The 115,343-nt window shown below is 71.7% G+C and carries 101 protein-coding genes and 1 pseudogene (2 of these 102 running past the window's edge); 41 read left to right on the forward strand and 61 right to left on the reverse strand.

What is annotated here, in order from left to right; all coding sequences use genetic code 11:
• The 6 genes from AB4030_RS00575 to AB4030_RS00600 form a co-directional block, all read right to left on the reverse strand.
• Positions 1–829: the beginning of a sensor histidine kinase gene (locus AB4030_RS00575; RefSeq protein ID WP_442277224.1), read on the reverse strand. The gene continues 980 nt to the left of window position 1, outside the view; 829 of the gene's 1,809 nt are visible here — the first part of the coding sequence; it begins with the start codon at positions 827–829; its stop codon lies off the left edge, out of view.
• 166 nt (positions 830–995) lie between these two features.
• Positions 996–3,434 carry a beta-glucosidase gene (locus AB4030_RS00580; protein WP_442277225.1) on the reverse strand — a complete coding sequence of 813 codons (2,439 nt, stop codon included), beginning with the start codon at positions 3,432–3,434 and terminating at the stop codon, positions 996–998.
• A gap of 10 nt (positions 3,435–3,444) precedes the next feature.
• Positions 3,445–5,703 (reverse strand): family 78 glycoside hydrolase catalytic domain, encoded by a 2,259-nt coding sequence (locus tag AB4030_RS00585; protein WP_442277226.1) that lies wholly within the window; start codon positions 5,701–5,703, stop codon positions 3,445–3,447.
• Positions 5,704–5,771: 68 nt separating this feature from the next.
• Positions 5,772–6,599, reverse strand: coding sequence for a carbohydrate ABC transporter permease (locus tag AB4030_RS00590; protein WP_442277227.1), 828 nt, complete (start codon positions 6,597–6,599; stop codon positions 5,772–5,774).
• Complete coding sequence (locus AB4030_RS00595) at positions 6,596–7,552, reverse strand: carbohydrate ABC transporter permease (protein WP_442277228.1); 957 nt, start codon at positions 7,550–7,552, stop codon at positions 6,596–6,598. Before AB4030_RS00595 ends, AB4030_RS00590 begins: the two co-directional genes overlap by 4 nt.
• Positions 7,546–8,844, reverse strand: coding sequence for an ABC transporter substrate-binding protein (locus AB4030_RS00600; RefSeq protein WP_442277229.1), 1,299 nt, complete (start codon positions 8,842–8,844; stop codon positions 7,546–7,548). Before AB4030_RS00600 ends, AB4030_RS00595 begins: the two co-directional genes overlap by 7 nt.
• Before the next feature lie 275 nt (positions 8,845–9,119).
• Between AB4030_RS00600 and rhaI the strand changes: the two genes are divergently transcribed.
• The 7 genes from rhaI to AB4030_RS00635 all read left to right on the forward strand — a co-directional run bounded on the left by rhaI (position 9,120) and on the right by AB4030_RS00635 (position 17,826).
• Entirely contained in the window at positions 9,120–10,286 is a 1,167-nt protein-coding gene (gene rhaI, locus AB4030_RS00605) for an L-rhamnose isomerase (protein WP_442277230.1), read from the forward strand.
• A gap of 78 nt (positions 10,287–10,364) precedes the next feature.
• Positions 10,365–12,410 carry a bifunctional aldolase/short-chain dehydrogenase gene (locus AB4030_RS00610; RefSeq protein WP_442277231.1) on the forward strand — a complete coding sequence of 682 codons (2,046 nt, stop codon included), beginning with the start codon at positions 10,365–10,367 and terminating at the stop codon, positions 12,408–12,410.
• Between the two features lie 4 nt (positions 12,411–12,414).
• Positions 12,415–13,824 (forward strand): rhamnulokinase, encoded by a 1,410-nt coding sequence (locus tag AB4030_RS00615; protein WP_442277232.1) that lies wholly within the window; start codon positions 12,415–12,417, stop codon positions 13,822–13,824.
• Positions 13,825–13,897: 73 nt separating this feature from the next.
• On the forward strand, positions 13,898–14,938 hold the full coding sequence (locus AB4030_RS00620) for a LacI family DNA-binding transcriptional regulator (RefSeq protein WP_442277233.1): 1,041 nt from the start codon (positions 13,898–13,900) through the stop codon (positions 14,936–14,938).
• Positions 14,935–15,678 carry a (Fe-S)-binding protein gene (locus AB4030_RS00625; protein WP_442277234.1) on the forward strand — a complete coding sequence of 248 codons (744 nt, stop codon included), beginning with the start codon at positions 14,935–14,937 and terminating at the stop codon, positions 15,676–15,678. The genes AB4030_RS00620 and AB4030_RS00625 overlap by 4 nt, the downstream gene beginning before the upstream one ends.
• Positions 15,679–15,688: 10 nt before the next feature.
• Entirely contained in the window at positions 15,689–17,197 is a 1,509-nt protein-coding gene (locus AB4030_RS00630) for a lactate utilization protein B (RefSeq protein ID WP_442277235.1), read from the forward strand.
• Positions 17,194–17,826 carry a LutC/YkgG family protein gene (locus AB4030_RS00635; RefSeq protein WP_442277236.1) on the forward strand — a complete coding sequence of 211 codons (633 nt, stop codon included), beginning with the start codon at positions 17,194–17,196 and terminating at the stop codon, positions 17,824–17,826. Before AB4030_RS00630 ends, AB4030_RS00635 begins: the two co-directional genes overlap by 4 nt.
• A gap of 49 nt (positions 17,827–17,875) precedes the next feature.
• On the opposite strand, the gene AB4030_RS00640 is transcribed toward AB4030_RS00635, so the two are convergent.
• The 8 genes from AB4030_RS00640 to AB4030_RS00675 all read right to left on the reverse strand — a co-directional run bounded on the left by AB4030_RS00640 (position 17,876) and on the right by AB4030_RS00675 (position 27,331).
• On the reverse strand, positions 17,876–20,359 hold the full coding sequence (locus AB4030_RS00640; RefSeq protein ID WP_442277237.1) for a sensor histidine kinase: 2,484 nt from the start codon (positions 20,357–20,359) through the stop codon (positions 17,876–17,878).
• A gap of 144 nt (positions 20,360–20,503) precedes the next feature.
• Complete coding sequence (locus AB4030_RS00645) at positions 20,504–20,917, reverse strand: nitroreductase family deazaflavin-dependent oxidoreductase (RefSeq protein WP_442277238.1); 414 nt, start codon at positions 20,915–20,917, stop codon at positions 20,504–20,506.
• Between the two features lie 87 nt (positions 20,918–21,004).
• Positions 21,005–22,174 carry an acyl-CoA dehydrogenase family protein gene (locus AB4030_RS00650; RefSeq protein ID WP_442277239.1) on the reverse strand — a complete coding sequence of 390 codons (1,170 nt, stop codon included), beginning with the start codon at positions 22,172–22,174 and terminating at the stop codon, positions 21,005–21,007.
• A gap of 73 nt (positions 22,175–22,247) precedes the next feature.
• Complete coding sequence (locus AB4030_RS00655) at positions 22,248–23,468, reverse strand: acyl-CoA dehydrogenase family protein (protein ID WP_442277240.1); 1,221 nt, start codon at positions 23,466–23,468, stop codon at positions 22,248–22,250.
• Position 23,469: 1 nt separating this feature from the next.
• Positions 23,470–24,504: a phosphotransferase family protein gene (locus tag AB4030_RS00660; protein WP_442277241.1), complete on the reverse strand. Its 1,035-nt coding sequence runs from the start codon at positions 24,502–24,504 to the stop codon at positions 23,470–23,472.
• Between the two features lies 1 nt (position 24,505).
• Positions 24,506–25,288, reverse strand: coding sequence for a 3-oxoacyl-ACP reductase FabG (gene fabG, locus AB4030_RS00665; protein WP_442277242.1), 783 nt, complete (start codon positions 25,286–25,288; stop codon positions 24,506–24,508).
• Positions 25,285–26,076, reverse strand: a complete 792-nt coding sequence (locus AB4030_RS00670) for an SDR family oxidoreductase (protein WP_442277243.1) — start codon at positions 26,074–26,076, stop codon at positions 25,285–25,287. Before AB4030_RS00670 ends, fabG begins: the two co-directional genes overlap by 4 nt.
• Before the next feature lie 244 nt (positions 26,077–26,320).
• Positions 26,321–27,331, reverse strand: coding sequence for an alpha/beta hydrolase (locus AB4030_RS00675; RefSeq protein ID WP_442277244.1), 1,011 nt, complete (start codon positions 27,329–27,331; stop codon positions 26,321–26,323).
• Between the two features lie 238 nt (positions 27,332–27,569).
• Here AB4030_RS00675 and AB4030_RS00680 point away from each other — a divergent pair, with 238 nt between their 5' ends.
• The 11 genes from AB4030_RS00680 to AB4030_RS00730 all read left to right on the forward strand — a co-directional run bounded on the left by AB4030_RS00680 (position 27,570) and on the right by AB4030_RS00730 (position 42,092).
• On the forward strand, positions 27,570–29,117 hold the full coding sequence (locus AB4030_RS00680) for an ATP-dependent DNA ligase (protein ID WP_442277245.1): 1,548 nt from the start codon (positions 27,570–27,572) through the stop codon (positions 29,115–29,117).
• 126 nt (positions 29,118–29,243) lie between these two features.
• On the forward strand, positions 29,244–31,061 hold the full coding sequence (locus tag AB4030_RS00685) for a glycoside hydrolase family 3 protein (RefSeq protein ID WP_442277246.1): 1,818 nt from the start codon (positions 29,244–29,246) through the stop codon (positions 31,059–31,061).
• 37 nt (positions 31,062–31,098) lie between these two features.
• The gene (locus tag AB4030_RS00690; protein WP_442277247.1) at positions 31,099–32,421 is read left to right on the forward strand and encodes an exo-beta-N-acetylmuramidase NamZ family protein; all 1,323 of its coding nucleotides are present in this window, start codon (positions 31,099–31,101) and stop codon (positions 32,419–32,421) included.
• Between the two features lie 7 nt (positions 32,422–32,428).
• Positions 32,429–34,069: a serine hydrolase gene (locus tag AB4030_RS00695; RefSeq protein ID WP_442277248.1), complete on the forward strand. Its 1,641-nt coding sequence runs from the start codon at positions 32,429–32,431 to the stop codon at positions 34,067–34,069.
• Between the two features lie 4 nt (positions 34,070–34,073).
• Positions 34,074–34,973, forward strand: a complete 900-nt coding sequence (locus AB4030_RS00700) for a MurR/RpiR family transcriptional regulator (RefSeq protein WP_442277249.1) — start codon at positions 34,074–34,076, stop codon at positions 34,971–34,973.
• A 105-nt stretch (positions 34,974–35,078) separates the two neighbouring features.
• On the forward strand, positions 35,079–36,008 hold the full coding sequence (locus AB4030_RS00705) for an N-acetylmuramic acid 6-phosphate etherase (RefSeq protein ID WP_442277250.1): 930 nt from the start codon (positions 35,079–35,081) through the stop codon (positions 36,006–36,008).
• Positions 36,009–36,076: 68 nt separating this feature from the next.
• Positions 36,077–37,396 (forward strand): ABC transporter substrate-binding protein, encoded by a 1,320-nt coding sequence (locus tag AB4030_RS00710; RefSeq protein ID WP_442277251.1) that lies wholly within the window; start codon positions 36,077–36,079, stop codon positions 37,394–37,396.
• Positions 37,397–37,418: 22 nt separating this feature from the next.
• Positions 37,419–38,318, forward strand: coding sequence for a carbohydrate ABC transporter permease (locus AB4030_RS00715; RefSeq protein ID WP_442277252.1), 900 nt, complete (start codon positions 37,419–37,421; stop codon positions 38,316–38,318).
• Positions 38,315–39,226 carry a carbohydrate ABC transporter permease gene (locus tag AB4030_RS00720; protein ID WP_442277253.1) on the forward strand — a complete coding sequence of 304 codons (912 nt, stop codon included), beginning with the start codon at positions 38,315–38,317 and terminating at the stop codon, positions 39,224–39,226. The genes AB4030_RS00715 and AB4030_RS00720 overlap by 4 nt, the downstream gene beginning before the upstream one ends.
• 13 nt (positions 39,227–39,239) lie before the next feature.
• Positions 39,240–40,205, forward strand: a complete 966-nt coding sequence (locus AB4030_RS00725; RefSeq protein WP_442277254.1) for an N-acetylglucosamine kinase — start codon at positions 39,240–39,242, stop codon at positions 40,203–40,205.
• A gap of 117 nt (positions 40,206–40,322) precedes the next feature.
• Positions 40,323–42,092 (forward strand): alpha-amylase family glycosyl hydrolase, encoded by a 1,770-nt coding sequence (locus AB4030_RS00730; RefSeq protein ID WP_442277255.1) that lies wholly within the window; start codon positions 40,323–40,325, stop codon positions 42,090–42,092.
• Between the two features lie 53 nt (positions 42,093–42,145).
• Here AB4030_RS00730 and AB4030_RS00735 read toward each other — a convergent pair whose 3' ends face one another.
• Entirely contained in the window at positions 42,146–43,414 is a 1,269-nt protein-coding gene (locus tag AB4030_RS00735) for an NAD(P)/FAD-dependent oxidoreductase (RefSeq protein WP_442277256.1), read from the reverse strand.
• A gap of 139 nt (positions 43,415–43,553) precedes the next feature.
• Between AB4030_RS00735 and AB4030_RS00740 the strand changes: the two genes are divergently transcribed.
• The gene (locus AB4030_RS00740; RefSeq protein ID WP_442277257.1) at positions 43,554–45,197 is read left to right on the forward strand and encodes a PucR family transcriptional regulator; all 1,644 of its coding nucleotides are present in this window, start codon (positions 43,554–43,556) and stop codon (positions 45,195–45,197) included.
• A gap of 28 nt (positions 45,198–45,225) precedes the next feature.
• Positions 45,226–45,882 carry a nucleotidyltransferase domain-containing protein gene (locus AB4030_RS00745; RefSeq protein ID WP_442277258.1) on the forward strand — a complete coding sequence of 219 codons (657 nt, stop codon included), beginning with the start codon at positions 45,226–45,228 and terminating at the stop codon, positions 45,880–45,882.
• Here the strand turns inward: AB4030_RS00745 and AB4030_RS00750 are convergent.
• Together AB4030_RS00750 and AB4030_RS00755 are read right to left on the reverse strand one after the other, a co-directional pair.
• Positions 45,879–46,319, reverse strand: a complete 441-nt coding sequence (locus AB4030_RS00750) for a VOC family protein (RefSeq protein WP_442277259.1) — start codon at positions 46,317–46,319, stop codon at positions 45,879–45,881. The genes AB4030_RS00745 and AB4030_RS00750 overlap by 4 nt on opposite strands.
• 252 nt (positions 46,320–46,571) lie before the next feature.
• Positions 46,572–46,763 carry a BldC family transcriptional regulator gene (locus tag AB4030_RS00755; protein ID WP_045191048.1) on the reverse strand — a complete coding sequence of 64 codons (192 nt, stop codon included), beginning with the start codon at positions 46,761–46,763 and terminating at the stop codon, positions 46,572–46,574.
• A gap of 415 nt (positions 46,764–47,178) precedes the next feature.
• Here AB4030_RS00755 and AB4030_RS00760 point away from each other — a divergent pair, with 415 nt between their 5' ends.
• Complete coding sequence (locus tag AB4030_RS00760; RefSeq protein ID WP_442277260.1) at positions 47,179–47,373, forward strand: DUF3073 domain-containing protein; 195 nt, start codon at positions 47,179–47,181, stop codon at positions 47,371–47,373.
• 225 nt (positions 47,374–47,598) lie between these two features.
• Here the strand turns inward: AB4030_RS00760 and purM are convergent, their stop codons facing one another.
• Positions 47,599–48,729, reverse strand: a complete 1,131-nt coding sequence (gene purM, locus AB4030_RS00765) for a phosphoribosylformylglycinamidine cyclo-ligase (protein ID WP_442277261.1) — start codon at positions 48,727–48,729, stop codon at positions 47,599–47,601.
• A 182-nt stretch (positions 48,730–48,911) separates the two neighbouring features.
• Here purM and AB4030_RS00770 point away from each other — a divergent pair, with 182 nt between their 5' ends.
• Positions 48,912–49,817 (forward strand): hypothetical protein, encoded by a 906-nt coding sequence (locus tag AB4030_RS00770; protein ID WP_442277262.1) that lies wholly within the window; start codon positions 48,912–48,914, stop codon positions 49,815–49,817.
• A 91-nt stretch (positions 49,818–49,908) separates the two neighbouring features.
• Here AB4030_RS00770 and purF read toward each other — a convergent pair whose 3' ends face one another.
• The 6 genes from purF to AB4030_RS00800 form a co-directional block, all read right to left on the reverse strand.
• On the reverse strand, positions 49,909–51,471 hold the full coding sequence (purF, locus tag AB4030_RS00775; protein WP_442277263.1) for an amidophosphoribosyltransferase: 1,563 nt from the start codon (positions 51,469–51,471) through the stop codon (positions 49,909–49,911).
• A gap of 28 nt (positions 51,472–51,499) precedes the next feature.
• Positions 51,500–52,075, reverse strand: a complete 576-nt coding sequence (thpR, locus tag AB4030_RS00780; RefSeq protein ID WP_442277264.1) for an RNA 2',3'-cyclic phosphodiesterase — start codon at positions 52,073–52,075, stop codon at positions 51,500–51,502.
• A complete protein-coding gene (locus AB4030_RS00785; protein ID WP_442277265.1) occupies positions 52,072–53,187 on the reverse strand; it encodes a CaiB/BaiF CoA transferase family protein in 1,116 nt (371 codons plus the stop codon). The genes thpR and AB4030_RS00785 overlap by 4 nt, the downstream gene beginning before the upstream one ends.
• A gap of 53 nt (positions 53,188–53,240) precedes the next feature.
• Positions 53,241–53,498 (reverse strand): hypothetical protein, encoded by a 258-nt coding sequence (locus AB4030_RS00790; RefSeq protein ID WP_442277266.1) that lies wholly within the window; start codon positions 53,496–53,498, stop codon positions 53,241–53,243.
• On the reverse strand, positions 53,495–53,875 hold the full coding sequence (locus AB4030_RS00795; protein WP_442277267.1) for a sterol carrier family protein: 381 nt from the start codon (positions 53,873–53,875) through the stop codon (positions 53,495–53,497). Before AB4030_RS00795 ends, AB4030_RS00790 begins: the two co-directional genes overlap by 4 nt.
• A 496-nt stretch (positions 53,876–54,371) precedes the next feature.
• Entirely contained in the window at positions 54,372–55,253 is an 882-nt protein-coding gene (locus tag AB4030_RS00800) for an LLM class flavin-dependent oxidoreductase (RefSeq protein WP_442277268.1), read from the reverse strand.
• A gap of 98 nt (positions 55,254–55,351) precedes the next feature.
• Between AB4030_RS00800 and AB4030_RS00805 the strand changes: the two genes are divergently transcribed.
• Entirely contained in the window at positions 55,352–55,777 is a 426-nt protein-coding gene (locus AB4030_RS00805) for a VOC family protein (protein WP_442277269.1), read from the forward strand.
• 97 nt (positions 55,778–55,874) lie between these two features.
• Complete coding sequence (locus AB4030_RS00810) at positions 55,875–56,630, forward strand: spermidine synthase (RefSeq protein ID WP_442277683.1); 756 nt, start codon at positions 55,875–55,877, stop codon at positions 56,628–56,630.
• A 12-nt stretch (positions 56,631–56,642) separates the two neighbouring features.
• On the opposite strand, the gene purL is transcribed toward AB4030_RS00810, so the two are convergent.
• From purL to AB4030_RS00830, 4 genes and pseudogenes are all read right to left on the reverse strand, one after another.
• Positions 56,643–58,988, reverse strand: a complete 2,346-nt coding sequence (gene purL, locus AB4030_RS00815) for a phosphoribosylformylglycinamidine synthase subunit PurL (protein WP_442277270.1) — start codon at positions 58,986–58,988, stop codon at positions 56,643–56,645.
• The gene (gene purQ, locus AB4030_RS00820) at positions 58,985–59,680 is read right to left on the reverse strand and encodes a phosphoribosylformylglycinamidine synthase subunit PurQ (protein WP_442277271.1); all 696 of its coding nucleotides are present in this window, start codon (positions 59,678–59,680) and stop codon (positions 58,985–58,987) included. Before purQ ends, purL begins: the two co-directional genes overlap by 4 nt.
• A gap of 119 nt (positions 59,681–59,799) precedes the next feature.
• Positions 59,800–60,048, reverse strand: a pseudogene (purS, locus tag AB4030_RS00825) (phosphoribosylformylglycinamidine synthase subunit PurS); the annotation flags it as partial.
• Between the two features lie 95 nt (positions 60,049–60,143).
• Entirely contained in the window at positions 60,144–60,773 is a 630-nt protein-coding gene (locus AB4030_RS00830; RefSeq protein ID WP_442277272.1) for a hypothetical protein, read from the reverse strand.
• Positions 60,774–60,907: 134 nt separating this feature from the next.
• Between AB4030_RS00830 and AB4030_RS00835 the strand changes: the two genes are divergently transcribed.
• Entirely contained in the window at positions 60,908–62,191 is a 1,284-nt protein-coding gene (locus AB4030_RS00835; RefSeq protein ID WP_442277273.1) for a GNAT family N-acetyltransferase, read from the forward strand.
• On the opposite strand, the gene AB4030_RS00840 is transcribed toward AB4030_RS00835, so the two are convergent.
• From AB4030_RS00840 to AB4030_RS00850, 3 genes are read right to left on the reverse strand one after another with little or no spacing between them, the layout of a single operon-like run.
• Entirely contained in the window at positions 62,161–63,054 is an 894-nt protein-coding gene (locus AB4030_RS00840) for a phosphoribosylaminoimidazolesuccinocarboxamide synthase (RefSeq protein ID WP_442277274.1), read from the reverse strand. The genes AB4030_RS00835 and AB4030_RS00840 overlap by 31 nt on opposite strands.
• Positions 63,051–64,337: a phosphoribosylamine--glycine ligase gene (purD, locus tag AB4030_RS00845; RefSeq protein ID WP_442277275.1), complete on the reverse strand. Its 1,287-nt coding sequence runs from the start codon at positions 64,335–64,337 to the stop codon at positions 63,051–63,053. The genes AB4030_RS00840 and purD overlap by 4 nt, the downstream gene beginning before the upstream one ends.
• Before the next feature lie 10 nt (positions 64,338–64,347).
• Positions 64,348–64,986 (reverse strand): GNAT family N-acetyltransferase, encoded by a 639-nt coding sequence (locus tag AB4030_RS00850; RefSeq protein ID WP_442277276.1) that lies wholly within the window; start codon positions 64,984–64,986, stop codon positions 64,348–64,350.
• 128 nt (positions 64,987–65,114) lie between these two features.
• Here AB4030_RS00850 and AB4030_RS00855 point away from each other — a divergent pair, with 128 nt between their 5' ends.
• The gene (locus tag AB4030_RS00855) at positions 65,115–67,373 is read left to right on the forward strand and encodes a HelD family protein (protein WP_442277277.1); all 2,259 of its coding nucleotides are present in this window, start codon (positions 65,115–65,117) and stop codon (positions 67,371–67,373) included.
• A 419-nt stretch (positions 67,374–67,792) separates the two neighbouring features.
• Here the strand turns inward: AB4030_RS00855 and lysS are convergent, their stop codons facing one another.
• The 7 genes from lysS to AB4030_RS00890 form a co-directional block, all read right to left on the reverse strand.
• Complete coding sequence (gene lysS, locus AB4030_RS00860; RefSeq protein WP_442277278.1) at positions 67,793–69,571, reverse strand: lysine--tRNA ligase; 1,779 nt, start codon at positions 69,569–69,571, stop codon at positions 67,793–67,795.
• A gap of 60 nt (positions 69,572–69,631) precedes the next feature.
• Positions 69,632–70,942 (reverse strand): adenylosuccinate synthase, encoded by a 1,311-nt coding sequence (locus AB4030_RS00865; protein ID WP_442277279.1) that lies wholly within the window; start codon positions 70,940–70,942, stop codon positions 69,632–69,634.
• A 387-nt stretch (positions 70,943–71,329) separates the two neighbouring features.
• On the reverse strand, positions 71,330–72,133 hold the full coding sequence (locus AB4030_RS00870; RefSeq protein ID WP_442277280.1) for a Cof-type HAD-IIB family hydrolase: 804 nt from the start codon (positions 72,131–72,133) through the stop codon (positions 71,330–71,332).
• Between the two features lie 19 nt (positions 72,134–72,152).
• Entirely contained in the window at positions 72,153–72,560 is a 408-nt protein-coding gene (locus AB4030_RS00875; protein WP_442277281.1) for a DUF3151 domain-containing protein, read from the reverse strand.
• Entirely contained in the window at positions 72,557–73,585 is a 1,029-nt protein-coding gene (gene fbaA / locus AB4030_RS00880) for a class II fructose-bisphosphate aldolase (RefSeq protein WP_442277282.1), read from the reverse strand. The genes AB4030_RS00875 and fbaA overlap by 4 nt, the downstream gene beginning before the upstream one ends.
• 103 nt (positions 73,586–73,688) lie before the next feature.
• Positions 73,689–74,180 carry a hypothetical protein gene (locus AB4030_RS00885; protein ID WP_442277283.1) on the reverse strand — a complete coding sequence of 164 codons (492 nt, stop codon included), beginning with the start codon at positions 74,178–74,180 and terminating at the stop codon, positions 73,689–73,691.
• 315 nt (positions 74,181–74,495) lie between these two features.
• Positions 74,496–75,332, reverse strand: coding sequence for a GNAT family N-acetyltransferase (locus tag AB4030_RS00890; protein ID WP_442277284.1), 837 nt, complete (start codon positions 75,330–75,332; stop codon positions 74,496–74,498).
• A gap of 35 nt (positions 75,333–75,367) precedes the next feature.
• Between AB4030_RS00890 and AB4030_RS00895 the strand changes: the two genes are divergently transcribed.
• The 5 genes from AB4030_RS00895 to AB4030_RS00915 are packed head-to-tail and all read left to right on the forward strand — an operon-like array spanning position 75,368 to position 81,095.
• Complete coding sequence (locus AB4030_RS00895) at positions 75,368–76,780, forward strand: NAD(P)/FAD-dependent oxidoreductase (protein WP_442277285.1); 1,413 nt, start codon at positions 75,368–75,370, stop codon at positions 76,778–76,780.
• A gap of 58 nt (positions 76,781–76,838) precedes the next feature.
• Positions 76,839–78,203: a sensor histidine kinase gene (locus tag AB4030_RS00900; RefSeq protein ID WP_442277286.1), complete on the forward strand. Its 1,365-nt coding sequence runs from the start codon at positions 76,839–76,841 to the stop codon at positions 78,201–78,203.
• Positions 78,200–78,904 (forward strand): response regulator, encoded by a 705-nt coding sequence (locus AB4030_RS00905; RefSeq protein ID WP_442277287.1) that lies wholly within the window; start codon positions 78,200–78,202, stop codon positions 78,902–78,904. Before AB4030_RS00900 ends, AB4030_RS00905 begins: the two co-directional genes overlap by 4 nt.
• Positions 78,905–78,939: 35 nt before the next feature.
• Complete coding sequence (locus tag AB4030_RS00910; RefSeq protein WP_442277288.1) at positions 78,940–79,866, forward strand: ABC transporter ATP-binding protein; 927 nt, start codon at positions 78,940–78,942, stop codon at positions 79,864–79,866.
• Positions 79,863–81,095: an ABC transporter permease gene (locus tag AB4030_RS00915; protein ID WP_442277289.1), complete on the forward strand. Its 1,233-nt coding sequence runs from the start codon at positions 79,863–79,865 to the stop codon at positions 81,093–81,095. Before AB4030_RS00910 ends, AB4030_RS00915 begins: the two co-directional genes overlap by 4 nt.
• On the opposite strand, the gene AB4030_RS00920 is transcribed toward AB4030_RS00915, so the two are convergent.
• Complete coding sequence (locus AB4030_RS00920; RefSeq protein WP_442277290.1) at positions 81,079–82,347, reverse strand: MFS transporter; 1,269 nt, start codon at positions 82,345–82,347, stop codon at positions 81,079–81,081. The genes AB4030_RS00915 and AB4030_RS00920 overlap by 17 nt on opposite strands.
• Before the next feature lie 237 nt (positions 82,348–82,584).
• Positions 82,585–83,757 (reverse strand): citrate/2-methylcitrate synthase, encoded by a 1,173-nt coding sequence (locus tag AB4030_RS00925; protein WP_442277291.1) that lies wholly within the window; start codon positions 83,755–83,757, stop codon positions 82,585–82,587.
• 100 nt (positions 83,758–83,857) lie between these two features.
• On the opposite strand from AB4030_RS00925, the gene AB4030_RS00930 reads away from it, so the two are divergent.
• On the forward strand, positions 83,858–85,039 hold the full coding sequence (locus tag AB4030_RS00930) for a citrate/2-methylcitrate synthase (protein WP_442277292.1): 1,182 nt from the start codon (positions 83,858–83,860) through the stop codon (positions 85,037–85,039).
• A 1-nt stretch (position 85,040) separates the two neighbouring features.
• On the opposite strand, the gene AB4030_RS00935 is transcribed toward AB4030_RS00930, so the two are convergent.
• The gene (locus tag AB4030_RS00935; RefSeq protein WP_442277293.1) at positions 85,041–85,655 is read right to left on the reverse strand and encodes a TrmH family RNA methyltransferase; all 615 of its coding nucleotides are present in this window, start codon (positions 85,653–85,655) and stop codon (positions 85,041–85,043) included.
• Positions 85,656–85,797: 142 nt separating this feature from the next.
• Here AB4030_RS00935 and AB4030_RS00940 point away from each other — a divergent pair, with 142 nt between their 5' ends.
• Both AB4030_RS00940 and AB4030_RS00945 read left to right on the forward strand, forming a co-directional pair.
• On the forward strand, positions 85,798–86,550 hold the full coding sequence (locus tag AB4030_RS00940) for a DedA family protein (protein WP_442277294.1): 753 nt from the start codon (positions 85,798–85,800) through the stop codon (positions 86,548–86,550).
• Between the two features lie 73 nt (positions 86,551–86,623).
• Positions 86,624–87,574 carry a TIGR03086 family metal-binding protein gene (locus AB4030_RS00945; RefSeq protein WP_442277295.1) on the forward strand — a complete coding sequence of 317 codons (951 nt, stop codon included), beginning with the start codon at positions 86,624–86,626 and terminating at the stop codon, positions 87,572–87,574.
• A gap of 80 nt (positions 87,575–87,654) precedes the next feature.
• On the opposite strand, the gene AB4030_RS00950 is transcribed toward AB4030_RS00945, so the two are convergent.
• A complete protein-coding gene (locus tag AB4030_RS00950) occupies positions 87,655–88,407 on the reverse strand; it encodes a LemA family protein (RefSeq protein ID WP_442277296.1) in 753 nt (250 codons plus the stop codon).
• Between the two features lie 194 nt (positions 88,408–88,601).
• Here AB4030_RS00950 and AB4030_RS00955 point away from each other — a divergent pair, with 194 nt between their 5' ends.
• Entirely contained in the window at positions 88,602–89,282 is a 681-nt protein-coding gene (locus tag AB4030_RS00955) for a hypothetical protein (RefSeq protein ID WP_442277297.1), read from the forward strand.
• On the opposite strand, the gene pyrE is transcribed toward AB4030_RS00955, so the two are convergent.
• Positions 89,246–89,803: an orotate phosphoribosyltransferase gene (gene pyrE / locus AB4030_RS00960; protein WP_442277684.1), complete on the reverse strand. Its 558-nt coding sequence runs from the start codon at positions 89,801–89,803 to the stop codon at positions 89,246–89,248. The genes AB4030_RS00955 and pyrE overlap by 37 nt on opposite strands.
• A 132-nt stretch (positions 89,804–89,935) precedes the next feature.
• Between pyrE and AB4030_RS00965 the strand changes: the two genes are divergently transcribed.
• The 5 genes from AB4030_RS00965 (at position 89,936) to AB4030_RS00985 (ending at position 95,480) form a co-directional block, all read left to right on the forward strand.
• Entirely contained in the window at positions 89,936–91,375 is a 1,440-nt protein-coding gene (locus tag AB4030_RS00965) for a right-handed parallel beta-helix repeat-containing protein (protein WP_442277298.1), read from the forward strand.
• Positions 91,376–91,389: 14 nt separating this feature from the next.
• The gene (locus AB4030_RS00970) at positions 91,390–91,833 is read left to right on the forward strand and encodes a hypothetical protein (RefSeq protein WP_442277299.1); all 444 of its coding nucleotides are present in this window, start codon (positions 91,390–91,392) and stop codon (positions 91,831–91,833) included.
• Between the two features lie 90 nt (positions 91,834–91,923).
• Positions 91,924–93,363, forward strand: coding sequence for a right-handed parallel beta-helix repeat-containing protein (locus AB4030_RS00975; RefSeq protein WP_442277300.1), 1,440 nt, complete (start codon positions 91,924–91,926; stop codon positions 93,361–93,363).
• 15 nt (positions 93,364–93,378) lie between these two features.
• Entirely contained in the window at positions 93,379–93,819 is a 441-nt protein-coding gene (locus AB4030_RS00980) for a hypothetical protein (RefSeq protein ID WP_442277301.1), read from the forward strand.
• Between the two features lie 77 nt (positions 93,820–93,896).
• Complete coding sequence (locus AB4030_RS00985) at positions 93,897–95,480, forward strand: Rieske 2Fe-2S domain-containing protein (protein WP_442277302.1); 1,584 nt, start codon at positions 93,897–93,899, stop codon at positions 95,478–95,480.
• 64 nt (positions 95,481–95,544) lie between these two features.
• Here AB4030_RS00985 and AB4030_RS00990 read toward each other — a convergent pair whose 3' ends face one another.
• From AB4030_RS00990 to AB4030_RS01065, 16 genes are all read right to left on the reverse strand, one after another.
• Positions 95,545–96,189, reverse strand: coding sequence for a sugar transferase (locus AB4030_RS00990; protein ID WP_442277303.1), 645 nt, complete (start codon positions 96,187–96,189; stop codon positions 95,545–95,547).
• The gene (locus AB4030_RS00995) at positions 96,186–97,163 is read right to left on the reverse strand and encodes a hypothetical protein (protein WP_442277304.1); all 978 of its coding nucleotides are present in this window, start codon (positions 97,161–97,163) and stop codon (positions 96,186–96,188) included. The genes AB4030_RS00990 and AB4030_RS00995 overlap by 4 nt, the downstream gene beginning before the upstream one ends.
• Positions 97,164–97,195: 32 nt before the next feature.
• Positions 97,196–98,419 carry a lipopolysaccharide biosynthesis protein gene (locus AB4030_RS01000; protein ID WP_442277305.1) on the reverse strand — a complete coding sequence of 408 codons (1,224 nt, stop codon included), beginning with the start codon at positions 98,417–98,419 and terminating at the stop codon, positions 97,196–97,198.
• Positions 98,420–98,480: 61 nt separating this feature from the next.
• Positions 98,481–99,731, reverse strand: coding sequence for an O-antigen ligase family protein (locus AB4030_RS01005; RefSeq protein WP_442277306.1), 1,251 nt, complete (start codon positions 99,729–99,731; stop codon positions 98,481–98,483).
• A gap of 71 nt (positions 99,732–99,802) precedes the next feature.
• A complete protein-coding gene (locus AB4030_RS01010) occupies positions 99,803–100,804 on the reverse strand; it encodes a phosphotransferase (RefSeq protein WP_442277307.1) in 1,002 nt (333 codons plus the stop codon).
• Positions 100,801–101,223, reverse strand: a complete 423-nt coding sequence (locus AB4030_RS01015; RefSeq protein ID WP_442277308.1) for a hypothetical protein — start codon at positions 101,221–101,223, stop codon at positions 100,801–100,803. The genes AB4030_RS01010 and AB4030_RS01015 overlap by 4 nt, the downstream gene beginning before the upstream one ends.
• Positions 101,220–102,398, reverse strand: coding sequence for a glycosyltransferase (locus tag AB4030_RS01020; protein ID WP_442277309.1), 1,179 nt, complete (start codon positions 102,396–102,398; stop codon positions 101,220–101,222). The genes AB4030_RS01015 and AB4030_RS01020 overlap by 4 nt, the downstream gene beginning before the upstream one ends.
• Positions 102,395–103,522, reverse strand: a complete 1,128-nt coding sequence (locus AB4030_RS01025; protein ID WP_442277310.1) for a hypothetical protein — start codon at positions 103,520–103,522, stop codon at positions 102,395–102,397. Before AB4030_RS01025 ends, AB4030_RS01020 begins: the two co-directional genes overlap by 4 nt.
• Entirely contained in the window at positions 103,519–104,859 is a 1,341-nt protein-coding gene (locus AB4030_RS01030; RefSeq protein WP_442277311.1) for a hypothetical protein, read from the reverse strand. Before AB4030_RS01030 ends, AB4030_RS01025 begins: the two co-directional genes overlap by 4 nt.
• A 23-nt stretch (positions 104,860–104,882) precedes the next feature.
• The gene (locus tag AB4030_RS01035) at positions 104,883–106,346 is read right to left on the reverse strand and encodes an RtcB family protein (protein ID WP_442277312.1); all 1,464 of its coding nucleotides are present in this window, start codon (positions 106,344–106,346) and stop codon (positions 104,883–104,885) included.
• 37 nt (positions 106,347–106,383) lie between these two features.
• Positions 106,384–107,877, reverse strand: coding sequence for a polysaccharide biosynthesis protein (locus AB4030_RS01040; protein ID WP_442277313.1), 1,494 nt, complete (start codon positions 107,875–107,877; stop codon positions 106,384–106,386).
• Positions 107,874–109,061, reverse strand: coding sequence for a DegT/DnrJ/EryC1/StrS family aminotransferase (locus AB4030_RS01045; protein WP_442277314.1), 1,188 nt, complete (start codon positions 109,059–109,061; stop codon positions 107,874–107,876). The genes AB4030_RS01040 and AB4030_RS01045 overlap by 4 nt, the downstream gene beginning before the upstream one ends.
• 91 nt (positions 109,062–109,152) lie before the next feature.
• Complete coding sequence (locus AB4030_RS01050) at positions 109,153–109,860, reverse strand: response regulator transcription factor (protein WP_442277315.1); 708 nt, start codon at positions 109,858–109,860, stop codon at positions 109,153–109,155.
• Between the two features lie 126 nt (positions 109,861–109,986).
• The gene (locus AB4030_RS01055) at positions 109,987–110,637 is read right to left on the reverse strand and encodes a response regulator (protein WP_442277316.1); all 651 of its coding nucleotides are present in this window, start codon (positions 110,635–110,637) and stop codon (positions 109,987–109,989) included.
• Positions 110,634–111,308, reverse strand: coding sequence for a sensor histidine kinase (locus tag AB4030_RS01060; RefSeq protein ID WP_442277317.1), 675 nt, complete (start codon positions 111,306–111,308; stop codon positions 110,634–110,636). Before AB4030_RS01060 ends, AB4030_RS01055 begins: the two co-directional genes overlap by 4 nt.
• Positions 111,309–111,790: 482 nt before the next feature.
• Positions 111,791–112,567 carry an SDR family NAD(P)-dependent oxidoreductase gene (locus AB4030_RS01065; protein WP_442277318.1) on the reverse strand — a complete coding sequence of 259 codons (777 nt, stop codon included), beginning with the start codon at positions 112,565–112,567 and terminating at the stop codon, positions 111,791–111,793.
• 52 nt (positions 112,568–112,619) lie between these two features.
• Here AB4030_RS01065 and AB4030_RS01070 point away from each other — a divergent pair, with 52 nt between their 5' ends.
• Entirely contained in the window at positions 112,620–113,408 is a 789-nt protein-coding gene (locus AB4030_RS01070) for an exodeoxyribonuclease III (protein ID WP_442277319.1), read from the forward strand.
• A gap of 13 nt (positions 113,409–113,421) precedes the next feature.
• Here AB4030_RS01070 and AB4030_RS01075 read toward each other — a convergent pair whose 3' ends face one another.
• Positions 113,422–113,901 (reverse strand): hypothetical protein, encoded by a 480-nt coding sequence (locus AB4030_RS01075; RefSeq protein ID WP_442277320.1) that lies wholly within the window; start codon positions 113,899–113,901, stop codon positions 113,422–113,424.
• 172 nt (positions 113,902–114,073) lie between these two features.
• Positions 114,074–115,343, reverse strand: partial view of an MFS transporter gene (locus AB4030_RS01080; RefSeq protein ID WP_442277321.1) — the 3' portion only. It continues 491 nt past the right edge of the window; the window shows 1,270 of its 1,761 coding nt (coding positions 492–1,761); its start codon lies beyond the right edge, outside the window — the gene reads right to left on this strand; its stop codon occupies positions 114,074–114,076.

The raw sequence follows: 115,343 nt of genomic DNA on the forward strand, positions 1-115,343 counted from the left end.
CGCGCCAGCAGCTGGCCGCCATCTCCCGTGCGATCGCGACGAGCGTGACGGGCGTGCGGACCGGCCGGCCGCTGCGCGCCGACACGCTCTCGCGCTCGTCATCGTCCTCGCCGGCGAACGCCCGCAACCACAGGCCCGCCGCCGCGAGACCGGCCGAGATGGGGACGGCGGCGACGTCGACGACCCGGGCAGGGTCGAGGTCCTCCTGGGCGATGCGGGCCACCGTCTGGACCGCCTCGGCGAGACGCACGCGCTCCGAGAGGGCGTGCCGCTGTCGAGCCGCCGAGATGGCGATGCCGGTCTGGTTCGCGAAGAGCTCGAGGACGGCCCGCTGCGTCAGGTCGGGGCGGCAGCCACTGAGCGGGAGGTCGACGGAGAGGATGCCGAGCAGCTCGCCGACCGCGTCGAAGAACGGGGCGATGAGGGTGTCCTCGGGGTTCCAGGCATCGAGGGCGCCGACAGGCGCCGGAGCGGTCCAGTCCGACGACACCCAGCCCTCCGCGGACCCGTCGGGCAGCTCGCCCGCCGGGACGAAGCGCAGGCTCCCCCACCGCTCGGCCACCGCGAACTCCGCCTCGAGGCTGGCCCGCGGGGTCCGCCGACCGAGCAGCTCGGCGCGGGCGTCGTCGTCACCCGCGACGGCCACGACCTCGACGTCACCCGAGGGCGTGACGAGGCTGATCGCGGCCACCTTGAAGCCGACGACGTCGGCCGCGCCGTCGACGACCATGTCGAAGACGATCGAGAGGTCGTCCTGGGCGCTGACCCGGTTCATCAGCTCGGTGAGCCGCCGAAGAGCCAGCACCTCCCGCACCGCGCCGTCGCGCAACCCTGTCCCCTCACCTGCGCCTACCCCTGGATCACGACCACCGTCGCAGGGGGATTAGTCCTGATCATCACGATAGGTCCGATACGCCCCTCGTGGGGTCAGTCCGGCACAACCAGAAGTGATGAGCGGGGGGTGCGCGACCTCCGAGGGAGGCCACGCACCCCACTCAGCCCAGCGGGAGCCGGGCACGCACGTCTCCGAGCCCCCGGGCGACGAGAAGGGTCGCACCGCCCTCGAGGTGGGCCCACCCCCGCGTCGCAGCGTCCCAGCGACGCCACATCCGGGCGTCACAGTCCACCGACACGGTGGCGGTCGCCCCCGCACCGACGTGGACACCGGACCAGCCGACGAGGCGCACCGGCTGCTCCACGTCGTCGGGCTCGAGGTAGACCTGGACGACCTCGCGGGAGGGACGGTCCGAGGTGTTCGTGACGGACGCCGTGACGACCACCGCGCCGTCGGAGCCCGGCCCGTCGCCCGGCCCGGCGCCCGGCCCGGCGCCGGTCGACACCGCGACGTCGGCGTAGTCCCAGGAGCCGTAGCCGAGCCCGTGACCGAACCACAGCGCCGGCTCCGGAGCACGCCCCGCGTGATGGCCGCGATACCCCATGAAGGACCCCTCGGCATACCTCAGCACCCCGTCCACCGGGACGACGTCCCACGCGGGAGAAGCCCCGTCTGCCGCGGGGAAGGACGTGACGAGACGACCTGACGGCTCGATGACCCCGAGCAGGGCCGAGGCCACGGCGTGACCGCCCTCCTGCCCCGGGATGCCGGCGACGAGAACGGCGTCGACCTCGTCGAACCACGGCATGAGCACCGGGGTGGCCGCGTTGACGACGACGACCGTCCGGCGCGCGGTCGCGGCGACCGCCGAGACGAGCTCGTCCTGGTGACCCGGGAGAGCCAGCGTCTCCTTGTCAGCGGCTTCGGTCTCCTGCTCGTCGGTCAGCCCCACGACGACCACCGCCACGTCGGCCGCCGATGCCGCAGCGGATGCGTCGCGCAGGACGTCGGCCACGGGGCGCGGTGCCGGGCCCCCGACGACCGAGAGCCTGCCGAACGACACCCCGCTGGACCGGCGCTCGGCCACCAGCCGGACCGGGCTGTCGGACTCGACGACCGTCGTCCAGCCGGGCGGGGTGAGGAGCGCCTCTGCGACGTCGCCGCTCGCGAGACCGAGCTCGACGTCATGACTGGCACCGTCGATCCGCAGCGTCCACGAACCGACGCCCACGACCCCGATCGACCGAGGGCCGCTTCCCCCGACCGTCGCCTCGAGCCGGATGACCGCAGGCAGCTCCGGCAGCCCGTCGTCGACGCCGAACGAGACCGTCGTGTCGTCGACGTGCCGGTCGGCCAGGACGGCACCGTCAGAGTCCGTCGCGGTGAAGTGGATGCCGGCCCGACCGTCGTGGGGGTCGCTGACGGCGTCGAGGTCCGCCGCCACGGGACGCGAGCGGACCTCCACCCCGTCGACGACCACGACGCCGTCGAGCCGCGCGGACAGCCCTTCGGCGATGCTCACCTGGTGCGGGGGCCGCACCTGGGCCGAACCACCGCCCATGTCGACGGTCTGCGTCGCGTGCCGCCCGATGAGCGCCACCCTGGCATCCGGGTTCAGAGGGAGGCTTCCGTCGTTGCGCACGACCGTCATGCCCCGCGCGGCGATGCGCTCGAGCTGCGCACGGCGCGTCGGGTCAGCGGGGCCGGGGCGGCCCGTTGGCCAGGTGACGGCCCCGTCGAGCGCGCCGACCCGGTCGGCCAGTCGCAGCAGCCGACGGAGATGGTCGTCCACGACGGCCTCCGCCACCTCACCGTCCTTGACAGCGGCGACGAGCGCTCTCCCCCAAGGCCCCTCGGGTCCCGGCATGACCAGGTCGAGTCCGCCGTTGGCTGCCGGACCTGCCGATCTCGTGGCGAACCAGTCGGACATGAGCAGGCCGTCCCAGCCCCACTCCCCCTTGACGATGTCGTTGTTGACGGCATCCTGCTCGGTGGCCGGCACGCCGTTGACGTCGTTGTACGCCGCCATGATCGACCAGGGATGCGCGTCCTCGACGGCGATCTCGAACGGCAGCAGGTAGAGCTCGCGCAACGTCGCCTCGTCGACGACGCTGTTGACCGTGTGCCGTTCCGTCTCGGCCTCGTTGGCCACGAGGTGCTTGAGACAGGCGCCGACCCCGTTGCCCTGCAGGCCGTTCACGTATGCCGCCGCGAGCCGTCCCGTGAGGAGTGGGTCCTCCGAGTACGCCTCGAAGAGACGGCCCCCTAGGGGCGATCGGTGCAGGTTGATGGTCGGCCCGAGCACGACGTGGATGCGCTGGCGCTGGGCCTCTTCTGCGAGGACCTGGCCCACCTCGTGTGCCAGGTCCTCGTCCCAGGCGGAGGCGATGAGGGTGGCGTTGGGCAACAGCGCCACCTCGTCTCCGCCGATGAACTCCAGCCCGCGCACCCCCGTGGGCCCGTCGGAGAAGGCCATGGAGCCGAGTCCGATCGACTCCTCGTCGTGGAGCGTGAACATGGTCGCGCCGGTCAGCAGTCGGACCTTGCTCTCGAGGTCGAGGCGTGCGATGCGGGCGTCGAGGTCGACGTCGTCGGTCATGGGATCTGCCTCAGGCCAGCGACGTCGCGTAGTGGTGCTTGCCGGCGCCGACCTCGACTGCGTCCTCGCCAGGCACCCGGACCGTCGCGGCCACACCGTCGGGGATGGTGACGTCGAGCTGGAACCGGTTCCCGTCGATCGACCACGACGTCTCGATCCGGCCGTGCAGCGTGTCGAGACCCCCACGGGCCCACGTGAGCCCGCCACCCGGTTGCGGCTCGACGAGCACACGCGCGTAACCGGGCGCGAGCGGGGCGATGCCGCCGATGGTCCGGTGCATCCAGTCGGCCACCGCTCCGAGGGCGTAGTGGTTGAAGCTCGTCATCTCGCCGGGGTTGATCGTGCCGTCGGGCAGCATCGAGTCCCAGCGCTCCCACACCGTGGTCGCGCCCATCGTCACGGGGTAGAGCCACGAGGGACACTCCCGCTCGAGCAACAGTCGGTAGGCGTCGTCCAGGTGTCCGGTCGACGAGAGCGCCCCGGTGACGAAAGGCGTCCCGGCGAAGCCGGTGGAGACCCGGTAGCCGTTCGCCCGGGCCAGCTCGGCGAGCCGGTCTCCCGCCCCCTGCCGGTCGGCGCCGTCGAGCAGCCCGAACTCGATCGCCAGGGCGTAGACGGTCGCGCAGTCGCTCGTGATCCGCCCCCCGTCCGTGACGTAGTGCTTGCCGAAGGCGGAGTGGACCCGGTCCGCGAGCGCGGAGAAGTAGCTTGCGTCATCCGTCCTGTCGAGCACCTCGGCCGCCGCGGACACCTGACGCAGGGTGCGGTAGTAGCAGGCGGTCGCCACGACCCCGTTGTCGGCCTTGGCCTTGATCGGGTCGTCCGGCGGAGCCTGCGGGTCGAGCCAGTCGCCGAACTGGAAGCCGGTGTCCCACAGGTCCGTGTCGGAGAGCAGCCCCTCGACGCGCCGGGCGTGGGCCGTCATGGCGGGATAGTGACGCGCGAGCGCCTCGCGGTCGCCATACGCCTCCCAGAGGGCCCACGGCACCCACGCTGCCGCGTCGCTCCAGATGGCCGTGCTCTCGGGCGCCGGGAAGTCCGACGGCGCGTCGACGTACTTGAGGACGTCGGGCACGACGAAGGGCACGAGACCGTCGGCATGCTGCTGCTCGAGGTCGACGTCGGCCAGCCAGTTGTCCAGGAAGCCCGACACGTCGTAGAGGTAGGCGGCGCTCGGGGCGAAGGCGGCGATGTCACCGGTCCAACCCAGCCGCTCGTCGCGCTGCGGACAGTCGGTGGGCACGTCGAGGAAGTTGCCCTTGAGGCCCCAGACGACGTTGCGGTGGAGCTGGTTGAGCAGCTCGTCGGAGCACTCCAGGGTGCCGGTGCGCCGCAGCTCGGAGTGCACCACGACCGCCTCGATGGCGTCGGGGGTCAGCTCGCCGGGCCAGCCGGTCACCTCTGCGTAGCGGAAGCCGTGGAAGGTCATGGTGGGCTCGAAGACGTCCTCTCCCCCGCTGAGGACGAAGCGGTCCGTCGCCTTCGCCGAACGCAGCGGGCGGGTGCCGAGCTCGTCGTGCTCGAGCACCTCGGCGTGCCGGAGGGTGATCTCCGTGCCGACCGGTCCCCGCACGGTGAAGCGCAGCCAGCCGACGAGGTTCTGACCGAAGTCGACGAGCGTGGCGCCGGCGGGCGAGGTCCACACCTTCACGGGGTGCAGCACCTCGTGGCGACGGACCGGCGGGCCGACGTAGGGCTGAAGTCGCCCGGCATCGTGCTCCACCGCGTGGACGCCGACCCATCCGGTCAGGTCCGCACCCGGAGCCGTCCACGCGGTGGAGGTGAGCCGGGCGTCGATGGTCTGGCCGTCGTAGAGGTCGTTCGCGGTGGTCGCGGACGGTCCCGCCTGCCACGTGGTGTCGGTGCCGACGACCTGGCGGTGACCGTCGGTGAACTCGACGTGGAGCTCCGCCAGGCCGGCGAGCTCGGAGCCGTAGAAGGCGCCGCGTCCGCTCCAGCCGAGTCGGCCGCGGAACCAGCCGTTGCCGAGCGCGAGCCCGAGCACCGAGACCTCGGCCACGAGGGGGGTGACGTCGTAGGAGCGGTAACGCAGGCGCCACTCGTAGCTGCTCCACCCGGGAGTGAGGACCTCGTCGCTGACGGCCGCGCCGTTGATGCTCGGTTCGACGACGCCGTGCGCCGTGACGTGGAGGGTGGCAGCGACCACGTCGCCGTGCCCCGCGGCGAGGTCGAACTCTTTGCGCAGCAACGGGGCTCCGGCGAAGTCCTGGTCGGGTGCGATGAGGTCTGCGGTCCAGACGTGGGTCATGGTTCCCTTTCGGAGGATGGTGCGACGTCCGGCCGGCCATGCGACCGGCAGGGTCGTGCAAGTCGGTGTCAGCCCTTGACGGCGCCGGAGGTCATGCCCGCGACGATCTTGCGATTGAAGAAGATGAAGAGGACGAGTGGCGGGATCGTCACGAGCACGATGTTCATGAAGAGCAGGTTGTACTGCGTGCTGAACTGGCTCAGGAAGTTGTAGAGCGTCAGTTGCACGGTGGCGTTCTCGTCACCGGGCAGGAAGTACAGCGGGTTGACGAAGTCGTTGAAGATGAAGACCGACGACGTGAGAATCACGGTGATCGTGACCGGACGGAGCAAGGGGAAGATCACCCGGAAGAACAGCCCCAGGCCCGTGCACCCGTCGATCATGGCGGCCTCGTCGAGCTCGCGCGGGATGGCCGCGACGAAGGCGCGGAAGAGCAGCACGCAGAACGACATGTTGAAGGCCACCTCGACGAGTATCAGACCCGGCAGGGTCTTGAAGAGGTGCATCTGCTGGAGCACCCAGATGGTCGGGACGACCGCCGGGGGGATGATCAGGCCGGAGAGCACCAGGAGGTTCGCGATGTTCGCGGCGCGGCCGGGTCGTCTCTGGATGACGTAGCCCACCATGGCGCACAGCACCACGAGGATCGTCACCGATGCCACGGTGAGGATGATGCTGTTCCGGAACGCCGTGACGAGGATGCTGTCGCGTGCGGCAAACACCTCCTTGACGTTGTCGAGGACCGTCCACTCGGTCGGCAGCGAGAAGGTCAGGTCCGCGGACTCCGACTCGTTCTTCGAGGCCGTGAGGAACATGAAGATGAAGGGGACTATGAACACGACCGCGGCGACGACGAGTGCCACGACCTCGAGCGAGGTGCGTCGAACGGCTCTCATGACTCCACCTCCCGCGAGTTGAAGTAGCGCGACAGCGGATAGATGATCAGCGTCACGAGGATGAAGAGGACGACGTTGCCGGCGGTCGAGAGGCCGAAGAACCCCGCCTGGTAGGTCTTGTAGATGATCGAGGCGATGACGTCGCTGCTGAAGCCGGGGCCGCCGCCGGTCATGGTCCAGATGAGGTCGAAGGACCGGAGGCCGCCGATGAGGGAGAGCAGGATGACGGTGAACGTCGCAGGGCGCGAGAGGGGAACCGTGACGTTGCGGAACTTGGTCCAGGCCCCGCCGCCGTCGACGTCGACGGCCTCGTAGTAGTCCTTGGGGATCGCGAGGATGCCGGCAATGTAGATGAGGGTGGCGAGCCCGACTCCCTTCCAGACGTCGACAAGGGCGACCGAGAGCAGCGCGGTGCTCGGGTCACCGAGCCAGTCCGGCGCGGTGATGCCGACCTTGGCCAGCACGGCCGAGACGACACCGACGTCGGGCTGGAGCAGGACGCTGAAGGTGATGCCGACGGCGACCGTGCTGACGAGCACCGGGAAGAAGATGACCGAGCGCATCAGGCCGCGCGACCGGATCGGGCCGGTGAGCAGCACCGCGAGGAGCATCCCCAGCACCACCTTGAGTCCGCTGGTGACGACGGCATAGATGAGCGTGTTCTTCAGGCCGCTCACCAGGGCCTGCTCGGAGAAGAACTGGCGGAAGTTGTCGAGGCCGATGAACTCCGAGTCGAACAGGGTCCAACGGGTGAAGGCGAAGTAGAACGAGATGACCGTCGGGACGAGGAAGATCAGCCCGTAGACGATGCCCGCGGGGGCGTAGAACCAGTAAGGGTAGGTCTGCGCCCGGAGGCTGCGGACGCCCGTGGACCGCTGACCCTTCCGGCCGGCCTTGGCGTCACCGTGTGGGCCGGCCGCGCGAGCCTCGTCAGCTCGCGAGCTGATCACCATCCTGGTAGTCCCAGCTGCTTGGCCTGCTTCGTCACGTCGGCGTCGTACTGGGCCGCTCCTTCCTGGGGAGGCGTCTGCCCGGTCATGACGGCGACCATGATCTGCTCGAGCGAGGGGCCCTTGACCGGGGAGACGAACTCCAGGGCCGGGGTCGAGGTCTTGGCGTCGATGTAGGCCTGCATGTCTGCGGCGACGGGGGGCGCATTGGCGGGCAGCTTGGAGCCCTTGACGAGGTACGGACCGGCCGGCGGGAGTGCAGAGGAGAAGGCGTCGGTGCCCGGGACCGAGGCCACGAAGGCGACGAACTTCTTTGCGGCCTCGATGTTCTTGCTCGACTTGGGAATGTACTGGCCACCCGGCTCCCAGATGGTCGCGCCGTTCGTGCTGGCGTCGTCACCGGGGATGCCGAAGAAACCGATCTTGGCGGCGTCGGCCGGAGACAGCGAGGAGACCGGGAAGGTCAGCATGGGGTACTGCGCCGCCTTGCCCTGGGCCAGTTGCTTGATCCCCTGGGCGAAGGTCAAGGAGCCCGCGCTGCTGTTGAGCCAGCCCTTCGCCTTGGGTTCGGCCGCCTTCTCGAAGCCCTTGACCGCGATCGGGTCGGTCGCATACTTCACCTTGTTCGCCGTGTACTCCTCCGCCCACTTGGGGTTCGAGGCGGCGACGTTGTGAAAGTCGCCGAGGACGTACAGCTGCGAGGTGAAGGTGTCCTTGAGGGTGCCTAGCACCGGCGTGATCCCCGCGGCCTTGATCTTGTCGCTGTTCGACTCGAACTCCGCCCAGGTCTTGGGCACCGACAGTCCGAGCTTGGAGTAGACGTCCTTGTTGTAGAGGATGCCGCCGCCCATGGCCGTGCCCCACGGAGCGCCGTAGACCTTGCCCTTCTGGGTGACCGCCGGCAGGAACGAGGGGTCGGTGTCCTTCAGGGCTGGGTCGTTCGTCAGGTCGACGAGGGTCTTCTCCGGGCTCAGCGCCTGGAGCAGCGAGCCGGAGTTGTACCAGAAGACGTCGGCCATGTCGCCGGTCGAGAGCTTGGTCTTGACGAGGTTGTCACCGTCGGAGCCACCCGGCCGGGTCTGGGTCTTGACCGTGATGGTCGGGTTGGCCTTCTCGAACGCCGCGATGACGGCTGCCGCGGGCTTGACCGTCGTGTCCGCATTGTCGGTGAGCAGCGTGATCTCCGTCTTGCCGTCGGACGAGCCGCCGGATCCGGAGCTCGAGCAGGCCGCGAGTGGGACGAGGGAGAGGGCGGCGACCATGGCGATCGTCAGCCTGGAACGGGAACTCTTCATGGGGTACCTCCACAGCGTTGGGGCGCGGAACCGCGATTGGATGTCACCGATTTTGAATCGCTTCATTCGGTCGCTCCACGGTAGGGTCCCCCTGTGGCCGTGTCAACGGATTCGCTGAAACTTTCAGCACTCGTGCGGCAGATTCCATCACTCAACTCGAACTGGGCAGTGCGGGGGTTGACCGTCGCGAGACCTTTGCGCTTTACTCGGAAGCATTCTTCTGAAACGCTTCACACATGGCGCCCGAGGCTCCATTCACCATGACGGGATGACCAATGACGACATTCAGTGACATTGCGGGGCAGCTTGCCCAGCAGGCGATCGAGCTGCCTTCCTGGGCTTTCGGCAACTCGGGCACGCGCTTCAAGGTCTTCGGTACGCAGGGCACCCCGCGCACCATCGAGGAGAAGCTCGCCGACGCCGCGACCGTCCACCGCTTCACGGGCCTCGCCCCGAGCGTGGCCCTGCACATCCCGTGGGACCGCGTCGACGACTACGACAAGCTCGCGCGGTTCGCCGACGACCTGGGCGTCCGGCTCGGCACGATCAACTCGAACACGTTCCAGGACGACGACTACAAGTTCGGCAGCCTCACGCACGTCGACGAGCGCATCCGCGCCAAGGCGATCGCGCACCAGATCGAGTGCATCGACGTCATGGACGCGACCGGCAGCCGGGACCTCAAGATCTGGCTCCCGGACGGCACGAACTACCCGGGCCAGGGCGACCTGCGCGACCGGCAGGACCGCCTGGCCGACTCCCTCGCCCAGGTCTACGCCCGGCTCACGGGCGAGCAGCGGCTCGTCCTCGAGTACAAGTTCTTCGAGCCGGCCTTCTACGCGACGGACGTGCCGGACTGGGGCACGTCCTACGCGCAGTGCCTCGCCCTGGGCGACCGTGCGGTCGTGTGCCTCGACACCGGCCATCACGCACCGGGCACGAACATCGAGTTCATCGTCATGCAGCTGCTGCGCCTGGGGCGCCTCGGCGCCTTCGACTTCAACTCCCGCTTCTACGCCGACGACGACCTCATCGTCGGGGCGGCCGACCCGTTCCAGCTCTTCCGCATCCTCCACGAGGTCATCCGCGGCGGCGGCTACGGCGAGGGCAGCGACATCGCCTTCATGCTCGACCAGTGCCACAACGTCGAGGACAAGGTGCCGGGCCAGATCCGGTCGGTCCTCAACGTCCAGGAGATGACGGCCCGGGCGCTGCTCGTCGACCGCCAGGCCCTCGCCGAGGCCGAGCGGGCGGGTGACGTGCTCGCAGGCAACGCCGTCCTCATGGACGCGTTCTACACCGACGTCCGCGCCGACCTCGCCGACTGGCGCGCCGGCCGGGGCCTGCCCGCGGACCCGATGAGGGCGTATGCCGCCAGCGGCTACCAGGACCAGATCGTCGCCGAGCGCGTCGGGGGCACCCAGGCCGGCTGGGGCGCCTGACCGCCGCGCCCCACCACCGGCCACCCCAGCACCGCCACCCCATGAACCCCAGAAACCTCTGAACCCAGGAAGACCGCCATGACCAACGCTGCCGTTGCCGACCTGCTCGCCCGATCGAACCGCCTCGGGGCCGACCCCCGGAACACGAACTACGCCGGTGGCAACACGTCCGCCAAGGGCGCCGAGACCGACCCGGTCACGGGCGAGCAGGTCGACCTGCTGTGGGTCAAGGGTTCGGGCGGCGACCTCGGCACCCTCACCGAATCCGGTCTCGCGGTCCTCCGTCTCGACCGGATGCGCAGCCTCGTGGACGTCTATCCCGGCATCGACCGCGAGGACGAGATGGTCGCGGCCTTCGACTACTGCCTGCACGGCAAGGGCGGTGCGGCTCCCTCGATCGACACCGCGATGCACGGACTGGTCGACGCACCCCACGTCGACCACCTGCACCCCGACAGCGGCATCGCCATCGCCACGGCCAAGGACGGCGAGCGGCTGACCAAGGAGATCTTCGGTGACCGCGTCGTCTGGGTGCCGTGGCGCCGCCCGGGCTTCCAGCTCGGCCTCGACATCGCCGCCATCCAGGCGGCGAACCCGCAGGCCGTCGGAACGGTGCTCGGCGGCCACGGCATCACGGCCTGGGGCGACACGAGCGAGGAGGCCGAGGCCAACTCGCGGTGGATCATCGAGAGGGCCCAAGCCCACCTCGACGAGCACGGCGACCCTGAGCCGTTCGGCGGGGCAGTCCCCGGGTATGCCGCCCTGCCGCCCACCGAGCGTCGCGCCAAGGCGGCGGCCCTCGCCCCTCACATCAGGGCCGTCGCCTCCCACGACCGCACGATGGTGGGTCACTTCACCGATGCCGACGTCGTGCTCGAGTTCCTCAGCCACGACAAGCTCGCCCACCTCGCCGGGCTCGGCACCTCGTGCCCCGACCACTTCCTGCGGACCAAGGTCAAGCCTCTCGTCATCGACCTGCCCTCCGCTGCCACGGTCGAGGAGGTCGTCGAGCGTCTCGCCGACCTGCACACGGCATACCGCGAGGACTACGCGGCCTACTACGAGCGCCACGCACGCCCCGACTCCCCCGCGATGCGCGGCGCCGACCCGGCGATCGTCCTCGTGCCCGGCGTCGGGATGTTCTCCTTCGGCAAGGACAAGCAGACCGCGCGCGTCGCCGGCGAGTTCTACGTCAACGCCATCAACGTGATGCGCGGCGCCGAGTCGGTCTCGACGTACGCGCCCATCGACGAGTCCGAGAAGTTCCGCATCGAGTACTGGGCCCTCGAGGAGGCCAAGCTGCAGCGGATGCCCAAGCCGCGCAGCCACGCCGGCCGCATCGCCCTCGTCACCGGCGCCGCGAGCGGCATCGGCAAGGCCATCGCGACCCGGCTCGCTGCCGAGGGGGCGTGCGTCGTCATCGCCGACCTCGACCTCGACAAAGCGCAGGCCGCCGCGACCGAGATCGCCGGAGCCAAGGGCGCCGACGTCGCGGTCGGGGTGCAGGCGGACGTCACGGACGCCGCGCAGGTGCGGGCCGCCATCGACGCCACCCTGCTCGCCTTCGGCGGGATCGACCTGCTCGTCAACAACGCCGGCCTCTCCATCAGCAAGCCGCTGCTCGACACGACCGAGGCCGACTGGGACCTCCAGCACGACGTCATGGCCAAGGGCAGCTTCCTCATGGCCCAGGCCGCGGCGCGGGCGATGATCGCCCAGCGGCTCGGCGGCGACATCCTCTACATCTCGTCGAAGAACTCCGTCTTCGCCGGCCCGAACAACATCGCCTACAGCGCCGTCAAGGCCGACCAGGCCCACCAGGTCAGGCTGCTCGCGGCCGAGCTCGGCGAGCACGGCATCCGGGTCAACGGGATCAACCCGGACGGCGTCGTGCGCGGCAGCGGCATCTTCGCGGCGGGCTGGGGGGCCAAGCGCGCCGCCGTCTACGGCGTCCCCGAGGAGGAGCTCGGCGCCTACTACGCCAAGCGGACCCTGCTCGGCCGCGAGGTGCTCCCCGAGCACGTCGCCAACGCCGCCGCGGTCCTCACGTCCGACGAGCTGAGCCACACCACCGGCCTGCACGTCCCCGTCGACGCCGGCGTCGCTGCCGCGTTCCTGCGCTGACACCATGACCGCACGGGTGTTCGGCGCCGTCGACATCGGCGCGTCCGGTGGCCGGGTCATGGCCGGCGTCGTCGACGGCGCGAGCACCACCCTGCACACGCTGCACCGGTTCCGCAACGGACCGGTGCAGCGCGACGGCCACCTCCGCTGGGACCTCACCCGGCTGTGGAACGAGGTCCTCGCCGGCCTGCGGCTGCTCGCCCGAGACTTCCCGGAGACGGAGTCCGTCGGCATCGACACGTGGGCGGTCGACTACGCCCTCCTCGATGCCGACGGTCGACTCCTCGCCGAGCCCGTCTCGTACCGTGACGGACGCACCGGGCCGGCCGTCGAGCGCGTGCACCGGCGCGTCAGCCGGGAGGAGCTGTATGCCGTCAACGGGCTCCAGTTCCTGCCGTTCACGACCATCTACCAGCTCGAGGCCGAGAGGTCGGCAGGCCTGTGGGACATGGCAGCCCACATCGTCCTGCTCCCCGACGTGCTCGCGCACCGGCTCACCGGCGTATTGCGCACCGAGACGACCAACGCCTCGACGACCGGCCTGCTCGACGCCAACACGGTCGCTTGGGCCAAGGACCTGCTCGACCGCCTCGACATCCCGCCGGGGCTGCTGCCTCCGCTCGTCGCGCCCGGCGAGGTCATCGGGCCGCTGACGCCTGCGGCAGTCGAGCAGACCGGACTCCGCCCGGGCACCCTCGTCACCGCGGTCGGCTCCCACGACACCGCGTCGGCCGTCGTCGGCGTGCCGGCGACGACCTCCCGGTTCGCCTACGTCTCGAGCGGCACGTGGTCCCTCGCCGGGCTCGAGCTCCGGTCGCCCGTCATCACGCCGGCGAGCCGCGCGGCCAACTTCACCAACGAGGGCGGCGTCGACGGCCGGACCCGCTTCCTGCGCAACGTCGGCGGCCTGTGGCTGCTCCAGGAGTCCGTGCGCGAGTGGGAGGCTGCTGGGCTGGCGCCCGATCTCGACGCGCTCCTCGTCGCAGCCGAGCAGCTGCCTCCGGGAGGACCAGTCGTCGACGTCGACAACGACGCGTTCATTCCCCCGGGCCACATGCCCGAGCGGATCGCCGCGGCCGCCGAGGGCGCCCTCCCCGACCCCGCCCACACCGTGCGCTGCATCCTCGACTCGCTCGCGACGGCATACGCCTCGACGGTGCGAGCGGCCAGCGCGCTCGCCGGAACCGGTGTCGACGTCGTCCACGTCGTCGGTGGGGGTTCCCGCAACCACCTCCTCTGCCAGGTGACCGCCGACCTGACGGGGCTGCCCGTCGTAGCCGGTCCGGTGGAGGCGACGGCCCTGGGCAACGTGCTGGTGCAGGCCCGCGCCGTCGGGGCGGCCCCGGCCACGCTCGAGCAGATCCGGGCCGACCTGGCCGCCACCCAGGCCTTGCGCGTGCACCGACCGTCATGAGACACCACGAGATGGGAGGCGATGTCGCCGACCGAGCCGGACGCGATACGTTTCTGCGGCGAGAGGAGGGCCCATGGCCACGGTGAGCATCAAGGACGTCGCGGCGCGTGCCGGCGTCTCGCTCGGGACCGTCTCCAACGTGCTCAACCGCCCCGCAGCGGTCCGGGCCGCGACGCGGGCCAGGGTCGAGGCAGCGATCGCCGAGCTCGGCTTCGTGCCCAACGCGTCGGCGAGGCAACTGGCTGCCGGGCGCTCGCGCACCATCGCCTACCTCGTGCTCGACGCGACGAACCCCTTCTTCACCGACGTCGCCCGCGGCATCGAGGAGGTGGCCAAGGCCGAGGGCCTCGCCCTCTTCATCTGCAACAGCGACCAGGACGTGGACCGCGAGGACCAGTACCTCGAGCAGCTCACGGAACTGCGTGCCCGCGGCGTCCTCATCACGGCGATGGACTACGCCAACCCCCGGCTTCAGCGGCTCCGCGAGGCCGGCGTGCCCGTCGTCCTCGTCGACCGGGCTCCGGACGACAGCGACGAGTGGTGCACGGTCGGTGTCGACGACGTCGCCGGTGGCGGGCTCGCCATCAGCCATCTCGTCGAGGCCGGCCACACCCGCCTGGCCTTCGTGGGCGGCCCCGCCGACATCCCCCAGGTCCGGGACCGTCAGGTCGGCGCTGTCCGGGCGACGGTTGCGGCAGATCTGCCCGAGGATGCTCTCACCTGGATCCGCACGACGGCCCTGACGATCGCCGAGGGTCGTCGGGCCGGGGAGCGCCTGCTCGGCCTGCCACGCCGCACCCGCCCGACCGGCATCTTCTGCGCCAACGACCTGCTCGCGCTCGGGCTGCTGCAGCACCTCACCCAGCACGGTGTCAGCGTCCCCCACGACGTCGCGATCGTCGGCTACGACGACATCGAGTTCGCCGCCGCCGCGGCCGTGCCCCTCACGTCGGTCTCACAGCCGCGGCACCTGCTCGGCCAGACCGCCGCCCGGCTGCTCGCCGACGAGGCCGACCCCAGCACCAAGCACGAGCACCAGCACGTCGTCTTCCCGCCCGAGCTCGTCGCCCGCGCGTCCACGGCGACGGGCTCGACGGCGAGGAGACCGGCATGAGGATCGCCCTCTTCGTCACCTGCCTCGGCGACGTCCTGTTCCCCGACGTGGGCCGGGCCACAGTGACCCTCCTCGAGCGGCTCGGCCACGAGGTCGTCTTCCCGGAGGCGCAGACGTGCTGCGGGCAGATGCACACGAACACCGGCTACCAGCACGACGCGGCGGGCCTCGTGCGGCACCACGTCGACGTCTTCGAGCGGGCACTTGCCGAGGGCTGCGACGCGATCGTCGCGCCGTCGGGCTCGTGCGTCGGTTCGGTCCGCCACCAGCACGCGGCCGTGGCGCGACGGGCCGGCGACGAGGCCCTCGCGGTCCGTGCCGAGGCTGTCGCCGCCCGCACCTACGAGCTCTCCGAGCTGCTCGTCGACGTGCTCGGGGTCACCGACGTGGGCGCCGCCTACCCGCACCGCGTCACCTACCACCCCACCTGCCACTCGCTGCGACTGCTCGGGGTCGGCGACCGGCCGATCCGGCTGCTCCGGGCGGTCCGCGGCATCGACCTCGTCGAGCTGCCCGCTGCGGACTCGTGCTGCGGCTTCGGCGGCACGTTCGCCGTCAAGAACGCCGACACGTCGACGGCGATGCTCGCCGACAAGATGTCTGCGGTCCTCACGACGCGCGCCGAGGTCGTCACCGCCGGCGATGCGTCGTGCCTCATGCACATCGGCGGCGGCCTCTCCCGGCTACGCACCGGGGTGCGGCCCGTCCACCTCGCCGAGATCCTCGCGAGCACGACGTGAGGACAGCACGATGAGCACCTTCCTGGGTATGCCGCGTGGCCGTGTCCCCGGGCCGCCCGCCGACACCGCTGTCGGGCAGCTGACCGGCGAGCGCCCCTTCCCCGCCGCTGCCCGCGACGCGCTGGCCGACACCCGCCTGCGGCGCAACCTCGCCCACGCCACCGCCACGATCCGGTCGAAGCGGGCCGCCGTCGTCGGCGAGGTGCCCGACTGGGAGGCGCTGCGTGATGCGGGGTCGGCCATCAAGACCGACACGATGGCCCGCCTCCCCGAGCTGCTCGAGGAGCTCGAGCGCAACGTGACCGCACGGGGCGGCACGGTGCACTGGGCCCGTGACGCCGCCGAGGCCAACCGGATCGTGCTCGACCTCGTGCGCGCGACCGGCGCCGACGAGGTCGTCAAGGTCAAGTCGATGGCCACCCAGGAGATCGGCCTCAACGAGGCTCTCGAGGCAGCCGGCATCACGGCGCACGAGACCGACCTCGCCGAGCTCATCGTCCAGCTCGGGCACGACAAGCCGTCGCACATCCTCGTCCCCGCCATCCACCGGGGCCGCGCGGAGATCCGCGACATCTTCGCCGCCGAGATGGCCGACGTCGACCTCGAGACCCTCACCGACGAGCCGAGCGTCCTCGCGGCCGCGGCGCGCACCCACCTTCGTGAGGTGTTCCTCCGCGCCCGGGTGGCCGTCTCCGGCGCCAACTTCGGGGTCGCCGAGACCGGGACGCTCGCGGTCGTCGAGTCCGAGGGCAACGGGCGGATGTGCCTGACCCTGCCCGACACCCTCATCACGGTCATGGGCATCGAGAAGGTGGTGCCCACCTGGCGCGACCTCGAGGTCTTCCTCCAGCTGCTCCCGCGGTCCTCGACGGGCGAACGGATGAACCCCTACACGTCGACGTGGACCGGCGTCACGCCCGGCGACGGGCCGCAGGACGTCCACCTCGTGCTGCTCGACAACGGCCGCACCCGTGCTCTGGCCGACGACCTCGGACGCACGGCCCTGCACTGCATCCGCTGCTCCGCCTGCCTCAACGTGTGCCCCGTCTACGAGCGGACGGGCGGACACGCCTACGGCTCGGTCTACCCCGGGCCCATCGGCGCGGTGCTGACGCCCTTCCTGACCGGCGTCACCGGCGGCGACGACCCCAACGACTCGCTGCCCTACGCCTCGAGCCTGTGCGGCGCGTGCTACGACGTGTGCCCCGTGAAGATCAACATCCCGGACCTGCTCGTCGAACTGCGTGCCGAGCACACGGAGGCCCGTGCCGAGGCCCACCGCCTGCCCTCGCCCGAGGCCGCCGCGATGGCCGCCGCCGCGTGGGTGATGCGCGACGCGACCCGCTTCGCGCGGGCCGGGCGCGCAGCGACGACCGCGCGACACGGCATACGGCGTGGTCGACCCCTCCTGCCGCTGCCGCCACCCCTCAACGGGTGGACCGCCTCCCGCGACGCCCCCAGCCCGCCCGCCGAGACGTTCCGCGACTGGTGGACGCGCACCCGCGGGGAGCGCTCGTGAGCGCCCGCGACGAGGTGCTCGCGCGGATCCGAGGGGCGCTCGGCGACACACCCGGTGCTGCTCCAGCCGTCCCCCGCTCCTACCGACGGACGGGCCTGCACCCGCCCGGGTCGGCCCGCGTCGTCGAGCAGCTCGTGGACCGGCTCGAGGACTACCGCGCCACCGTGATTCGCTCCGCGGCGGACGACGAGTCCGTCGGCGCCGCGATCGCAACCGCCCTCGCGGCCGTCGACGCCACCTCCTCGATCGCCGCGCCCGGCGTGCCTGAGGCCTGGACGTCAGCCGCACCGGGCTGCCGCCGCGACGACGGCAGCGCCACCGCGCGCGACCTGGACCTCGTCGACGCGGTCGTGACCGGGTCCGTCGCTACCGTCTCCGAGACCGGCACGATCATCCTCGACGGATCTCCGCTGTGCGGTCGACGGATGATCACGCTCGTCCCCGACGTGCACGTCTGCGTCGTCACCCTCCCGAGCGTCGTGCAGACGGTGCCCGAGGGGCTCGCGCGCCTCGACCCCACTCGTCCCCTGACCTTCGTCAGTGGACCGTCGGCCACGAGCGACATCGAGCTGAGCCGGGTCGAGGGCGTCCATGGACCCCGGACCCTCGTCGTCGTCGTCGCGGGCTGAGTCCGGCGCGGGGGCGAGGCCCCGCCACGGCGGCTGCCCTGGCCACTCGTCAGCGGAGGGCGGACACCTGCCCTGAACCCGTCGCGCTCTCCGGGTGCCGCACGTCAGAACCCGATGCGGGCAGTCGCACGGTGAAGGTGGCGCCCTGCTCCGGGGCCGACTCGACCTCGACGCGACCGCCGTGTCCCTCGACGATGGCGCGCACGATCGAGAGGCCGAGGCCGGAGCCCTGGATCGCGCGCTCGTTCGCGGTGCTCGTGCGGTAGAAGCGAGCGAAGACCCGGTCGAGGTCGGCAGTGGGGATGCCGATGCCCGTGTCGGAGACGATGAGACGCACCGCCCCGCCGTCCTCGGCGTCGACGCGCGCCATGAGGCCGATGCGTCCGCCGTCGGGCGTGAACTTCACGGCGTTCGTCAGCAGGTTCGTCACGGCCCGCTCGAGCGCCACCGGGTCGCCGTCGATCCAGAGCGGCCGGGGGGCGACGTCGAGGTCGCGCACGAGCTGGCGCTGGCTCGTCACCGACGCGACCGAGTGCCACGCCTCGTCGATGACCTCGGCCAGGTCGAACCGGCGCGGGTGCAGCTCCAGACGCCCGGCCTCGATGCGCGAGTTGAGCAGGAGGTCCTCGATGAGCGACAGCAGACGCCGACCGTTGCGGTCGACGCGCGCGATGAGCTCGCGCTGGCGGTCGGTGAGGGCCCCGGCCGCGCCGTCCTCGAGCATCTCGGCGTAGCCGAGGACGCTCGCGAGCGGGGTGCGCAGCTCGTGGCTCACCGAGGAGACGAAGTCCGACTTGGTCCGGTCGAGCGCGGTCAGCTCCTCGACCGCCTGCCGCTCGCGGTCGAGCGCGACCTGGAGCGCGACCTCGGCCTGGCGCCGACGCGTCACGTCCTCGGCGACCCCGAGGTAGCCGGTGAGGTGGCCGCCCGCGTCGCGGATGCCGCTGACCGTGAGCGACACGGTGCGAGGAGTCCCGTCCTTGCGCAGGTAGGTCCAGTCGCGCGTCTCGGTGCTAGCGCCCCCGCGTACGCGGTGCACGAGCACCTCGAAGCCGGGCTCGATCCCCAGATCCTTCGCCACGGCTGCGATCTGCTCGGCATCGTGCAGCACCGACCAGTCCCGACGACCCACCAGCTCGCTCGCCTGGTAGCCGAGAACGTTCTCGGCACCGCGGTTGAAGAGCGTGATGACGCCGTCGAGGCCGGTGCCGACGATGACCGTCGCCGTGGCAGCCTCGAGGACCGCCTCGACGAAGGAGCGGGCTGCGCGCTCGTCGGTCACGTCGACGCCGGTCTTGACGAGGTGGGTCCGTCGGCCGTCGTCATCGGTGAGGTATGCGTTCGTCCACACGAGGTGCCGCACCCCGAGGCCGGGCACGTCCCAGTCGTGCTCCTCGGCGAGCGGCACGCCGCCGTCGGCGATCGCCGCCATGCGGGCAGCCAGGGCCGCGCGGTCCGCGTGGTCGGCGACCGGGAAGACGTCGGCCGCCGGCCGCCCCACGAGCTCGGCCTCGGCGCCGCCCAGCAGCCGGGCGGCCGTCGCGTTGAGCCGCTCGATGACGCCGCGCCGGTCGACGACGATGATGGCGCTGGCTGCGGTGTCGAGGACACCTGCGGTCAGCTCGCCCTCGGCCCGCAGCCCGGCGAGGGCCGACCGCCGCTGGGTCGCGGCGACGGCCAGGGACAGGGCGGTCAGGGCCGCGGTGACGAGGAAGGCCTGTGTCAGCGTGCCCACGGTCTCCGGACGGATGCCGCTGCGGCGGGCGGCGGCGGCGAACGGCCCGCCTCCGAGGATCGTCAGCCGCACGGTCAGCATGCCGACGACGATGAGCTGGACGGCGACGGTGCGCAGGCCGAGCCGCAGCGCACCCCAGACGAGTCCCGGGATCGGCAGGAAGGCGAGCGGCAGGGACTGCCCCCGGTGGAACACCCAGAACGTCACTCCGATGACGACGATCCACTGCACGACGTCCTCGACGTCGGGGCGGCGTGTGCGCCGGACGCGGGCTGCGATGCCGAGCGGTGCCATGACGAGGACGGCGGCGCCGTGCGAGGACGCCGCCGCCGACACCGAGTCGAGGAAGTTCCCACCGAGGGCGTAGTGCGCGGTCAGCCCGGCGAGCAGCCCGATGACCGCCGCGCCGGCGATGGTCGCCGCGATCAGCCGCCACAGGTCTTCCATCGAGGCCAGCCGCGGGCGACGACCACGGTGGGTGAGCAGACCGTGCACCACGGCGACCTCCGCCGCGTTCGCGACGCCGTAGAGCAGGCTGACGAGGGGCGGGCGACCCCCGTAGACGTTGGCCGCGGCGCTCGAGACGAGGACCCCGAGGACGAAGAGGGAGGAGCGCCGCGGGCCCGGGTCCGTCGCGAGCAGGAAGCAGACGGCCAGGCCTGCTGCTGGCCACCAGGGCGCGACGGTCGAGCCGGGCAGGGCGAACCGCACCGAGGTGGCCCCGAGCACGAAGACCCCGACGAGCGTGAGCGCCGCCAGGGTCCACCAGCGGGGCCGAAGCCACTCCGCGCGGCTCACTCGCCCCCGCCGTCTCGGGTCGGTCGACGTGTGGCGTCCGGGGCAGCCGGCTGCGCGGACCTCCTCATGGCCCCATGATGTCGCAGTTGCCGAGAGGATCGGGCAAAAAGAACTATTCGGGACTTGTGTCGCGACCGGCCGGGGTCACCACCCGGACTGCATCGCCGAGTGCTCCGGGGCCGGCGTACGCGTGAGCTGGAGGTAGCCACCCGGCATGTCGCGCCTCTGGATGACGCGGCGGGCGATGCCGCTCGCGGCCGCGAGCGCGACGGACTGGTCGACGAAGGTCGGGTCGGTGCACGTGAAGTCGTGCCCCTTCCACCGGATGGTGCAGCCGCCTGCGGCGCGCACGTTGCGCACCCAGTCGGTGGCGCGACCCCAGGGCAGGCCGATGACGAACGTCGTCTCGGTGGGCAGCACGGCGATCGGTGTCGCGTACGACTTGCCGCTCGAGCGTCCGGTGTGGCGCAGCACGGCCCACACCGGCAGGATCCGGTGACCGGCCAGCCGGACGGCGACCTTGTTGAACTGCTTCGCGCCTGCGGGAGGGCCTGCCATCCCTCCACTATCCTCGCGCGGGCCCGGCGCGGGGGCGGATACGTGGCCCCCCGACGACGTATGCCGTCCGGGCCGGGCCTCGTCCACTCAGCCCAGGTGCCCGCGCACCGACGCGTGCCCCTTGAGCAGGTTGCGGGCGATGGTGCGGCGCTGGATCTCGTCGGTGCCTTCGTAGATCCGCAGGAGGCGCAGCTCGCGGTACCACCGCTCGACGGGCAGCTCCCGCGTGTAACCCATGCCGCCGTGCATCTGCAGCACGCGGTCGACGATCTCGTTGGCCTTGACGCCGCCGTAGAGCTTGGCCATCGACTGCGACTGGCGCGAGTCGAGGCCGCGGTCGACCTGCCAGGCGGCGCTGAGCACGAGCCACCGCAGCGCCTCGATCTCGACGGCGGAGTCGGCCACCATCCACTGGATCGCCTGCCGCTCGGCGATGGGCTGGCCGAAGGTGACGCGGTTGCGGGCCCACTCCATGCCCATCTCGACGAGCCGCTCGCACGAGCCGAGGGCGCGGGCCGGCAGCATGTAGCGGCCCTTGCCGATCCAGCGCATCGCGAGCTCGAAGCCCTTGCCCTCCTCGCCGAGGATCGCCGAGTGCGGCACACGGACGTCCTCGAAGACGAGGGCGGCCGGACCCCACTCGCCCATCGTGTCGATCGGGGTGCTCGTCCAGCCCCGGTCGCGGTCGACGAGGAAGCACGTGACGCCGCCGTCGGCGCCCAACTCCCTGTCGGTCACCGCGAAGACCATGACGAAGTCGGCCTCGTTGCCGCCGGTGATGAAGGTCTTCTCGCCGTTGATGACCCACTCGTCGCCCTCGCGTCGGGCACTCGTGCGGATGGCGCGGGCGTCGGACCCGGCCCCGGGCTCGGTGATCGCGAAGCACGACCTCCGGGTGCCCTCGATCGTCGGGCGGAGGTAGGTGTCCTGCTGCTCCTCGGTGGCCGAGAAGAGGATGTTGTCGGCCTCGCCGGCGAAGCGGAACGGCACGAACGACCGACCCAGCTCGATCTCGATGAGCGCGGCGACGACGGCACCCTGGCCCATCCCACCGTGGCTCTCGGGTGTCTGGATGCCGAAGAAGCCGGACGAGCGGGCTTTGTCCTGAAGGGCTTTCAGCTCCTCGGCTGTCAGGCCGCGCTCGCCCCGCCGCTCCCGCTCGAGCACCTGCGGCTCGAGCGGCACGATCTCCTTGCGCACGAAGGTGCGCACCCAGTCGCGGATCTCGCGCTCCTCGGCGCTGAGGTCGAAGTCCATCGTCGGTCCCTTCGTCGTGCGGTCGGGGGTCGTATGCCGGGTCGCTCAGCGGGCGCGCGCCCGCCGTCCCGGATCAGCGGGCGGCATACCTGCGCAGCTCGGCCTTGGCGAGGGCGTTCTTGTGCACCTCGTCGGGGCCGTCGGCGAAGCGGAGTGTGCGGATGCCGGCGAAGGCGGCGGCGAGCTCGGTGTCCTGGCTGAGCCCGGCGGCGCCGTGGGTCTGGATGGCCTTGTCGAGGATCCACTCGACGGTCTTCGGCGTGGCGATCTTGATGGCCTGGATCTCGGTGTGCGCGCCCTTGTTGCCGACGGTGTCCATGAGCCACGCGGTCTTGAGGACGAGGAGGCGCAGCTGCTCGATGCGCACGCGGGACTCGGCGATCCAGTCGCGCACGACGCCCTGCTCGGCTATGGGGCGGCCGAAGGCGACCCGCTCGGACGCCCGGCGGCACATGGCCTCGATGGCGACCTCGGCGAGCCCGATGGAGCGCATGCAGTGGTGGATCCGGCCGGGGCCGAGCCGCGCCTGGGCGATGGCGAAGCCGGTGCCCTCCTCGCCGATGAGGTTGCTCGCCGGCACCCGGACGTCGGTGAAGCGCAGCTCGGCGTGACCGCCGTGGTCGTGGTCGTCGTAGCCGAAGACCTCCATGCCGCGGACGACCTCGACACCCGGGGCGTCCCGTGGCACGAGGACCATCGACTGCTGGCGGTGCCGGTCGGCGTCGGGGTCGGTCTTGCCCATGACGATGAGGACCTCGCACTCGGGGTTCATCGCGCCGGTGATCCACCACTTGCGCCCGTTGATGACGTAGTCGTCGCCGTCACGCCGGATGCTCGTGCCGATGTTGGTGGCGTCGCTGCTGGCCACGTCGGGCTCGGTCATCGCGAACGCCGAGCGGATCTCACCGCGCAGCAACGGTTTCAGCCACTTCTCCTGCTGCTCGGGCGTGCCGAACTGCGCGAGCACCTCCATGTTGCCGGTGTCGGGTGCGGCGCAGTTGAGGACGGCCGGGGCGAGGCGGATGGAGCGGCCGGTGATCTCGGCGAGCGGGGCGTACTGGAGGTTCGTCAGGCCGGCGCCGTGCTCTCCGGGGAGGAAGACGTTCCACAGCCCGAGGTCGCGGGCCTCCTGCCGCAGCTCCTGCAGCACCGGCGCGGTGCTCCACGCCCACCGGTCGGGCAGCGCCGACACCTGCTCGTCGAAGAGGGGCAGTGAGGGGACGATGCGCTCGTCCATGAAGGTGAGCAGCGACTGCCGCAGCTCCTCCGTGCGGGCGTCGAATCCGAAGTCCATGTCAGCTCTCCTTGACGGCGGCGAGGCCGGCCGTGACGAGGGGGACGGTGGCCTCGCCGATGGTGGCGAAGCCGCCGCCGACGGTCTGGCCCTGGGTGTAGCGGTAGTGGATGCCCTCGAGGATCACGGCGAGCTTGAAGTAGGCGAGCCCGAGGTGGAACGAGAGGTGGCCGAGATCCCGGCCGCTGGCCGCGGCATACCGCTGGCGCAGCTCGGGGCCGGTGATGAAGCCGGGCGCCCGCGAGACGTCGGAGACGGCGACGGAGTCCATGAGGAGCGGGAGCCGCTGGTAGGCCTCGAGGAGCGCGACGTCGGTGAGGGGGTCGCCGATCGTCGCCATCTCCCAGTCGAGCACGGCCGACACCTCGTCGTCGCTCGTGACGAGGAGGTTGTCGAGCCGGAAGTCGCCGTGGACGATCGTCGGATCACCCTGCGCCGGAACGGATCCCGCGAGCCGTTCGTGCAACTCGTCGATGCCGGGCAGGTCGCGGCTGCGCGAGGCGTCGAGCTGCTGCTTCCAGCGTCGGACCTGCCGCTCGAGGAACCCCTCGGGACGTCCGAAGTCGGCGAGGCCCACCTCCGCCGGGTCGACGGCATGCAATGCGACGAGCGTGTCGACCAACCGCTCGCTGATGGCGCGCACCCGCTCGGCGCCCAACGGCCGCAGCTGTGCCTCGAAGCGGTAGGGCGTGCCCGCGACGCGCTCCATGACGTAGAACGGGGCGCCGACGACGTCGGGGTCGTCGCACACGGCATACGTGACGGGGACCGGGACGGCGGTGTCGCGCAGAGCCGTGATGACGCGGTGCTCGCGCACCATGTCGTGCGCGGTGGCGAGGACGTGCCCCAGGGGTGGGCGACGCACGATGACGGTGCTCGTGCCGTCGCCCACCTCGTAGGTGAGGTTGGACTTGCCGCCCGCCACGACCCGACCGGTCAGCGGCCCGTCGAGCAGGCCGGATGCCTCACGGTCGAGGAAGCCCCGGAGCGCGTCGAGCGGCAGTCCCGGGGGGTCGGTGCGGTCGGCGTCGGTCACGTCAGTCCTTCGGTCCGCCGGCGACGTAGATGACCTGGCCGGAGACGAAGCCGGCCTCCTCGCGCACGAGGAAGGAGGTCGTGGCCGCGATGTCCTCGGGTTGGCCGACGCGGGCGACCGGGATCTCCTTGGCCGCGCCCTCGAGGAACTGCTCGAAGGTGATGCCCATGCGCTCGGCGGTCTGGCGCGTCATGTCCGTCGCGATGAAGCCCGGCGCGATGGCGTTGGCCGTGACGCCGAACTTGCCGAGCTCGATGGCTAGGGTCTTCGTGAAGCCCTGGAGACCGGCCTTGGCGGCGGAGTAGTTGGCCTGTCCGCGGTTGCCGAGCGCAGAGGTCGAGCTGAGGTTGACGATGCGGCCGAACTTCGCGTCGATCATGTGCTTCTGCGTGGCGCGCGTCATGAGGAACGAGCCGCGCAGGTGGACGTTCATGACGGCGTCCCAGTCGTCGGCAGTCATCTTGAAGAGCATGTTGTCGCGGATGATGCCGGCGTTGTTGACGAGGACCGTCGGGGCACCGAGCTCGGTGGCGACGCGCTCGACCGCGGCCTGCACCCCGGCCTCGTCGGACACGTCGACACCCACGGCGAGGCCCTTGCCGCCGGCGGCCTCGATGTCGGATACCACTGCCGCACATGCGGACTCATCGAGGTCGAGGACGGCGACGGCATACCCGTCGGAGGCGAGGCGCTTGGCGACGGCGGCGCCGATGCCGCGCGCGGCGCCGGTGACGATGGCGGTGCGCTGGGTGGTCGTGTCGGTGGTGGTCGGCTGGTCGGTCATGCGTGCTCCTGGGTCGAGGTGGTGGAGGTCTGGTGGTCGAGCTTCTGCTGGAGCCGGTTCATGCCGGCGAGCCAGGCGTCGGGGTGGGCGGCGCGCTGCTCGTAGTAGCCGCTCACCTCAGGGTGCGGGAGCACGTAGAAGGCGTCGCTCGCGAGCGCCTGCCAAGCGGCGTCGGCGACCTCGTCGGCCGTGAGCGTCGCGTCGAGGGTGAGGAGATCCTTGAGCGGGCCGGAGCCGTCGAGCATCCGCGTCTGCACACCTTGGGGGCAGATCGCCTGCACGACGATCCCGCGGTGGCGGTAGGTCGCGCTCAACCACTCGGCGAAGGCGACGGCGCCGTGCTTGCTCACGGAGTAGGGCGCGTCGCCGAGCATCGTCAGCAGCCCGGCCGCCGACGCGGTGACGACGAGGCGCCCGCCACCGGCGTCGAGCCAGCGCGGCACGAGGTGCCGGGCAGCGCGCACGTGGGCGAGGACGTTGGTCTCGAGCGTGCGGGTCCACTCGTGGTCGGAGGCGTCGAGACCCTTGAGGGTGCCGATGCCCGCGTTGGCGAAGAAGACGTCGACGTGGCCGAGGTGGTCGTATGCCGTGTCGACGAGGTGGGCCACGCCGGCATCGGTCGACGTGTCGCCGGGGACGGCGAGGGCGCCCGTCTCGTCAGCGACGGACTGCAGCTCGGCGGCGTCGAGGTCGCCGACGACGACCTGCCAGCCCTCGCGCGCGAGTCGAGTCGCGATGGCGCGACCGATCCCCCGGGCGGCCCCGGTGACGACGGCGGTGTCGGGCATGCTGCTCCTCGCTGTGGACTAAGCGCTTGCTTACCTTGACGACAAGACCCCTCCCCCGTCAAGTGACCCACCCACTCCTCACCCGTCGAGAGGCCACGTTCGGCCGCCTCGCGACCGTCGAAAGGCCACGTTCGGCCGCCTCGCGACCGTCGAAAGGCCACGTTCGGCCGCCTCGCGACCGTCGAAAGGCCACGTTCGGCCGCTTCCCGACCGTCGAGAGGCCACATTTGGCCACCCCGCGGCCTCAGCCGGCGACGCGGTGCACGAAGGCGACAGCGCGGTCCAGCGCCTCGCGGCCGTCGACGCTGTCGAGGTCGAACTGGTACTCGTGCCCGAGGCTCGGTGCGTGGGCGTCGTCGAAGAGCAGCACGTCGCGCTCGACGTCGTGCTGCTCGAGCGCCTCGATGAGCCCGAGCGTGTGCGGGAGCAGCGGGTCTCCGTTGCCGGCCGAGACGAAGCTCGGCGGGAAGGAGGGCGAGACGTGCAGGGGCACCGTGCCCTGCCGCGTGGTCCGCTCGTCATGGCGTCGGCTCGACCCGAGGTAGGACCAGATCGCGGTGTCGACGAGCCAACCCCCGAGGCGGCTCGTCCCGCGCGCGAGCCTGAAGTCGTAGGCACCACAGAAGAGCACGAGACCACGCAGTGACGACGAGGGCACCGGGGCGTCGATCCCGATCTCCGCGGCATACGCCGGGTCGGTGACGAGGAGGGCCACCTGAGCAGCGATCTGCGCTCCCGCCGAGTCCCCGGCGAGGACCACGCGCCCCGGGTCGACGCCCAGCCGGTCGGCGTGGTCGACGACGTGGGCGAGCGCGGCCGCCACCTGCCTCACCGGCGTGGGGTAGCGCGAGCCAGGCGCGATCGAGTAGTCGACACCGACCGTCGTGAGGCCGCGGCCGGCCAGCACGCGGAGATAGTTGGAGACGTCGGACTTGGATCCCGACACGAAGGCCCCACCGTGCACCCAGACGACCGTTGGCAACGGCTCGTCGCGACGTGGCCGGAAGACGTCGAGGCGCCCGTCGGGCGACGCGATGTCGTATGCCTCGTCGACGATCTCGACGAGGTCACCCGGGACGTGCCTGGCCAGCGCGGCGCTGGACCGCGCGGCTCCACGGTCGAAGACCGCACGGATCACCAGGGCGGAGGGCCAGGGCGTCGTCCGCGCGACGACGGCGACGGCTCCGGCCGCCGTGGCGGCACTGAGTGCGACCGTCCGCACCAGTCCGCGGGCGCGGCCGAGGATGTCACCCATGGGGTGAATCTAGTCCCGCCCCGACCCGTCGTGGCCTCTCGACGAGCGCGTGGCGGCCACACGTGGCCTCTCGACGAGCGCGTGGCGGCCACACGTGGCCTCTCGACGAGCGCGTGGCGGCCACACGTGGCCTCTCGACGGTTGCGTGGCGGCCACGTGTGGCCTCTCGACGAGCGCGTGGCGGCCACACGTGGCCTTTCGACGGTTGCGTGTCGGTGGGGCGGGGCAAGATCACGTCATGCTGCTCTCCGACGTCGTCGCCACCTCGCAGGCCGTCGCGGCCACCTCGTCCCGCACCGCGAAGGTCGAGGCGCTGGCAGCCTGCCTGCGACGGGCGGCCCAGGACGGCCCTGACGTCGTCGAGGTCGTCACCGCCCACCTCGCCGGCGTGCTGCCCCAGCGGCGCATCGGCGTCAGCTGGCGCGGGCTCCAGGGCCTGCCCGAGGCCGCCGCGGAGTCGACCCTGACCGTCGAGGAGGTCGACCGCGCCGCGACGAGCATCGCCGCCATCACCGGGTCGGGCTCGGGCACCACACGTGCCACCGCGGTCCGTGCGCTCTTCGCCCGCGCGACCGGCGACGAGCAGGCCTGGCTGCGCGGCCTCATCACGGGCGAGACGCGTCAGGGCGCTGGAGACGGCGTGATGCTCCAGGCCGTCGCCAAGGCGGCCGACGTGCCGGACGCCGCGGTGCGCCGGGCCGTCATGGTCGCCGGCTTCGCAGGCCCGGTCGCACGCGCGGCCCTGACCGGCGGGGCCGAGGCGCTGGACGCCCTGACCCTCGAGGTCGGCCGGCCCCTGCGCCCCATGCTCGCCGGCTCCGCGCCCGACGTCGTCGCGGCCCTCGCCACGCTGGGAGGTGAGGTCGTCGTCGAGACCAAGCTGGACGGCATACGGCTGCAGGCCCACGTCGACAACCGCACGACCCCCGGCAGCGTGCGCCTCTTCACCCGCACGCTCGACGAGGTGACCGAGCGGATGCCGGAGATCACCGAGGCGCTCGCGGGCCTCGACGTCGAGACCCTCGTGCTCGACGGCGAGGTCATCGCGCTCGGCGAGGGTGGCCGGCCGCAGCCCTTCCAGGTCACGGGCGCGCGCACGGCAAGCAGCGCCGACGTCGGCCGGCTGCGTGAGGAGGTGCCGCTGACGCCGTTCTTCTTCGACGTGCTCCACCTCGACGGCGCCGATCTCCTCGACGAGCCGGCGCACGTGCGCTGGGAGCACCTCGCGCACACCGTGCCGCCCGCATGGCTGGTGCCGCGCGAGATCACCGACGACCCCGGGCGGGCCCAGCAGTTCTTCACCGACCTCGTCGCCGCCGGCCACGAGGGGGTCGTCGTCAAGGACCCCGCCCTGCCGTATGCCGCCGGCCGGCGCGGTCCCGGGTGGGTCAAGGTGAAACCCCGGCACACCCTCGACCTCGTGGTGCTCGCCGTCGAGTGGGGTAGCGGGCGCCGCAAGGGCTGGTTGTCCAACATCCACCTCGGCGCCCGCGACGCGGAGACCGGCGAGCTCGTGATGCTCGGGAAGACGTTCAAGGGGATGACCGACGAGATGCTCGCCTGGCAGACCGAGCGCTTCCAGGAGCTCGCCGTCGACCGCGGCGACTGGGTCGTGACCCTGGAGCCCGAGCAGGTCGTCGAGATCGCGTTCGACGGAGTGCAGAAGTCGTCCCGCTACCCGGGCGGCATGGCGCTGCGCTTCGCGCGGGTGCTGCGCTACCGCGACGACAAGCCCGTGTCCGAGATCGACACCGTGCAGACCGTCCGGGAGCTCGCCGGCTGGTGAGCGCCGGTGGACGGGCGATGTTCTACCGGGCCTGTCCCCGCTATCTGTTGCCGATGGCAGGGGCCGTAGGTAAGTTCCACAGATAGGACGGAACGCGTCATTTGTTCACATCACCCGGAGGCCCCCATGTCCATGTCCGATCTCTCCCGCCGCTCCGTCATCGCCGGTGGCCTCGCTGCTGCTGCGGCGGGCGCGACAGCCGGTAGCGCCCGCGCGGCCACGAGCACCTCCGCCACGCCCCCGGCAGCCGAGAACGGCTGGGTCACCTCGACGATGGCCCGGATGACGATGGAGGAGAAGGTCGGCCAGCTCTTCATCCAGAACGTCTACGGCAAGGACGCGACGACGCCCGACAGCCGCAACATCCCGCTCTACGGCGTCGCGAGCCCGGCCGAGGTCGTGCAGAAGTACCACCTCGGCGGTGTCATCTACTTCGCGTGGACCGACAGCGTGCAGAACCCCGACCAGATCGTCGGCCTGTCCAACGGCCTGCAGAAGGCAGCGCTCACGCAGCCCAGCAAGGTGCGGATCCCTCTCCAGATCGCCACCGACCAGGAGCAGGGCGTCGTCACGCGCATCGGACCGCCGGCCACGCAGTTCCCCGGCTCGATGGCGCTCGGCGCCGGACGCAGCGCCCCCGACGCGCGCACCGCCGCTGCGATCACCGGCCGCGAGCTGCTCGCGATGGGCGTCAACACCGACTTCGCGCCCGACTGCGACGTCAACGTCAACCCGCTCAATCCGGTGATCGGCACGCGGTCCTTCTCGTCGCGACCCGAGCTCGCCGCCCAGCTCGCGGCCGCCCAGGTTGCCGGCTACCAGCGTGACGGAGGGGTCGCATCCTGCGGCAAGCACTTCCCGGGCCACGGTGACACGGCGACCGACAGCCACGTCGCCTTCCCGGTCATCACCCACACCCGCGAGCAGTGGGAGGCCATCGACGCGCCGCCCTTCAAGGCCGCGATCAACGAGCAGATCGACATGATCATGACCGCGCACCTGTCGTTCCCGGCTCTCGACGACTCGGGCAACCCGGCGACGCTGAGCAAGCCGATCATGACGGGCGTGCTCCGCGGCGAGCTCGGCTACAAGGGCGTCATCATCACGGACTCCCTTGCCATGCAAGGCGTCCGTGACCTCTACGGCGACGCCGAGGTCGCCGTGCGGGCCCTGCTCGCGGGCGTCGACCAGCTGCTCATGACGCCCGCGATGGACGACGCCTTCGCCGCCGTCCTCGACGCCGTCCGCAGCGGACGCATCACCAAGGACGAGCTCGACGCGAAGGTGCGCCGCGTGCTGAGCCTGAAGTACCGCCGCGGCATCGTGGCCAGCCCGTATGCCGACCCTGCCGCCGTGTCGGGCGTCGTCGGCACCCCCGCCCACCTCGCGGCGGCCGACTCCGTCACCGACCGCACGACGACCCTCGTCAAGAACGACGCCAAGGCCCTTCCGATCGCCCCGAGCGGCAAGAAGGTCCTCGTGACCGGCTACGGCGTCGGCACGACGGCGACCCTCGCGGCGGCGCTGACAGCCAAGGGGGCCACGGTCCAGACGGTCCAGACCGGGACCTCGCCGACCGACGCCCAGGTTGCCTCTGCGGTCACCGCTGCAGCGGACAAGGACGTCGTGGTGGTCACGACCATGAAGGCCTGGGACACCACCGTCACGGACCCGCGCGGCGGCCAGCAGAAGCTGGTCAAGCAGCTTCTCGGCACCGGCAAGACGGTCGTCGTGGTCGCCGTCCGCGACCCCTACGACATCGCGTACTTCACGGCTGCCCCCACCTACGTCGCGACGTACTCCTACAGCCCGGTCGCGATCGAGGCCGCCGCGCGCGTGATCGTCGGTGACGTCTCCCCCACAGCGACCCTCCCGGTCGACATCCCCGTCGCCGGCGACCCGAACACCGTGCTCTACCCCTTCGGCCACGGCCTCACCTACTGACGGCCGGCCCGGCACCAACGCGATCGGAGAGCTCCACATGACCAACCTCAACCGCAGGCAGCTGCTCACCGCCGGCGCCCTGAGCGCCGTCGCGATCCCCGCGACGGCGGCGGGTTCCGTTGCAGCGCAGGCCGGCCAGACGGCATACGCCAGCAACTACCCCAACAACCCGGTGACGACGGGCGCCCAGAACGCCGCAGCGGCCGGCTGGTCGATGCTCTCCGGGCAGAAGGTCGGGGTCATCACCAACCCGACCGGCATCCTTCGCAACCTGCGGACCATCGTCGACGAGATGCACGAGTCGGGCGCCGTGAACATCGTCGGTGTCTTCGGGCCCGAGCACGGCTTCCGCGGCACCGCCCAGGCCGGCGACTCCGAGGGCACCCACCCCGACCCGCGGACCGGGCTCACGGTCTACGACGCCTACGGCGCCAACACGGCGAAGATGACGTCGATGTTCCGCACCGCCGGCGTCGAAACGGTCGTCTTCGACATCCAGGACGTCGGCGCACGGTTCTACACCTACATCTGGACGATGTACACCGCCATGCAGGCGGCGGTCGCTGTCGGCGCCCGCTTCGTCGTGCTCGACCGACCGAACCCCATCGGCGGCAAGGCGATCGGGCCGATGATGACCACGCCGTGGACCTCGGGCGTCGGCGCCAAGGAGATCGTCCAGGCCCACGGCATGACGGTCGGCGAGCTCGCCCGCTACTTCGACGGCGAGTTCCTCACCGCCGACGCGGGGCACCGGCTGGCCGAGCTCTCCGTGATCGAGGTCAAGGGCTGGCGCCGTGACGTGCCGTATGCCGTCACCGGACTCCCCTGGGTCATGCCGAGTCCCAACATGCCGACTCCCGACACCGCGCTGGTCTACCCGGGAACGGGGATGTTCGAGGGGACCAACCTCTCGGAGGGACGGGGTACGACGCGGCCCTTCGAACTCATCGGGGCACCGTTCGTCGACTACAAGTGGGCCGAACGCCTTGCCGCGCTTGGCCTTCCGGGTGTCGGCTTCCGCGAGGCCTACTTCTCGCCGACCTTCAGCAAGCACATCGGCAAGGTGTGCGGCGGAGTCCAGCTGCACGTCACCGACCCGTCGACGTTCGACCCGATGCGCGCCGCCGTCGAGATGCTCGTCGCGGCCAAGGCGCTCTATCCCGACTTCGCCTTGCGCTACGACTCCTACGACCCGGCGCGGCCGTACTGGATCGACAAGCTGACCGGATCGCAGCGCCTCCGCACGCAGATCTCCGCGGGCGCGGCCGCCGACGAGGTCATCGGCGCCTGGCGCGACGAGCTCGCGGCCTTCGACGCCCGGCGCCAGCAGTACCTCCTCTACCGCGGCCCGGCGCACTGAGCCGTTGTTGCCTTCCGACACCATCCTGTCCGACGCGAGCCCGGCCTCGCTGGGACTGGACCCCGCACCCATCGCGGAGGCCGTGGCGCGGATCCACACGTACGGGGAGGACACACCCGACGGGCACCCGCTCTTCGCCGGCGCGGTGGGGATCATGGGCCATGCGGGGCGCATCGTCGGGCGCGACGTGAGCGGCTGGGCCCTGCGCTATTCCGACGCGACCGCCGAGCTGCCCCGCGACGAGTGGGTTCCCATGCGCACCGACACGATCTTCGACCTCGCGTCGGTCTCCAAGCTCTTCACCTCGATCGCGGTGGCGCAGCTCATCGAGGAGGGCCACGTCTGTCTGGAGAGCCCGGTGGCAGCACACCTCCCGGAGTTCGCCGCCAACGGCAAGGAGGCCGTCACGGTGCGCCAGCTGCTGACGCACACGTCGGGCTACCCGCCGGAGCTCCCGCTGTGGAGCGCGTGGCCCGACCAGGCCTCGCGCATCGAGGCGGTCCTGGACCATCCCTTGGCCGACCCGGCCGGCTCCACCTACCGCTACAGCGACCTCAACCTCATCACCCTCGGCGTCCTCGTCGAAAGGCTGTACGGGGAGCCACTCGACGTCGTCGTGCGCCGGCGCATCACCGCGCCCCTGGGGATGGAGGACACCGGCTACAACCCGGCTGACAGGTCACGCACGGCCGCGACCGAGTACCAGACCGCGCCACCCCGCGGCATGGTGCGCGGCGAGGTCCACGACGAGAACGCGTGGTCCCTCGGCGGCGTGGCCGGCCACGCGGGCGTCTTCTCGACGGCGGACGACCTGGCGATCCTGTCGCAGGCGCTGCTGGACGGCGGCGCCTACGGCGGCCACCGGATCCTCGATCCCTCGAGCGTCGAGCTGCTCGTCACCGACTTCAACCAGGCCTTCGCCGGCGACTCGCACGGGCTCGGCTTCGAGCTCGACCAGCGCTGGTACATGGACGCCCTGTCCGGCCCCCGCAGCGCGGGCCACACCGGCTACACCGGCACATCGGTCGTCATCGACTTCGCCAGCCGCTCCTTCGCGATCCTGCTGACCAACCGCGTGCACCCTTCTCGCGACTGGGGCTCGGTCAACATCGCTCGCCGCGCGTGGGCCCATGGCCTGGCCAGTGCCCTGCCGATCCGACCGCAGGAGGAGCGCACGTCCTGGTGTGCCGGGAGTTCCGACGCGACGACCGCCACCCTGACGACGGCGCCCCTCGCGGTCGACGCCGGCGGAGCCCGCCTCGGCTTCGACCTCCTCGTCGACAGCGGTGAGACCGGCCTGCACCTCGAGCGGTCCACCGACGCCGGCACGACGTGGACACCGGTGGCCTTCGCCGTCAAGGACCGAGGCACGACAAGCGGGACCGACGAGACAGTCGCCGCCACCGTCGAGGACACCATCGACGGCTCCGGGACGCGGCGCTGGGTCGAGGCGCGGGCCGCGCTCGAGCCCGGCACCCAGCTGCTGCGCTGGCGCCTCGTGCCCGACGCCAACCACCCCGGTCGAGGCGTCGCCCTCGACCGGATCCGGGTCACCGGGAGCCAGGGCGTCCTCCTCGACGCCGAACACCAGCCCGACGCGCTGACGTCGGCCGGTTGGCAGCCGACCGGTCGCGACGCCGTAGCGTAGGCCCATGCCCAGGACCGAGGACGGCGGCTCGTCGCCCGCAGGCGCCGCGAGCGCATCGCTGCTCATCCGCCTGAGGGGGATCAAGCCCTCGCTGTCGCCCGCCGAGGACCGCGTCGCCGACATCGTCCTCGCCGACGCACGCCGTGCCGCGGGCCTGACCATCAGCGAGCTCGCCACGACGGCGCGCACGTCCGAGACGACGGTGCTGCGCTTCTGCCGCCGGCTCGGGCTGCCGGGCTACCCGCAGCTGCGTCTCGCGCTGGCCGAGGAGTCGGCGCACCCACGCACGATGAGCCGCAACGGCACCGACATCAGCGCGAGCGACACCATCGACGACATCATCGCCAAGGTCGCCTTCGCCGACGCGAGCGCCGTCGAGGAGACCGCCCAGCAGCTCGACCGCGACACCCTCGCCTCCGCCGCGGCGGCCATCGCCAAGGCGGGTCGTGTCGACATCTACGGGATCGGCGCGAGCGCGATCGTCGGGACCGACCTGCAGCAGAAGCTGCACCGCATCGGCATCGTCGCCTTCGCGTGGAACGACCCGCACATCGCCCTGACGAGCGCCACCCTGCTCGGCCGCGGCGACATCGCGGTCGGCATCTCGCACTCGGGCACGACGACCGAGACCATCGAGGCCCTGGCGGCAGCCCGCTCGACCGGTGCGCGCACCATCGCCATCACGAACTTTCCGCTGTCGCGGCTCGCCTCCGGAGTCGACTTCCTCCTCACCACGGCCGCGCGCGAGACCAGCGTCCGCTCGGGCGCGACGGCGAGCCGCATCGCGGCCCTCACCGTCATCGACTGCCTCTACATCGCGGTCGCGCAGCGCAACCTGCGCCGGGTCCGCAAGGCCGTCGCCGACACCCGAGAAGCCGTCGCCGGCCACCACGTCACCGACTGACCCGGCGAGTGGGCACCCAGCCCTCGTTCCGACCGGGCGTCGTGACAAGAATGTTACTGATTTACAGCATTGACGCTGGGCGTGTAGGAAACTAACCTCGCTCGGGTGAGCAGCGAGGTGACCGTGGACGCCCCCACCGAGGAGCGCCATCCGGGGACGACGTCCATCGACACGCACACCTCGCTCGACATCCTGAGGGCCCTCAACGCCGAGGACGCGACCGTCGCCGGCGCCGTCAGCGAGGTCCTCCCCGAGCTCGCCCACCTCGTCGACCGGGCCGTCGAGTCGCTCCGCGCCGGCGGCACCGTCCACTACTTCGGGGCCGGCACCTCGGGTCGCCTCGCGGTGCTCGACGCCGCCGAGCTTCGACCGACCTTCAACGCACCTGCCGGTCTCGTCGTCGCGCACCACGCGGGCGGACCGGAGGCCCTCCTCCAGGCCGTCGAGAACGTCGAGGACGACGCCGACCTCGGCCGCTCCGAGGCCGACGACCTGCGTCCCGGCGACGTCGCGGTCGGCCTCACGGCCTCGGGTCGTACGCCGTTCGTGGCCGGCGCCCTGGCGCGGGCTCGGGAGCTCGGCGCCGTCACGGCCCTCATCACGGCCAACCCGAACGCCGAGATCGCCGTCCTCGCCGACATCCTGCTCGCCGTGCGCACCGGTCCCGAGGCGCTGACCGGGTCGACGCGGCTCAAGGCCGGCACCGCGCAGAAGCTCGTCCTGAACTCGTTCTCGACAGCCGTGATGATCCGGCTCGGTCGCACGTGGAGCAACTTCATGGTCGACGTCGTCGCGACGAACGCCAAGCTCCGCGGCCGGGTGCTGCGCATCCTCCGGGAAGCCACCGGCGCCGATGCGGACCAGGCCCGCGAGGCCCTCGACGCGGCCGACGGTGAGCTCAAGCCCGCGCTGCTCTCCCTGCTCGCGGGCGTCGACGCCGGCGCCGCACGCGACGCCATCGCCGCCCACGACGGTTCGGTCGCGCAGGCCCTGGCCGCCCTCGGCGGCCAGGTCCCCGCAGCGCCCACCCCCTGACACCGACCCGCACCCACCCACCCGTGCCGACCCCCAGGCACCTCGCAGAACCCGACAGGAGCACCACCATGACGTTCGCCTCACGCCCGCCCGGCTCGTCCCGGCGCGCACGCCGCACGGTCCTCACCATCGCCGCGCTCTCCGGCGCACTCCTCGTGACGGCCTGCTCCCCCTCCTCGTCGGGCGGGACCGATGCCGGCAGCGACGGCAAGGTCACCCTGACGGTGTGGTCGTGGCGCGTGGAGGACGAGGCGGCATACAACAAGATCTTCCAGGCGTACGAGAAGTCCCACCCGAAGGTCAACGTCGAGTTCAAGGCCTTCAAGGCGACGGAGTACAACAAGATCCTCGCGACCGGGCTCGCCGGCGCGAGCGGCCCCGACGTGCCGCAGGTGCGTTCCTACGGCCAGCTCCAGGGCACGGTCGCCAGCAAGTCGCTGCTTCCGCTCGACGGCAAGGTCGACCTGTCCGGCTGGGACGAGAACATCGTCGCGAGCGCGAAGGGCAAGGAGGACGGCAAGACCTACTCGGTCCCGCTCGCCCGCCAGACGGTCCAGATGTTCTACAACCAGGGCCTGTTCGACAAGGAGGGCCTCAAGGCCCCCACGACGTGGGCCGAGTTCATCGCGGCCAACGACAAGCTGATGGGCGCGGGCGTCACCCCGATCGCCGTCGGCGCCAAGGACGACTGGACGCTCCCGATCGTGCACGAGGTGCTCGCCGGCGCTCGCTTCGGCGGCAAGGCCTTCCAGAGCGAGGTGCTCTCGGGCAAGAAGTCCTTCACCGACCCCGACTGGGTCGCGTCGGTCAAGGTCGTCGGCGACCTCGCGAAGTACATGCCCAAGAACGTCACCGGCGTCGCCCAGACCGACGCGCAGACCCTCTTCTCGGCCGAGAAGGCCGCGATGATCCCCGGCGGCAGCTTCGACCTGTCGGTCCTGCAGAAGGCCAACCCCGCCATGAAGATCGGCGTCTTCCAGGTGCCGCCGGCCCCGGGCTCGCCGAGCGGCTCGGCGGCGACCACGGCAGGATGGGCCGACGGCAACTTCGGCGTCTCCGCCAAGTCGAAGCACCCCACCGAGGCCACGGAGCTCGTGAAGTGGATGACCTCCAAGGAGTTCGGCCAGATGGTCAACGACGACGTGAAGCAGATCTCGGCCGTGCCGGGTGTGGACCCCAGCGACCCGCTGCTCAAGCAGATGAGCGACAACTACAAGAACTCCGGATCCCCGTACCTGCTGCTCACCGACTTCCGCTACGGGTCCCCCTCCGGCGGCGAGCTGCTCGGCAAGGGTCTGCAGGAGCTGCTGCTCGGCTCCAAGGACGCCGCTGGTGTGAGCAAGGACCTCGACACCGGCGTCAAGACCTGGTTCAAGCCGAGCGCGTGACGGATCCAGCAGGAGACACAGCATGAGGCGCCGCACCGGCCTGGTCTTCGTCGCGCCGGCGCTCGCACTCTTCGTGGTCTTCGTGCTCTACCCGATGGTGACGGCGTTCTCCTACGCCTTCTTCCACTGGCAGGGCACGAGCCGCGGAGGGTTCGCGGGTGTCGAGAACTTCGCGACGCTCTTCACCAGGGCACCCTTCACGACCGACCTGCCGCAGGCGCTGTTGCACAACGTGCTCTTCTTCGTCGGCACGATGCTCATCCAGAACACCTTCGGCCTGACGATCGCCTACCTGCTCTACAGCCGTCCGCGCAGTCGCCGGATCCTGCAGACGCTCTATGCGATGCCCTACCTCGTCAGCCCGATCGTCATCGGCTACCTCTGGACCCTGCTGCTGTCGCCGACGTTCGGGCCGGTCAACACGCTGCTGACCAAGATCGGGCTCGAGTCGTGGGCCCTGCCGTGGCTCGGTGACCCGAAGACGGCGATCTGGGTCGTCATCCTCGTCAGCGTGTGGCAGTGGATCGGCTTCCCGGTCCTGCTCTACGGCGCGGCTCTCGGCGGCGTGCCCGAGGAGCTGACCGAGGCGGCACGCGTCGACGGGGCGACCAACCGGCAGGCGTTCTTCAAGATCACCCTGCCACTGCTCGTCCCCGCCATCGGCACGGTGTCGGTGCTGACGTTCATCTTCGCCATGGAGGCCTTCGCGCTGCCCTACGCGTTCGGTGGGTCGACCGGAAACCCTGCCGGCTCAACGGACTTCGTTTCACTGCTCTTCTACCGGACGGCGTTCGACTCCGGGGCGACCGATGCCATCGGCAGCTCGTCGGCCCTGGCGACGCTGCTCTTCCTCATCATCTTCGGCGGCGCCTACGCCGCCACGGCCGTGCTGCGCCGTCACGAGCGGAGGATCACCGCATGACCACGGCCGTCGTCACCACCGAGGCACCGTCGGAGCAGGTGGTCGTCCCGACGACCCAGGGCAGTCGGGGCCGGCGCCCTTCGCGGGGCACCCGTCCCGTCGGCGGCCCGGGCGCGAGCCTGCTCCTCTGGGGGTATGCCGCCCTGGCGCTCGTGCCGCTGCTGCTCATGGTCAGCAACAGCTTCCGCTCGAACGCCGACCTCATCACCGACCCGCTCGGACTGCCCGCACCCCCGACGACGGCGAGCTACGTCGAGGCGTGGACGACGGGCAACTTCGCGACGTACTTCGGCAACTCGCTCGCCGTCACGGTCGGTGCGGTCGCGATCTCGACGGCGGTCGCGACGATGGCGGCGTACGCCCTGGCCCGCGGCCGGTCGCGCATCTTCCGGTGGCTCGAGTCCCTCTTCCTATCGGGCCTCATGCTGCCGATCCACCTCGCGATCCTGCCGATCTTCTACCTCTTCGACGGGCTCGGGCTCATCGACTCGCGCTTCGGCCTCATGCTGATGTACGCGTCCTCGGGCATCCCCTTCTCGATCTTCGTCCTGACGACGTTCTTCCGGCAGCTGCCGGAGGAGCTCGAGGAGGCGGCCGCACTCGACGGTGCGAGCAGCTGGCAGACCTTCTGGCGGATCATGGTGCCGCTCGTGCGGCCGGCGCTCGCCACCGTCGCAGTCTTCCGCTTCGTGCCGATCTGGAACGACTTCCTCTTCCCCCTGGTGCTGCTGCGCCGCGAGGAGAAGTACACCCTGCCGGTCGGCCTGACGAACTTCTTCGGCGAGAACGCGACGAACTACTCGGCCGTCTTCGCCGGGCTCGTCATCACGACCATCCCCCTCATCGTGCTCTTCCTCGTCGCCACCAAGCAGATCGTGGCGGGGTTGACCGCCGGCATGGCGAAGTGATCGGCTCGCTCGCGTGAGCGAGGCCAGGACGTCCCACGGCGGCGGCACCGTCGTCGCCGTCGACATCGGGGGCTCGGGCCTGCGTCTGCAGACGTATGCCGGCCGGCCGGGTCCCGTGCTCACCGCTCCGGGTGCGCGGGTCGGGGCCGCCGGCATCGACGTGGCCGCCCTCGTGGCGGACGCGCGGTCCCTGCTGGGTCGGGCGGCCGGCGAGGACGTCTCTGGCGGTGTGCCGCCCGAGGTCGTCGTGTGGTCCATGCGCGGCCTGCTCTTCCTCGCCGACCGTGCCGACGTGCTGCGCACCGTGGTGGAGGGCCTCGGTGCACGGCGCACCGTCGTCGTCAGCGACGCGGTCGCGGGCCTCGTCGGCGCGACCGGCCGCGTCGGTCCCGGGGCCGTCGTCGCGGCCGGCACCGGGGCGGTGGCCTTCGGCACCGACTTCGACCGGCAGTGGCGCCGCGTCGACGGGTGGGGACACGTGCTCGGCGACGCAGGATCCGCCGCCTCGCTCGGCATGGCCGGCCTTCGCGCGGCCCTGCGGGCCCACGACGGCCTGACCGACGGCTCGGCCGCCCTGCTGCGCGCTGCGGCCGACCTGCTCGGCGCCCCGGAGGGGTGGCCGCGGCTCGTCATGACGACCGCCGACGCCCCCGAGCGACTCGCTTCCGTCGCACCCCTTGTGACGGCAGCCGCCGCGACCGACCCGGTGGCGCACGCCCTGTGCGTGCAGGCCGGGACCGACCTGGCGGTCTCGCTGCTCCGTGCCGCCGACGGCCTCACCGACCCTCTCCTCGCGGCGACGGGCGGCCTGCTCGCGGCCGCACCCGTCGCGGAGGCCCTCGATGCCCACCTGGCCGAGGCCGGCGTGGTGCGCTCCCCCGCCCACGGGGGAGCCCTCGACGGGGCCGTGCACCTGGCCCGGCACCTGCGGGACACGGGAGGCGTGCCCGAGCACCCGGCATACCTCCTCCTGGCCTGACAACGCCTGAGCGGGCGGTCCACCCGACCCGATCGGGTATGACACGCCTCGGCCCTCGCTCGGCGCTTCGTCCGGGCCACGGGCCGACCGCCCGCACCCTGCACGACTGGAGCCCCGATGTCAGAGCACGACGCCCACCACCCAGGACTCGGGTCGATGCCCCACGACGGCGGGACCGCCTTCCGGGTGTGGGCCCCCAACGCCGACGCCGTCGCGGTCACCGGCGGCTTCACCGACTGGTCCGAGGACGGACACGCGATGGTCGCCGAGGACGACGGGCACTGGTACGCCGACGTCGACGGCGCCCGCCCGGGCGACGAGTACCAGTTCGTCATCACCAACGGCGAGCAGCGCCTGATGCGGATCGACCCGCGTGCCCGCGTCGTCACGAATTCGTCGGGCAACGCCGTCGTCTACGACCGCGACGCCTTCGACTGGGAGGGCGACACGTTCGGCTGCCCACCTCACGACGACCTCGTCATCTACGAGGCGCACATCGGCTCGTTCGTCGCAGCCGACGGTGACGCCGGCGACCTCGGCGGTGTCGCCGGGAAGCTCGACCACCTCGCCGACCTCGGCGTCAGCGCCGTCGAGCTCATGCCGGTCACCGAGTTCGCCGGCGACTACTCCTGGGGCTACAACCCGTCCAACCCCTTCGCGGTCTCCAGCAGCTACGGCGGACCCGACGCGCTCAAGGACTTCGTCAAGCAGGCCCACCGGCACGGCATCGCGGTGATCCTCGACGTCGTGATCAACCACTTCGGGCCGAGCGACCTCGCGCTGTGGCAGTTCGACGGGTGGAGCGAGGACGAGAAGGGCGGCATCTACTTCTACAACGACGAGCGTTCGTCGACGCCGTGGGGCGACACGCGTCCCGACTACGGCCGCGAGGAGGTCCGGAGCTACCTGCACGACAACGCCCTGATGTGGCTCGAAGAGTTCCACCTCGACGGGCTGCGCTTCGACGCCACTCTCTACGTGCGCACCATCGACGGCCTCGGCACCGGCGACCTGCAGGAGGGCTGGGACCTGATGCGTTCCATCACGTCGACGATCCGCGAGCGCCACCCCGACAAGATCCTCATCGCCGAGGACCTGCAGTCCGACCCCGCGATCACCACCGGCGACGACGGCGGGGCCGGCTTCCACGCCCAGTGGGACCCCGGCTTCGTGCACCCCGTGCGACGGGTCCTGACCGCTGTCGACGACCACGACCGCTCGATGGCCGAGCTCGCCGAGGCGCTGCGCGGCAACGACGCACCGTTCCGGCGCGTGATCTACACCGAGAGCCACGACGAGGTGGCGGAGGGCAGCCTCCGGGTGCCGGACGAGGTCGATGGCGGCGACCCCACCGGCTGGGCGGCCCAGAAGCGCGCCACCCTCGGCCTCGCGTTGACGCTGACCTCCCCTGGCATCCCCATGCTCTTCCAGGGCCAGGAGTTCCTCGAGGACCAGGAGTTCCGAGACACCGCGCCGCTCGACTGGGAGCGTGCCGAGCAGTTCCGTGATCTCGTGCGGCTCACCGGCGACCTCGTACGACTGCGCCGTGACGGAGACGGGGTCTCCGGCGGTCTGCGCGGCGACGGCTTCGAGGTGCTCCACCTCGACGACGACGCCAAGACGCTGGCGTGGGCGCGGCGAGCTGGAGACGACGTGGCGGTGCTGGTCGTCAACGCGAGCTCCGAGCCCCGCGACGTCACGACGGGTATGCCGTCCGCCGGGCCGTGGACCGTCCGCTTCAACTCGGACGCGTCCACCTACAGCGCCCTCTTCGCCGGCCACGAGACGCATGACGTCGAGGCGGTGGAGGAGCCGGTCGACGAACAGCCGGCAAGCGGCACCGTCTCGGTCGGTGCCTACACGCTGGTCGTCCTGACGCCGGCCTGAAGCGCAGCGAGCGGGCACCTCCCCCGAAGGGCGGTGCCCGCTCGCCGAGTGGCTCAGCGCAGGGGGTCGAACGGCGCGAGCTGCGCGGGGGCGACGCCGGTCGTCATCTGCTCGGCGAGCAGGCGGCCGGTGACCGGGCCGAGCGTGATGCCCCACATGCCGTGACCGCCGGCGACGAAGACCTTGGGGTTGCGCGAGGCGCCGATGAGCGGAAGGCCGTCGATGGTGCACGGGCGGGAGCCGACCCACTCGTCCTGGCGGTGGTCGAGGTCGGCGCCCTGGAGCAGCGGGCGGGCCGACTCCACGATGGCCTTGATGCGGCGCCGGTCGAGGGCGGCCTCGGGCTGACGGAACTCCATCATGCCGGCGACCCGGAGGCGGTCACCGACCGGCGTGCACGCGACGCGGGCAGCCGGGAAGTAGACGGGACCGTTGGGCAGGTCGTCGACGGCCACGCTGAAGGAGTAGCCGCGACCGGCCTGGACGACGCGCTTGACGCCGAACTCGCGCGCCAGCTTGCCGAGCCAGGCGCCAGTGGCGACGACGACGGCGTCGTAGTGCTCGGCCTGACCGAAGTCGTTGGTGACGAGGACGCCGGTCGGGGCGTCGGTGATGCGCGAGACGGCGCTGCCGGTGACGATCTTGCCGCCTCGGGCGGTGACCGAGTCGGCGAGAGCCGCGACGTAGGCACCGGGGTTGATGAAGCGCTGGCCGTGCAGCACGATCGCGGCGCCGATCTCGTCCGACAGGGCCGGCTCGATGGCCCGCGCCTCGTCGCCGCTCAGGACGTCGAAGGTGATGTCCCCACCGGAGGCGTGGATGTGCTCGATCTCCTCGAGAAGGGTCTGGCGCTCCTCGGCGGTCCGGTAGGCGGCCGTGAACGACTTCGCCTCGTAGGTCTCGGCGTCGACGCCACCAGCCCCCAGCAGGTCGAAGCTCTGCAGCGACAGGTCGTTGACGGGCACGAGCGCGCCCATGGCCTTCTTCCAGGCCGTCATCGTGCTGTGGCGGGTGAAGCCGGTGACGAAGCGGAGGAAGTCCGGTCGCGCGCTGGGCGGCACGTAGACGGGCGAGCTCGGGCTGAGCACGGCGCGCAGGCCGTACTTGAGCACGGCGGGCTCGGGCAGCGGGGTCGCGATGCCGGGTGTCAGCCAGCCGGCGTTGCCCCACGAGGCCCCGGCGGCGACGCCGTCGCGGTCGATGACGGTCACCTCGACGCCACGCTCCTGGAGGAACCAGGCGGTCGCGAGACCGACCATGCCGGCGCCGACGACGGCGACGCGCTCGGGGACGGGGGTACCGGCGGGGGTCACGGCAGGCATGCGATCGACTCCTGTGTCAGGTCTGGGGGTGGCCTGCTTCCATGGTGCGGCGCGCCGCTCACGGATGAGTGGTGCCAGTCGCACAGAGTCTCGGCGAAAGCTTGTGCTCTCGGCACAGTGACGTGCGTGATGATGGGGTATGCCGTCCGCCACCCCACGCGCTCCCCGCGCCGCACGCGCGTCCGCCACCCGCACGTCGTCGACGACTCCGGTCGGCCTGCCGATCGCGCAGCTCGCCGGCACCCTCGGCGGGGGCCTGCTCACCGTGGTCGTCGACGCGGGCGGGCCGGCCGTCGACGACGTGACGCTCGCCGAGCCGGGGTCGGGCGGCTTCGGCCAGGTGGGCGACCTGCTGCTCGGCGTCGGCATCGAGCGTCCGGCCGACGCGGCCGCCCTGCTCGAGGGCGCGGCGGCGTCCGGCAGCGGCGCCGTGGTCCTGCGGCGAGCTGCCGCCCGCAGCCGACCGGTCAGGGCCGCAGCGGCCCGCGTCGGCGTCAGTCTCGTCGAGCTGGCCGACCACGCGTCCTGGGCGCATGTCGTGTGGCTGCTGCGCGGCGTGCTCGACCGGGCCGCGAGCGGTCCGGCGATGCGCGCCGAGGGCCCGGTCCTCGACGAGCTCTTCGTCCTCGCCGACGCGTGCGCGGCGCTCGTCTCCGCCCCGATCACCATCGAGGACACCCAGTCGCGCGTGCTCGCCTACTCCTCGACGCAGGACGTCGCCGACCCCGCCCGCGTGTCCACCATCGTCGGGCGCCGGGTGCCCGAGGAGGTCATCGCGGGCCTGCGCGGGCGCGGAGTCTTCCGGCGGCTGGCCCGCTCCGACGAGCCGTTCTTCGTGCCGGCCGGGCGCGGTCTGGGGGCGCGCCTAGTCGTCCCCGTCCGGGCCGGCACCGAATGGCTCGGCTCGATCTGGGCCGTCGTCGACGAGGAGCCCCCCGCGCAGGTTCTCGTCTCCCTCGCCCAGACCGCCTCGGTCGTGGCCCTGCACCTGCTGCGGCTGCGATCCCAGGCAGACCTCGCCCGACGCGTCTCGGCCGACCGGCTGCGTGCCGTGCTGAGCGGAGACACCCTCGAGGCCGAGGGCTGGCTCCCGCCCGCGCCGTGGCGCGTGGTCGTGCTTGCCGGCGCCCACCGTGACCGCACCGTCGTCGCCGGCCAGGGCTCGCCTCGCGACACCGAGCGTGAGCTCGACGTCTGGGAGTCGGCCGCGCGCCGCCGGTCCTGGCGCCAGCCGCTCCTGGCCATCTTCGACGGCGTGGCGCTCACCCTCGTGCGCGACGTGCCGGGCGACACCTCCCCCGGCACGTGGGAGTGGCTGCACGGCGTCGTCGAGGAGGTTGCGGGGGTCGCTCCCACGGCCACGGCCAGCGCCGGCGGACGGGTCTCGCGCCCGGTCGACCTCGACCGGTCGCGGCGCGAGGCCACCGAGGTCCAGCGTCTGCGTGACGTGGGCCGGGTGGCGGGCACGACGACGACGGTCGAGGACGCGTGGGCCGCCGTCACGAACGCCCGCGCCCTCGGTGGCATCTGGACCGAGGAGCTGCTCGGCCCCGTCGGGACCCTGCGCGACCACGACGAGACCCACCACACGGCATACCTCGAGACGGTCGCTGCGTGGCTCGACCACCCGGGCGACCCCCGGGCAGCTGCGGCGAGCATCCACGTCCACCCCAACACGCTGCGCTACCGGCTGCAGCGGCTGTCGGGCGTCGTCGACCTCGACCTGCACGACCCGGAGACCCGCCTCGCCCTGCGTCTCCAGCTGCGCGCTCTCGGCCACTGAACGGGCCCCGCGCCGCTACCGTGGCGTCGTGGACGAGCAGGACGCGGTGACGACCGGCGGGCCGCAGCGGCTCGCACCGGCCGAGTTCCAGCGGATCTACGGCCCGCAGCGTTCATGGACCCCGGTCGAGGTCCGCAACCTGCTCCATGGGCTGGGCGTGCCGTGGTGGGTGGCCGGCGGGTGGGCCGTCGAGGCGTTCACCGGCGTCGCCCGCGACCACGAGGACATCGACGTCTCGGTGCTCCGTCGCGACGTCGGCGCGATCCGGGCCCACCTCGAGCCGGATTGGCACCTGTGGTCCGCCGGCGACTCGGGCCTGCTGCACCTGCGGCCGGGTCGGGACGTGCCCGAGGACTCCGGCCAGATCTGGGTCCGCGAGCACGCGCTCGCCCCCTGGCGCGGAGAGATCCTGCTCAACCCGGACGTCGACGGACGGTGGCAGTTCAAGCGCGACCCGACGCTCGTGGTGTCACTGGACGACGCCACGTGGGAGCGCGACGGCGTGCGCTACCTGCGCCCCGAGCTCGTCCTCGCCCACAAGGCCGCCTCGCCGCGACCCAAGGACGACGCCGACCTCGAGGCCGCACTCCCCCTGCTCGGTGCCGCCCAGGTCGCGGTGCTCCGGCGGGTCGTCGACGCCCAGCCGGCCGGCCACCCGTGGCGGGCGCGCCTGGACGCGCGTTAGCCCTCGCCCAGGTGGACGCTGCCGTCTTCGTCGACGCGGAAGTTCGGGTTGTGGACGAAGTCCCACCGAAAACCGTCCGGGTCGGCCACGCACGCGCTCACCCCGCCCCACTCGCGGACGGTCGGGACCGCGACCGAGGCGGCGCCGGCAGCCAGGGCCGCGGCATACAACCGCTCGACGTCCTCGGCAGCGCCGACGTTGTGGCCGAGCGACATGGGCGGGGCGGTCGGGCCGTGAGCGACGTCGCCGTACTCGCTCGGCATCCGGGTGACGTCCCAGAGCGCCAGGAGCTGGCCGGGCGCGCACTGGACGAAGCTGATCTCGCCCGCGACGTCCAGCACGGAGCGGAAGCCGAGGCCGTCGACGTAGAAGGCGCGTGAGCGTTCGACGTCGCGGACGCCCAGGGTGATGGCGGTGATGTCGGGCGGTGCAGTCATCCCGCCACGATAGGACGGCGCACCGACGTCGGCAGCGACCGGACCGGGGCCCCACGATGCAGCGGACAGGGTGCAGGCAGTCATGAACGCCGCGGGCCTCGCTGACGGTGGCGCCCTGAAGTTCTACTGGTGCGCGCTCGACCCGTTCCCCCACGGACGGGTCCGAGCGCGCACCTTGGGCAGCCCGGGAAGTCACACCGCGCGGTGCTCTACCCCGACTGCTGACCGGTTACCCCCTGGTAGCGGTCGTGTTCAGTGTCCGCCACCCAGAAGGTCGCGCACCTCTGACTCGCGGTATCTCCGGTGCCCGCCAAGGGTCCGGATGGAAGTCAGCTTGCCCGCCTTGGCCCAGCGAGTGACCGTCTTGGGGTCCACTCGGAACAGGGCCGCAACTTCGGCAGGAGTCAGCAGCTTCTCGGTCTCGTGTCGATCCTGAGTCGTCATTGTCATATCCCCACCACCCTGTCGCTTGTGCAGCGACACGCATGTGCCCCAATCGGGGCTCAGTAAAGCAAGGGTAAAGTCTCGGCCGTCCACATCGCGGTTAAACACTGAAAAGAGTCAAATCGTCCCGCTTGCTCACTCCTGGGTGTATACGCGGACGGCGTACGAGAGCGGGTGCGACGGCGTCGCCAGGGGGTTGTGCAGGCCCTGACGGGTCGGCCCTCCCCTCCCGTCGCTCCCGGCGCATCCCGCCCCGGCGAGCCGGGGTCCGGCGGGCGCGCGATTTGCCTCACTCATGTAGCGTTAGCCCCACGAGAACACACACATTCCCGGGACCGCTACGCAGACATCGAAGAGCCATCTGGCTCTTTGAGGGGCGATGCCGTCCCGGCACGACGCACGAGGGGGTCACGCCATGGGGCGCGGCCGAGCCAAAGCCAAGCAGACCAAGGTCGCACGGCAGCTCAAGTACTACACACCTGACACGGACTTGAGCGCGCTGGAGCGTGAGCTGCACGGACCGTCGCAACGCGACGTCTCCAACCAGCCACAGTCCGTCGACGACGACGAGTACGACGAATACGGGAAGTGGGTCTCAGGCGAGCGCTGAGCTCGTCCTCCCTCTTCCGTCTGCACCTCGTGCGTCGGGTGTTCCCACCCGGCGCGCGATCAGTGCTGACATCGAGGAGCTGATGCCCCGCCGGCCCCAGTGGCCGGGTCGCGTCGGAGTGACACATCGATGCCCGCACGCCCTCCGGGGTGTGCGGGCTCTCGTCATCCCCGCGTATGCCGGGTCGCCGGGCCTCCGCGTACGCGAATGCCGGGACCCCGGGCGTCAGGGAGCCGGGTGCTGTCCGACGACCTGCACGGCGCCGCCGTCGACACCCTTGGCGCCGCGCACGATCTCCACACCCTCGGCGACGAGGCCCGCTGCCTGCGCGCGCTGCTCGGTGGCGATCTCGCCGAGGCGCCAGGCCTGGATGCCGCGCGCCTCGCTCAGCTCGATGGCCCGCTCGGCGTGCGCCTCCGGCAGCACCGCGACGAAGCCGATGCCCTGGTTGAGGGTGCGCTCGATGTCGGCCTGTGGCACGCGGCCGAGGTCCTGGACCGTGCGGAAGACCGCCGGCGGGGTCCACGTGCCGCGGTCGACGCGTGCGAACATGCCGGTGGGCAGCACGCGCGCGAGGTTGGCGGCGAGACCGCCACCGGTCACATGGCTCAGGGCGTGCACGTCGACGCCCTCGGCAGCGATGAGCTCGAGCAACGGCTTGGTGTAGATGCGGGTCGGCTCGAGCAGCTCCTCGCCCAGGCTGCGACCGAAGTCGGCGACGTGACGGTCCAGCTCCCAGCCGGCGCTGGCGACGACGCGGCGCACGAGGCTGTAGCCGTTGCTGTGCAGACCGCTGCTGGCCAACGCCACCACGACGTCGCCGTCGGCGACGCGCTGCGGACCCAGCACGGCGGCATACTCGACGACGCCGGTGGCGGCACCCGCCACGTCGTACTCGTCGGGCTCGAGCAGACCCGGGTGCTCTGCGGTCTCACCGCCGACGAGGGCGACGCCGGCCTCCTCGCAGGCGCGGGCGATGCCGCCGACGATGGCGGCGATGCGCTCGGGCACGACCTTGCCGGTCGCGATGTAGTCGGTCATGAAGAGCGGCTCGGCGCCGCACACGACGATGTCGTCGACGACCATGCCGACGAGGTCGAAGCCGATCGTGTCGTGGATGTCGAGGGCCTGCGCGATGGCGACCTTGGTGCCGACGCCGTCGGTGCTCGTGGCGAGGACGGGTCGCGTCATCCGTGCGATGGCGCTGGCGTCGAACATGCCGGCGAAGCCGCCGAGACCACCGAGCACCTCGGGGCGGGTCGCGCGTCGGACCAACGCCTTCATCAGCTCGACGGCCTTGTCACCCGCCTCGACGTCGACACCGGCGGAGGCATAGGTGATGGGGGCGTCGCTCACCCGTCACAGCCTACCGGCGCCGTGCCGTCCCCCTCGCCGCGGTTCGAGGTATCCCGCGACTGGATACCGTCGCGGATCACCTCGACTCCGACTGTCCACACCTCCCTCGGCGGCGATCGCTTCGTCCTCAGGGCAACGGCTCACCCGTGCCCGGAGCAGACCGCGCAAGCACGCTCACTCTCATGCGAGGACCCGAACGGCGCGAGCTTGCGCGCACTGCTGCGTTCACGACCGACGGGGTGACCTCGCGCGACGCACTGCTCGCGCTCGGCCTCACCCATGTGGACGTCCGGACCGAGGTCGCTGCCGGACGCTGGAGGTGTCACGGCCTGCAGACGGTGGCTCTGCACTGCGGGCCGATCGGTGTGGATGCTCGGCGGTGGCAGGCGATCTGGGAGACAGGTGCCGGCGTGGCGGCACTCGATGGGGTCACAGCTCTCCAGGTGGCGGGACTGCGCAACTACGTCGACGAGGAGGTGCACGTGTCTGTCATCCACACCGCGTCGGTAAAGCACCTGCCGGGCGTCCAGCTGCACAAGGTGATCCGGCGACTGCCCGACGAGCTCAGCTCCTCCGGCCCACCCCGGACACGACCGGCCGTGGCTGCGCTTCGCGCGGCGTCCTGGGCGGTCTCGGACCGTCAGGCCGCGCTCGTCCTGCTCATGACGGTGCAGCAGCGACTGGCCACGCCTCGACAGATGCTGGAGCTCAGCGCGCGGATGCCAGGCCGCCGCCGCCGGGGCTTCGTTCGACGCATCCTGTTCGATGCAGCTGATGGGGTTCAGTCGCTGGGCGAGCTCGACTTCGCGCGAATGTGCCGGTCTCGCGGACTTCCCGAGCCCTCCAGACAGGTGGTTCGCCGAGGTCCGCGAGGCCGCATCTACCTCGATGTGCGCTGGGAGGACTCGCGGCTCGTGGTGGAGATCGACGGGGCTCAGCACCGCGAGGGACTCAACGTGACGGCGGACAACCTCAGTCGCAATGCCGTGACACTCCAGCACGACCGCGTGTTGCGCATCGACCTTGTTGGTCTGCGGCTCTACGAGGACGAGTACTTGCGGCAGGTCGCGCTCGGGCTGGCGCAATGACGGATCGAGGTGATCGACGACCGGATACGGTCGGCCATCACCTCGATCGGTGACGCCGGCGGCTGAGTGCGGACGCCGGGCGGCGGCGGGGTCAGGGGTGCTGGAGGGCGTTCTCGCCGCCGAGACCGACCCCGAGGCTGACGCCCTCGACGTCGACCGAGCGGTCGTGGCCGGTGCGGACCGTCAAGGGCAGGGTCTCGAGGACGTGCTTGCCGATCCGGCCGTCCTCGGGCAGCTCGATGGGGTACTTCCCGGTGAAGCACGCCGAGCACAGCTCGTCGGCGGGCTGGTTCGTCGCGCCGATCATGCCCTCCTCCGAGATGTAGCCGAGGGAGTCGGCACCGATCGACGCGCGGATCTCCTCGACCTTGAGCCCGGTGGCGATGAGCTCGGCCCGAGTGGCGAAGTCGATGCCGTAGAAGCACGGCCACTGCACCGGCGGTGAGCTGATGCGCACGTGCACCTCGGCCGCGCCCGACTCACGGAGCATCCGGATCTGCGCCCGCTGGGTGTTGCCGCGCACGATCGAGTCGTCGACGACGACGAGGCGCTTGCCACGGATCGTGTGCTCGAGCGGGTTGAGCTTGAGCCGGATGCCGAGCTGGCGCAGCGTCTGCGACGGCTGGATGAAGGTGCGTCCGACGTAGGCGTTCTTGACGAAGCCCTGCCCGAAGGGGATGCCGGACTCCTGCGAATAGCCAACGGCCGCAGGCACGCCCGACTCGGGGACTCCGATGACGAGGTCGGCGTCGACGGGGTGCTCGCGGGCGAGGACCCGGCCCATCTCGACGCGCGCCTCGTGGACGACGCGGCCGCGGATGACGGCGTCGGGGCGGGCGAGGTAGACGTACTCGAAGACGCAGCCCTTGGGCTGGGGCTCGGCGAACTTGTGCGAGCGCAGGCCGTCCTCGTCGATGACGATGAGCTCACCGGGCTCGACCTCGCGGATGACGGCCGCGCCGATGGTCTGCAGGGCGGCGGTCTCGGAGGCGACGACCCAGCCCCGCTCGAGGCGGCCGAGCGCGAGGGGACGGACTCCCCACGGGTCGCGGGCGGCATACAACGTCGTCTCGTCCATGAAGACGAAGGAGAAGGCGCCGCGCAGCTTGGGCAGCAGCTCGAGGGCGGCCTGCTCGGGGGTGCGGTCCTCGTCGGCGGCGAGCAGCGTCGTGACGAGCGCGGTGTCGGAGGTGTTGCCGCGGGCGAGCTCGCCGGTGATGCGGGCGCCGCCGAAGTGCTCGTCCACGAGGGCCTTGAGCTCGACGGTGTTGATGAGGTTGCCGTTGTGCGCGAGTGCCAGCGTGCTGCCGCCGGCGCCGCCGAGCGTCGGCTGGGCGTTCTCCCACGTGGATCCGCCCGTCGTCGAGTAGCGCGTGTGGCCGATCGCGATGTGGCCACGCAGTGAGCTGAGCGCGGTCTCGTCGAAGACCTGCGAGACGAGGCCCATGTCCTTGTAGACGAGGATCTTCTCGCCGTCACCGGTCGCGATGCCGGCCGACTCCTGCCCGCGGTGCTGCAGCGCATAGAGCCCGAAGTACGTCAGCTTCGCGACGTCCTCTCCGGGGGCCCAGACGCCGAAGACCCCGCAGGCGTCCTGCGGGCCCTTCTCGCCGGGGATGAGGTCATGGTTCAAACGACCGTCGCCACGTGACACGTCGCCCAGTCTCCCACACCCGCCGCGATCAGCTCGTGGGCGGTTGGCCGCGCAGCGCCAGCTCGGCGAGCACCTCGTAGCGCGGCCGCCGCCCGCGCCCCTCCCCCAGGTGCGACTCCACGAGCGCGAGGTGCGGGGCCCGCCAGGCCGGGCCTTCCCAGGCGTCGAGCGCGCGGATCCACCGGGTCGCCTCCGTCGGCCGGTGGAAGCGGCCGAGCGTGACGTGCGGGGAGAAGCGCGTGCCGTCGGGCGTCGCTCCCACCGAGCTCGAGGCATTGCGTATGCCGCCCGCCACGGCCACGAGGTCACCGCGCACCTGCTCGACGCCGGCCCACAGCACGCGCGCGGCATACGGGTTCGGGAAGGCGCCGGCCCCGGCGAGGCGCAGGACGAGCGGGTGACGGCGTGCCGCGGACCGGGCGAGCGCCTCGGTCAGGTCGTCGAGGCGTCGCTCGGGAACGGCCCCGAAAAAGGCGAGGGTGACGTGCCACTGGTGCCGGTCGGTCCAGCGGATCTCGGGACTGGCCTCGCGCCGCGGCTCGAGGTGGGCCTCGAGGTCGTCGAGGACGTCGTCGGGTGGGACGACGGCGACGAAGAGCCTCATGGCTGGATCGCGGCGCCGGTGGCGATGAGGGCGTCGACGTCGTCGATGCCCCACGCCCCGAGGGCCGACCGGGTGTCGGCGGCCGGGGTGGACGGCGGGGTGCCGAGCGCGGCCGGGGTGCGGGAGAAGCGCGGCGCGGGTGCCGGCTGGACGACGCCGTGGTGCTCGACGTAGGTGCCGCGGGCGGCGAGGTGCGGGTGCGCAGGTGCCTCGGCGTAGCTGAGGACGGGCGCGACGCACGCGTCGGTGCCCTCGAGGAGGGCGGCCCACTCGTCGCGCGTCCGGGTGCGGAAGGTGTCGGCGAGCAGGGCGCGCAGGGCCGGCCACTCGCCGGGGTCGAGCCGGTCGGGAGCGCTGTCGGTGAGGTCGAGCAGGCGCAGCAGCTCGGCGTAGAACGCGGGCTCGAGCGGACCGACGGCGAGCCAGCCGCCGTCGCTCGTCTCGTAGACGTCGTAGAAGGGGGCGCCGGTGTCGAGGAGGTTGGTGCCGCGGCGGTCGGACCAGAGGCCGGCCGAGACGAGGCCGACGACGAGCGAGGAGAGGTGGGCCGTGCCGTCGACGATGGCGGCGTCGACGACCTGGCCGCAGCCGCTCGTGCGCGACTCGAGCAGGGCGGCGAGCACCCCGACGACGAGGTAGAGCGCGCCGCCGCCGAAGTCGCCGACGAGGTTGACCGGCACCTGGGGTGGTCCGCCGGCGCGGCCGATGGCGTGCAGGGCACCGGTGAGGGCGACGTAGCCGATGTCGTGACCCGCCGCCTGGGCGAGCGGACCGTCCTGGCCCCAGCCGGTCATCCGGCCGTAGACGAGCCGCGGGTTGCGGGCGAGGCAGTCGTCCGGGCCCAGGCCGAGCCGCTCGGCGACGCCGGGGCGGTAACCCTCCAGGAGCACGTCGGCGCGCTCGACGAGGGCGAGCGCGGTGGCGAGGCCCTCGGGGTGCTTGAGGTCGAGGCCGACGGAGGGTCGTCCGCGGCGGAGCAGGTCGGCCTCGGGCGGAAGCGGGACCGGCAGCGCGGGCTCACCGGGCCGGTCGACGCGGATGACGTCGGCGCCGAGGTCGGCGAGGAGCATCGCCGCGAAGGGCGCCGGACCGATGCCGGCGAGCTCGACCACGCGCACACCAGCGAGCGGCCCCGGGCGTGCCGAGCCGTCGCCGGCCGCCGGGGTCACGGCTGGTCGCGACCGGAGCGGTCGAGGAGGATCCCGAGCACACCGGCCAGGCCGGTGCCGAGGAAGGCACCGAGCGCGCCGATGTAGAGCGCCCCGGTGGTCGTCGTGTAGCCCTGGACCTCGTCGCCCATGATCGAGATGGCGGCGCCGACGATGAAGCCGAGGACGGCGCCCGTGATGAGGAAGCGCTTGAAGTTCGGGATGCGGGGACGCTCTGCGCGCGTGTGCGGCGGGGTGTTCGGCGACTGGGTCACGGGTCCAGCCTAAGCGAGGCGAGCGGCAGCAGGCCGTCGAGGTGGGCGCGCTGACCGCTCGCGCGCACGAGCGCACCGCCCGTCGCGGCCTCCCACGTCAGGTCGCCGACCGCGAGGCGCAGCCACGTCGCAGCGTCGGTCTCGATGACGTTGGGCGGCGTGCCACGGGTGTGGACCGGGCCCTCGATGCACTGCACGGCGCCGTGCGGCGGCACCCGCACCTCCACAGTGCGGCCCGGGGCGATGGTTGCGAGCTCCTCGAGCGTGTAGCGGACCGCGGTGGCCGTCGTGCGACGGTCAGCTGCCCAGCGGGCCGCCCGGCACGCCTCCAGGGCAGCGTGTCCCTCGGCGACAGGGGTACGGCGACGCGGCGGCATACCTCGCAGGTTATCGGCGCGCACCGACGCCGCGTCCCGGGGCCAGTCGCGGAGCACGTCTTCCGTCCCAAGGTCGTCGCGCGCAGTTCGAAAGGCGCGGTCGGGCGCGACGGTGCCTGCGCGCCCGAAGCGGCCTGACGGCATACGCCAGCCAGCGCCACCACCGTCCGGGGCCCCGCCCCCGACAACTCCGCCCTGGCGGAAGAGGCGCGACTCAGAGCCCTGGGACCACAACAACTCCGCCCCGGCGGAGAAAAGGCGCGATTCAGAACCCTAGGACCACAACAACTCCGCCCCGGCGGAGACAAGGCGCGATTCAGAACCCTAGGACCACAACAACTCCGCCCCGGCGGAGACAAGGCGCGATTCAGGACCCTAGGACCACAACAACTCCGCCCCGGCGGAGACAAGGCGCGACTCGGGACCCCAGGGCCACAACAACTCCGCCCCGGCGGAGAAAAGGCGCGACTCAGAGCCCTGAGGCCGCGACGCCCCCTCAGCGCAGCCGCGGGATGACGTCGGAGGCGACCACGTCGAGGACGTCGCGGGTGCCGCGGAACGGCTCGGTCGCACGCGGCCAGTGGGTGATGACGTCGGTGAAGCCGAGACCTGCAGCGCGACCGACGGCATCCTCGAACACGGCGGCGCTCGTCAGCGAGAAGGTGGGCGCGGAGTCGAGGTTGAGGTACCGCCCGAAGCCGCTCGCCTGCCGGCCGGCCGCCTCGAGCGCCTCGTCGACCCGGCGGCTGTGGCCGGCCACCAGGGCCCACCACTCCTCGTCGGTGTCGGCGTTCCCTCCGTAGGTCATCCACGCGTCGCCCCGCTCGACCGCGAGGTCGATCGACCGCGGCCCGTTGGCCGCGACGACGAGCGGCACCCGGCTGCCGGCGTCGTCCCCGCGGACCGGGCCGGGCAGGGTGCGCACGTCGCGGGCCGCGTAGAAGCGCCCGTCAGCCGTGACGTGGTCCTCGGTCAGGAGCCGGTCGAGCAGGCGGGTGAACTCGTGGAACCGGGCGACCCGGTCGCGGAGGGGCAGGTCCTCGCCCAGGATGCGTGCGTCGATGTCGCCGCCGGAGCCGATGCCGAGCAGGAAGCGACCGCCCGAGATGTCATGGAGGGCCAGCACCTCGCGCATGAGCTGCACCGGGTGGTGGTTGTTGGGCGAGGACACGAAGGTGCCGAGGCCGATCCGGTCGGTGACGGCAGCCGCCGCGGCGAGCGTCGGCACCGCAGCGAACCATGGCGACTCGGGCAGGCCACCCCACGTCACGTGGTCGAAGGTCCACGCATGGTCGAAGCCCATCTGCTCGGCCTCGCGCCACATCGGCGCCGCCTCGGACCACGGGTGCTCGGGCAGGATCGTCAGGCCGAATCGCATCCCCCGACCGTAGTGCCGCGGCCCCGGCTTTCTCCATGCGCAGTGTGGCCGTCGGCGGTGGGTCGTAGCGTCGGAACATGTCCTCGGAAGGAGCAGCCATGTCGAACCTCGTCGTCCACTTCGAGATCCATGCCTCGGACCCCGACCGCCTCATCGCGTTCTACTCGCAGCTGATGGGCTGGTCGTTCCAGCGGTTCGGCGAGATGGACTACTGGTCCATCGACACCGGGGAGGGCGCCATCACCCCATCGGGCGGGGGGAACGGCATCAACGGCGGCCTGACCCGACGTCAGGGACCGGCCCCGGAGGTCGGCGGCGCGGTCAACGGTGCCAACATCGTGATCGGCGTCGACGACGTCGACGGGCTCTTCGCGAAGGGCCTCGAGCTCGGTGGGACGGAGGCTCTCGCCCCGTCCGACATGCCGGGGGTCGGTCGCCTCGCCTACCTCCAGGACCCGGACCACAACATCTTCGGCATGATCTCCCCCGTGCTGTCGGACGGCACCAACGTCATGGGGTCCTGACGCCGCGGCCACCTACGCTGGTCCGGTGAGCACGGGATCGCCTGCGGCAGAGCACGTCACCCTGGAGTGGGACGGGCGGGGCGGCGTGACCGTGCACATGGACGGCTCGCCGCAGTCGCACGTGCAGCCCGACGACCCGACGCTGCTCGTCTTCGAGTACGTCCAGCACCTCGCGCTCGCCATCGACGCCATGCCGCCCGACCCGCCCGCTCCCCTGGGCGTCACGCACGTCGGTGGTGCCGGCCTCACCCTGCCCCGCTGGGTCGAGGCCACTCGTCCGGGATCTCCGCAGATCGTCCTCGAGCCGGATGAGGCCCTCACCGACCTCGTCCGCCGCGAGGTCCCACTCCCCCGGCGCCACCGCATCCGCGTGCGCGCGGTCGACGGGCTGGCCGGGGTCCGGGCCCTCAAGGACGATTCGGCCGACGTCGTCGTCACGGATGCCTACGCGGGAGGGCGGGTGCCCGCGGAGCTCGTCGGGACGGCATACGCCCAGGAGGTCGCGCGGGCGCTCAGGCCGACGGGAACGGCCCTCTGGAACCTTGCCGACGAGCCCGGGATGCGTTGGGTCGCAAGGGTCGTCGCGACCGTGGCCACGTCGCTGCCGCACGTGGCCGTCATCGCGACCCACGAGGTGCTCAAGGGCCGGCGCTTCGGCAACTCGGTGCTCGTCGCGAGCGCCGCGCCGCTGCCGGTCGAGGCCCTGCGTCGCGACGTCGCCCGAGCAAACCTCCCGACCGGCCTGCGTGAAGGAGCCGCGCTCGCGAGACTGCTCGCCGGAGCAAAGCCCTTCGACGAGCAGGGAATGCAGAGCCCGCCACCTCCCGAGGCCGGGAAGTGGCGGGCTCGCTGAGCCTGGCCGGGGTCAGCCGCCGAAGACCGCGGGCAGCGTGAACTCGTGGGCCGACTTCATCTCGGCCACGGAGACGGCGAAGTGGCCGACGATGTCGAGGTCGCGTCCACCGGTGACGCCGATCCTGGCGTGCGGCACGTCGCCGAGCATCGCCTCGAACTCGGCGGCGTGCCCCGCCGGCACCGCGACGAGGGCGCGGGCGCTCGACTCGGAGAAGAGCGCCGTGAACACGTCGAGCGGGTTGCCCTCGGCGTCGGCGCCGACCCGGTCCAGACCGTCGACGGTCACGCCGACGCCGTGACGCATGCACGCCTCGGCGAGCGCGATGGCAAGGCCACCCTCGGACAGGTCGTGGGCCGCCTCGACCACACCGGTGCGGGCGGCCTCGACGAGGACCCGGCCGAGCGCCTGCTCGGCCGCCAGGTCGACCTTCGGCGGCAGGCCACCGAGGTGCTTGTGGACGACATGCGCCCACTCGGACCCGTCGAGCTCGTCACGGGTGGTGCCGAGGAGGTAGACGTGCGCGTCGTCGCTGCGGAAGCCGGAGCCGGACCGCTTGGAGACGTCGTCCATGACCCCGAGCACGCCGATGACGGGCGTCGGGTGGATCGCGACGTCCCCGGTCTGGTTGTAGAACGAGACGTTGCCGCCCGTGACGGGGATGCCGAGGAACTTGCACCCCTCGGCGATGCCGCGGATCGCCTCGCGGAACTGCCACATGACACCCGGGTCCTCCGGCGAGCCGAAGTTGAGGCAGTCGGTGACGGCGAGCGGAGCCGCTCCGGCCGTCGCCACGTTGCGGTAGGCCTCGGCGAGCGCGAGCTGCGCGCCGGCATACGGGTCGAGCTTGGCGAACCGGCTGTTGCAGTCGGTCGAGATCGCGACGCCGCGGCCCGTCTCCTCGTCGACGCGCACGACGCCCGAGTCGTCGGGCTGGGCGAGCGCGGTGTTGCCGAGGACGTAGCGGTCGTACTGGTCGGTGATCCACGACTTGTCGCAGAGGTTGGGCGAGCCGAGCAGCGTCAGCAGCTGGGCCCGGATCTCCTCTCCCGACTCGGGCTTGGCCAGCTCTGCCGCGCCGACCGCGTTGAGCTGGTCGAGGTATGCCGGCCGGGCCAGCGGGCGGTCGTAGGTGGGGCCCTCGTGGGCGACCGACCGCGGCGGCACGTCGACGATGACCTCGCCGTGCCAGGTGATGACGAGGTGGTCGCCGTCGGTGACCTCGCCGATGACGGTGGCCTCGACGTCCCACTTGTCGGTGATGGCCATGAACTGCTCGAGGTGCTTCGGCTCGACGACCGCCATCATGCGTTCCTGCGACTCCGACATGAGGATCTCCTGCGGCTGCAGGCTCGCGTCGCGCAGGGGGACGAGGTCGAGCTCGACCTGCATGCCGCCGTCGCCGTTGGAGGCGAGCTCGCTGGTGGCACAGGAGAGCCCGGCACCGCCGAGGTCCTGGATGCCGTCGACGACACCCGCCTTGTAGAGGTCGAGGCAGCACTCGATGAGCACCTTCTCGGCGAACGGGTCGCCGACCTGCACGGCGGGGCGCTTGGTCGGGCCGCCCTCGTCGAAGGTCTCGGACGCGAGGACCGAGACGCCTCCGATGCCGTCGCCGCCGGTCCGGGCGCCGAAGAGGATGACCTTGTTGCCCACGCCGGACGCCTTGGCGAGGTGGATGTCCTCGACGCGCATCGCGCCGACGCACAGGGCGTTGACGAGCGGGTTGCCCTGGTAGCAGTCGTCGAAGACGACCTCGCCGCCGATGTTGGGCAGGCCGATGCAGTTGCCGTAGCCACCGACGCCCGCGACGACGCCCGGCAGGACGCGCTGGGTGTCGGGGTGGTGCAGGTTGCCGAACCGGAGCGGGTCCATGACGGCGATCGGTCGCGCGCCCATCGACATGATGTCGCGGATGATGCCGCCGACACCGGTCGCGGCGCCCTGGTAGGGCTCGACGTAGGACGGGTGGTTGTGCGACTCGACCTTGAAGGTCACCGCCCAGCCGTCGCCGATGTCGACGACGCCGGCGTTCTCACCGATGCCGACGAGGAGCTTCTCGCGCATCTCGTCGGTGGTGTTCTCGCCCCACAGCTTGAAGTGGATCTTGCTCGACTTGTAGGAGCAGTGCTCGCTCCACATGACGGAGTACATCGCGAGCTCGGCGATCGTCGGGCGTCGGCCGATGATCTCGCGGATGTTGGCGTACTCGTCGGGTTTGAGGCCGAGCTCGGCCCACGGTTGCTCGACGTCAGGCGTCGATGCGGCGTGCTCGACGGTGTCGAGACCCACGGGGGGCTCCGCCCCCCGTGCGCCCCCCGGACGTGTGGCTGAGGACTGTTGCTGGGTGTCGCTCATGCGGTCGCTGCGCTCTCGAGGGTCTGCTTGATGATCGAGGTGAAGAACCCGCGCCCGTCGAGGCTCGGGCCGTAGCCCTGCTCGACCGCGTGCTCGGGGTGCGGCATGAGGCCGACGACGTTGCCACGCTCGTTGGTGATGCCGGCGATGTGGCGGTAGGAGCCGTTGGGGTTGCGGCCCTCGGCGTCGGGGACGTAGCGGAAGACGACCCGCCCCTCCCCCTCGAGCCTGTCGAGCGTCTTCTCGTCGGCGACGAAACCGCCCTCGCCGTTCTTGAGGACGATCGTGATCTCCTGGCCGGCCTCGAAGTCGGACGTCCACGCGGTCGAGGCGTTCTCGACGACGAGCCGCTGGTCGACGCAGTTGAACTTGCGGTGGTCGTTGCGGATCAGCGCGCCGGGCAGCAGGTGGCTCTCGGTCAGCACCTGGAAGCCGTTGCAGATGCCGAGGACGGGCAGGCCACCCTGGGCCGCCGGCACGAGCGCCTCCATGACCGGCGCGAAGCGGGCGATGGCGCCGCAGCGCAGGTAGTCGCCGTAGGAGAACCCGCCCGGCAGGATGACCGCGTCGACGCCCCGGAGGTCCGCGTCGCCGTGCCAGAGCGGGACGGCCTCGCCGCCGCACTCGCGGACGGCACGCGCCGCGTCACGGTCGTCGAGCGAACCGGGGAACGTGACGACGCCGACCTTCACTGCGCGTCGTCCCCCGGCTCGCCGGCCGCGTCGGCGTCGCCGGCGTCGCCGGCGTCGCCGGCGTCGCTGGCGTCCGCCGGCTCGCCAGTCGCGTCGGTGTCGCCGCTCGCGTCCACTGCGTCCTCGAGGACGCGCACGGAGACGACGTCCTCGATGACGGGGTTGGACAGGAGCGTCTCGGCCGCCTCGCGGGCCGCGGCGAGGTGCTCGTCCGTCACGTCACCGTCGACGGTGAGCACGAAGCGCTTGCCCTGGCGGACGTCCGTGAACCCGCTGAACCCGAGCCGTGGGAGGGCGCCGTTGACGGCCTGTCCCTGCGGGTCGAGGATCTCGGGCTTGAGCATGACGTCGACGACGATGCTTCCCATCAGTGGTGGTTCTCCCTGCGCTGGATGGGCGGTGGTGGCGTCCCGAAGGACGGCCCGAGTCTATCGGGCGCCACGGCGCCGTCAGGACAACCGTCTCAGCGCGACTGGAGGGCGTCGAGGGCCACGGCCATCGCCATGCCGACGCGCCAGTCGATCGGCTTCCCGTCCGCGAGCGCCGGGAGCGTCACGCGGTAGACGTCCTTGATGCCGGCACGCTTCGTCGAGCTGAGCGCGAGCGACCCGTCGGGGGCGACGAAGTCGAAGTGGAAGAGGAAGGGTCCGGGGATGTCGCCGACGACCGGGATGACCTCCCAGAGCCGGCGCGCGACAGCGACCTTGGCGTTGCGCTCCTGTCCGATGAGCTCGCGCCCGTCGGGCAGACCGAGCGTCCACGTGGAGGTCACGAGCGAGGCCTTGAAGTGCTTCTTGAACCAGCCGATGGGCTGCCCCTGGCTGTCCGTGACGTCGTACGTCGACCCGAGGTCGAGGCGCCGGCGGGCCTTGAAGCCGAAGAGCGGATGCTGCTTGGCGGCGTCGGTGTAGAAGGTGACCTGCTCCTTGGCGGCCATCCGCTTCTGCTCCGCGAAGCACAGCAGACCGAGCTCCTTGCCGTTGTCGTCGGCGCGGACGATTTCGTAGCGGTTGACCATCAGGGTGAGCCGCTGGCGGAGCACGTAGCGCTCGGCGGGGATCTCGGAGATCGCGTCGGCGACGGGCTCGGTCATCCCCTCAGCGTCCCACAGCAGGCACGAACCGCTGGCGTATGCCGTGTGCCCGGGGGGCCGCGTGACGTTGCGATCGGTCGTCGACCGGCCAGAACGCATACGACAGAGGGGTCCCCGGCTGACAGGGTGGTCACATGCTCCTTGCCGTGCGTCCCGCCCGCCCCGGCGACCTCGAGCACCTCCCGGCACTCGAGGCGGCCGCCGACGCGCTCTTCCCGGCCGCCGGCATCGGGCCGCTCCCGCCGGGCGTCGGATCCGTGGAGGAGCTCGCCGGTGCGGCTGCCGTCCTCGTCCTCGGTGACCCCGTCGTCGGTTTCGCCCGGCTCGAACGTGTCGACGGGCAGGCCCATCTCGAGCAGCTGTCGGTGCACCCGTCCGCGTCCCGTCGCGGCGTCGGGGCGGCCCTGCTGGAGGCGGCCGCCGGGTGGGCGGCCCGGAGCGGGCACGAGGCGGTGACGCTGTGCACGTTCGACGAGGTGCCGTGGAACGGCCCGTTCTATGCCCGGCACGGCTTCGTCGAGCTGACCGACCCCGGGCCCGGTCTGCGGCAGTTGCGCGACACGGAGCGACGGCTCGGGCTGGACGCACTCGGCCGTCGCGTCGTGCTGCGTCGCGGCGTGGGGCCCGAGGCGGTGCTTGCCGACCTGACCGCAGGGCTCGGGGCGGTGCTGGGCGATGATCTGCTCGGGCTCTATGCCCACGGCTCACTCGTCGCCGGCGACTTCGCCCCCTCACGCAGCGACCTCGACGTGCTCGCGGTCGTCAGGCGGCCACCCGACGACACCATGCTGGCGGCCGTCGCTCCCGTGCACACCGCGCTGGCGGACCGTCACCGCGCATGGCGAGGGCGGGTGGAGGTGGAGACCGTCGCGCAGTCCACGGTCGACGCCTACGCCGGTCGGGAGGTCGACGGTGCCGACCGACGAGACGACCGCATCATGCGGATCAGCCCGGGAGAGCCCCTTCACCTCCTCCCCGCGTCGAACCACCGGGTCCTCACGTGGGCGACGGTGCGCGCGACCGGTCGGGTGCTGTCGGGAGCACCGGCGACGGACGTGCTGCCGGCCTGGCCCGAGCACACCGTGGACGAGGCTCTGCTCGACCACGTCCGGGACTGGCCCACCTGGGTCGAGAGCATGACCACGGTTGGAGCGCAGGCCTACTCAGTCCTCTCGGTGTGCCGAGCCTGGTGCGCGATGGTCGGGCGCGAGCGGCTGTCGAAGCGGGCGGCCGCCGACCGCTTCGTCGGCGGTCACCCGCAGGACGCCGACCTCGTCGTCTGGGCGCGGGACTGGTGGTACGCCGACGGTCGGGACACCGAACCGAGCCGCTTCGACGAGGTGCGGGACTTCGTCGTGCGCACGACTCATGCCGTGCTCGACGCGGCTCAGAAGGTCTCGCCGGTGAGGCGCTCGTAGGCCTCGACGTACTTCGCGCGCGTCTGCTCGACGACGTGCTCGGGCAGCTCCGGCGGTGGGCCGCCGGCCTTGCGGTCCCAGCCCGACTCGGACGAGGTGAGCCAGTCGCGCACGAACTGCTTGTCGTAGGACGGCTGCGGGTGCCCGGGCTCCCAGAGCTCTGCCGGCCAGAACCGCGACGAGTCCGGCGTCAGGACCTCGTCGGCGAGGACGAGGCCGCCGGTCCCGTCGGGTGAGACCCCGAACTCGACCTTGGTGTCGGCGATGAGGATGCCGCGCTCGGCGGCGATCTCGTTGCCGCGGGCCAGGATCGCGCGGGTCAGCCGCGAGACCTCGGCCGCGACGTCGGCGCCCAGCTCGGCCTCGACCTCGTCGGGCGACATCGGCAGGTCGTGCTCACCCACGGGCGCCTTGGTCGTCGGCGTGAAGACCGGCTCGGGCAGCTTCGACCCGTCGACGAGCCCTTCGGGCAGGACGATCCCCGAGACGGACCCCTTGTCGCGGTACTCCTCCAGCCCGCCCCCGGTGAGGTAGGCGCGGGCGATCGCCTCGACCTTGAGCATCTCCAGCTTCCGCACGAGCACGGCCCGCCCGGCGACCGCCTCCGGCACCTCCGTCGACACGACGTGGTTGGGCACGAGGTCGCTCAGCTGGTCGAACCACCACAGGGACAGCCGGGTCAGCACGGCGCCCTTGTCGGGGATCTCGGGCGACATCATCCAGTCGTAGGCCGAGAGCCGGTTCGAGGCGACGAGGAGCAGCTGATCAGGCACCGCCTCGCCGTCGGGACCGACCGGCGCGTAGAGGTCACGCACCTTGCCGGAGTAGACGTGGACGTATCCGGGCAGGTCGAGCGTGCTCATCGAGCCCCTCCGATGGTGATGTCGTTGCGCTCGGCACGCAGCGCGATGTCGGTGCGGTGGTGCGAGCCGTCGAGCTCGATGACGGCGACGGCGTCGTAGGCCGCCTTCCTGGCCTGCGCCAGCGAAGGCGCAACCGCCACGACGTCGAGGACCCGCCCGCCGGCCGAGACGAGCAACCCGTCGCCGTCACGGGCGGTGCCGGCGTGGAGCACGACGACGCCGGGAACCTCGGCCGCGGCGTCGAGCCCGGTGATGGGGTCGCCGGTGCGCGGGGCAGCGGGGTAGCCCGCCGAGGCGAGCACCACCACGACGGCGTGGTCGTCGGACCAGCGGAGCCGACCGAAGTCGGCCAAACCACCGGTGGCGGCAGCGAAGAGCAGCTGGGCGAAGGGCGTCTCGAGCCGGGCGAGCGACGCCTGGCCGTCCGGGTCGCCGAAGCGCGCGTTGAACTCGATGACCCGCGGGCCGCGTGCGGTGAGGGCGAGGCCGACGTAGAGGACACCGACGAAGGGCGTGCCTCGGCGCCGCATCTCGTCGATGGTCGGCTGGGCCACGCGCCGGACGATCTCGTCGGCCAGGCCCGCCGGGGCCCAGTCGAGCGGTGAGTAGGCGCCCATGCCACCGGTGTTGGGGCCGGCGTCGTCGTCGCCCACGCGCTTGAAGTCCTGCGCGGGGGCGAGCGCGACGACGGTCTCGCCGTCGCTGATGCAGAAGACCGACACCTCGGGCCCGTCGAGGAACTCCTCGACGACGAGCCGGCCGTCCGGCTTGGCGAGACAGGCACGGGCGTGCTCGACGGCGACTTCGCGCGAGTCGGTGACGACGACGCCCTTGCCGGCGGCGAGCCCGTCGTCCTTGACGACGTGCGGGGCCCCGAGCGCGTCGAGAGCCGCCTCGACCTCGTCCATCGTCGTGCACACGTGGGCCAGGCCCGTCGGCACGTCGGCGGAGGCCATGACCTCCTTGGCGAAGGACTTGCTCCCCTCGAGACGGGCCGCCTCCGCGGAGGGCCCGAAGACGGCGAACCCGGCCTCACGGCATACGTCGGCGACGCCTGCGACGAGTGGTGCCTCGGGGCCGACGACGACGAGGTCGACGCCGTGCTCGCGCGCGACGGCGACGACCGCGTTCCCGTCGAGGATGTCGACGGGGACGCAGAGGGCGGTGACGTCGATGCCCGGGTTGCCGGGCGCGGCGATGACCGCGTCGACCTCGGGATCGGCCGCGACGGCCTTGACGAGAGCGTGTTCACGGGCGCCTGAGCCGAGCACGAGGACCTTCACGGCGCCCAGCCTAGGGTGCGCCGAGACGCGTCAGCAGGCCTGCCCGGACCGTGGGCCACTCGTCGACGAGGATCGAGTGCACCGCGGTGTCCCGCCAGGTGCCGTCGGGTCGGCGCACGTCGCGACGAGTGACGCCCTCGAAGACCGCCCCCAGCTTGAGGATGGCCGCCCGCGACCGGGCGTTGATGACGTCGGTCTGGATCTTCACCCGGCCGAAGCCGCACGTCTCGAACGCGTGGGCGAGGAGCAGGAGCTTGCTCTCCGGGTTGACCTGCGTGCCCCACCAGTGCGAGCCGTACATCGTCCAGCCGAGGTGCACGTGCTCGCGTCCGGTGTCGACGTCGCCGAGCGAGCTCGAGCCGACGACGGTCCCCGCCGGGCCGAGGTCGCCGTCGGCGACGAGCCTGATCGTGTATGCCGTCCGGCCCGTCCCGTCGGTCCCGCGCGCCCCCGCCGCGGCCGCGACGAGCGCCTCCGTGTCGGCCACGGTCCGGTGGGGCTGCATCATCGCGAAACCCTGCTCGTAGCAGCGCGGGTCGGAGTAGACGGCGAAGAGTCCGGCGGCGTCGGCGGCGGTCGTCACGTCGAGCCGGACGAACCGCCCGACGAGCGGCACGCCAGTTGGCGGCATACAGGCCTTTGTGGGCATGGAGTGACAGTAGACTTGATGGTTCCCGCGCCGCCCGAGGCGTCCCTCAGAGTCCTTGGATGTCAGTGAGCACTTCGAACGCATCGTCACAGCGGAGCAGCGCGCCCGGATCGCGCGACGTCTCACCCGTGTCGACCAAGAGCATTCCCGACGAGCTGGCCCGCGAGATCGCCGTCGAGCAGGCGCACGTCGACCGGGTCCACGAGGAGCTGGAGAAGGCCGGCGTGCGCGCCGACAGCGTCCAGGCCGAGGGCCTGGCCCGCAGCCAGTTCGGCCGGCAGGTCGAGGTCGGCGACGCCGAGGGGGCTGCCCTCTTCGAGCGTGACGCGCTGATGTTCCACGCCGCGAAGCGACGCACCGCCCTCGACACCCAGTACGAAGGCCTCGTCTTCGGTCGCCTCGACATCGACCACGCCATGCTGCGTGCCGCGGCCGTCGACGCCAACGGCAACGGCCACCGGCCGCCCTCCGACTCGGACGGTGGCGCCGGCGGCGACCGCGAGGTCCGCTACATCGGGCGTCTCGGCGTCCGCGACGACGACTACGAGCCGCTCGTCATCGACTGGCGCGCACCCGCGGCGTCGGCCTTCTACCGCGCGACGCCGACCCAGCCGATGGGCGTGCTGCGCCGTCGCGTCCTGCGCAGCCGGGGCACCACCGTCATCGGCATCGAGGACGACCTCATGGTCCCCGAGGCGCCGGACGACCTCGTCGTCGTCGGCGACGGGGCCCTCATGGCGGCCCTGACCCGCAGCCGCGGCGGTCGCATGCGCGACATCGTCGCCACGATCCAGTCCCACCAGGACGAGGCGATCCGCGCCAGCGCCCGCGGCATCACCGAGATCACCGGCGGCCCCGGCACCGGCAAGACGGTCGTCGCCCTGCACCGCGCGGCCTACCTGCTCTACTCCGACCGGCGCCGGTTCGAGTCGGGCGGCATCCTCGTCGTCGGCCCCTCAGGTGCCTACACGGCCTACATCGAGCGGGTGCTCCCGTCGCTCGGCGAGGAGAGCGTCATCCTGCGCGCCCTCGGCGACGTCCTCGACGTCGTGCACACCGAGCGGCTCGACTCCCCCGCCGTCGCCCGGACGAAGGGGTCGACCCGCATCCGTACGCTGCTCGGCGCCGCCGCTCGCGGCCGGGTTCCCGGCACCCCGACCGAGTTCCGCGCCATGGTCGCCGGTCGCCCGGTGCGGCTCGAGGCGCGAGAGCTCGACCGCGTCCGCTCGCACGTCCTGCGCCAGCACCAGCGCAACACGGCCACGGCAGCCGCGCAGGACGCTCTCGGCGAGGCCGCCTGGGCCTCGCTCGGCGTCACCGGCGACCGCGACGCCAAGGCCGAGTTCCTCGACAAGTGGGAGGACCACCTCGACGTCGAGGCCTTCATGCAGGTGTGGTGGCCCCAGGTCGACCCGCGCGAGGTGCTGCTCTGGCTCGCGGACCCCGAGCTCGTGCGACGCCACGCCCGCGGCACCCTCCGGGACGACGAGGTCGAGCCGCTGGCCGCCTCGTTCCGCCTCGCCCTCGAGACCGGCAGCTGGTCGGTGGCCGACGTCGCACTCATCGACGACATCGCGGCCCGGGTCGGTCCGGTCCAGGAGGCGCCCAAGGAGGAGCGCGGCTTCTACGAGATCGAGGAGCTCGAGGACCTCAGCCAGTACGGCGTCACCGAGGTGCAGCCCGTCGTCAGCGCCGCTCGCGACGCCGGCGCACCGCTCGTCCTGACCGACCCGCGCGACAAGCTCCTCGCCGGGCGCATCGGCAAGCCCGACGAGTACGCCCACGTCCTCGTCGACGAGGCCCAGGACCTGTCCCCCATGCAGTGGCGGATGATCGGCCGCCGCGGGAGGTATGCGTCGTGGACCGTCGTCGGTGACGCCGCCCAGGCCTCCTGGCCCGACACCACCGAGGCCACCGCCGCGCGTGAGGAGGCCTTCGGCTCTCAGGCTCGCCAGCAGTTCCACATGGACACCAACTACCGAAACGCACGCGAGATCTTCGACTACGCAGCCGAAATCGTGCGGCGTCAGGTGCCCGACGCCGACATCCCGCAGGCGGTGCGCGAGACCGGGATCGAGCCCGTCGAAGGGCCCCTCGGACCCGACGCCCTCGCCTCGGTGCGGCGGTCGGTCGAGTCGCTGCTCGCGCAGGTCGAGGGCGCGATCGCGGTGATCACCCCGTCGACCCATGCTGACCGGCTCGCTCCTGTGGCCGAGCTCGGCGCGGGACGCGTGCAGGTCATCGACCCCATGTCGACGAAGGGCCTCGAGTACGACGCGACCGTCGTGGTCGACCCCGACGAGATCACGCGCGAGTCACCCGGCGGCGTCCGCGTGCTCTATGTCGCGCTGACACGCGCGGCGCACCGGATGACCGTTCTGTCCTGAGTCGCTGCCTCTGGTCCGGTCTCGGTGGCCTCCGGAGTCGACCCAACGACGAGCCCGGACGGGAGCGTCTCGGCCAAGGTAAAGACTTGTTCAAAGATTCCGTGATTCATCGACTCGGCCCCGAACCGGGGGGATGATTACGTCAACGTCAAGGCACGGGGACCCCCCTCCCCGCCGTCCTCTCCCCCCTGAGGCCCTTGGCGTCCGGCGAGGTCCCGCTCCCATACATGGACGTCGCGCCGGGCGAGGGACGAGATACGACCCCCCTGTATCTCGCCCCTCGCCCGTTCCATGTCCGGCGACGGCCCGCCCGACCAGGCAATCGAAAGAGCATTTCGTCCGGACGAAGTGCTCTTTCGATTCTTTGCCGACGAAGCGCTCTTTCGAATGCCCGGCGGCGAGATGCTCTTTTCGATCGGTCAGTGGCCGAGGAGGGCGCGGACGCGGTCGGCGCCGACGGCGAGCAGCAACGTGGGCAGCCGTGGGCCGGTGTCCTTGCCGACGAGCAGGCGGTAGACGAGGACGAAGAAGGCGCGCTGGGCCGCCGAAAGCTCCGGGTCCTTGACCTTGGCCTCGGGGTCGATGCCGCGCTGGACCTTGGGCACGCCGTAGACGAGGTGGGTCAGGCCGTCGAGCGACCAGTGCCGCTCGAGCCCGTCGACGAGCAGGCGCAGCGACTCCCGCTGCTGCTCGTCGAGGCTGGCGAGCAGCTCGGCGTCGGGCTCGGTGCGCACGATCGTGCGGTCCTCCGCCGGAACGTAGCCGAGCATCCAGCGCTCGGCGCAGTCGAGGCGCGGGCGCAGGTCGTCCGTGGACCCGACCGGGTTGTCGGGCTCGAGCTCGCTGAGGATGCGGACGGCCTGCTCCTCGTCACCCTGGGTGACGTCGATGACCGACGCGATGGTGCGGAACGGCATCGGTCGCGGCGTCGTCGACAGAGGACCGGCAGCCGTCGACGTGGCGCGCAGGTGCGCGGCGAGGTCGCCTGCCTGGGCCGAGCCGTCGGTGACCTTGCGGCCCAAGGCATCCCACTCGTCGTAGAGGCGCTGCAGCTCGGGCCCGAAGGCGACGTCGAAGCTCTGGTTGGGCCGGCGGCGGGCGTAGAGCCAGCGCAGCACCGGCGCCTCCATGACCTCGAGCGCGTCGGTCGGGATCGGCACACCGCCCTTGCTCGAGCTCATCTTGGCCATGCCGGCGATGCCGACGAAGGCGTACATCGGGCCGACCGGGCGCTCCCAGCCGAAGATCGGCGCGAGGTCCTTGCCGACGACGAAGCTGCTGCCGGGGCTCTGGTGGTCGACGCCGGACGGCTCGAACATCACGTGCTCGTGGCCCCAGCGCATCGGCCAGTCGACCTTCCACACGAGCTTGCCGTTGGTGAAGGTGTCGAGGTCGACGGTCTCGGTGTGGCCGCACTTCGTGCAGGCATACGTCAGCTCGTGGCTGTCGTCGTCGTAGGCCGTGACGGTCGTGAAGTCGGTGCCGCACGAGCTGCAGAAGGGCTTGAACGGGTAGTAGCCGGCCTTGCCCTCGCTGCCGTCGTCCTCGGACGCCGCACCGGAACCGCGCTCGGCCTCGGTCGCCGCAGCGGCCTGCTCCTCGGTGAGCTTCGCCGCCTTCTGCTGCTTGCCGCCCTTGCCCTTGCCGGAGGACTTCTGACGCGCGGCCTCGACGGCCTCGAGCGTGCGGTACTGGTCCAGCACCTTGTCGATGGCGAAGCGCTCACGCATCGCGAGCAGCACCTGGTCGCGGTAGACGCCCGCGCGGTACTGCTCGGTCTGGCTGATCTGGCGCACCTCGATGCCGGTCGCGGCCATCGCCTCGAGGAGCGGCGCCTTGAAGTGCTCGGCCCAGCTGGCGTGCGGTGAGCCGGCGGGCGGCGGCACGGAGGTCAGCGGCATACCGATGTACTGCTCCCACGAGTCGTCCACTCCCGCAAGGTTCTTCGGCACGCGGCGGAAGCGGTCGAAGTCGTCCCAGCTGAGGATGTGCTCGCAGTCGATCCCGCGCCGCTTGATCTCGTCGGCGACGAGGTGCGGCGTGATGAGCTCGCGGAAGTTGCCGAGGTGGATCGGGCCGGACGGGCTGATCCCCGACGCACAGACGATCGTCTCGCCGGGGTTGCGCTCCTGCGCCTCCGCGATCACGTCGTCGGCCAGACGCGTGACCCAGTCGAGCGGGGTGACCTCTTCAGTCATGGGTTTCCTTCAGTTGCAGAGGCTTTCGTATGCCGTGTGCTCGGGTGACGCGCAGACGCGTCAGCCCGCGACGGCCGGCTTGAGGGGGTGGCGCTCGATGATCTCGTCGCGGCCGGGACCGACGCCGATGGCCGAGACCCGGGCGCCGATGAGCTCCTCCACGCGCAGCACGTACGCCTGGGCGTTGGCCGGCAGGTCCTCGAAGCTGCGGCAGGCGGTGATGTCCTCCCACCAGCCGTCGAGCTCCTCGTAGATCGGGGTCGCGTGGTGGAAGTCGGTCTGGTTGACCGGCATCTCGTCGTGGCGCACGCCACCCACGTCGTAGGCGACGCAGACCGGGACCTTGTCGAGGCCGGTCAGGACGTCGAGCTTGGTGATGACGAAGTCGGTGACGCCGTTGATCCGGGTCGCGTAGCGGCCGACGACGGTGTCCATCCAGCCGCAGCGGCGGGGACGGCCGGTCGTCGTGCCGTACTCGGCGCCGGTCTTGCGGAGGAACTCGCCCTTGTCGTCGTGCAGCTCGGTCGGGAACGGGCCCTCGCCGACGCGGGTCGTGTAGGCCTTGAGGATCGCGATGACCGAGTCGATGCGCGTCGGAGGCACGCCGGACCCGGTGCACGCGCCCGCGGAGACGGCGTTGCTCGACGTGACGTACGGGTAGGTGCCGTGGTCGACGTCGAGCAGGGTCGCCTGCCCGGCCTCGAAGAGCACCGTGTCGCCCCGGTCCAGCGCCTGGCTCAGCACGAGGCTCGTGTCGGCGACCATGGGAGCGAGGCGGGCGGCATACGACAGCAGCTCCTGGACGACCTCGTCGACCTCGGCCCCGCGGGTGTTGTAGATCTTGGCGAGCAGCTGGTTCTTCAGCGACAGGGCCGCCTCGACCTTCTGGCGCAGGATGCCCTCGTCGTAGAGGTCCTGGATGCGGATGCCGACGCGGTTCATCTTGTCGGCGTAGGTCGGGCCGATGCCGCGACCGGTCGTGCCGATGCGGCGCTTGCCGAGGAAGCGCTCGGTCACCTTGTCGATGGTGCGGTTGTAGCTCGGGATGACGTGCGCGTTGGCGCTGACGAGCAGCTTGCTCGTGTCGACGCCGCGGGCCTCGAGACCGTCGAGCTCCTCGAAGAGCACGCCGAGGTCGATGACGACGCCGTTGCCGATGACCGGCACGCAGTTCGGGCTGAGGATGCCGGAGGGCAGCAGGTGCAGCGCGTACTTCTCGCGCTTGCCGTCCTTCTCGATGACGACGGTGTGGCCGGCGTTGTTGCCGCCGTTGAACTTGACGACGTAGTCGACGCTGCTGCCGAGCAGGTCGGTCGCCTTGCCCTTGCCCTCGTCGCCCCACTGCGCTCCGACGAGCACGATTGCCGGCATCGGTCTGCCTTCCGGTTGTGGTCAAAGCCAACCGCAAGGTTATCGGTTGCACGCCCGTGCCCCGGACCCGGCTTCTCCGCCCCGGCGGAGTTGTGGCGGCGGATCAGGCCCCCCGACCCCCGATTCCTCCGCCCCGGCGGAGAAGGTGAGGCGGATCCGGCCACCCGACCCCGGATTGCTCCGCCCCGGCGGAGAAGGTGAGGCGGATCCGGCCACCCGACCCCGGATTGCTCCGCCCCGGCGGAGAAGGTGAGGCGGATCGGGCCACCCGACCCCGGATTCCTCCGCCCCGGCGGAGTTGTGGCGGAGTTGTGGCGGCGACGGTCGCCTCGCCATCCATCGTGCAGCGCGCAAGCGACGAGCCGATCCGGTCCAGCTGCGCAGCGGTCAGTGCGAGGCGAGCCAGTCCTCGAGGTAGTCGGCGACGCCGTCCTCGCGGTGGTGACCGGTGACGACGGTCGCGGCGTCGAGCGCCGGCTCGACGGCGTTGGACACGGCGACCGCCGTGCCGGCCACCGCGAACGCCGAGACGTCGTTGTGGTTGTCGCCGAAGAAGACGGTGTCGGCGACGTCGATGGCGAGCTCCTCGGCCAGGGCACGCAGTCCGTCGCCCTTGGAGCAGGCGGCGTTGGCGATCTCGAGGTAGGTCGGCTTGGACCGGTAGGTCACGAGACCGGGGCGCCCGGCGAGCGCCGCCTCGAGGTCGTCGACGAGGGCCGGGTCACCCATGGCCATCACCTTGTGCGGCGGGTGCGTGTCGACGCGCCCGCTCGAGATGTAGTCGTGCGCGGACCCGTCGCTCGGGTCGACGGCCGTGATCGTCGCCTCGCGCTCGGTCCACTCGTCGGGACCCCAGGCGTACCAGTCGTCCCCGGCGAAGAAGCTCGCGTGGAGTCCGAGACGCGAGCACACGGCATACGCCTCCCGGGCGTCGCCCGGCGTGATGGGCACGTCGGTCACGACGGTGCGGTCGGCGCGCAGGACGAGACCGCCGTTGTAGGCGATGAGCGGGGTGGGCTCGACGCCGCAGAGTCGCTCGAGGCCCTCCAGGGACGCCGGCATGCGCGAGCTGCAGAGCACGAACGTGTGCCCTGCCGACCGCACCGCCCGGATGGCGGCGACGGTGCGGTCGGAGAGCGTGCGTCGGTGGTCGAGCAGCGTGCCGTCGACGTCGGAGCAGAACAGCGTCATGCGATGGCGCGGCCGGGCCTCAGAGGCCGAGCTCGCGGGCACCTTCGGCCGAGCTGTCGCGGAGGAACTGCGTGCAGCGGGCCTCCTCGTCGCTCTCGCCGATGGCGCGGGCCGCCCGGGCGAGGGCCGCGAGCGCCCGGAGGAAGCCGCGGTTCGGCTCGTGCGACCACGGCACGGGCCCCTGGCCCCGCCAGCCGGACTTGCGCAGCGAGTCGAGCGCCCGGTGGTAGCCCGTCCGGGCGTACGCGTAGGCCTCGACGTCGCGGTCACCGTCGGCGAGCGCGTCCTCGGCGAGGACAGCCCACGCGAGCGAGCTCGCGGGGTAGGCGGCCGCCACCTGGACCGGGTCGACGCCGGCGTCGAGCTTCTGGGCGGCCGGGTCGACGGCGAGACGCGTCTCGGGGATGCCGAGAAGGTTGTCGCTCACGAGTGGGTGCCCGCCGAGCGGAGCGCGGTGCAGGCCTCGACGATGCGCACGGCCATGGCCTCCTCGGCCGCCTTGCCCCAGGCGCGCGGGTCGTACTGCTTCTTGTTGCCGACCTCGCCGTCGACCTTGAGCACGCCGGCGTAGCCGGAGATCATCCAGTCGGCGATGCGGCGGGTGAAGGCGTACTGCGTGTCGGTGTCGACGTTCATCTTGACGACGCCGTTGTCGACGGCGGCGGAGATCTCCTCGGGCAGCGAGCCGGAGCCGCCGTGGAAGACGAGGTCGAAGGGACGCGCGTCGTCGGACAGGCCGAGCTCCTTGGCGGCGGCCTGCTGGGCCTGCAGGAGGATCTCGGGACGCAGCTTGACGTTGCCCGGCTTGTAGACGCCGTGCACGTTGCCGAAGGTCAGGGCCGTCAGGTAGCGACCGTTCTCACCTGCGCCGAGGGCCTTGATCGTGGCGATGGCGTCCTCGGGGGTGGAGTAGAGCTTCTCGTCGATGGCGCCCTCGACGCCGTCCTCCTCGCCGCCGACGACGCCGACCTCGATCTCGAGGATGACGTTCGCGGCCTTGGCGAGGGCGAGCAGCTCCTGCGCGATCTGGAGGTTCTCGTCGAGCGGCACGGCCGAGCCGTCCCACATGTGCGACTGGAACCACGGCGTGCCGCCGGCCTGGACGCGCTCGGTGCTCGCCGCGAGGAGCGGGCGCACGAAGCCGTCCAGCTTGTCCTTGGGGCAGTGGTCGGTGTGGAGCGCGATGTTGACGGGGTAGTTCTTGGCCACCTCGTGCGCGTAGGCGGCGAACGCGAGCGAGCCGCTCACCATGTTCTTGATGCTCGGGCCGGAGAGGTAGTCGGCCCCACCCGTCGAGACCTGGATGATGCCGTCGGAGCCGGCGTCGGCGAAGCCCTTGAGCGCGGCGTTCAGCGTCTGCGAGCTCGAGACGTTGATGGCGGGGTACGCGAAGGAGCCGGCCTTCGCGCGGTCGAGCATGTCGGCATACACCTCGGGGGTGGCGATGGGCATTGCTACTCCTGCAGTCTCGTGAGCGGCTTTCAAGGTTCGTCGGAAATCCTGCCACGTATGCCGTCGCCTGCACACGGGTGCCCACCCATCGGTGAGCGCGCGCTCAGAGGAGGCGCGCGACGAGCACGGCGAGGGCCCGCTGCTGCTCCCCCTGCTCCCAGCCGCTCCCGTCGAGGGCGGCCCACACGAGGTGGGTGCCGCGGCGCAGCAGGACCACCTCGGCCGACCCTGCGCCGTACTCCGAGCGCACCGTCCCGACCAGGGCGCCGACGCCGGCGACGCTGCTCGGCGTGGCCTTCGCGCAGGCCCGGAACGCGGCGTCGAGGTAGTCGACGAGACCGCCGGGGTCGCCCGGCGCGAGGTCGACGAGGTTGAAGGTGACCACCTTCGTCCCGGCCGAGCTCTCGGGCGGGGCCTGGTTGCCGGCCTGCTTCGGCATCGTCAGGAGGTAGCCGCCGACGAGGCGACGCGCCCCGCTCGCCGGGACGAACGCGTCGGGGAGCAGGCCGGTCCACGGCACGAGGCTGTCGCAGTGCGGCTCGGACGGCAGCTCGCCGGGGCACCGGCTCCGGTCGGTCGCGTCGGGACCCGGCACGGTCTCCTTCGGGTCGGAGGTCGCGCTCGTCTCGCGCCGGGGAAGACGGCGTCGAGGGGCACCCGACCCTTGCCGGTGAGGGGCCGCGTCGTGGTGCACCGCGCCGCGGACTCCACGGGGGTCATCCCCGGGTCGGGCCGGGTCGTCGCTGTGGTCGACTCGGTGGTCGCCGTGGCACGTCGCGCCGACGGGTCGGCGCTCTCCGTGGTGCACGCGCCGAGCAGCGTCGTCGCGGCCAGTGCGCCGGCGGCCAGGACGGGCAGAGCGGCCGTGGCGGAGCGCCGCCCCGGTGCCCATCTCACCACCGTGCCCCCGTCAGGCCGTGGGATCGAAGACGTAGGGCGTCGTCGTCGCGACCCGGTGCAGCCCGAGGCGACGCAGGATCGGCTCGGAGTCGGGTGAGGCGTCGACGCGGACGAAGTCCTTGCCGCGCTCGAGGCCGAGCCGGGCGCGGTGGAGCAGGGTCGCGCGGTAGAGGCCGCGGCCGCGCCACGCGGGCAGGGTCGAGCCGCCCCAGAGCCCCGTGAACCCGCTCGTGTCGTACTCCGCGCGTGCCGCGCAGAGCACCGGTCCCTCGCGCGACTCCTCGACCACGACGACGTCCATCGATGCCGGCTCGGCCCGCCACCGTGGCAGCAGGGAGTCGACGGCCCAGGCCTGCGGCTCACCCCAGACGACCTCGAGCATCGCGGCCATCCGCGCGAAGTCCTCGTCGCAGTCGGCGGCGCGCACGACGACCCCCTCGGGCAGGTCGAGGTCCTGGGCGGCGAGGGGCGCGGCCTCGCCGAGGATGAGCGCCTCGTCGTCCTCCTTGACGAAGCCGGCGTCGACGAGTCGCTCGCCGAGGTCGGCGGGCTCGTCGTAGTCGTAGGTCTTCCACTCGACGCGCAGCCCCCGCTCCGCGAAGAAGTCACGCTGCCGCGCGATGACGCCGTCCCATTCGTCGGGGTTCGGGCCGAGGCCGTCCGGACTCTCGATCATGTTCCAGTGGCCGCCGTCGAGCTCGTACTCGCGGCGCACGAGCCCGTCGACCTCGATGGGACGCTGGGCGGTTCCCACGCCGATCGGAGCGCGGGTCTCGTCGTGGAAGACGCGGAGCAGCTCGTCGGGGCCGAGGACCGTGGCATCGCTCTGGAACGAAGAAGGGTTCACAGGTGACAGCCAAGCATGGTCGAATCCCTCTCGTCATGCCTGTTTCCCCGCTCTCCCGCCGAGCCGCTGCCGCCCTGGCCGACGCCCGTCCCGTCCCGTTCTGGACCGACCGTCCGGAGCGCCCCGACCCGCGGGCCCCGCTGACGGGCGCCGCGCCGCGCGCCGACCTGCTCGTCGTCGGCGGTGGGTTCACCGGGCTGTGGGCCGCGATCCAGGCCAAGGAGGCCGACCCCAGCCGCGACGTCGTCGTCGTCGAGGCCGGCCGGCTGGGCGACGGCGCGTCCGGGCGCAACGGCGGCTTCATGGCGCCGTCGCTGACCCACGGGCTCGCACAGGGCGTGGGGTGCTGGCCCGAGGAGATGGGGACGCTCGACCGGCTCGCGACCGAGAACTTCGCGGCCATCGAGCGGTCGCTCACGGCATACGGGATCGACGCGGACCTCCACGTCCCCGGTGAGCTGACGTTCGCCCTGACCGAGCACCAGATCTCTTCCGTGCGCGAGTCGTACGAGCTGCACCGGGCTCACGGTGCGCGGGTCGCGATGCTCGACGCCGAGCAGGCCCGGGCGCGCGTCGACTCCCCGCGCTACCTCGCCGGGATGTACGACCCCGACGTCGCCCTCGTCGACCCGGCGCGCCTCGTCTGGGGGCTGGCCCGGGCCGCTGAGTCGCTGGGCGTCCGGCTCCACGAGCACACGCGCGCCACGGGATTCGACACCGAGGGCAACGGCGTCCGGGTGACGCTGGACGCGGGCTCGGTCCATGCGCGGCGCGTCGTGATCGGCACGAACGCGTCGCAGGGCGTGCTCAAGCGGCTCAGTGCGTGGGTGCTCCCGGTCTACGACCACGTCCTCATGACCGAGCCCCTGGCGCCGGCGCAGCTCGACGCCATCGGGTGGAAAGGCCGCGAGGGACTGACCGATGCCGGCAACCAGTTCCACTACTACCGAAGGACGCTCGACGACCGGGTGCTCTTCGGCGGCTACGACGCGAACTACCACTTCCCGGGACGCATCGACCCGGAACTCGAGCAGAACGACGCTTCGCACGGCCTGCTCGCCGACCACTTCCTCGATCTGTTCCCGCAGCTCGACGGCATCCGGTTCACGCACCGCTGGGCGGGCGTCATCGACACGACGTCGCGCTTCACGCCGGTCTTCGGCACCGCCCTCGGCGGACGGATGTCGTATGCCGTCGGCTACACCGGTCTGGGCGTCGCCTCGACGCGCTTCGGTGCGGCTGTGGCGCTCGACCTCGTCGACGGCAAGGACACCGAGCTGACCCGGCTGGGCATGGTGCGCCGCAAGCCGATCCCCTTCCCCCCGGAGCCGATTCGGTATGCCGCTGTGCGGGCCACGCGCTCGTCGCTCGCCGCCGAGGACCGCACCGGCCGACGCAACCTGTGGCTGCGCGCCCTCGACCGAGTCGGGGTCGGCTTCGACTCCTGAAGATCCCTCCTCCTGCCGGGGGAGTCGGGGCTCCGCCGCACTGCCTAGGCTGGGCGCCATGACCGGGGGGCACAGGGTGAGCGCGCGTGTCGCGGCGTGGGCAGGCGTCGACACCGACTGGGAACGGTTCCCGCACGACGCGGCTCACGCGAGACGCGTCGACACGTGGGTGGCGCTGGCGTTCCTGGTGACCGCATCGCTGGGGGTGGAGCTGCTGCGCAGCATCGATGCGCTTGGCGCGCAGGAGCGCTCGTGGCTGTGGCCGCACGTCGCGGTCGCGCTCGGCACCGTGCCCCTGGTGTGGCGTCGACGCTGGCCGCTGGCCGTGGCCGCCTGGCTGTCGCTGCACCTCTTCGCCTTCGGCATCCTCATGCCGTCCATCGCCGTCTCGATGCCCATGCAGGTCGTCTACTTCTTCGCGCTCTTCACCGGGGTGGCCTGGGCGCGCGACCGGCGGGCGATGCTCGGTGTCGTCGTCGGGGTCGTGCTGCTCATGTTCGGCTGGCTCACCTGGCAGTTCGCGGTCGGCAGTGGCGTCGAGGAGGCGATGAGCCACGGCGGCCAGCGCCTCACCCGGCAGGGCCTGTTCAGCCCACCCGCCGCGTACGTCGTCTACTCGCTGCTCGTCAACGTCGTCTACTTCGGCGGCGCCATCATCGGGGGGCAGGCCGCCTGGCGAGCGGCCCTGCAGCGGGACCGTCTAGCCCAGCAGGCCCACACCATCGACGCGCAGGCCACGAGCCTGCAGCGACAGGCCGTCGTCGAGGAGCGGCTGCGCATCGCGCGCGAGCTGCACGACGTCGTCGCCCACCACGTGTCGGTCATCGGCATCCAGGCGGCCGCGGCGCGCCGGGTGCTGCGGCACGACGCCGAGGCCGCGGAGACGGCGCTGAGGTCGGTCGAGACGTCGTCGCGCGAGGCCGTCACCCAGATGCGCGAGCTCCTCGGGACGCTGCGCTCGGGCGAGGACGAGCAGCCCGACGGCGCCCGGTCCCCCGAGCCGAGGCTCGCCGACGTGCCCGCCCTGGTCGACGAGGTCGCGACCGCCGGCGTGCAGCTGGAGTGCCGTGTCGTCGAGGACTCCCCCGGCGCCGTCGCCGCCGTGCCGGGGCCGGTGGGTCTCTCGCTCTACCGCACCGTGCAGGAGGCGCTGTCGAACATCCGTCGGCACTCGACCGCATCAGCCGCAACGGTTTTCGTCCGCGTGGACCGCCGTCCCGAGCCCGGCTTCGCCCACGGCTACGCCGAGGTGGAGGTGCTCGACGACGGCCGTCCCCGCTCGGGCTCGTCCGGCACCGGTCTCGGCCTGCTCGGCGTCCGCGAGCGCCTTGCGGCCCATGGTGGTGTCAGCGAGATCGGCCCACGCGTGACCGGCGGTTATCGCGTCCGGGTCCGTATGCCGCTACCCGAGGACGCGTCGTGACCGCGCCTACCCGTGTGCTCATCGTCGACGACCACCGGCTCGTGCGCTCCGGCTTCTCGCTCATCCTCTCGGTCGAGGAGGACCTCGAGGTGGTCGGTGAGGCGAACGACGGGGCCGAGGCCGTCCGGCTGACCCGCGAGCTGCGACCCGATGTCGTGCTCATGGACGTGCAGATGCCGGTCATGGACGGCATCGAGGCGACCCGCCGGATCGTCGCCGACGACCTGGCGAGGGTCGTCATCCTCACCACCTTCGACCAGGACGACTACGTCTTCGCAGGTCTCGGCGCCGGTGCCAGCGGCTTCCTGCTCAAGAATGCCGACGCCGAGCACCTCGTCGAGGCGGTGCGCGCCGTCGCCGGCGGCCACGCCCTCCTGGCGCCCGAGGTCACCCGCCGGGTCATCGCGCAGATGACCGGGCCGCCTGGGACGAACGGAGCGGCAGCAGCGGCGTCCGGCGTGCAGGACCCGCGCCTCGACGAGCTGACCCCGCGCGAGCTCGAAGTGCTCGGGCTCGTCGGACGAGGCCTGTCGAACGCCGAGGTCGCCGCACGCCTCTTCGTCGGGGAGGCCACCGTCAAGACCCACCTGTCCAACGTCTTCGCCAAGCTCCACCTGCGCGACCGGGTCCAGGCCGTCGTCCTCGCCTACGAGGCGGGGCTCATCCTGCCGGGGGATGCCGAGGATCCCTCCCGGGACTGATCCTGCGGCCACGAGTGCGCCCTTACGGTGGCGGCATGAGCGACAACGGGGACCGACTCACCAGACCACGGGCGACGGCCGACATCGAGGTGCGACGGCTGTCTCGCACCTTCGGCGAGATCCGGGCCGTCGACGACGTCAGCTTCACCGTGCCGGCCGGGAGGCTCACCGGTTTCGTCGGCGGGAACGGTGCGGGCAAGACGACGACGATGCGCATGCTCATGGGGGTCCTGTCCCCCACGGGCGGCGAGGTGCTCTGGGACGACCGACCGATCACCCAGCTCGACCGGCGGCACTTCGGCTACATGCCCGAGGAGCGCGGCCTCTACCCCAAGCAGCCGGTGCTGGACCAGCTCGTCTACCTCGGCCGCCTCCGCGGACTCGGTGCCGCCGCGGCGAGAGCCGAGGTGACCAACCATCTCGAGAGGCTCGGCCTCGCCGACCGGGCCAAGGACCACGTCGAGAAGCTCTCGCTCGGCAACCAGCAACGGGTGCAGATCGTCGCCGCCCTCATGGGCCAGCCGCGCGCCCTCGTGCTCGACGAGCCGTTCAGCGGCCTCGACCCGGCAGCCGTCGACAACATGGCCGACCTGCTGCGCGAGCACACCGCGCGCGGCGTCCCGGTCCTCTTCTCCTCCCACCAGCTCGACCTCGTCGAACGCCTCTGCGAGCGCCTCGTCGTGCTGGCCCGCGGACGTGTCGTCGCGTCCGGCACCCCGGACGACCTGCGCGCCCTCTCGGTCGCGCGACACCGGCTCGTCCTGTCCGGCGACGCCGGCTGGGTGCGCGGTGTTGCCGGCATCCACGCCGTCGACGTCGAGGGACGGACCGCCCTGCTCGAGGTCGTCGAGCACGGCGCCGAGCGACGTCTGTTGGAGGAGGCGCTCCGGCGCGGCGAGGTGCACGAGTTCTCCCCGCAGCGGCCGACCCTGGCCCAGATCTACCGTGAGGTGACCGCATGACCACCGTGTCCCGGCGTCCCGCCAGCGAGACCGTCCCCGGCCCGCCCGCCGTCGACGAGGCTGGCGGCCACCCCTGGGCGATCGTCGCCCAGCGAGAGATCGTCGTCCGCCTGACGAACCGGGCCTTCCTCGTCTCGACCCTCATCACGCTGCTCTTCATCGCCGGCTTCGGTGCCTTCTCCGTGTGGGACAGCAACCGGACGACGACCTACACCGTGGCCGTGACCGGAGCCGACGGGCGGCAGCTCGTCGAACGTGCCGCGGCCTCGGCACGACAGGCCGACGACAAGGTCTCCATCGAGTCGACGCCCGTGTCGGACGAGCCCGCGGCCCGGGCGCTCGTCGACGACGGGACGGCCGACTCCTGGCTGCACCAGACCGGGCCGGGCTGGACGCTCACGTCGGCCGACGACGCCGACCTCGCCCTGCGCACCGCCGTCGAGGCCGCACTGAGGGACACCGTCCTCGAGCGCAACGCCGCGGCGGCCGGCACCACGGTGCAGGCCCTCGAACAGGGGACCACGCTGACGACGGCCCGCTTCGACGGCCGGGCCGGCAGCAGCGGCTTCGTCAAGGGCGCCACCTTCGCCTTCGCCCTGCTCTTCTTCATGGCCGCGATGATGTTCGGACAGCAGATCGCGGCCAGCGTCGTCGAGGAGAAGCAGTCGCGCCTCGTCGAGATCCTCGCCTCGGCAATCCCGTTGCGGCAGCTGCTCGCCGGCAAGATCCTCGGCAACTCGGTCATCGCCCTGGGACAGGTGGTGCTCTTCGCAGCCGTGGGCCTCGTCGCCGTGTCGTTCACCGACGCGTCGACGCTGCTCCCGACCCTGTCGACGGCGGTCGTGTGGTTCGTGCTCTTCTTCGCCGTCGGCTTCTTCGCCCTCGCGTGCCTCTACGCCGTCGCCGGCGCGCTGGCCTCACGCACCGAGGACCTCCAGTCGACGACGGCGCCGATGACGATGGTCCTCATGGTCGTCTACGTCGCGAGCTTCGGGCTGACCGGCAAGGCGCTCGAGGTGGCCTCGTTCGTGCCGATCGCGTCGGTCGTGTCGATGCCGGGTCGCCTCCTCACGGGCGATGCGGCGTGGTGGGAGCCGGTGCTCGCGATCCTCGTCATGGCCGCCTTCTCGGCCGGGACCATCGTCGTCAGCGAGCGGATCTACCGCCGCTCGCTCCTGCAGACGCGAGGGCGGGTCTCGTGGAAGCAGGCGCTCAGCGCTCCGGAGTGAACCCGCGCACCGCGGGGTGCTCGCCCGGGGCCGTGACGTGGCGGTAGGGCGAGCACCACAGGACCAGGGCGGACGCTGCCAGTCCGACGACTCCCGCCGCAATGGCCACCCGGTTGCCCCACGTCGCCGCCAGCCAGCCACCGAGCGGCGCCGCCACCGCGATCGAGCCCCAGTTGAACGAGCGGATCGTCGCGTTCATCCGCCCCCGCAGCCGGTCGGGCGTCACGAGGTTGCGATAGCTCGTGTCGAGCGGGCCCCTGAGCCCCATCGCCAACCCGAAGAGCGCGTTGGCCACCAGCGGCCACACGACGGCATACGGCCCCGGCCGGGCGAGCAGGAGGAGGGCGTATGCCGCGGGGCTCAGCCACTCGGTCGTCGTGATCACCCGTCCGGTGCCGAAGCGCACCCCGAGGCGCGGGGACAGACCGGCGCCGAGGACGCCCGTCACCCCCGTCGCGGCGAGGACGACGCCCACCGCGATCGGGTCGAGGTCCAGCTCGGTCGTCGCGAAGTAGACGAGCACCGTCGTCACCATGGCGTTGGCGAAGAACCACAGGTGCAGGGCCACGGCGTACGGTCCGAGCGTCGCATGCCGGTAGACCCAGTCCGCCCCCTCCCGCAGCTCGGTCCAGAGGTGCCGCTCGACGGCCGGCTCGAGACGCCGCTCCTCGACACGGACGGTCGTCAGCACGAGGGCCGACACGGCATACGACATCGCGTCGACGAGGACTGCCACCGGCGCCGAGAGGAGCCTCACGAGGGCGCCGCCGACCAGCGGGCCGAGGGACTGCGTCGCCGCGTAGGTCTGGGAGAGGCGGGCGTTCGCGGAGGCGAGTCCCGGGCCCGGGACGATCGTCGGGAGGAGTGACAGGTGGGCCGCACTGAAGAACATCGACGCCGAGCCGGCGCAGAAGACGAGGACGGCCAGGACCGGCACCGTCAGGTGCCCGGTGAGCGCGAGCACGCCGACCGCGCCCAGCAGCACGGCACAGAGCACGTCTGCCGCAACGAGGAGGGGACGTCGACGGACCCGGTCCACGACGACGCCGGCGAGCATGCCGAAGAGCAGGTAGGGCAGCCACTGCGCGGCCCGCACCGCCCCGAGCGCCGTCTGGTCGGCGTGCAGCGTCTCGATGAGGAGCAGCTGCAGCGCCAGGGTCGAGACGAAGGTCCCGAGGTTCGAGACGGCGTCGGCGATCCAGAAACGGACGAAAGCCCCCGAACGGGACCTTTCGACCGTCACCCCTGCCACGCGCCACCCCCTCCTGACGTGAAGCCGACGATTCCTTGACACCACCTTGTCCAGTTCTGACCTGTTCGTCGAGCCGACCACGCCGTTCTGGCCTACGGTGAACGTGGCGTTCCGGAGGGCTCCGGGCGACGACGAGCGACCGGATGCTCCCCCGGTCGCGCCGAGCAGGCCCCGACGAACGGATGCGTCGGGGCCTGCTCGGTGCTCCCGCAGGTGCGGCGCCCGCGGCACGGCCGCTCAGGCCGGAAGGGGGGCGCGCGAACCCGTCGGCACGCGCTGGGGTGGCGGCGGACCGACGTAGCGCGCGGCGGGTCGGATGATCTTGGGATCGCGGCTCTGCTCGAGGATGTTCGCGGTCCAGCCGACCACCCGGGCGACGCAGAAGGTCGGCGTGAACATCGACGGGTCGAGGCCCGCGAGCTTCATGACGACGCCCGCGTAGAACTCGACGTTCGCATGCAGCTCGCGGCCCGGCTTGAGCTCGGCGAGGACCGTCTCGATGGCGTCCTCGACCCCCACCGCGAGGTCGACGAGCGGGTCGTCCCAGCCGCGCGCGATCGCCTTGAGCATCTCCGAGCGTGGGTCGCGGGTGCGGTAGACGGCGTGACCGAACCCCATGATCCGAGCGCCCGAGGAGATGCGCTCGCGCACCCAGCCGTCGGCCCGGTCCAGCGTGCCGATCTCGTCGAGCGCCTCGAGCGCCCGGCTCGGGGCGCCGCCGTGCAGCGGCCCGGAGAACGAGCCGATGGCCCCGACGAGGCAGGCCGCGAGGTCGGCACCGGTGCTCGCGATGACCCGAGCGGTGAAGGTCGAGGCGTTGAAGCCGTGGTCCATCGTCGCCACGAGGTACTCCTCGACGGCCCGGGCGTCTCGCGCGGCGGGTAGCTGCCCCGTCACCATGCGCAGGTAGTCCTCCGCGTGACCGAGGCTCGGGTCCGCCGGGATGGGCTCGAGGCCCTGGTGCAGCCGGTGGGCTGCGGCCAGGATCGTCGGCGTGACCGCGACCGAGGCCATCGCGGCGGCGAGCTTCTCGTCCTCGTCGCAGTCGTAGAGGGGCCGCAGGCCGGCGATGCCACCCCAGGCGGACAGGGCGGTGCGCACCACCTGGAGCGAGTCGGTCGTCGTCGCGCAGATGGCGGGGAGCAGGTCCGCCAGGCCGGCCGGCATGACGCGGAGGCGCCCGACCGCCGTGGTGAACGCCGCGAGCTCGCCGGCGTCGGGGAGGTGGCCGTGGAAGAGCAGGTGCCACGCCTCCTCGAAGCCGACCTGCTCGGCCAGCTCGACGGCGGAGTACTGGCGGTAGTGGAAGAAGCCCTCGTCGCCGCGGACGTCGCCGAGCTCGGTGTCGGTGACGACGACCTTGGCCAGGCCCTTGGGGACCGTGATGAAACCGCTGGGGTTGGTGGACATGTGGTGCTCCTCTCGGGTTCACTCGTCACTCTCAGCGATGTTGATCAACACCGTCAATGTTGATCGCATCCACTGTTGACCCGATCAACCCGGAGGCATCATGGCGAGCCCGTCAGGCACGTGGATCACGACGACCGAGGCCGCCCAGCGACTCGGCGTCAAGCGCGCGACCCTCTACGCCTACGTCAGCCGGGGCCTGCTCCGAAGCGAGCGCCGTCCCGGCCAGCAGGAGAGCCTGTTCGACCGGACGCAGATAGACGCCATGGCCTCGGCGACCCGCCCTCCGGGCAGCCCTCAGCCGGTCCTCCGGTTCCGGAGCATCGCGACCTCCGTGAGCAGCCAGGTCGACGGCGACCTGCTCTACCGCGGCCGACCCCTGCAGGACGTCGTGGCACTCGGCTCCCTCGATGACGCTGCCGCCGTGGTGCTGGGAACGTCTGTGCCCCAGCAGATCTCGAGGCCGTCGCAGGTCGCCGGCGTCGACCTCTCCGCTCTCCCGCTCGAACGCCGGATGCCGGTGGCGATCCAGCTGGTCGCTGCCGCCGACCCCTTCGCCTCCGACACTGACCCCGAGCAGGTCAGGACCGGGGCGATGCCGACGCTGGGGAGTGCCCTGAGGCTCGTGTCCGGCGCGGCGGCCGTGCCAGACCCCGTGACGACCGACCTCACGGCGCTCACGCTGGCGGCCCTGGGCGGGTCACCAGACGCCCGGGCCGACGTCGAGCTGCTGCGGGTCCTGCTCGTCGCCCTGCTCGACCACGGCCTCACGGCCTCGACGGTCGCGGCCCGGGTCGCGGCCTCGACACGGGCGGGCCTGCATGACTGCCTCTCGGCCGCGTATGCCGCGATGGCCGGGCCGCTCCACGGCGCGGCTCCCGTGGCCGCCCACGCCCTGCTCGTCGACGGCGTCGACCCGACCGTCCTCGTGGGCCGGTCGCTCCGGGAGCGCGGGGAACGCGGTGGGATCGCTGGTTTCGGCCACTTCCTCTACCCCGACGGCGACCCGCGGGCCGACGTCGTCCTCGAGGCCCTGTGGCGGCGACGGGGCACGGAACCGTTGCGGCGGCGGGTCGGGGCCCTCACCGCCCTCGTCGCCGAACGCACGGGCGCGCTGCCCAACATCGACCTCGCCAGCGCCGCGGTGCTGCACGCGCTGGGCCTGCCCGCCGAGTCCGGCGAGGTCGTCTTCCAGGTCGCCCGCTCGGTGGGCGTCGCCGCGCACGTCGTCGAGGAGTACGCCGAGGAGCCGTTGCGCTGGCGAGGCCGGGACCCGCAGGGCTGAGCTAGACGCGCTGGTCGAAGACGTGCCGGCGCACCCACGCGTGCATGGCGACCGCAGCGGCCGCGCCGGCGTTGATCGAGCGGGTGGACCCGAACTGCTCGATGTGCAGCACGGCCGCACACTCGGCCCGCATCGGCTCCGACAGGCCGGGACCCTCCTGACCGAAGACGAGGACGCACCGTCGCGGCAGGTCGAACGTCTCGAGTGGGACCGACCCGGGCAGGTTGTCGACGCCGAGGACGACGAGGCCCTCGGCCCGCGCCCACTCCGCCAGCGATGCAGCGTCCGCGTGGTGGTGCTCGTGCTGGTATCGGTCGGTGACCATGGCTCCACGGCGGTTCCACCGGCGCTTGCCGACGATGTGAAAGGCCTCGGCGCCCATGGCGTTCGCCGTTCGGATGACCGAGCCGATGTTGAAGTCGTGGCCCCAGTTCTCCACGGCGACGTGGAAGTCGTGACGCCTGGTGTCGAGGTCGGCGACGATCGCGTCGTGCCGCCAGTAGCGGTAGCCGTCGACGACGTTGCGCCGGTCCCCGTGCTCGAGCAGCTCGGGGTCCCAGTGGTCCCCGACGGGCCACGGGCCCTCCCACGGGCCCACGCCCACCTCTGGTTCCACGCGCCGAGTCTACGAGGGGCTGCGAAGGGTCCAAGAGGGGTCCACGGAGGGGTCTACGGAGGGGTCCACGGAAGGAGGACGGCACAGCTTCCTGACAGCCACGATTCAGGCGGTCCCGGGCTCACGGCATACCCTGTCACCCATGCACGCACTCGCTGCCGCCCTGCCGGCCGTCGTCCCGGCCCTCGGCCCCAAGTGGATGGACCCGACCTACCTGCTCGACCAGTACGGCAGCGCCTTCTTCGTCATCGCCCTGGTCATCATCTTCGTCGAGTGCGGGTTGCTCTTCCCGATCCTCCCCGGCGACTCGCTGCTCTTCGCGGTGGGCCTGTTCATCGCGACCGGCAAGGTCCACCTCAACCTCGGCGTCGCGATCGTCGCGCTCTGCGTCGCGGCGTTCCTCGGGAACGTCGTCGGCTACGAGATCGGCCGGGGCGTCGGACGGCCGCTCTACAAACGGCAGGGGCGGTTCATCAACACCGCCAACTTCGACAAGACGAACGCGTTCTTCGACACGTACGGCAACCGCGCCCTCGTGCTCGGACGCTTCGTGCCCATCGTGCGCACGTTCATCACCGTCGTCGCCGGCATCGGCCGGATGCACCGCCAGCGCTTCTTCGGCTGGAGCGCCGTCGGTGCCGTGGCCTGGGTCACCAGCGTGACCCTCCTCGGCTACTTCCTCGGCCAGGTGTTCCCGGGGCTGACGAAGAACATCGAGTACGCCATCCTCCTCGTCGTGCTCGTCTCCCTGCTGCCGATGGTCTACGAGTTCGTCAAGCACCGCCGCGAGGCCAGGGCGGTCGCGGCCGAGACGGCCGACGCCTCGGCCGACACCTCGGCCGACACCTCGGACGACGTCGCCGACCCCCTCAGCAGGCCCGACCGCACCTCCTGAGGTCCTCGGGGAAGCCGTGACGTACGCCTGTCGCGGGCGCACACTGGGGGTGCAGGGGTGATGGGAGAACGTCGTGGAGACAGCCACCGAGACCCAGCACACCGGTCCCGACCTCGGTCACACCTATCGGCGCAGCGTGCGGTGGTGGGCGCAGCAGTCGGCCGGGGTCGCGGACGACCAGTGGGACCTACCGACCCCGTGCAGCGACTGGACGGTGCGTGACCTCGTCAACCACGTCGTCGGCGAGGACCTCTGGACCGCTCCCCTGATGCGTGGCCACACCATCGCCGACGTCGGCTCCCGCCTCGACGGCGACCTCCTCGGCGAGGACCCACGCAGCGCCGCGGCGTCGGCGGCCATCGAGGCGATCGGTGTCGTCGAGGAGACCCTTCCCGCTCACGGCACCGTGCACCTGTCCTACGGCGAGGAGTCGATCGACGAGTACGTCCGCCAGCTCGTCGCCGACCACCTCATCCACGGCTGGGACCTCGCCGCCGCGACCGGGCGTGACCGCACGCTCGACCCCGAGCTCGTCGCCGACGTGGCGGCGTGGTTCGACGGTACGGAGGACGCCTACCGCTCCGGCGGCGCCGTCGGACCGCGTATGCCGTCCGGCGGCAACCCGCAGGCCGACCTCCTCGCGCGTTTCGGACGTGATGCCGCCTGGGGCCCGGCGCACGCGGGGTTCGCGGCCTTCACCGCGGCGTTCGGGCGCGGGGACGTCGACGCGATCATGGCGCTGATGACCGACGACTGCGTGTTCGAGGCCACAGGACCCGCGCCGGACGGCATCCGGCACGAGGGCGCGGCGGACGTCCGTTCGGTGTGGGAGTCGCTCTTCACCGAGACGGGCAGCCCGGCCTTCAGGGCCGAGGAGTCGTTCGTGGCGGGCGACCGTGGGGTGCTGCGCTGGCGGTTCGACTGGGTGGCCCCCGACGGCTCGCCCGGCCACGTGCGCGGCGTCGACGTCGTGCGCCTGCGCGACGGCAAGGTCTGCGAGAAGCTCTCCTACGTCAAGGGCTGACACCACGCGTCCCACGGAGACGAACGCCGCACGCCCCGAGCCGTTCGGCTCGGGGCGTGCGGTGTGGTGTGCGGGACCGGTCAGGGGTTGGACCCGTCCGGCCGGGGCACCGAGTCCGTCGTCGGGTCGGGCTGGGCCGCTCCGGGCGCCTGCGCCTGCGGCAGGGCACCCGGGGCACCCCCGGGCTGGGTCGAGGGGCCGCCGACGGCGCCGGGCTGGGTCGAGGGGGCGACGGCCGGCGTTGCTGGGCCACCCGCCACGTCGCCACCAGTGCCGGCACCGAAGGAGACGTTGGGGACGACGGCCTCGGTGGCCGGGGCCTCGAAGTACTCGGCCCGCTTCACGCCGGCCATGTTGGCCACGACGTTGGAGGGCACCGACTCGACCTTGGTGTTGAGGTCGCGGACCAGGGCGTTGTAGTAGCGGCGCGAGCTCGCGATGCGGTCCTCGGTGCTCGTCAGCTCCTGCTGGAGGGCGAGGAAGTTCTGGTTGGCCTTGAGGTCGGGGTAGGCCTCGGCGACGGCCATGAGGCGACCGAGCGCCTGGCTCAGCTGGCCCTCGGCCTGGGCCGCGGCGGCGGGGGTCGGGGCGCCGGACATGGCCGCGGACCGGGCGGCCATGACGTCCTCGAGGGTGCCGCGCTCATGGGAGGCGTAACCCTTGACCGTCTCGACGAGGTTGGGGATGAGGTCGTGGCGGCGCTTCAGCTCGACGTCGATCTGGCGCCAGCCCTCCTCGACCTTGTTGCGCAGGCCGATCAGGCCGTTGTACATGACGACGCCCACGACGGCGAGGAGCACGACGAGGCCGAGCAGGATCCAGACGATGATCATGGCTTCTCCCGGGGATCAGGGGCGGTCAGTGTGCCGATCCTAGTGCTGCGCACGCGGGCGCGGACCGGGCCGCTGGTGCGACGGCAGCCCCCGCCCCACGGTTCCGGGCGGCCCTCGACTGTCACCCGCCCGACGTAGCGTGGCGCCATGACCACCAGCACGGACGAGTGCGACGAGCCTGCCCGGGTCGTGCCGTGAGCGCCCCGCCCGTGCCGGCGCGCAACCGGGTCGACCCCTTCGGCGACGTCGTCGCCGCCCCGGGCCGAGGGACCTGGACGGGCAACCGGGGCCGCCTGCACGACGGCGCCGGCACCCGGGACGTCCGACGTCATCACGTCGGTCGCGCCTGGATCACGTGCGCGCTCGAGTTCAAGGAGCGACGCGTCCGGCAGTGGGACCCGCAGCACTACACGCCCCTCTTCTTCCTCGACGAGGCGCTCGCCCTGTCGGCAGGCCATCGTCCGTGCGCCGAGTGCCGCCGCACGGACTTCGTCCGCTTCCGCGACCTCGTGTCGGCCGCGCACGGCACGAGCCCACTGGCCGCCGCCGAGCTCGACCGGCTGCTCCACGACGAGCGGTGGGACCCCCGTCGACGCACCCGGCGGCTGCACGCCTACGCCTGGGACGAGGTTCCCGACGGCGCGTTCGTGCTGCTCGGGTCCGGTCCTGCCGTCGTGGCCGGCGAGGGGCTGCTGCGTTGGCAGGCCGACAACACGTATGCCGTGTGGCCGGTCGAGCGGCCCCGCGCCGGGCGGGCCGCGGTGATCACGCCACCGTCGTCGGTCGAGGCCCTGCGTGCCGGCTACCCCGTGCACGTCGGGCCCCGCCCGGACGGCACTCAGGCGAGCCCGAGCTCCTCGAGGGAGAACGCGTAGCGGTACTCCACACCGGCCTCCGCGGTGATCTTCTCGCCGGCGCCCGTCGCCCGGTCGGCGATCGTCGCGACGGCGACGACCTCGGCACCGTCCTCGCGAGCCGCCTCGACGGCTGCGAGCGGGGACGCACCGGTCGTGGTGGTGTCCTCGACGACGAGCACCTGACGGCCCTTGATCGACGGCCCCTCGATGCGCTGCTGGAGCCCGTGCGCCTTGCCGGCCTTGCGCACGACGAAGGCGTCGAGGCGCTCACCGGCAGCGGCGGCGGCGTGCAGCATCGACGTCGCGACGGGGTCGGCACCGAGCGTGAGGCCACCGACCGCGGCATACGTGAGGTCCTTGGTCAGCTCGCGCATGACGATGCCGACGAGAGGCGCGGCCTCACCGTCGAGGGAGATGCGGCGCAGGTCGACGTAGTAGTCGGCCTCCTTGCCGGAGCTGAGGGTCACGCGACCGTGCACGATCGCCTTCTCCTTGATGATCTCGAGCAGACGGGAACGGGCGGCGGCGGTGTCAGTGATGGTCACGAGGCTCCATCGTAGGGCGCCCTCCCCCAAGGAGCGTATGCCGTGCTCCGTCGATCGGAGGGTGGCAGGGAGCCCCTCTGTCGGCAGACTGATTGATCAGGCCCCGGCAGGCTGGAAGGACGAGTCATGGCTCCCCTGCACCCCCCCGCTCGACGAGCCGCCCTCGCCGTCAGCTCGGTTGTCGCGGGTCTGGGCCTCGCCGTCAGCTCCATGGGCGCGGCCTCGGGCGCCGCCGCCTACCTCTACGTGGGAGGCGGCGGCTGCTCGGACACCGGCGCCGGCACCGCGTCGGTCCCCTTCTGCACGATCGCCAAGGCGGCCAAGGTCGCGGTCGCGGGCCAGACCGTGCTCGTGTCGTCCGGCACGTACACCGACGAGGTGTTCCCCTGGCACTCCGGGACGTCCGGCTCCCCCATCACCTTCCAGCCGGCCGCGGGAGCGACGGTGACGATCTCCGGCGCCAGGCACGGCTTCACGATCTCGAACCAGAGCTGGATCACCGTCTCGGGCTTCACGGTCAGGAACAGCACGAGCAACGCCTTCTACGTCTACAACGCCACCGGAATTCGTCTGTCGGGCAACACGGCCCGGGCGTCAGGACAGCGGGTTTCCGGCGCGACGGCATACGGGATGTACCTCAACTCGATGACGAACTCCGTCGTCACCGGCAACCTCGTGACGGACAACTCCGCATCGGGCATCTACCTGACGAACGGCTCCACCGGCAACGAGATCACCGGCAACGAGAGCTCGCTGAACGCGTACGGCTACGTCCGCAACGCCGTCGGGATCGACCTGCGTGCACCGGGCAATCTCGTCAGCGGCAACCGGGTGCACGACAACGAGGACTCCGGCATCCAGTCGTATCCCGGCGGTGACCGCAACACGATCGCCGACAACGTCAGCTACCACAACAAGGGGTTCACGACCGTCAAGCTGTCGAACTGCAACGCCCCGAGCACCGGCAACACGGCCGGCTGCATCACCGGCGACCACGGCATCGACGACTACGCCGTCACCGGCAGCACCATCGTCGGCAACACCGTCTACGACAACGTCGCGGCCGGCATCAACCTCGAGGGCGTGCCGTCCGGCACGTCGAGCGGCTTCACCTTCGCGAACAACGTCGCCGTCGACAACGCCGCGTCGTGCCCGAACGGCGCCGGCGGCACCGTCAAGTGCCCCCGGACACGCGGGAACATCCGCGTCGACGCCACCTCGCAGCTCGGCACGAGCCTCGACTACGACCTCGTCTACCTCAGCGTGAGCGGCGGCACGATGATGGTCTGGGGATCGACGTCCTACACCTCGTTGGCCGCGTTCCAGACGGCGAGCCGGCAGGAGTCGCACGCACTGCAGGTCGACCCCCGGTGGACCAGCCCGTCGCAGGGCGTCTTCACGCTGAAGGCCGGCTCGCCCGCGATCGACTCTGCCAACTCCGGCGCACCGGGCGAGCCCGCCAAGGACGCCGCCGGACTAGCCCGGGTCGACGACCCGGCGACGCCCAACACCGGCGCGGGCACCCGCAAGTACGACGACCGCGGCGCCTACGAGTACCAGCCCTAGAAGCGGACGACACCATGAGCCACTCGACCACGATGACCCCCCACCGCTGGCAGATCCTGCTCGGCGTCGCGCTCACGGCGGTGCTCGCCCTCGGCGCGGCGTTCCTCGCGAGCGGCGCGTCCCAGGCCGTGACCGCGACCCCGCGAGCCGCGACCAGAGTGCCGGGCCCTCCCAGCGACTGCCCGGCCATCGGCCTGCTCGTCGCCGCCGCCGTCACCGCGACCGCGCCCGGCGCCCCGCCGAACGTGGTCACCTCGGCGCTCAGCCGAGCCGCCTCCTCGGCGAGGGCCACGGCATCCGACGACGCCCGCGAGCTCGCCCAGAACCTCGCCGACGACCTCACCGCCTACCGCACCACCCTCACCACCCCGTCGGAGACCTCGGCCCAACGGCACACGGACATCGGCGCTGCCCTCCGCAGCGACCTGACCGCACTGCGCCACTACTGCGGGCTCTGAACCGTAGACCCCAGACGTCCCTCGGCGGACGCCCAACCCATCGCCACCCTGGAAGGTCAGGACGGCGGCACGCGAGAAGGGACAAAGGACATGGTCCTCCCACACACTCCGAGACGCAGCGCGGCGATCGTCACCGGCACACTCGCCGCGGCCCTGGCCCTGGCAGCGATCCCCGTCGGTGCCGCCTCGGGCGCTGCCACCTACCTATACGTGGGAGGAGGCGGCTGCTCGGACACCGGCACAGGCACCGCGACGGTCCCCTTCTGCACGATCGCCAAAGCCGCCAAGGTGGCGGTCGCCGGACAGACGGTCCTCGTGTCGTCGGGGACCTACGTCGACGAGGTGTTCCCCTGGCACTCCGGGACGTCCGGCTCCCCCATCACCTTCCAGCCGGCCGCCGGGGCCACCGTGACGATCTCCGGCGCCAAGCACGGCTTCACGATCTCGAACCAGAGCTGGATCACGGTGTCGGGCTTCACGGTCCAGAACAGCACGAGCAACGGGATCTATGTCTACAACGCCACCGGCGTCCGGCTGTCGGGCAACACGGTGCGGACCTCCGGACACCGTGTCGACGGCACCACGGCATACGGGATGTACCTCAACTCGATGACGAACTCCGTCGTCACCGGCAACCTCGTGACGGACAACTCGGCGTCCGGCATCTACCTGACGAACGGCTCCACCGGCAACCAGGTCACCGGCAACGAGAGCTCGCTGAACGCGTACGGCTACGTCCGCAACGCGGTGGGCATCGACCTGCGTGCACCGGGCAACGTCGTGAGCGGCAACCGGGTGCACGACAACGAGGACTCCGGCATCCAGTCCTACCCGGGCGGTGACCGCAACACGATCGCCGACAACATCAGCTACCACAACAAGGGGTTCACGACCGCGGCCCTGACGAACTGCAGCCCACCACCGACTGGCAACACGGCCGGCTGCATCACCGGCGACCACGGCATCGACGACTACGCCGTGACCGGCAGCTCCATCGTCGGCAACACCGTCTACGACAACGTCGCGGCCGGCATCAACCTCGAGGGCGTGCCTGCCGGTACCTCGAGCGGCTTCACGTTCGCGAACAACGTCTCGGTCGACAACGCCGCGTCGTGTCCCGACGGCGTCGGCGGCACCGTCAAGTGCCCCCGGACCCGCGGGAACATCCGCGTCGACGCCACCTCGCAGCTCGGCACGACGCTTGACTACGACCTCGTCAACCTCAGCGTGAGCGGCGGCACGATGATGGTCTGGGGTTCGACGTCCTACACCTCGTTGGCCGCGTTCCAGGCGGCGAGCGGGCAGGAGTCGCACGCACTGCAGGTCGACCCCCGATGGACCAGCCCGTCGCAGGGCGACTTCACCCTCCGGGCCGGCTCCCCCGCCATCGACTCCGCCGACTCCGGAGCCCCCGGCCAGCCGGGCCTGGACGCCGCCGGACAGGCCCGGGTCGACGACCCGGCAACCGTCGACACCGGCGTGGGCGGGCGAACCTATGACGACCGCGGCGCCTACGAGTACCAGCCCTAGAAGCGGGACGACACCATGAGCCACTCGACCACCACCTCCCGCCGCTGGCAGATCCTGCTCGGCATCGCGCTCACGGCGGTGCTCGCCCTCGGCGCGGCGTTCCTCGCGAGCGGCGCGTCCCAGGCCGTGACCCCGGCGCCGCGAGCCGCGACCAGAGTGCCGGGCCCTCCCAGCGACTGCCCGGCCATCGGCCTGCTCGTCGCCGCCGCCGTCACTGCCACCGCGCCCGGCGCCCCGCCGAACGTGGTCACCTCGGCCCTGAGCCGAGCCGCCTCCTCGGCCAGGGCCACGGCATCCGACGACGCCCGCGAGCTCGCCCAGAACCTCGCCGACGACCTCACCGCCTACCGCACCACCCTCACCACCCCGTCGGAGACCTCGGCCCAACGGCACACGGACATCGGCGCTGCCCTCCGCAGCGACCTGACCGCCCTGCGCCACTACTGCGGACTCTGAGGCTCCGTCAAACGACGTAGAGCGCGGTCAACCCCACGCCGGTTTCGGTCACGGGCACGACGGCGGATCGTCGAGGAATGAACGGACCCCTCGTCACCTCACTCGGCCACGCCGGCCTACGCATCGACGCACCGGCTCTGCGGATGCTGTGCGACCCCTGGATGTCGCCGGGCGGCGCCTTCCTCGCCTCCTGGTTCCCGTTTCCCGACAACGCCCACGTGCGCACCCCGCAGGTGCTCGACGCCGACTGGGTCGCCATCTCGCACGAGCACCTCGACCATCTCGACCTGCCTCTCCTGCAGGGACTCTCGCCGTCCGTGCGCCTCGTCATCCCGCGGTATCCCTCGAGGGAGATGCGCAACCGCATCGCCGGCGCCGGCATCCGCAACGTCGTCATCGAGCTCGACGCCTGGGAGCGCTTCGCCCTCAACGACCGGGGCGACTGGGTGACGGTCATCCCCGAGCTCAGCCCGATGTGCCACGACGCCGCCATCCTGATCTATGTCGACGGCCACGCCGTGCTGCACACCAACGACGCGCGCCTCAGCGTCAGCCAGCTGCGCCGGGCCGCGGAGGAGGTCGGCCGGCCCATCGACGTCATGGGGGTGCAGATGTCGGGGGCCTCCTGGCACCCCATCTGCTACGACTACCCACCCGAGGTGATCGAGCGGATCAGCGCCGAGAAGCGGTCTGGCAAGTTCCGGGCCGTGACGCGGCTGCTCCGCTCGGCGCCGCCGAAGATCGTCATGCCGTATGCCGGACCGCCGGCCTTCCTCGACCCCGCCGTCGCGCAGCACAACCCCACGGCGCAGCACCCGGGGATCTTCCCCCACCAGGGCCAGACCCTCGAGTTCCTCCGGGAGCGGCTGCCCGGCCAGACCGCGCTCGTCCTCCTCCCGGGCGACCGGCTGCACGCCGGCTCGGGCGAGGTCGAGCGTGACCCGATGTGGGCCGACTTCACCTTCGACGACACCTCCGACTACCTGCGGGCGTATGCGCAACGCCGAGCCGACGAGATCGCCGCGGTCCACGCCGAGCTGCCCGACCCCGAGCCCGACAGCCGGCTCGCCGAGCGCTTCCGCGAGCACTTCCTCGACCTCGGCGCGCTGTCCGACTACTTCCTGCAGCGGATCGGCATGACGGTGCGCTTCGAGGTGCTCGGACGCGCGGGGGGCACGTGGGATGTGCGTCTGGGGCCGGAGACCACGGAGGTCGACCTCAGCCCGAGCGACCGGGTGCCGGGCTACCACCTCACCGTCGAGGCTCGCTGGCTGAACGCTGTCCTCACCGGGCGGGCCCGCTGGGAGGACCTCTTCCTCTCGCTGCGGATCCGTGCCAGCCGCGAGCCCGACGTCTACAACGACTACCTCGTGGGCCTGCTCAAGCACGCGGACCAGGACGCCCTCGAGGCGGTCGAGGACTACGAGACGAACCGTGACCCGGCCGAGACGGTGGTGCTCAGCGAGGGCGATCGGGAGTACGTCGTGAGCCGCTACTGCCCGCACGCCGGTGAGGACCTCCAGTACGGCGGCATCATCCACGACGGGGTGCTCCGCTGCCTCGGTCACAACTTCGAGTTCGACCTCGCGAGCGGTGCGTGCCTCAATGCCAGGTGCGACCCCCTGCAGGTGACTCGGGCGACGGCCCCGACCCTCCAATGACCCGCGCCGAGCCCCCGACAGCCCGGCCTCGTCGAGGCGCGTGCTGTCGGGGGCTCGGCGCCCGTCACTGCGGCCGCAGCAGGTAGACCGCGGTCTCGAGCAGGACGAGCAGGGTGCGGGCCAGCGACGGCGCCCGGAGGTAGTCGGCATCCAGCTCGACGCGACGCGGCACGATGGTCTGGAGATACCACGCCTCGGGGTCGTGGACGGCACCCTCGAGGAGCGCGGCGGCGCTCGGTTCGAGCACGCGCGAGTCACGCATCCTGATCTGGGCGGGCCCGGTCAAGCCCGGGGTGTGCTCGAGCACCCACCGGCACTCAGGCGGGTAGCGCCGCGCCAGCGCGACGGTCTCCGGTCGCGGCCCGACGAGCGTCATCTCGCCCCGGAGCACGTTGAGCAGCTGCGGCAGCTCATCGAGCGACGTGCGACGCAGCAGGGCCCCCACCCTCGTGACCCGGGCGTCGTGACCCATGGTGATGTCGAGCCCACGGCCACCGCTCGTCATGGTGCGCAGCTTGAGGATGGTGAAGGGTCGACCACCGGCACCGACGCGCTCCTGACGGAACAGCGCCGGCCCGGGACTCGTCGCGCGGATGGCGACCACCGCCGCCGCCACGAGCGGCGCCGTGAGCACGAAGGCGATCGCGGCGACGACGACGTCGACGGCTCGACGAGCGGCGCTGACGCGAGCGGCGTCCGACGGGCTCACCCCGTCCCGGCGGCGACGAGGACCGCGTCGAACTGGCTCGCCACCGCGGCCACGTCGTGTGCCCGATCGACCTGGTACGTCGAGGGTGTCATGTGTGTCCACAGCCGCACTCCTTCCTTCCGCCTCTGCTGCAGCGCACGGGTCAGTGCGTTCGGTGCGCCCTCGGGGTCGGTGAGCGTGACGAGCTCGCCCTGGTACTTCTGGGCCCAGGTCCAGACGTCGACGGCCTTCGCTCCCGCGGCGATCGGGATGTCGACGTAGGTGTGCACGTCGGCCTCGGCCTGGGCGGCGTCTCCGGTGTACGACCCCGGGTGGGCCAGAGCCTTGCGCGCCTGCAGGGTCACCCGTGATCCCCACCGGCGCATGGCCTCACGCCAGCACTGCCGCATCGCCTCGTCCCTCGAGGTTCCCTGCGCGACGTACCAGCTGTCGCCCTGGAGTCCCGTGCTGAGGTCGATGACGTCGACCCCGGACGCGGCGTAGCCGTCCACGGCTTCGAGGCTCGCCCCGGGGTTCGCGGCGCCGGCGTTCGCCCCGCACATCCGCATGGCCGGCGTCGACGTCGGGGTCCACGACAGGCACCCCAGCTCGGGGACGACGACGTCGATGAGCACCTTCGTCCCCGGCGACGCGGCGTGGATGTCGGCGACGGTCTGTCGCACCATGGCCGCCGCCTGCTCCTGCGTCGTGCCGTCGTGGTAGCCCAGCTCGTCGGCGATCTTGATGCCGGCAACTCCCGGGCGACGCGCGAGGGCGAGATCGATGCCGAGCACCTGGTGGTAGCGGGCCGGGCCGGCCTGGTAGGCCTTGACGACGTCGGACTCGATCCAGACGCCGGTCCCCCTCGCCCGGAGGTCGTCGACCAGCCCCAAGTACCTGCGGTCGGGCGCCGTCTGCGTCCCGACCGGGATCGGGCCGGGTGACGCCTCGTCGGGCACGGCGTGGCTGCATCCGCCGGCCAGGAGGGCCGACATGAGGGTGATCCCTGCCAGGATCCGTCCCAACGTCATGGGACCCGTGCCGTGAGGTGTCGCACGACGAGCAGGGTGCTGAGGTCGGTGACCAGGTAGGCGATGGCGCTGGCCACCGCCGCCCCGATCACCCCGAAGTCGGGGATGAGCAGCACGTCCAGGCCGAGGGTGGCGAGCAGGCCGACAGCCTGCAGCACCGAGTTGGTGCCGGGGCGCCGGGTCCCGAGCAGGTAGCCGCTGGCCAGGCCTCCAGCCGGCGACGCGACGAGGCCCACGGCGATGATGGCGGCCGGCACGACGGACTTGACGAACTCCTGGCCGTAGAGGGCCGGGAGGAGGGGGCCCGCGGCGAGCGCCAGCACGACGGCGCCGGCGATGCCGAGACCGATGAGCCACGGCAGCTGTCGCCGCACCAGCTTCGCGGAGCCGTCCGGTCCCAGGCGAGCCATCTGCGGGTAGCTCACCCAGGTGACGGCGAGCGCCGGCAGCTTGACGAGCTCCGCGAACTTCGACGCCACGGCGTAGATGCCGAGGGGTACCGGGCCGGCCAGGTGTCCCAGGATGAGGAAGTCGAGGCGCAGGTTGAGCAGGTTGACCAGGCCACCGACCTGACCGAGGAAGCCGAACGACACGATGCTGCGGGCGAGGCCCCGGTCCGGGCGCCCGGTCATCCGCATCCCCCGGCGGTGCACCTGTCGCACCAGTCTGGCCCAGCCGGCGCCGGCGACGACGACGTCCGCGACGATGAGCACGACCACGAGCAGCAGGGGCCCTCGAAGCCCGAGCAGGTAGGCGGCCGCGAAGGCGGGAATGAAGGCCGCCTCCTCGGCAGCGGTGACCACGTTGGAGCCCCGCCGGTCGTCGAGCCCCTGCAGGCTCGACTTGGCGACCGCGAGTGGCAGCTGGGTGCCGACGCTGACGCCGGCGAGGACCATGACGAGCGTGCTCGTCGTCGGGAACAGGAGAGCGTGGATCGCCGGCATGAGCAGGAACCACGCCGCCATGCCGAACCCGACGCCCGCGGTGAGCACCGCCAGGATCGTGGGCCACAGGCGCGCTTCAGTCGAATGCGGCCCGGCGAGGAAGTAGCCCATCGCGCCGGGCAGACCACAGGCGGCCAGGACGCCGACCAGGCCGGGCACGACGCGGAGCAGGGCCAGCAGACCGACGTCCTCGGCGCCCCCGACCCGCGCGACGAGGATCGTGCCGAGCCCCAGCGCGACCACGGCGACCAGCCGGGCCGTGATGTTGTCGAGCACGGCCCGTCCGGGGATTCTGAACCGGCGCGGCCCGCGGACGGGGCCCACGTGGATGCCCATGTCATCGCCTCTCGGACGGACGGGAGGAGTCGGCACGGATCAGGTCCAACCCGGCGAGCAGGCCCAGGAAGGCCCACAGATGGCGGAAGTGCAGCACCTCGTAGAACAGGCCTGCGACCATGAACGACACGGCCATCGCGACGAGGAACTGCGGCGCCGGAAGGAGATCCCGGACGGCAGTCGTCTCACCAGCGCGTCCGGGTCGTCCCGCGACCCGGGCCAGCCGTGCCGAGATCGAGGCGATCAGCACGACGAGACCGACGCCGCCGAGGACCCCGAGCTCGACGAGCGTCGCCATGTAGTCGTTGTGTGCCTCCTTGACGTACGGCGCCGGGATCGCAGCGAGGGTCGGCTCCGTGCGTCCCGGTCCGACGCCGACGAGGGTGCCGTTCCAGAAGAGGCGCTGGCCCTCGGCGAAGAGGACCTGCCGGTCCTGGCTCGAGGAGTCACCGCGACCGAACGAGTCGTGCAGGACCGGCCCACTGGAGGCAGCCTGCTCCTGCAACGAGGTCCAGTCGACCGACGTGACGAGGAGGCCGCCGACCAGGGCCACGGCGCACGCAAGACCGGTGGCCGTGATGGGGCCACGCGACCTCCACGAACCGACGATGGCTGCCACCCCCACGCCCACCACCATCCCGAGCATGGCGCCCTGGGAGCCGGTGAAGACCACCGCGAGCACCAACAGGATCACCGCCCCGGCGCGCAGCCAGCCACGTCGCGGGCACCGGGAGGCGAGGACGAGGAAGAGGCAGGAGACGAAGTAGTTGCCTGCGAGGTTGGGGTCGCCGAACGTCAGGGCCGCCCGCGAGCCGTCGCGGTCGGTCTGGCCGGCCAACCACGAGATGCCGGCCAGGCGGCCGACGACCAGCAGTGCCGCGCAGACGATCCCGCTCCAGCACCAGCTGCTGCACACCAGGCGCACGAGCGAGCGGTCGGCGCGCACCGCGTTGGCGATGACGGTGACCCAGAGCAGGAGGAAGAGGTCCTGGGCGAGCACGGCGGTCGAGCGGATCTGCAGGGTGGCCAGTGCGGCGACGGCACCAGCCAGGATCATCAACCACATCCCCGCGGCATACGGCACGTGCAGTCGCACGCGGTTGCGCGACAGCCAGAGGAGAACGCCCAGGATGGCGAGGACGATGGGCAGGTCGGCGGGTGACGTGTTGCCGAACCCGGACGGCGCCAGGAGCGGCATGCACGCGACGGCCGCCGCTATGACGCGGCGCAGGGACGGCGACGCCGGCGTCACAGGGTGGTTCCTCGCCCAGAGCCTGGGCGCCGTTCGGGGCCCTGCGGTGTCCGCACTGCGGACCACCGTCGTCATGACCCCACCTCCGCGAGGAGAAGCGCATGCGCGCGGGCGAAGTCCGGTTCGTCGCTCGTCGCCGCCGCCTGGCCCAGCCCGACCAGCAGGGCGTCGCGCCATGTCCGCGCGGGGAGCTCGCACCCCGGGCCCGACGTGACGAAGGCCGCGACACGGTCGGCGTACCAGCCCTCCCCCCGCAGCAGGTGCCGGACGGGTTCACCCCAGGCACCCGCCCGGAGGCCGGCATGGCCGTGAACCGGGGCGCCCGCGCGGGTGTGGCGGTCGAGGTAGAGGGTGTAGGCCAGGGCGAAACGCACCCGGTCCCACAGCGGAGCGGACCCGAAGCGCGTGTGCTCCCAGTCGACGACGCCGGTGACCCGCAGGCCCGAGCGGAGGATGTTGCCGCACCAGAAGTCACCGTGCGTGACGTGGCCCGTGTCCAGCTCGCCCACGCGCTCTCGCGAGTCACGGCATACCTGCGCTGCCGCATCCCCCAGGCCGTCGGGCCAGCGGCTCGACAGCAGGGCACCGCAGTCGGGCTCGGACACCGGCGGGACCGCGACACCGTGCAGCTCGGCGAGCCACGCCGCCGCCGCGTCGAAGTCGGCCTCGACGGCGCGACGACGACCGGTGTGGTGCCAGCGGTGGTAGTCGACCGAGAGCGGGCGCCCGTGCGAGACCGTCGTCACGAGCATCGTTCCCGTCGCGGTGTCGTGCAGCGCAACCGCACGCGGGACCGTGCCGCCGACGAGCCCGGGGTCGAGCTCGGCGAGGCGCTCGAGCGCCGCAGCCTCGGCACGCACCGACCTCGCGGCGCCGGGCGTCAGGGCGACCTTCACCGCCAGGACGGGCGTCCTCGCCCCGGGCTGCGTCGCCATGACGACCGCCTTCGGGTTGTCGTCCCGCGACATGGCCACGATGGCCAGCCGGAGCGACCGAGCGCCCAGGTGCTGCCGCAGGACGGCCTCGACGGCCACGAGGTCGGGTGAGCCCGGCAGGCGGGTCGAGGTCGTCATGGCCGGTGGGCGATGACCATGCGCCCGGGCACGAGCCGACCCACCCACCCCACGAGGGGGCGGTGCCGGCCGAGCAGTGTCGTCGCGGTGATGAGGAGAGCGCCTCTGGAGCGCCCGGGTGGCACGGTGGCGAAGGCGTTCCAGAACCACCCCATGCTCTCGACGGCGTCCTCGACGACGAAGGCCGGCGTGCCCAGGTCCGGCAGCACGACGAGCTCACGGTCGACGACGAGGCCCGCATCCCGCGCCAGCCGCCGCAGGCGGCGGGCACTGAGGCGCCGGCCGTCGAGGAAGACCAGCTGCTCGCCGGGCGACAGGTGCGGGATCGCCGTGCCTGAGGCAGGTCGCGTGCCGTGGACGTGGACCACCGGGGTCCCCTTCGGCACGAGGAGGGCCAACGCGGCCTCGAGCGCACTCACGACGCCCGGCCCCAGTCGGGCAGGGGGGTCAGGACCGGCGGCCGCTGGCCCGCCGGCTCCGGGGTGTAGACCTCGCACAGGGTCGCGCCCAGCGTGGTCGCGTCGTAGCGGGTGCCCAGCTGCGCGCGGGCGTGCTCCGCCCAGGCCGCCGCCTGTCGCGGATGGGTCAGCGCGTGGTCGAGGGCTGCTGCGAGCTGGCCGGCATCCTGGGGTGCGACGAGCAGCCCGGTCACCCCGGGCACCACGACGTCCGAGACGGCGTTCACCGATGTCGCCACCACGGGTATGCCGCACTCCTGGGCCTCGACGATGGCGCACGGGAGGCCCTCGTAACGACTCGACATCGCGAACACGTCGAAGGCCGGCAGCAGCTGGGGCACGTCATCGCGGTTGCCCAGCAGCAGCACCCGGTGCTCGAGGCCCGCGCTCCGCGCACGACGGGCCGTCTCCTCGAGGAGGGGACCGCCACCGACCCACACCAGCACCGCTGGAGTCGTCATGCGGCCCAGCGCCTCGAGCATGACCTCAGGAGCCTTCTGGAAGTCCATCCGCCCCACGGTGCCGACGACCGTCGCGTCCTCCGGCAGCCCGAGCAGCGTGCGGGCCCGCGCCCGGGAGGCCGGCGACACGGTGACCGGGGCCGGTTCGACGGCAGGCCCGATCGTGACGAGCTGTTCGGGACGCACCACCCGCCGCCGGAGGGCCTCCACCGCGACACCGGTGCCGACGGCGAGGTAGGCGTCGGTGATGCGGGCCAGGGCACGCTCGGTGCGGATGTAGGCCTGCCGTACGGCGGCGGGCTGGAAGTCGTGCCAAGGGAATCCGTGCAGGGTGTGAACGATGCGAGGGACCCCGGCCCTCGAGGCCGCGACGCGACCCAGCACGCCGGCCTTGGCGCTGTGGGTGTGCACGACGTCGAAGCTCTCGGACCTGAGGAACCTGTCGAGCGACCTGAGGGCACGGGCGTCCAGGGTCGGGCTGATCGGGGAGACGAGCTCCGGCACGACGACGACGTCCACACCGTGGGCGCGCGCTACGTCGAGCAGGACGTCGCCCGAGCCCACGACGAGGGTGCTGCTGTAGAGATCCCTTGGCAGGCTCACCGCTCCGCGCACGGCGACGCCGCCGGCGCCCGCCACGCAGCGGGTGATGATGTGGGCCACACGCTGACTCATCCCTGAACTCCTGTCATCCGCGTGCTCACAGCAGGGCGGTGGCGGTCGGTCTCGGTGGCGGCCTTCGTGGCGGCCTCCGCGACAAATTCCGTGGTGGCGCTCGGCGCAGCGACGGTGCTCTCGCACAGGTCGACGATCTCGGCGAGGGCCGTCCCCGGACGCGCGGGGAGCATGACCTCGAGGCAGGGAACGGACCGGGCGAGCCGCTCCGCCTCAACGACGATCGCCGGATGAGCCGGCCCGAGCCCGGTGCCCAGGGCCAGCGTCGCCGAGAAGGCCCAGTAGCGGCGCAGCTCGCCTGCCGCGTAGGTGCCGGCCACGAGGGCGCGCGCGGCCACCGCTGGCGGGACCGGGCGAACGGTGGGCCGCTCGGCGGTCCCCCGCCGTAGGACGAGCAGCAGCGAGGGCCGGATCGCGTGCTGGCGACCTTCCCAGGGCTGCTCCACGCGGCCGTGCGGCATCGTCCGGCGCAGGGCCCTCGCCGTTCCCGCGTCGACCCGACGGGGTTCGGGCAGCCCATGGAGTCGCTCGCCGTCGTAGGTGCAGAGGTTGTCGCTGACCGGTGCCCCGTCGTCGTGGGCGAGGCTCCCCAGCAGGGTCGACTTGCCCACGCCGCCCGGCCCGGCGAGCACCACACCGTGGTCCCCCACCCGGGCGGCCGAGACGTGCAGCGGCACGGCGCCGCGCACAGCGGCCCACCACAGGGTCGGGTACTGCAGGAGCGCTGCGCGCCAGAGCAGCTCGGTCCGGCCCGGCGCCGCGAGACGCAGCGCCCGGTGGGTCGGCCCCGGGCGGGAGCGTGCCGTGACGGTGAGCGCCTCCGGCGACGGCTCGACGAGCAGGTCGAGGCCGCTCCCGCACGCGTCGGCGAGCACCACGCGACGCCCGTCCCCCCACGCCCCACGGGTCAGGGGGGTGAGACCAGAGAGCTGGAAGGGGGCGTGCGAGGACTCCACGCGCACCACGACGTCGGGGGTGCGCCCTGCTTCGGGGGCATCCGACCGCTGCGGGTGCTGTGCCGGTCGTGGCGGGTCGCCCAGGGCGCGGTCCACGAGGTTGCGCCAGGCACGGGACCCCGACTCCACCTCCACCGTCAGGCCGCACGACTCGGCTCGGCGGCTCACGACATCCCCCGCATCTTCTGGCTGCTGAGGGCGCCGAGGTCCTGCTCCAGCGGGTCGGGCGCGCTGCTCGGAGGCGCCGTGGGAGCGACCGGGGTGATGGGTGGCCGGGCGTGACGGCCGCCCTGCGCGAGCGCCGCCCGGTCGAGGAGGCGCCGGCGCCGGAAGGTGAGCACGCCGACGATGGGCCAGCCCATCACCGCTGCGTGGCGCGCCACGTCCTCGAGCTTGCGCTGTGACTCGACCGCCGGGCTGAGGGCGATCACGACGGGGTCGCTCGGGTGGCCGAGCGCGGGCCCTCTGCCCTGCAGCGTGACGGCCGCGTCCGGCGCATGCTCGACACGCACTCCCGTGAGCGTCTCGAGCTCCAGGCAGATGCGTGCCGCCCACTGGTCATACCTCTTCTCGACCGGGAGCAGCAGGATGGGCCGTCCGGCGAACCGCGAACCGACCACCCTCGCAGCGTTACCGAAGTCGCGCAGGCTGCGGGCCCCCTTCGGACCGGAGAGTGCCAAGGTGGGCAGGTGCCCGAGCAGGGGTGCGTCGAGCTCGGCCGCGACCCACCGCCGACCCCGGACCTGCGGGTGGATCGCCTCGAGGATCGCGACGCAGCCCAGAGCGAGGATGAGGGCGGCGAGGGCGGCCAGCGCGACGAGCTGCGGCACCTTGGGGCCGACCGCGTCGGGCAGCGCGGTGGCGGGATCGAGCAGCCCGATGCTCGAACGCTGCGTCGATGCGAGGAGCAGGTCGGAGCGCTGGCGCAACAGGTCCGTGAGGGTGGGGGCCATCGCGGCGATCCGGGCCTGGAGCTCGAGCACCGTTCCCGGTGGGGCGACGGCCAGCTGCCGGATCAGACCGTCCCGCTCCTTGGTGAGGGAGTCGATCTGCCGGTTGAGCGAGCCCATCTGGGCCGCGTCGCTCTGCCGCGAGGTGTTGGCGTACCTCAACGCCTGCTGCACCAGGGAGTTCGCGGCGATGATCGACCGGTTCCTGTTGTCCGTGGTGACCACCACGTCGTTTACCGTGGACACGCCCACCCGGGTCACGTCGATCGAGTGCGTGGCGAAGAGCGTCGGGTCGCCCGGGATCCCCGCGGCCGCCATGGCCTGACGGACCATGTTGGGGGTCGTGATGACACCCTGGAGCCACTGCGTCGCCGCGTCCGCCTGGACGTTGGTGCTGGCCAGCCCGCCGGACATCTGGACGCGGGCGACCGCCTGGTACTGGGACTGCTGATGGGCTCCGTAGAGCCCGGCCGCCACCGCGGGAACGATGACGAGCAGGCCGATCAGCCACCAGTAACCGCCGATGACTCGACGGAAGGCCTCATCGATGCGCATGTGACTTCTCTTTCCGGGCGGGACTAGTGCAGGACGGCGAACGGTCGCATCCGCGCAACGGGTCGGACGATCCGATGGGTGGACAGCACCGACATCGCCGCGTTGACGCCGGCGTCGTCGAGGTGCGGCGCCTCGGTCGGTGCGGTGTCGTCGTAGCGGAACCGCAGGGTCGATCGCCCCGCGGGGTCGGACTGGGAGGTTCCGTTCTTGGCGAACTGGTCGATGACGGTGCCCGCTCCGTGGCAGGCGGAGTGCAGGCTCTGGCTGCTCGAGCTCCCGGCGACCGCGAGGTACGAGGACGTCCGGTGCGTGCCGGGGAGGAGGACCGCCTGTCCCGTCTGCGCGAAGGTGGTGCCGGGTGTCATCAGGTGGGCCGGGTAGGCGCGGCACGAGTTGTGGCGGTGCACGACCGCGCGCTCCCCCGCGACGTCCTCCTCGTAGATCGAGTTGTGCGGGGAGTCGACGACGAGGCTGCCGGGCGCCCCACCGAAAGCGTCCGCCGCCAGCTGTCGCAGCGCCTGGTACGTGGCCATCCGGAAGGCATAGCCGTAGTTCATCGCGGCAGCGTTGGCCAGCATGAGCCGCTTGCCCTCGTCGGAGTCGAGCTCGACCGGTGGGCACGCAGCGGTGAAGAAGAGGCGCATCCGCTCGCGGACCTGTTGCGTCGATCGTGCGGTGGCGAGGTGGAAGAGCGGCTTCTGGACGGCCATCGCGGCCCTCATGACCCGGGCGGTGTCACGCCGCCGGGCGAACAGGTGCCCGATCTCGCCGGTGAGAACGCCACCGCCGGCGTGGTACTGCAGGGTCACCTGCCCCTCCCGGATCCCGAGGAGCCGAGCCGCCTCGGGATCGAGGATCTCCTCGACCTCCTGCAGCTCCACGAAGTGGTTGGTCGGGCCCACGGTGCCGAAGCGGAGCCGGGCCAGCTGCCACGTGAGCGCCGGCATCTCGGCGACGAGACGCTCGCTGCCGCCCCACCGCGAGAGGTCGATCCTGCCGCCCTCCTCGACGCGCTCGAGCTCGGCCGGGTCCACCCCGTTCCGCTCGACGGCGAAGGCGGCACCCTCGGTGGCCGCGCTGACGACCTCGCGGTAGGACAGGTCGCGCCGGTTCGTCGTCGGGTACGGGTAGCGCTCGCGCACCCGCCGGTAGAAGTCGCTGACCGCGGCGGCGGTCGGCCGGTCGCAGTTGAGCGCGATGAGCGCCATCCCGCAGTTGACCGACGAGCTCGTCAACGTCGGGCGGATCGTGCCTGCGGTCGCCACGGCGATGCTGGACGGCATCTCCATGGCTGACTTGTGGTGGAAGTCCGGCAGGACAACCGGGGGTGCCGCAAGATCCATGCCGAGCGTCGCGGAGTTGAGCGACGCGACCAGGTCACGGTCAGCAGGAACGTGGTCGCTGTCGAACACGCGCGCGCCATGGTGACCGGTTGTCGAACCGCCCTGTGGCTCGTCGGCGCGACCCGCGATGACGTTGATCTTCATATGGCCAACCTGTCTTCAGAGTGGGTGCCGGGGTGCATCAGTAGTCGTCCGGGTAGGGCGCAGAGGTCTGCATCGCCACCGCTGCGACGGGCTCGGGCCGGTAGATCGGCAGCGCCGCACGGAGGGTGCGACGCACCTCGTCCGCCGCGTTGCGTCCAGCCGCGTCGTAGAGCGAGAGCATCAGCAGGTCGAAGTCCTCGTGCACGGGGACGGCGTCGGCGCTGAAGATGCGCGGGTGGCTGGTGGGGACACAGTCCTCGTCGTCGCTGAAGAGCGACTCGTGAAGCTTCTCGCCAGGACGCAGACCGGTGAAGCGGATACGGACGTCGCGGACGTCGAGCTGGCGTGCGAAGTTGGCAACGAGGTCCACGATCTTCACGGGCGAGCCCATGTCGAGGACGAAGGTCTCGGACCCGGTCGTCAGATGGGCCGCCTCGAGGACGAGTCCCACGGCCTCCTCGATCGTCATGAAGTAGCGCGTGACGTCCGGGTGGGTCACCGTCACGTCCCGTCCCGCCGCCATCTGGGAGACGAGAACCGGCAGGAGCGAGCCGCGGCTGCCGAGCACGTTGCCGAAGCGAACGGCGGAGACGACGGTGCGACCCCCGGCGTGCTTCTTGACCACCTGCTCGGCCAGGGCCTTGGTCGCCCCCAGGACGGAGGTCGGGTCGGCGGCCTTGTCGGTCGAGATGGCCACGAAACGCTCCACTCCGGCCTCGACCGCGGCGACGAGCACGTTCTCGGTGCCCTGGACGTTGGACTTCACGCCCTCGCACGGGTGCTGCTCGAGCATCGGCAGGTGCTTGAGCGCGGCCGCGTGGAAGACGACATCGGGCTGGTAGTAGCCCATGACCTGCCGCATCCGCTCCGCATCGCGGATGTCCGCGACCACGGCATCGTGGGCCTCGAGGAAGGCCTCCCCCCGGAGCTCGAGCTGGAGGCGGTGCAGGTTGGACTCGTCGTGGTCGAGCATGACGAGGCGGCTCGGGGCGAAGCCGTTGACCTGACGGCACAGCTCACTGCCGATCGAGCCTCCGGCTCCGGTGACGAGCACGGTTCTGCCGGTGATGATCTCGGCGACCTCCGGCGAGGCGACGTGCATCTCACTTCGCCCGATCAGGTTGGCCACGTCGAGCGAGCGCAGGTCCGTCCCGACGACGTCGCGCTGCAGCATCGCGATGAAGGACGGCAGCCGGCGGACGCTGGCCCCGACGCGTGCAGCGGCGGTGGCCAGCCGGGTCACCTCGGCCTCGGGCAGCCCGGGGATGGCGAGGACCACGACGTCGATGCGCGCGGCCGTTGCGACCTTGAGGACGTCCGAGAGCCTGCCGAGCACGGGCAGGTGCCGAACCCTTCGCTTGGTCACGTCGTCGTCGAGGAATCCCACCGGACACAGTCCGAAGTCCTCGACGCGCTGCAGGTCTCGAGCCAACGCCTTGCCGGCCGCGCCCGCTCCGACGATCAGGGTCCGTAGCCCCACGTCCGGGACCGAGCTGCCGATCCCCGGTCTGGTCCCAACCTCCGAAGTCATCGCGCACTTCCTATCTGCCGCAAGGCTGCACACACCTCGTCGACGTCGTCATCGGTCATGTTCTGGTCGAAGGGGAGGGAGAGAGTCCCTTCGAAGACTCTGTCGGCGCCGGGCAGGCCCCCCGCGGGCACGACGCAGTGGTTGACGTGCCAGGTCAGTCGGTGCAGGGGGATGAAGTGCACGGAGGAGCCGATGCCGAGGGCACTCAACCGGTCGATGAGCTCGTCGCGCGACACGGGAAACCCTGGCTGGATCCGCACGGCATACAGGTGCCAGGCGTGTCGGCCCTCGACCGGCCGCGGGGGAAGGCTGATCGACGGCAGGCCCGCGAGCTGCGCGTCGTAACGGGCAGCCAGCTCGACGCGCCGGGCCTGGTCGGCATCGAAGCGGCGCAGCTGCGCTCGGCCGATGGCTGCCTGGACGTCCGTGAGGTTCGCCTTGAGGCCGTCGTCCGCCACGTCATACCGCCAGCTCGCCCCGGGGGTGTAGCGGCGCCACGCGTCCCTCGACATGCCGTGCAGGCGGGTGCGGACCAGGGTCTCGGCGAAGTCGTCGTCGCTCGTCGTGACCATGCCTCCCTCGCCGATGGCGAGGTTCTTCGTGGCGTAGAAGCTGAAGCAGGTGGCTCGGGAGATCGAGCCGACCCGCTGAGAGCCGACCTCCGTGCCGAGCGCGTGCGCAGCATCCTCGATGACCCGGTCGAGACCGATCCCGGCCGCCGCCGCGGCCGCCTCGACATCGACCGGTCGCCCGCCGAGGTGGACGACGACCATCGCGGACACGCCACCGACCTCACGGACGGCCGCGCGGATGAGGTCCTCGGTCGGGACGGCGCTCCATGGGTCGACATCCGCCAGCACGGGCACCAGGCCGGCGTGCGTGATGGCACCGGCCGCGCCGCAGAACGTGTTCGTCGACATCAGGACGCGCGACCCGGGCGCGAGGCCGAGACCTCTCAGGGCCAGCTCGAGGCCGGCCGTGCAGGAGCTGACGGCGACACCGCGGCTGGCCCCGACGTAGTCGGCGAACTCGCGCTCGAACTCGACGACCTCCTGCCCGGTCGTCACCCACCCCGACTCGAGCACCCGGGCCACGGCAGAGCGCGCCTCGGGCCCGATCACCGTGCGCGCAAAGGGGATCGGGCGGGACGCCGCTACACGTCGTGGCGAGGTCTGAACGGTCATGTTTCCCCCTGGGCCTCAAGGGCCTGTCGGCATGGGCGCGGACGGTCCCGCTCCCTCGACGTTAGGAAACTCGGAGCAGCAGCACACCCGCTCACCGCCCGAGGCCGCCTACGCCATTCGCGGTAGACGCTTCCTCGGCACTCCGGCCGAGGAGCCCGCTGCGACGCGCCTCAGCGACGGCCGCGAGGGTGGTGTGGACCTGCAGCCGCCGGAGGATCGCGCCGATGTGGGTGCGGACCGTGTTGGGCGACATGTGGAGCAGCACGCCCGTCTCCTCGCGCGAGTGACCGTCCATGAGGCACCGCAGGACGTCGTACTGACGCGGGGTGAGCCGCATGAGGGGCGGACGAGTGGACTCGGGAGTGGCGCCAGGCTGGGGTGGGGTCAGCACCGACGACATCAGTGAGACCGGGATGAAGACCTCGTGGGCCCCGACCTCGCGGACGGCCGAGACGAGGCGTTCGAGCGGCTCGTCGCTGCGCACCCAGCCACGGACGCCGATCTGGAGCGCGTGGCGGGTCAGGTCGGCGGCGCCCGGCTCCGTCACGAGCACGATCCCCAGGTCGTGAACCTGCTCGAGCGCGGAGCGCGCCAGCTCGAGGGACGCGTCCTGACGGACCAGCGCATGCAGGATCAACACGTCCACCGGCACGGGCCCCAGCAGCTGGAGCACACCGGGCACGGTCGAGGCGCGCCCGACGACACGCAGGCCTGGCAGCGCCTCCAGGGTCTCAGCCAACGCCTCCAGCACGAGCTGCTGCCGGGCGAAGACCACAACCCGGACAGGTTGGGTCGTCATGAACCCAGCATCGAGGGCTAGGACCGACCGCACACCCGACGTCTGGACGACCCGCGACTACGTCACATGCCCGATCCGGATGTCCGATCCGGGAGGGGGTCGCGCACGTCCACGAAGGGGCGTCAGTCACGTTCGCAGTCGTGCCGGCCAGATCGCCGGGCTCCCGTGGTCGGCGAGGAGAGCCGCCGCCTCGAGCCGGGAGTGGACCCCGAGCTTGCTGAGCAGGTTCTGGACGTGCGTGCGCGCGGTGCTGTTGCGCACGCCGAGCTGCCGGGCGATCTGCTCGGTGGTCAGGCCCTGCGTGATGCACCGCAGCACGTCCCACTCGCGATCGGTCAGGAACCGCAGTGCCCACAGCGGGTCAGCAGCGGATGGGGGCAGGAAGGCCTGTTGCAGCAGACTCGCCTCCACTGCGACCTGGCCCTCGGCGGCGCGGTCGAGCATCACGCAGATCTCGTCCATCGACATCGACTTCCGGAGAAAACCGGAGGCACCGAGTGAGAGTGTCCCGACGACGGCCTGAGGATCCGCCGTCGCCGAGAAGACGACGACCTTGGTGCCCGGCTGCCCTGCCCTCATGGCCTGGAGGGCATCGAGGCTCGTGCCTCCCGGGAAGTGCAGGTCGAGCAGGCACACGTCCGGCGCATGGTCGGTCACGGCGGAGACGGCCTCGTCGGGCGTCACGGCCAACGCCACGACGTCGTGGCCGCGCGCCGCGAGCGAGGCACCGAGGGCTTCGAGCAGCAGACGGTGGTCGTCGCAGACCACGATCCTCATCGGGTCTGGACCTGCGCCAGGATCGGCAGCTCGACGGTCGCGACAGCACCCCCGTCAACCCCGTTCTCGAGCTGGAGCCGTCCGCCGCAGTCCCGGAGGACGCCGGCGACCGTGACGAGGCCGATGGAGTGTTGAGGCGCGATCCTGCCCAGTCCGGGTCCGTCGTCAGCGACGGCCACGACCGCGAGCGGTCCACTGGCACTGACGACGACTGTCACATGTCCTTGTGGTCCTGCGGCGCGAGCGGCATTGTCCAACAGGCAGATCAGCGCCCTGACGAGGGCAATGCGCGGAGCGAGCACCAGCACGGGCCCGGCGTCCTCCAGCCTGACCACCGACCTGACGAGGGGCGCACAGCACGACACCGCGTACCTCGTGACCTCCATGAGGTCGAGGGGCTCCTGGTCGTCCTCCCGTTCCCCGCCGAGCACCGAACCGACGAGGTCGGTGAGCCAGGCGACCTCGTGCAGGATGCCCGCCAGGCGTTCGTCGTTCGACGGAACGTGCGGGTCAGCGAGCATGCGGATCGCGGCGAGCGGCTGGATGAGGTCGTGGCACAAGGCACGCATCGCGGCGTCGCCCCCGGAGCGGGGCGCCCCCATCTGCAGTCCGTCCCACGGCCCACCGACGGCGGCCAGCGCACGCCGACGACTGAAATTCAACTTCCTCACTGACATTCTGATCCCCCCAGAGGACGGTCTACGTACTCGGAACGCCTGCCCCATCCCGCCCGCACCCTGAAGGTGCGGTGGCTCCCGCCCACCTCACATCAGTCAGGAAGACCATGACGACCGGCCGAGCCGGGTCGACGTCACGAACCGCTTGTCACCGCGGTGCGCACCGGCCACCCAGTTCTCCCCCAGCCAGCAGCCGGATGGCTGCCTTCTCACCGTCATCTGCCTGTCCAAACCGTAGGAGCCCCCGCCACTCGCGGACCCCCCCGGACCGGTCGTGACTGACGTGATAGGAGTCGGCGAGCTCCTCCCGTTTCACGGTAACACCGGGTTTTCCCGCATCAGTCGAATCGCAATATGAGGCCCGAGTTCCCTTGTATCAAAAGGACATACGAGACAACTCCAGTCATGCGAAGTCGGGAGAGTCTCGCGATGCGGCCGGCGGACGAGCGGCGCGACTTCCACCGCGAACCCGTGGTTCAGCGGCGGACGAGACGCGCGCGACGGCGGACCACCGAGCGGGGCACGACCCGCAACAGTCCGACGATGGCCTTGTACTGCAGACCGGGCACCGAGAGGACACGGCCCTTGTCGACGTCGTCGAGGCATTCGGACACCAGACGCGTCGGGTCGAGCCACATGAAGGCGGGCCCCGGCTTGCTGATGCCGGCTCGTTGCTGGAACTCGGTGTTCGTGAAGCCGGGGCACAGCGCCGTCACCGTGACGCCGGAACCGGCGAGCTCGCTCGCGAGCCCCTCGCTGAACGTCGTGACCCAGGCCTTGGCCGCCGAGTAGGACCCCGAGGCGATGAAACCCGCCACCGACGAGACGTTGACGATGCGGCCGCGGCCGCGCTCGCGCATCGCCACCCCTGCCGCGTGGGACAGGACGAGCACGGCCCGGGTCAGCACGTCGAAGGCGGCCTCCTCGACCGTGACGTCGTTGCGCAGGAAGCTGCGGCGCTGCCCGTAGCCCGCGTTGTTGATGAGGACGTCGACCGGACGCTCCGGGTCGGCCACCCGGTCGGCGACCGTCTGCAGCGCCGACCGGTCCGAGAGGTCCGCGACGAGCACCTCCGCCGACACGGCATACCTGCTCGTCAGCTCGGCGGCCACCGCCTCGAGACGGGAACGGTCGCGGGCGACGAGCACGAGGTCGTGCTGGCGCGCCGCGAGCTGACGGGCGAACTCGTGCCCGATACCGGCGCTGGCTCCCGTGACGAGGGCCGTGGGTCGCGTCGTGCGCTCAGCAGTCATGCGCCTCACCCTAGGGACCCTCCGTCGGCGCGGCGGTCTAGGGTGACCGACTGTGCGCATCGCCACCTGGAACGTCAACTCCATCCGCTCCCGCATCGACCGCGTCGCCGCCTGGCTCGAGCGCAGTGACGTCGACGTCCTCGCGATCCAGGAGACCAAGGCCCGGGAGGACCAGTTCCCGCTCGAGCGGTTCGAGGCCCTCGGCTACGAGGTGGCCCATCACGGCCTCAGCCAGTGGAACGGCGTCGCCATCGCCTCGCGCGTGGGCCTCGACGACGTCCGGGTCGGATTCGACGGCATGCCCGGATGGGGCGAGCCGGCGGCACCGGAGGCCCGCGCCATCGGGGCCCTCTGCGACGGCGTACGCGTGTGGTCGCTCTACGTGCCCAACGGCCGCGCCCTCGACGACCCGCACCTGGGCTACAAGCTGAGCTGGCTCGACGCGCTGGCCGGGGCCGGCCGGCAGTGGCTCGCCGACGACCCCGACGCGCAGATCGCCCTCCTCGGTGACTGGAACATCGCGCCCACCGACGCCGACGTGTGGAGTGTCGAGTACTACGAAGGACGCACGCACACCTCCCCCGGCGAGCGCGCCGCCTTCCAGGGGGTCGTCGACGCAGGCTTCAGCGACGTCGTGCGCCCCCACACGAGCGAGCCCGGCACCTTCACCTACTGGGACTACACGCAGCTGCGCTTCCCGAAGCGCCAGGGCATGCGCATCGACTTCGCCCTGTGCTCCCCCGCCCTCGCCGCGCGCGTCGTCGGGGCGGCCATCGACCGCGAGGAGCGCAAGGGCAAGGGCGCGTCGGACCACGCCCCCGTCGTCTTCCAGGTCGGGTAGTGACCCAGCTCGCTCAAGCCTCGATCGGGTGGCCGGTGAACGAGCCGGTGCCGTGGGCGACGACGGCGCCGGAGGGGTCGAAGACGGAGAACTGGTAGGTACCCGAGAGCTTGTCCTTGCGGACGCTGCCACGGATTCGGACTCTGACCGTGAGGCCGGGCTTGTCCGGGCCCGCCGGGCCGGGCTGGCCCACCCACATCGTTCCCTGGAACCCGCCGTCACCCCGACGTGCCCACGTGCCGGTGAAGGGGGAGGCCGCGGGAGAGATGTCCTGGCTGATCAGGACCCCGCCCGCTGCGAAGCTGACGACCGTCGTGACCGTCATCGTGTCTCCGGGCGGGTCGTCCTTGCGGGAGATCACCCAGCTCCCGCTGGGACCGGAGTCGCCGTTCGCCGACGCGGACGAGGCGGACGCCGCGACGGCCACGCCTCCGATCGCCACCGCGCCCGTTCCCAGCAGCACTCGCCGACGGTTCAGCACGTGCTCGTCCATTGCGCCCTCCTCATCGCTGACGGCGGGCCCGGAGGCCCACCCTGAGTCTCCAGACTCGGGGTCCGCGACAGCACGCGTCAAGCGTCCGGCTTGCATTCAACCGACATGCGTGGTATGCGCATGCTGCGCTTCGGATCCACCGCCACCTCGGTGCTGGGCGGGTCCCGGTCGGTCAGAGCGCGACGAAGCGTGGCGCGTCGGCGTCCGCCGCTTCCGTCGCGGTCACGCGGCCGCTGACCCCCAGGGTGAACGCCGCCACCGCGCCGAGCAGGGCGGCAACGGCCCCGCCGAGGAAGACCGTCTGCACCTGGACGACACCGGCTCCGATGAGGGCGCCGGTGTCGAGCTGGTTGGGCAGACGGCGGACGGCCTCGAAGTAGCGACTGAGCCCGATCGAGGTGAGCAGCGCGAGACCCACGACCATCCCCACCATCCGGGCGACGACCACGAGGGAGCTCGCGACTCCGTGCGCGTCGGCCGGCGAGTCGGCCAGGGCCGCGTTGTTGACGGGGGCGAGGGCGAGTCCCATGCCGAGGCCGACGACGACGAGGACGACCGTGGCCGGGACGGTGGCGCTGACGGACTCCAGGGTCCAGCGGGACATGACGAGCAGGCCGCCACCGGCGAGGAGGAGACCGGCCCCGGCCACGGCCCCGTCCCCGAGCCGGCGCAGCGACCATCCGCCGAGGAGCGCGCCGACCGGCACGGCGAGCAGGAAGCGCACGAGCACGAGTGCCGCCCCCGTCTCGTCGTAGGTGTCGGTGAGCCGGGCCAGCAGGGGGACGTCGACGACGACGGCGACGAGGGCCGCGCCGACGAGCAGGCTGACGGCGAGGGCGCGCAGGCCGCGGGCGCCCACGACGCCGCGCGGGATCAGCGGGTCCGCGGCGCGGCGGTGCCACCAGGCGAGGACGACGAGGGCGAGGGCGCCGACGGGCAGGAGGCTGTAGCCGAGCGGGCCCACCACCTCCTTCTCCGGGTCGGACGACGCGAAGGTCAGCACGAGGCTGCCGAGGGCGACGGCGACGAGCAGGGCCCCGACGAGGTCGGCGCGCCGCAGCACGGCCCACCAGCGCGGTGCCGTCAGAGCCGCGACGACGAGCAACAGCCCGAGCCCGACGACCCCGATCGGCGTCAGCAGCCGAGACGTGCCGGCGAAGGGGACGAACGGCGCGCCGAGCGCGACGTCGGTGACGAGGGACTCGGGGGCCGCCAACGCGAGGCCCGTGACACCGAGCCCGAGCACCGTGAGCACTGCCGCCACGACCGGCAGGGCCCGGTTCCGGCGCCGCCGCGCCGAACCACCCCGCTCCGACCCCGACGGGACCGAGCGGGACCCGAGGTGGTGGATGACGGCATACAACACGAGAGCGGCAGCGACGTTGAGCCAGAAGATCGCTCGCCATCCCGACCACGCGAGGACGACCGCGCCCAGCACCGGT

The organism is Terrabacter sp. 2YAF2, from assembly GCF_052114705.1.
In the GTDB taxonomy this organism is placed as follows: Bacteria; Actinomycetota; Actinomycetes; order Actinomycetales; family Dermatophilaceae; genus Terrabacter.

Bases quoted from the DNA above. Each gene is read 5' to 3' on its own strand.
- AB4030_RS00995 (WP_442277304.1), bottom strand. From the start codon at position 97,163: ATGTCGGCCCTCCTGGCCGGCGGATGCAGCCACGCCGTGCCCGACGAG.
- AB4030_RS00770 (WP_442277262.1), top strand. From the start codon at position 48,912: ATGCGAGGACCCGAACGGCGCGAGCTTGCGCGCACTGCTGCGTTCACG.
- AB4030_RS00630 (WP_442277235.1), top strand. From the start codon at position 15,689: ATGAGCACCTTCCTGGGTATGCCGCGTGGCCGTGTCCCCGGGCCGCCC.
- AB4030_RS00715 (WP_442277252.1), top strand. From the start codon at position 37,419: ATGAGGCGCCGCACCGGCCTGGTCTTCGTCGCGCCGGCGCTCGCACTC.
- AB4030_RS00675 (WP_442277244.1), bottom strand. From the start codon at position 27,331: ATGGGTGACATCCTCGGCCGCGCCCGCGGACTGGTGCGGACGGTCGCA.
- AB4030_RS00985 (WP_442277302.1), top strand. From the start codon at position 93,897: ATGAACGGACCCCTCGTCACCTCACTCGGCCACGCCGGCCTACGCATC.
- AB4030_RS01040 (WP_442277313.1), bottom strand. From the start codon at position 107,877: ATGACTTCGGAGGTTGGGACCAGACCGGGGATCGGCAGCTCGGTCCCG.
- AB4030_RS00830 (WP_442277272.1), bottom strand. From the start codon at position 60,773: ATGACCGAGCCCGTCGCCGACGCGATCTCCGAGATCCCCGCCGAGCGC.
- AB4030_RS01010 (WP_442277307.1), bottom strand. From the start codon at position 100,804: ATGACGACCTCGACCCGCCTGCCGGGCTCACCCGACCTCGTGGCCGTC.
- AB4030_RS00730 (WP_442277255.1), top strand. From the start codon at position 40,323: ATGTCAGAGCACGACGCCCACCACCCAGGACTCGGGTCGATGCCCCAC.
- AB4030_RS00700 (WP_442277249.1), top strand. From the start codon at position 34,074: ATGCCCAGGACCGAGGACGGCGGCTCGTCGCCCGCAGGCGCCGCGAGC.
- AB4030_RS00870 (WP_442277280.1), bottom strand. From the start codon at position 72,133: ATGACGCTGTTCTGCTCCGACGTCGACGGCACGCTGCTCGACCACCGA.
- thpR (WP_442277264.1), bottom strand. From the start codon at position 52,075: ATGAGGCTCTTCGTCGCCGTCGTCCCACCCGACGACGTCCTCGACGAC.
- fabG (WP_442277242.1), bottom strand. From the start codon at position 25,288: ATGACCGACCAGCCGACCACCACCGACACGACCACCCAGCGCACCGCC.
- AB4030_RS00840 (WP_442277274.1), bottom strand. From the start codon at position 63,054: ATGAGCACGCTCGACCTGCCCGGATACGTCCACGTCTACTCCGGCAAG.
- AB4030_RS00580 (WP_442277225.1), bottom strand. From the start codon at position 3,434: ATGACCGACGACGTCGACCTCGACGCCCGCATCGCACGCCTCGACCTC.
- AB4030_RS00925 (WP_442277291.1), bottom strand. From the start codon at position 83,757: ATGTCCACCAACCCCAGCGGTTTCATCACGGTCCCCAAGGGCCTGGCC.
- AB4030_RS00655 (WP_442277240.1), bottom strand. From the start codon at position 23,468: ATGGACTTCGGATTCGACGCCCGCACGGAGGAGCTGCGGCAGTCGCTG.
- AB4030_RS00835 (WP_442277273.1), top strand. From the start codon at position 60,908: ATGCTCCTTGCCGTGCGTCCCGCCCGCCCCGGCGACCTCGAGCACCTC.
- fbaA (WP_442277282.1), bottom strand. From the start codon at position 73,585: ATGCCCATCGCCACCCCCGAGGTGTATGCCGACATGCTCGACCGCGCG.
- AB4030_RS00930 (WP_442277292.1), top strand. From the start codon at position 83,858: ATGGCGAGCCCGTCAGGCACGTGGATCACGACGACCGAGGCCGCCCAG.
- AB4030_RS00915 (WP_442277289.1), top strand. From the start codon at position 79,863: ATGACCACCGTGTCCCGGCGTCCCGCCAGCGAGACCGTCCCCGGCCCG.
- AB4030_RS00810 (WP_442277683.1), top strand. From the start codon at position 55,875: ATGGACGGCTCGCCGCAGTCGCACGTGCAGCCCGACGACCCGACGCTG.
- AB4030_RS00670 (WP_442277243.1), bottom strand. From the start codon at position 26,076: ATGCCCGACACCGCCGTCGTCACCGGGGCCGCCCGGGGGATCGGTCGC.
- AB4030_RS00590 (WP_442277227.1), bottom strand. From the start codon at position 6,599: ATGAGAGCCGTTCGACGCACCTCGCTCGAGGTCGTGGCACTCGTCGTC.
- AB4030_RS00755 (WP_045191048.1), bottom strand. From the start codon at position 46,763: ATGACGACTCAGGATCGACACGAGACCGAGAAGCTGCTGACTCCTGCC.
- AB4030_RS00940 (WP_442277294.1), top strand. From the start codon at position 85,798: ATGCACGCACTCGCTGCCGCCCTGCCGGCCGTCGTCCCGGCCCTCGGC.
- AB4030_RS00610 (WP_442277231.1), top strand. From the start codon at position 10,365: ATGACCAACGCTGCCGTTGCCGACCTGCTCGCCCGATCGAACCGCCTC.
- AB4030_RS00750 (WP_442277259.1), bottom strand. From the start codon at position 46,319: ATGACTGCACCGCCCGACATCACCGCCATCACCCTGGGCGTCCGCGAC.
- AB4030_RS00970 (WP_442277299.1), top strand. From the start codon at position 91,390: ATGAGCCACTCGACCACGATGACCCCCCACCGCTGGCAGATCCTGCTC.
- AB4030_RS01030 (WP_442277311.1), bottom strand. From the start codon at position 104,859: ATGCGCATCGATGAGGCCTTCCGTCGAGTCATCGGCGGTTACTGGTGG.
- AB4030_RS00680 (WP_442277245.1), top strand. From the start codon at position 27,570: ATGCTGCTCTCCGACGTCGTCGCCACCTCGCAGGCCGTCGCGGCCACC.
- AB4030_RS00710 (WP_442277251.1), top strand. From the start codon at position 36,077: ATGACGTTCGCCTCACGCCCGCCCGGCTCGTCCCGGCGCGCACGCCGC.
- AB4030_RS00900 (WP_442277286.1), top strand. From the start codon at position 76,839: ATGACCGGGGGGCACAGGGTGAGCGCGCGTGTCGCGGCGTGGGCAGGC.
- lysS (WP_442277278.1), bottom strand. From the start codon at position 69,571: ATGACTGAAGAGGTCACCCCGCTCGACTGGGTCACGCGTCTGGCCGAC.
- AB4030_RS00735 (WP_442277256.1), bottom strand. From the start codon at position 43,414: ATGCCTGCCGTGACCCCCGCCGGTACCCCCGTCCCCGAGCGCGTCGCC.
- AB4030_RS01035 (WP_442277312.1), bottom strand. From the start codon at position 106,346: ATGAAGATCAACGTCATCGCGGGTCGCGCCGACGAGCCACAGGGCGGT.
- AB4030_RS00805 (WP_442277269.1), top strand. From the start codon at position 55,352: ATGTCGAACCTCGTCGTCCACTTCGAGATCCATGCCTCGGACCCCGAC.
- AB4030_RS01045 (WP_442277314.1), bottom strand. From the start codon at position 109,061: ATGACCGTTCAGACCTCGCCACGACGTGTAGCGGCGTCCCGCCCGATC.
- AB4030_RS00975 (WP_442277300.1), top strand. From the start codon at position 91,924: ATGGTCCTCCCACACACTCCGAGACGCAGCGCGGCGATCGTCACCGGC.
- AB4030_RS01075 (WP_442277320.1), bottom strand. From the start codon at position 113,901: ATGGACGAGCACGTGCTGAACCGTCGGCGAGTGCTGCTGGGAACGGGC.
- AB4030_RS00600 (WP_442277229.1), bottom strand. From the start codon at position 8,844: ATGAAGAGTTCCCGTTCCAGGCTGACGATCGCCATGGTCGCCGCCCTC.
- AB4030_RS01020 (WP_442277309.1), bottom strand. From the start codon at position 102,398: ATGAGTCAGCGTGTGGCCCACATCATCACCCGCTGCGTGGCGGGCGCC.
- AB4030_RS00760 (WP_442277260.1), top strand. From the start codon at position 47,179: ATGGGGCGCGGCCGAGCCAAAGCCAAGCAGACCAAGGTCGCACGGCAG.
- AB4030_RS00895 (WP_442277285.1), top strand. From the start codon at position 75,368: ATGCCTGTTTCCCCGCTCTCCCGCCGAGCCGCTGCCGCCCTGGCCGAC.
- AB4030_RS00800 (WP_442277268.1), bottom strand. From the start codon at position 55,253: ATGCGATTCGGCCTGACGATCCTGCCCGAGCACCCGTGGTCCGAGGCG.
- AB4030_RS00585 (WP_442277226.1), bottom strand. From the start codon at position 5,703: ATGACCCACGTCTGGACCGCAGACCTCATCGCACCCGACCAGGACTTC.
- AB4030_RS00850 (WP_442277276.1), bottom strand. From the start codon at position 64,986: ATGCCCACAAAGGCCTGTATGCCGCCAACTGGCGTGCCGCTCGTCGGG.
- AB4030_RS00865 (WP_442277279.1), bottom strand. From the start codon at position 70,942: ATGCCGGCAATCGTGCTCGTCGGAGCGCAGTGGGGCGACGAGGGCAAG.
- AB4030_RS00795 (WP_442277267.1), bottom strand. From the start codon at position 53,875: ATGCCGCCGCGTCGCCGTACCCCTGTCGCCGAGGGACACGCTGCCCTG.
- AB4030_RS00980 (WP_442277301.1), top strand. From the start codon at position 93,379: ATGAGCCACTCGACCACCACCTCCCGCCGCTGGCAGATCCTGCTCGGC.
- AB4030_RS01055 (WP_442277316.1), bottom strand. From the start codon at position 110,637: ATGAGGATCGTGGTCTGCGACGACCACCGTCTGCTGCTCGAAGCCCTC.
- purL (WP_442277270.1), bottom strand. From the start codon at position 58,988: ATGAGCGACACCCAGCAACAGTCCTCAGCCACACGTCCGGGGGGCGCA.
- AB4030_RS00685 (WP_442277246.1), top strand. From the start codon at position 29,244: ATGTCCATGTCCGATCTCTCCCGCCGCTCCGTCATCGCCGGTGGCCTC.
- AB4030_RS00690 (WP_442277247.1), top strand. From the start codon at position 31,099: ATGACCAACCTCAACCGCAGGCAGCTGCTCACCGCCGGCGCCCTGAGC.
- AB4030_RS00625 (WP_442277234.1), top strand. From the start codon at position 14,935: ATGAGGATCGCCCTCTTCGTCACCTGCCTCGGCGACGTCCTGTTCCCC.
- AB4030_RS00620 (WP_442277233.1), top strand. From the start codon at position 13,898: ATGGCCACGGTGAGCATCAAGGACGTCGCGGCGCGTGCCGGCGTCTCG.
- AB4030_RS00740 (WP_442277257.1), top strand. From the start codon at position 43,554: ATGCCGTCCGCCACCCCACGCGCTCCCCGCGCCGCACGCGCGTCCGCC.
- AB4030_RS00910 (WP_442277288.1), top strand. From the start codon at position 78,940: ATGAGCGACAACGGGGACCGACTCACCAGACCACGGGCGACGGCCGAC.
- AB4030_RS00650 (WP_442277239.1), bottom strand. From the start codon at position 22,174: ATGGACTTCGACCTCAGCGCCGAGGAGCGCGAGATCCGCGACTGGGTG.
- AB4030_RS00950 (WP_442277296.1), bottom strand. From the start codon at position 88,407: ATGATCATCGTCTGGATCCTGCTCGGCCTCGTCGTGCTCCTCGCCGTC.
- AB4030_RS00595 (WP_442277228.1), bottom strand. From the start codon at position 7,552: ATGGTGATCAGCTCGCGAGCTGACGAGGCTCGCGCGGCCGGCCCACAC.
- AB4030_RS00615 (WP_442277232.1), top strand. From the start codon at position 12,415: ATGACCGCACGGGTGTTCGGCGCCGTCGACATCGGCGCGTCCGGTGGC.
- AB4030_RS00720 (WP_442277253.1), top strand. From the start codon at position 38,315: ATGACCACGGCCGTCGTCACCACCGAGGCACCGTCGGAGCAGGTGGTC.
- AB4030_RS00645 (WP_442277238.1), bottom strand. From the start codon at position 20,917: ATGGCAGGCCCTCCCGCAGGCGCGAAGCAGTTCAACAAGGTCGCCGTC.
- AB4030_RS00965 (WP_442277298.1), top strand. From the start codon at position 89,936: ATGGCTCCCCTGCACCCCCCCGCTCGACGAGCCGCCCTCGCCGTCAGC.
- AB4030_RS01050 (WP_442277315.1), bottom strand. From the start codon at position 109,860: ATGACGACCCAACCTGTCCGGGTTGTGGTCTTCGCCCGGCAGCAGCTC.
- AB4030_RS01065 (WP_442277318.1), bottom strand. From the start codon at position 112,567: ATGACTGCTGAGCGCACGACGCGACCCACGGCCCTCGTCACGGGAGCC.
- rhaI (WP_442277230.1), top strand. From the start codon at position 9,120: ATGACGACATTCAGTGACATTGCGGGGCAGCTTGCCCAGCAGGCGATC.